Here is a 115,343-nt window from a genome sequence, read left to right as displayed (position 1 = left end):
TTTCGGAATTGGCAGCTTGGACAGCGCGGTGCTCACCATACCGGCCAGCAGTTGCTGGGCAGATTGGCCTGGCACATGGGCGCGATACAGCAGCCATTCGCCTTTATCGGTCACCAGGCGCTCGGCCTGATCGACGGTAATACCACAGCCACGCGCCCAACCTTCGGCCGCTTTGCTTGGTTTGCCTTCGGCATCGAACGCCTGGGCAATGGCTGGGCCGCGTTTTTCAACTTCACGATCGGCCTGCGCAGCACTCAGATCCGCCACTTTCAACGCCAGGCGGCGCGGAGCGGCAAACCACTTCACTTCGCCATGTTCCAGGCCAGCGTTGTCCAGCTCAGCGGTAAAGTTGGCAGCAAAGGCTTCTGCCAGTGAGCGAAGAGCCTTCGGCGGCAGCTCTTCCGTGCCGATTTCCACCAGGAAAGTCTGTTGTGTCATAGCTGCCTCTACTTCTTGTTACACATTGGGAAGCCCAGCGCTTCGCGGGAAGCGTAGTAGGCCTCGGCAACGGCTTTGGTCAGCGTGCGAATTCGCAGAATATAGCGCTGACGCTCGGTAACCGAGATCGCCTTGCGTGCATCCAACAGGTTGAAGGTATGAGCAGCCTTGAGGATACGTTCATAAGCCGGCAGCGGCAGCGGTTTCTCCAATGCCAGCAGCGTTTGTGCTTCCTTCTCATACTGCTCGAAGCAGGAGAACAGGAAATCGACATCGGCGTATTCGAAGTTGTAGGTGGACTGCTCCACTTCGTTCTGATGGAACACGTCGCCGTAGGTGGTAACGCCCAACGGGCCGTTGCTCCACACCAGATCGTAGACGCTGTCCACGCCCTGGATATACATCGCCAGGCGTTCCAGACCGTAGGTGATCTCACCGGTGACCGGTTTGCACTCCATACCGCCAACCTGCTGGAAATAGGTAAACTGCGTGACTTCCATGCCGTTTAACCACACTTCCCAACCCAGACCCCAGGCGCCGAGCGTCGGGTTTTCCCAGTTGTCTTCCACAAAGCGGATATCGTGGATGGTCGGATCCAGACCCAGTTCCTTCAAGGAACCCAGGTAGAGTTCCTGAATGTTTTCTGGCGATGGCTTAATCACCACCTGGAATTGGTAGTAATGCTGCAGGCGGTTCGGGTTTTCCCCGTAACGGCCGTCGGTTGGGCGACGTGAAGGTTGCACATAGGCGGTGGCCATTGGCTCCGGGCCCAGTGCACGCAGGCAGGTCATCGGGTGGGATGTCCCCGCGCCAACTTCCATGTCCAGCGGTTGCACGATGGTGCAGCCCTGGCGCGCCCAATAGTCCTGTAGTGTCAGGATCAGACCCTGAAAGGTCTTGGTATCAAACTTTTGCATGTTGATTTCGCACGCGATACAAGTGGATTTAACAGAATGGGCCAGTATACCCGTTGACCGTAAGATATACAGCCAGAATCCCGCAGCAAGTGTCAATCTTCGTGAAAAAATCGCGTTTCGCGGCCAGTTAGGAAGGGATCGAGTCGATAGTTGTTGCCTGAACGAGATTTAGCCCGGCGATAAGCCTCAATGAATAGGGTCGGCCTAAGCAGTGATGTTTAATACCGCTACACCATCCGACATTGATCATCGATACGTTAAAGCCGGAGGCTCTTGGTCACTCTCATTCCCGCTCGGAAAGCACCGGCCTGATGAGCTTCAGCTCAACGCCAAGCCTGATGGCATGTTTGGCATTGGTAACGCCTAATTTTTTGACCACATTGCCGATATGATATTTTACGGTGGTGAGCTTGATCCCCAAAATCAGTGCGATTTCCTGATAGGATTTCCCCATGCTGGCCCAGTAAATCACCTCATTCTCGCGTTTGGAGAATAGCTCTTTTTGGTTGATTTGATCATCATCGCTGGTGTTATTCAGTTCGTGATAAAGTGCGGTTAATTTATCATGCACGGTGATTAACAGCATTTGCAGTTTATGTTGGTTCTCTTTGATAATCTCTTCTATATTTTCGTCACAGGCATCATCCATAATAAGAGACAGCACCACTAGATTATTATTGTGATCGTGCAACACAAACGTATAGCCATTGATGACATTATAGTTCTTGGCCATATCAAAAATATTGGGGTGTTTTAACCCAGAGCCGTTCTTAATATTTTCATCCCAGACGAAAGGTGTCACTCGGCGGGATGTGGAAATCAACACCGGATCGATAAACTGGTAGTTATTTGCGGTATAAAACTCAAACCATTCTGTTTTGTTGGAAATGATGGTGAAATTAGCAGGGTTTATTTTGCTCATGATCGCATAAGCGTACTTTATGCTGTTATACTCTCGTAAGTTCGCTTCCAAATAACTCTTTATGACTGAGTTAATAAATTCATTATTAAAGAATAAACTCGACACGCAAAGTCTCCTTATTGAAATTCCCGTTACAAATTTCAGAGCACAGCATAGAAGTAATATTTTATCATAAAAAAAACAGAAAACTAATAGTGAGTAAAAAAATTCCGCGAGCTTTTTAATCAATAACACCGTGATGATTTTACTGTTTGATATATTTAATGAAATAACTGTGATTTTTTAACCACACTCACCCCAAGACATCAAAGCCTGATTTTTCACTGCGTTAATAACGGTTTTACAACAGTCTGCGTGATAAATTTTTAGTTGCTGAAGTGTTTTCAATTGGGTGTTTTTTTGCCAAAAATGTTAACATTCGGCAAAAAACACCACATCATATCTGATAATAACTAACTTTTTGATTGTTGATACCGCGTTGAAGCTAAAAAACTAATGATAGGGGTTGAGATTGATACGTTTTTTATATATTTCAGGCACGCAAAAGCGCTCCCACTCGTTGATTAGTGAGCGAGAGAACAATTGACAGACAACCTGTTATTTATAATAATGACAACAAAATTTCCCTGGTGTTGGCCGAATTGGCTCCTGATCCTTTAAACGGGATCAGTTTTTTTTATTTAAATCTTTTGCTCTTATGCCGTAACGATAAAGTCTTTTAGGGGCAAATGATAGTTATACTAAAGTACAGTCAGACACTGTACTTTTCAGGTGAAGGGCTCGGGCAAGGCAATGGCGCACAGGCCTAACAGCCCCGCATATCAGGCACTGTCCCGTAATAATGGTAAGCGCTGCTCTCCCCTGTTCTTCCCGGCACCAAACCGTCTGGCACCGGGCAATTAAGATTAAATCCATTCTTCAAAAACGCGCACTGACCCCCACGTTGTACATAAATTGCTCGCCACTGCTCAAACCGCTGGTTTGCGAAACCGTCGCAAACGCCGCCACCCGATCGCTCAATGGCATATTCGCCCCCAAGGTGATATCCATCCAGTTTTTATCCTGGCTGGCGCTGTCGCGGGTGAATGAGGTCTGGGTCGATTTCAATCCACCGCCTGCCCGGTAAACGCCATCACCGAACTGGTGCTGATAGCTCACCTCCGCGTACGGATTAACTACCCCGAGCTGACTATCCAATCGCCATCCTACAGCGCCGATCTGCGAATGATAGGTCTGATCGTTGAAACGCATGGCCGTACTGTTGTCGCCATTCTCGCTATAACCGGAGACATTGCTGTAATCCCAGGCAAACTGGGCCATCGGCCCGGTGGTGAGGTACGAAGCGATCGGGAAGTCATACCCCGCAGTAACGCGTGCGCCCCACTGCTTACCATCGGTATCACCGGTTTCTGTACGGGTTAGCGAACCCAGCTGCATACTGCGGTTAATGTCGTCGTAATTCACGCTGGCATAGTGCAAATCAGCATTGACCCATCCTTGCTCAAACAGCGTCAGGGAGCTGAAGGCCGACAGCAGCACGCCACGCGCCTTATAATCGTAACGGCTGGAAGGCTGTTGATTATCGTTAGAACCCGAGATCAGCGCCCCTATCAGCCACTCATCCGTCAGTTGATAATCCACGCCCAGCGTTAGGTTATGCGTGGTGGCGTCACCATCTCCGGCAACCATGTTGGCTGAATAATCATAACGTTGCCCAGCATAGCCGCCGAATACGCCCAACGACCCCTGTGGATTGCTGTTGGTGCGTAACTGCTGAAAACGGCTGTCCAGGGTAGCACGGCTATCACGCGCGAAAGCGGCGGTTGCCTGGTTGAGTGCCACTGCCTGCGCCGGGCCATCCAATACCGCCTGAATATAATCGGCGATCAGTTGGTGAGCCTGCGGGCTAGGGTGGAAATGATCGGCAAACAGATAAGCCTGCTCGCTGTTAAAGCCTGGCATGGAGGAACTGCATACCGCCGAAGAAACTCCCGCTGGGCAGGCCATACCGGCAGTGTTGGTAAAACCAAACTGGCCCGGATTGGCGATCGCCTCGCTGAACAGTTTGTTGACGTCAACGCGCACGATATTACCGCCGCCCTGAGCCAACAGGCGATCTTCGCTCTGGTTATAAAAATCGGTAAGCTGGGCCGCCTGGGCGCTGAAACTGTCAAAAGTCGCGCTCAGTTGGGCAGCAATGGCCTGCTGCACCAGCGGATTGCTGCTGGCCTGCTGTGCAGCGGCACCTAAAGCCTGATGGATCGCCTGCTGGCGCGAAGCGTTATCCGGCGTGGCGAGAGTATTAAGCTTGCCGTACGCCGCCAGTATGGCCGCGCCCTGCACCGGCCCCAGCGCCTGCTGGATAATCAGCTCCATCAATTGCGGGGTTGAGCCGATATTCGGTACCGTTGGCACTATCACCGTCCCGGCACCGGCGTTCAGTAAAGCGTGCACCTGCGTCGCCGCAGCCAAGGCGCTGGTATAGGCCACCTCCGGTGCAGTTGCCACATTCATCGCCGCGGCGGCCAGATCGTTGCCGCCAATCCAGTGAATATACAAACCGTCGCCGTCGGCCCTGCCGTTAACCCTCGCAAGATAGCTTTGTAGCTGATCCTCGGTGTTGTCCGCCGGGTTTAGCGCCGGAACGGCCACACCACCACCGGCAGCATAGTTGTAGCCACCGTTATCGGATGCCACCAGCGCGGCACCGATGCGCTGGCCCAGTATTTCGTCATACAGCTGATGTTGGTTACTGTCATAAGTGAAGCGGCCGTTATTGCCGGTATCACTCAGGCTGTCGCCAAACACGTAAAGTTGATCGTAAGCCTGTGCCGTAGCACTGAGGCAAAAAGCTAACGCCACAGCAAGCACCGTTGGGGTTTGCTTGCCCTGTCTTTTCAGAGGCATAAATAGACTCCTGAGAGTCAAAATAGTAAACCGGGCGCAGCATGCAGCGCCCCTACGGTCGAACCTATGTGACTCATATCCAATTCTTATTGTTAGCCTTTATCACCAAGGCTATGTAGTAAATATTGCGTGGATTCACATAACGTCAAGCTTACCGACGATAAATCGCTCAAAGGGTTGCCAAGCAGGCCGCTTGCGGCGATGATTACCTGTAAATAAATACAGCATAAGGAATCCTCGTATGGCCAACGAACGTTGCGGTTGGGTTACCGCCGATCCGCTATATCTTGAGTATCATGACCAGGAATGGGGCGTACCCACCACCGACGCACGCGAGCTGTTCGAAATGCTGTGCCTGGAAGGCCAGCAGGCGGGTCTTTCCTGGATCACTGTGCTGAAAAAACGTGAAAACTACCGCCGTGCCTTCCACAATTTCGATCCGCAGCGCATCGCAGCCATGACCGAACAAGACGTGGCAACGCTAATGCAAGACAGCGGCATCATCCGCCATCGCGGCAAGATTGAGGCGATTATCAACAATGCCAAGGCCTATCTGGCGATGGAAACCGCCGGAGAGGATTTTGTCACCTTTATCTGGCAGTTCGTCACCGGCAAGCCTCTGCTCAATCACTGGCAGGCGCTTGGCGAAGTCCCCGCCAAAACCGAACAGTCCGATGCCCTGTCCAAGGCGTTGAAAAAGCGCGGCTTTAAGTTTATTGGCTCCACTACCTGCTATGCCTTTATGCAGGCCAGCGGCCTGGTGAACGATCATCTTACCGGTTGCTTCTGCCACCCAAAGCAGCGCCAGGCATGATCCGCACTGCCGTTCCGGCCGATATCGAGCCGCTGATGACGCTGTGGCTGGCAAGCACCACCCAGGCCCATCCGTTTATCGCGGCCGATTATTGGCAGCAAACCGCCCAGTTGGTGCGTGAAAGCTATCTGCCGCGCGCCAAAACCTGGGTTTATCTGCACCACCAGCAGATCGCCGGTTTTATCAGCGTGCTGGATGAACGCTTTGTAGGCGCGCTGTTTGTCGATGAACGCTTCCACGGCCAAGGCGTCGGAGCCGCACTGATGGAACACGTGCAGCAACAGCACGGCTGGCTGAGCCTGGAGGTATACGAGCAGAATCTGCGGGCCTGCGCCTTTTACCGCAAGCTTGGGTTCAGTGAAGTACAACGCCAGTTCAACCAGGAGACCCAGGCCCATACGCTGATCATGAACTGGGCCGCCGCCGAACTGCGCTACCCCTGAAGAAGTGGCGGGCGGGCTTTGTCATCCCTGCCCGCTTCTGGTACTTTGGCAGCCAACCTTGTCAACGGGATCCAGCATGTTTACCCATATCGCCTTATCCAAGCTCAACGGTCTTGAATTGATGGTGTACAACTACGTCATCAAAAATAAGGACAAGGTTATGTATATGACTATTCGCGAGCTGGCGGACGGTGCCAAGGTCTCCACCACCACGGTATTACGCTTTTGTAAGAAAATGAATTTCAGCGGCTATTCGGAATTCCGCATTCGCTTTAAACTCTATCTGGAACAGGAAGACAAACTGCTGCTAACCTCCGGCGTCAGTGAAATTGTCAGCTTCTTCAAGAGTATTAACAATGAAGAGTTTGAACAGTTAATTACGGATGCGGCAGCACACATTGCCAACGCGGAACGGATCATCTTTGTCGGAGCAGGCACATCCGGCACGTTAGGTAAGTACGGCGCTCGTTTTTTCTCTAACGTCGGTAAATTCAGTAATTATATCGATGACCCTTATTATCCCATCAGCAGTGATATGTATAAAAACGCGGTAGCCATTATTTTATCTGTTTCCGGAGAAACGCCGGAAATGCTTAAACTGGCGAGCCAATTTAGCCTGCATAACTGTAAGATCGTCAGCATTACCAATAGCGAAACCTCTTCGCTGGCGCGCATGGCGGACTTTAACCTCTCTTACCACATGCCGCAAATCCGCATTGCCAGCGAATACGATATCACTACCCAGGTACCGGTGATGTATATGTTGGAAGCGATAGGGAAAAAGCTGGCTAAAAGTCTCGACCATTAATTTTATTAGTTAAAGCACGTTAAATAACACCCTGTTTTTTGCATGTAACAAGTCACTATTCTGCAATTTTGTTATATCGTGACATTCTCTTGCCGTTTGCTACTATCCATTTAGAAATCACCTTCGACCGATAATAAAGCCCGATATTTCTGTACCCCACAGATGGAGTTACGTTGATGGCAATTAATTATGCTGACTCGGCAAAAGAGATCGTACGCCTGATTGGCGGCGATAATAATGTGATTAATGTCACACATTGCGCCACACGTTTGCGATTTATTTTAAAAGATACTAGCCAGGCCGATAAAGACACGCTGAAACGCGTCAAAGGCGTTATTACCGTTATCGAATCCAGTGGGCAATTGCAGGTGGTGATTGGCAACCACGTCGGCGATGCCTATCGGGAAGTGCTCAAACTGGTCAATATGGATGAGAACGTGGCGGTCAGCGCGCCGAACGTCGGCATCGTCAGCCGCCTGATGGACATAATCTCCAGCATCTTCGCCCCCTTCCTGTATCCGCTGGCAGCCTGCGGGGTGTTGCAGGGGCTCATTTCGCTGTTTGCTGCCTTGGGCTGGATGGATCCGGCCAGCGGCACCTATCGTATTCTGAACTTCGTTTCCTGGACCGGTTTCACCTTCCTGCCGGTGATGGTAGCCTTCACCGCCGCGAAAAAATTCAACGTCAATCCGTTCACTGCGGTGATCGCGGCCTGTGCACTGGTCTCTCCAGACTATATGAACATGCTCACCGCCAATAAAATCCTGTTGGTGAACTCTGCCGATCCGGCCATGCAGGCTTTGATGCAGGAAGCCGTCAATAACCCACAGATTGCCAGGGTGCTGGCCGAGGTGGCCGGTATCCCGATTAATGCCGATCCCCTCACCTTCCTGGGCATGCCGGTGCAGTATCTCAGCTACACCGCCTCGGTGATCCCGATCATCCTGATGGTCTGGATCATGTCTTATGTGCAGCGTTTCTTTGAACGCATCCTACCGCTGGTGATCCGCAACCTGTTCACGCCGATGTTCTGTATCGCGATCATGGTGCCGCTGACGCTGCTGGCCTTTGGCCCGATCGGTAACATGATTGGCGGGGCCATCGGTGGCGTCTATAACACGCTGTATCACCTCAGCCCTTCCATTGCCGGAGCGGTGGTAGGCGCACTGTGGATGCCGTTGGTCACGCTGGGCGTACACTGGGGGATCACGCCGGTCACCGTGGGGAACTATGCCACACTGGGTTATGACACCTTTACCGGCCTGCAAGCCTCGCCGGTGTTTGCCATGGCGGGTGCGGTGCTGGGCGTCTATTTGAAATCCAAAGACCCGGAGATGAAGCGCGTTTCGCTGTCTGCGGGCATGACCGCCCTGTTTGGCATCACGGAACCCGCCATCTACGGCGTAGCGTTGCGTCTGAAACGCCCAATGATTTGCGGCTGTGTCGCCGGTGCGGTCGGCGGTTCCATTGCCGGAGCCTTCAACGCGGTATCATGGAGCTATTGCCTGCCGGGGATTGCCGTGCTGCCGGTGTTCTTTAAAGAAGGCCATATGCCGCAGTTCCTTGGCTTCCTGTTGTCCATCTGCGTGGCATTTGTGCTCGGTGCGGTACTAACCTATATCGTCGGCTTCAAAGAAGAACAGCCTGCGCCAACTGCACCGCTCAACAAGCCTGAAATGGCCTAAATTTATCTACCAAGAGAAGCAATATTATGAAAAAACAGTTACCGGATGATTTCCTGTGGGGCGGCGCGGTCGCGGCGCATCAGGTTGAAGGCGGCTGGGATCAGGGCGGTAAAGGCCCAAGCATCGTCGATGTGCTGTCCAGCGGTGCCCACGGCGTCGATCGCGTGATCACCGACGGCATTGAACCAGGCTACCTCTACGCCAACCACGACGCAGTGGACTTCTATCACCGTTATCAAGGCGATATCGCGCTGTTTGCCGAAATGGGCTTCAAGTGCTTCCGCACCTCAATTGCCTGGTCGCGCATCTTCCCGCTAGGGGATGAGCTGGAGCCGAACGAGGAAGGATTACAGTTCTACGACAACCTGTTTGACGAGTTGCTGAAATACGGCATTGAGCCGGTGATCACCCTTTCCCATTTCGAGATGCCATGGCATCTGGTGAAAGAATATGGCGGCTGGAAAAACCGCAAGGTCGTCGATTTCTTTGTGCGCTTTAGCCAGGTGGTCATCTCCCGTTACCAGCACAAAGTGAAGTACTGGATGACCTTCAACGAGATCAACAACCAGCGCAACTGGAAGACCCCACTGTTCGGCTACTGCTGTTCAGGGGTGATTTTCACCCAGGAACCGAACCCGGAAGAGTGCATGTACCAGGTGCTGCACCATCAGTTTGTCGCCAGCGCGCAGGTGGTCAAACTGGGGCATGCCATCAACCCGGCCCTGCAGATTGGCTGCATGATCGCCATGGTACCGCTGTATCCGTTCTCGTGTAATCCGGATGATGTGATGTATACGCAAGAGGCGATGCGTGAACGCTTCCTGTTTGGCGATGTGCATATGCGCGGCTATTACCCGTCCTACATTCTGCATGAATGGGAGCGCAAGGGTTACCATATCCAGATGCAGCCGGAAGATGAGCAGATCCTGCGTGAAGGTTGTGCAGACTATATCGGCCTGAGCTACTACATGAGTAACGCGGTGCAGGCGGACTCCATCGGCACGGGCACGGCGCTGGCCGGTTTTGAAGGCAGCGTGCCGAATCCTTATGTGAAAGCATCCGACTGGGGCTGGCAGATCGATCCGGTAGGGCTGCGCTATACGCTCAACATCCTCTATGAACGCTACCAGAAGCCGCTGTTCATCGTCGAAAACGGCTTCGGTGCGCTGGATAAGCCCGAGGCCGATGGCCAGATCCACGACGATTACCGCATCGCCTATCTGCGTTCGCACATCGAGCAGATGAAAAAAGCGGTGATCGACGACGGCGTTGAGCTAATGGGCTTCACCCCCTGGGGCTGTATCGACTGCGTGTCCTTCACCACCGGGCAATACAGTAAGCGCTACGGCTTTATCTACGTAGATAAGCACGACGACGGCAGCGGCACCTTTGCCCGCTCGAAGAAACAGAGCTTCGACTGGTATCGCCGCGTGATCGCCAGCAATGGCGAAACGTTAGCCTAACGGCATCTTATCGGGGCGAAACTCTTCGCCCCTTTGTCCTAAAGATCAACCAATCTTGCATTAATTCAGTTTGTTCTGGTTCCCAAGCGGCGATTTGGCGGCTACCTTCCTGCCTGGCTTACAGGTTTATAATTTGTCACGATTTTTATCGGAACTGCTGGCCAAAAGGTACGTCATAGTTGCGCGGCCCGTTTGGGGCTCGCGGCTGAATGCCGACGATTTAGCGCCTCCAGTTTGGAGTAGCGCACGCAGATATCCCTGCTTTTAAAGGAACTAACAATGAAAAAACGCATTGCGATAATTGCTGGTGCGGTAGCCGTTGCCATGACGCTATCGGCTTGTACCACCAACCCTTACACCGGGGAGTCAGAAGCCGGCAAGTCCGGTATTGGCGCTGGCGTTGGCGCAGCCCTGGGTGCCGGTATCGGCATGATCTCTTCATCGAAAAAAGACCGTGGTAAAGGCGCGCTGATCGGCGCCGCAGCCGGTGCCGCATTGGGCGGTGGCGCCGGATACTACATGGACGTGCAGGAAGCCAAACTGCGCGACAAAATGAAAGGCACCGGCGTTAGCGTTACCCGTCAGGGCGATAATATCGTGCTGAACATGCCAAACAACGTGACCTTCGATACCGACAGCAGCACGCTGAAACCGGCGGGTGCCAACACCCTGACCGGCGTGGCGATGGTGCTGAAAGAGTATGAAAAAACCGCCGTCAACGTGGTGGGTTACACCGACAGCACCGGGGCTCGCGCGCATAATATGACGCTGTCCCAGCAACGTGCAGACGGTGTGGCCAGCGCGCTAATCACCCAAGGGGTCGCCGCCAACCGCATCCGTTCAACCGGTGCCGGCCCGGATAACCCAATTGCCTCCAACAGCACCACCGCAGGCAAAGCGCAAAACCGCCGCGTTGAGATCACCCTCAGCCCGCTGCAGTAATCCCGTGCGGGGCTTTGGCCCCGCCAGTTCGCATTTCCTGCCCTCACCTCTCCCTCCGGTTCCTCTGCCTGTGTTACTCTCGCCCGGCATCCCAACACCTTCTGTAGAGTGAAATATGTCCCTGAAAGCGATTGCCAAAGCATTGGATCTCTCCGTTACCACCGTGAGTCGCGCCCTGAATGGCTACGGCGACGTGGCCCAAGATACGCGCCAACGGGTAGAGGCTGAGGCAGAGCGTTTGGGTTATCGCCCCAATACCCTGGCACGCCGTTTGAAAATGGGCAAAATCGACGCCGTTGGGCTGGTTTTCCCCTTCAATAACTACACGTTAAGTAACTCTACCTTGATGGAGATGATCGGTTGTATCAGCAATGAGTTGGTGCGCCACGAGATCGATCTGCTGCTGGTGGCAGATGATGCGCCCCATCATGCCTTTACTCGTCTGATTGCCAGCAAACGTGTTGATGCGCTGATCGTTGCCCATACGCTAGACAACGATCCGCGTCTGCATGAATTACAGCGGCTTAACTTCCCGTTTCTGGCGCTCGGCCGCAGCCAGTTGGTGAAAGATTACGCCTGGTTTGATTTTGATAACCGCGCTGGCAGCCAGATGGCCGTGGACTATCTGGTGGCGCTCGGCCACCGGAAAATTGCCTATCTGGGCGAAAATAACCAGCAGTCATTTATCAGCCAGCGCCGCCAAGGTTATCTGGATGGATTGGCCAGCCACCAACTGCCACAACGTGATGATTATCTGTGCAGTATCACGCCAAGCCGTCGTGCGGGTTATCTGACTACCCAAGCGTTATTGGCGTTGGCCGATCCACCGACGGCAATCATTACCGACTGCAACGGTCACGGCGAAGGGGCAGCAATGGCGCTGCGTGATGCCGATAAACTCGGCCCCGGTGGGGTTTCTCTGGTGGTGTATGACGGATTACCCGCGGAAAGCCTGCTCGATCTTCCTGTAGCCTCCATCGTCCAAGCCACCCGCGCGGAAGTCGGCCAACAAATCGCACAAATGACCCTTGGCCTGATCCGTGGTGAACCGCTGCAAAAATTACAGGTACTGTGGCAACCGGTGTTAAAACCCAATCCTGACGAACTCCCCCTGACCTCCTGATCGTTTAAAACAACGACGTTTTTTGCCCGACCAGATCACAGATCCGAAACGTTTAGGTTTTAATCCGAAACGTTTCGGATCAATGATGACGCCACTGAGTTGAGCCAAAGATCGTAAAGGAGTCAAAACATGGAACCCACCATTGTGCGGTTAACCAGCCCCACGACCGACGTCATCGTTCGTTGCCAGCCGTTTGCCGAAATTCTCTATTGGGGCCCCCACTTAAGCGGGTTTATGCCGGAAGATATCCTGACGCTGAGCCGGGCGGTGCCCAACGGCAGGCTGGATGTCGATACGCCGCTGACGCTGGCGGCAGAATCTGGACGCGGTCTGTTTGGCTCGCCGGGAGTGGAAGGCCATCGCGACGGCTACGATTGGTCCCCCGTGTTCACCACCAGCGAAATCACGCATCAGGACAATCAGTTACTGATCCTGGCAGAAGACCCACAGGCTGGGCTGCAACTACGCAGCGAACTGCAATTGGACAGCGCCAGCGGCGTGCTAAAGATGCGCCATACGTTGATCAATCACCATGCTGCTCGTTACTGGGTTAACCGCTTGGCGTTGACACTGCCATTGCCAGAGCGTGCTGGTGAAGTGATGGCGTTCCATGGCCGCTGGATCCGCGAGTTCCAACCGCACCGCGTCACCCTGGAGCATGGTGGGTACCTGCAGGAAAACCGTCGAGGGCGCAGCTCTCATGAATACTTCCCTGGCATGATGGTAGGTAGCCGTGGCTTCAGCGAGCAACAGGGGGAGGTCTGGGGTATCCATCTCGGCTGGAGCGGCAACCATCGTCTGCGTGCTGATGTAAAAACCGATGGCCGCCGCCTGTTGCAGGCAGAGGCCCTGTATCTGCCAGGCGAGCAGGAGCTGGAAGGCGGGGCCAGTCTAAGTACGCCTTGGCTGTATGCTGCCAGCTCTCGCACGGGTCTGAATGCGCTCAGCCAGCAGTTTCACCGTTATGTCCGCCAGAATATCCTGCACTTCCCTGAACACAAGCCACGTCCCGTGCATCTCAATACCTGGGAGGGCATCTATTTCGACCACCAGCCCGAATACATCATGCAGATGGCCACCAAGTCGGCCGGACTTGGCGTAGAACGCTTTATCATTGATGACGGTTGGTTCCGTGGCCGCGACCACGATCGCGCGGCACTTGGCGACTGGTATCTGGACGAGAAAAAATACCCGAACGGGCTGGCTCCGGTGATCGAGCATGTTAAACAACTAGGCATGGAATTCGGTATCTGGGTGGAGCCAGAGATGATCAATCCAGATTCCGATCTGTTTCGGGCTCACCCCGACTGGGTGTTAGGTTTACCGGGCTATCAGCAACCTACCGGGCGTTTTCAGTACGTGCTCGATTTGTGCAACCCACAGGTCTTCGAATACCTGCTGGAGCGTATGAACTGGCTACTGAGCAATCATGATATCGACTACATCAAGTGGGACATGAACCGCGAGATCGTGCAACCCGCACACCTTGGCCGCGCCTCGCTGACAGCCCAGACCGAGCAATTCTATCGCCTGTTGGATAGCTTGAGGGAACGCTTCCCGCAGGTGGAATTTGAATCCTGTGCCTCCGGTGGGGGTCGTATCGATTATGAGGTCCTGCAACGCTGCCACCGCTTCTGGGCCTCCGACAACAACGACGCGCTGGAACGTCAAACCATTCAGCGTGGCATGAGCTATTTCTTCCCACCGGAAGTGATGGGCTCACACATCGGCAACCGACAGTGTCACGCCACCGAACGTCAGCACAGCATCGGTTTTCGCGGCCTGACGGCGCTGTTCGGTCACATGGGTATCGAACTCGACCCGGTCAAAGAAGGTGACGCCGAACAGCTTGGCTTCGTCCGCTATGTGGCGTTGCACAAATCTCTCCGGCCACTGCTACATAGCGGCGATGTTATCCGTATCGATCATCACGACCCAAGCACCCAGATTAATGGCGTGGTTGCCCCAGGACAAGAGCAAGCCGTCATTCTGGTCAGCCAGTTGGCGATGCCGGATCACCAGTTGCCGGGTAATTTGCGCATTCCAGGGTTGAGGCCGGATGCACGTTATCGGATCACCCTGCTGGATACCCCGCCGCTGATTCACCAACAGCAGGGCGGCCATACCATGCGCCAGTTACCCGCCTGGATGAAACAGCCCTGCGACGTTAGCGGGGAATGGCTGGCACAGGTTGGCCTGGCGTTACCGGTACTGGATCCGGAAAGCGCCATGCTGATCGACCTGGAACAGCTCTGAGCTATCCCATAGATTTGCAGGTGCAGCGCTCACCCCGGCGAGCCGCTGCACACCCAAAGCTCGTCGTGGAAGGACAATCACCATGAACGCCACCGTCTGTACCTATAAAAATAACCGTAACTTCTGGATATTTGGCGCTTTCTTTTTCCTCTACTTTTTCATTATGGCCACCTGCTTTCCGTTTCTGCCGATCTGGCTGTCTGAGGTTATCGGGCTGAATAAAACCGAAACTGGCCTGGTATTTTCCTGTCTGTCTCTGTTTGCCATTCTATTCCAACCCATTTTCGGCATTATTTCCGATAAGCTCGGGCTGAAAAAACATCTGCTTTGGGTGATTACCCTGTTGCTGTTTTTCTTTGCCCCCTTCTTCCTCTACGTCTTTGCGCCGTTGTTGAAAATGAACGTCTTGCTCGGAGCCATGGTGGGCGGGGCCTATATCGGATTTGCTTTTTCAGGGGGCGCAGGAGCCGTTGAGGCTTATATCGAACGAGTCAGCCGCAAAAGTGCCTTCGAATACGGCAAGGCGCGGATGTTTGGCTGTTTCGGCTGGGGGATCTGTGCGTCTACCGCCGGGGTGTTATTCAATATCAATCCGGATATCGTCTTCTGGATGGGATCTGGGGCCGCAGTATTACTGATGCTACTGCTGATACTGGCCAACCCACGCGAAAATCCTAACGCCATTGTCATGGGCAAGCTGGGTGCCAACCAGAGCCAGTTCAATCTGAGGATGGTGGCAGAGCTGTTCAGGATGCCGAAGATGTGGATGTTCATCCTGTATGTGGTCGGCGTCGCCTGCGTCTATGACGTGTTCGATCAACAGTTTGCCAACTTCTTCAAAACCTTCTTCAGCTCGCCACAGCGCGGTACCGAAGTCTTCGGTTATGCGACCACCGCCGGAGAATTGGCCAATGCGCTGATCATGTTCTGCTCGCCGTGGATTATTAACCGCATCGGGGCGAAAAATACGCTGCTGCTGGCCGGTACCATCATGTCCATACGCATCATTGGCTCCGCCTTTGCCACAACGGCACTGGAAGTCATCATGCTGAAAATGCTGCACGCGCTGGAGGTGCCTTTCCTGCTGGTCGGTTCCTTCAAGTACATCACCGCCAACTTTGATACCCGCCTTTCCGCCACGATCTATCTGATTGGTTTCCAGTTTGCCAAACAGGGGGCCGCCATCTTCCTCTCTGCCTTTGCAGGTAGCCTGTATGACCGTATGGGGTTCGCCGATACTTACCTGATCCTCGGCTGCCTGGCCTTGGGTGTCACGCTGATTTCTGTCTTCACCCTCAGCAGTCCCGACAAGAAAATCCAGCCGCAGGCCAAAGCGCAGGAGGTTACCTCCTGACATGGGTCATTCCCGGCGTGATGCCGGGTGTGTTAGTCTCCTTGGCATTGAACCGCAGGGGAGATTGGCTGTGAGCAGTGATAAAGCAACGCGTGCCTCAGGGCGCGCCACCATCAGTGATGTGGCAAAACACGCCCAAACCGGCAAAACCAGCGTGTCGCGCTATCTCAATGGTGAACAGCACCTGCTCTCCGACGCCCTCAAGCAACGTATCGACATCGCGATCCAGCAGCTCGACTATCGCCCAAGCCAGATGGCACGAAGCCTGAAGGGTGGGCAAACGCGGCTGATCGGCCTGATCATCGCCGATATCACCAATCCCTATTCCGTCGACGTGATGCGCGGTATCGAAGCGGCCTGCCGCCAGCATGGCTTTACCCTGCTGGTCTGTAACACCAATAACGAGATCAATCAGGAACAACACTATCTACAGTTGCTGAGCAGCTACCGGGTGGAAGGGATTGTGGTGAACGCCGTAGGGATGCGTGAAGACGCGCTCTCCATGCTGCAACAGTCGATGCTGCCGATGGTGCTGATCGACCGTAAAATTCCCGATTTCGCCTGCGATGTGGTGGGCCTGAATAACCACGAGGCCACCGCCACCGCGACGGAGCATCTGTTACAACAGGGGTTTGAGGCGATCCTGTTCCTCAGTGAGCCAATTGGCACCGTGAATACCCGGCTTGAACGTCTGCACGCCTTTCGCCAGACCATGGCCAAACATCCCGATTTGTCCGCCGAACAGGCCGAAACTCCGCTCAACGACGCCGACAAGCTGGCAACGGTATTACAGACCTTTAATACCCGCCATCGCGGCATGCGCAAAGCGGTGATCTCGGCCAACGGTGCCCTAACGCTGCAAGTTGCGCGCGCTATGCGCCACCTGGGCATGCAGTGGGGCAACGATATTGGCCTGCTGGGGTTTGACGAACTGGATTGGGCCGAACTGGCCGGGGTGGGGATAACTACCCTGAAACAGCCCACCTACCAGATAGGACATGCCGCGTTGGAGTTGCTGGTGCAGCGTATCCAGGGCCTCGATGCCCCCGTTAGCGAGCAGCTATTCTCCGGTGAGCTGATCGTTCGTGGTTCCACCCAGCGTTAGGCCATACTCGAACCATCAGTCCTCAAGCGACTATTTTTCAGCCAACTCCGTGATTGCGATCATAGTTCTGCATGCTGCTGCTTTTCAATGGAACCGGTTCCATTTACCGTTGCAACAACAGTAGCGGTGGTGATAGGTCACCTCAGGAGCCAAAAGATGAAGCAACAGATTATTGTAGTAACCAGCGCCTACGGCAACGACAAGGTACAGCAGCTAGGTGGCCAGGCGGCGTTGTTACCCCTGATCGCCCAAGCAGGCGCAGACGGCGTGGAAATCCGCCGTGAACTGCTTTCCCCACAGGAACTGGACGCTTTACCCACCCTGGCAAAAGCCCTACAGCAACACCAACTGGCTGCCGTCTATTCCGCTCCTGAGTCACTGTTTACGCCACAACACACCCTGAACCCGAACTTGCCTGCCTTTTTGGCGGAGGCGAAGATCCTGCAAGCCAGTCGTCTCAAGCTGGCCTTAGGCCACTACCAGCCAGGCTTTGACTTTACCGAGTTAAAAATCGCGCTGGGGCAATCCGCAACCCAACTGGTGGTCGAGAACGATCAAACGCCAGACTGCGGCATCCTGTCATTGATGAACGCCTTTTTCCATGCGGTGGAAGCGAGCCAGCTGCCGGTCGGTATGACGTTCGACATGGCCAACTGGCATTGGGTGGGGCAAGACACCCTGGCCGCCGCCAATCTCCTGGCCGCACACGTTGGCTATATTCATGTTAAAGCCGCAACCCTTGGCCCACGCGGCTGGCGCGCCATCGCCCTGGATGACACCGACGGTAGCTGGCGTGAAGTGCTGGCCCGCTTGCCGCAGGACGTGCCACGCGGCATCGAGTTCCCGCTACAGGGCAGCGATCTGGAGGCGGTAACCCGTCATTACGTGGATATGTTACGCGGGGAGCAGGCATGATGAGCACGCAAAATTCTTTAGATGTCGTCACGCTGGGTGAAGCCATGGCGATGTTTGTCGCCGCGCAAACTGGCGATCTGGCCGAGGTTGAAAGCTTTACCAAACGCATCGCCGGTGCCGAACTGAACGTGGCTATCGGGCTGGCCCGCCTGGGTCTGAACGTCGGCTGGGTCAGCCGGATAGGTAACGACTCGTTTGGCCGCTTTACCCTGCAACAGTTGGCGAAAGAAGGAGTTAATGCCCAGCGGGTCACCGTTGATGGCCGCTATCCAACCGGTTTTCAGCTGAAATCTAAAAATACCGATGGAACCGATCCCAGTGTGGAGTATTTCCGCAAAGGCTCCGCCGCCAGCCATCTTTCCACCGCCGACTTTGACCGCGACTATTTCGCCGGGGCCCGCCACCTGCACCTGAGCGGGGTGGCCGCCGCCCTGTCTGCCGAGTCGTTGGAGCTGTGCCAGTTCGCCGCTGCCGAGATGCGTGCCCTGGGCAAAACCATCTCCTTCGACCCCAACCTGCGCCCGGTGCTGTGGTCTAGCCGGGAGCTGATGATCGAACAGCTCAACAAGCTGGCCTGCGCGGCCGACTGGGTGCTGCCGGGGTTAAAAGAGGGCCAGATCCTGACCGGGCAATCCACCGCAGAAGGCATCGCCGATTTCTATCTGGAGCGCGGCGTACAGGCCGTGATCATCAAAACCGGGCCAGAAGGTGCCTGGTTTAAAACTGCCGCAGGCGACCAGGCTGCGGTACCCGCGGTCAAAGTCACCAACGTGGTAGATACCGTCGGTGCCGGAGACGGTTTCGCGGTAGGGACGCTGAGCGCCCTGCTGGAAGGCAAAACGCTGCTCCAGGCGGTACAACGCGGCAACAAGATCGGTTCGCTGGCCATCCAGGCCATCGGCGACAGCGAAGGGCTGCCAACCCGCGCCGCACTGGCGGAATAATCATTTGCTCCAATGAGCGTCCACCTCTGTCCCTACAACCGAGGCACGCCGGGAGAGCACAAGCCCCAGCGGATAGCTGCAAGCCACCGCTGGTGAGAAGACTCCACTGAAGGGTTCTGCACATGACTAAAGCAACTATTGCGGCCAAACGCTGGTGGTACATCATGCCCATCGTGTTTATCACCTACAGCCTGGCTTATCTGGATCGTGCCAACTTTAGCTTTGCCTCTGCCGCCGGGATTAATGACGATCTTGGCATCACCAAAGGGATGTCATCCCTGCTGGGTGCCCTGTTTTTCCTCGGTTATTTCTTCTTCCAAATCCCCGGCGCCATCTACGCCGAACGCCGCAGCGTCAAGAAGCTGATTTTCTGGTGTTTGATCCTGTGGGGTGGCTGCGCCTCGCTGACCGGCATGGTCAGCAATATCCCGATGCTGGCAGCGATCCGCTTTATCCTTGGTGTGGTGGAGGCGGCGGTGATGCCCGCGATGCTGATTTACATCAGCAACTGGTTTACCAAGTCTGAACGCTCCCGCGCCAACACCTTCCTGATCCTCGGCAACCCGGTCACGGTACTGTGGATGTCGGTAGTTTCCGGCTACCTGATCCACGCCTTTGGCTGGCGTGAAATGTTTATCATCGAAGGGGTTCCTGCGGTCATCTGGGCATTCTGCTGGTGGGTGCTGGTCAAAGACAAACCCTCACAGGTCGGCTGGCTGAGCGATCAGGAAAAGCTGGCGTTGCAACAACAACTAGCCGAGGAGCAGAAAGGCATCAAGGCGGTACGCAACTACGGCGAAGCCTTCCGCTCGCGCAACGTGATCCTGCTGTGCATGCAATATTTTGCCTGGAGCATCGGCGTGTATGGCTTTGTGCTGTGGCTGCCTTCGATCCTGCGCAGTGGTATGCAGATGGGGATGGTTGAAGCGGGCTGGCTGTCATCGGTACCTTATCTGGCCGCCACCATTGCGATGATCGTGGTTTCCTGGGCGTCGGACAAGATGCAGAACCGCAAGCTGTTTGTCTGGCCGCTGTTGCTGATCGGCGCGCTGGCCTTCTTCGCCTCCTACGCCATTGGCCCGAACCACTTCTGGATCTCCTATGGCCTGCTGGTGGTCGCCGGTGCGGCCATGTATGCGCCTTACGGCCCGTTTTTCGCCATCATTCCGGAGATGCTGCCAAGAAACGTCGCCGGGGGTGCCATGGCGCTGATTAACAGCATGGGTGCACTGGGCTCCTTCTTCGGTTCCTGGTTTGTCGGCTACCTCAACGGGGCGACCGGCAGCCCGGCAGCCTCTTATATGTTTATGGCTATCGCGCTGCTGGCCTCGGTGGGGCTGACGCTGATCGTCAAGCCTGCACGTAATGAAGCTCAGCCACAGGTGGCCTAATCTTGCGAGTGAGGGGCTCAGCCCTTCACTTTCCTGCAATATGTTATGTTGAACATCTCGTTCGCCAGATGGAGTTATTTGATGAAGCCTGCAATCGTGTTGTACAAAAGTATTCCTGCCGACCTGCGTGCCAAGCTGGACCAGCACTTTACCGTTCATGCCTTTGACGGTCTGCAACTGGACAACGCCGCCTTCGATCAGGCGCTACAACAGGCCGAAGGCATCCTCGGTTCCGGCGGCAAGATTGACGAAGCCTTTTTACAACGCGCCCCCAAACTGCGTGCGGCGTCCACCGTCTCCGTCGGTTACGACAACTTTGACGTTGAAGCACTCAACGCCCACCGGGTGCTGTTGATGCATACCCCAACCGTCCTGACCGAAACCGTGGCCGATACCATCATGAGCCTGGTGTTGGCCACCGCACGCCGGGTGGTCGAGGTGGCCGAGCGGGTCAAGGCAGGGGAATGGCAGGGCAGCATCGGGCCTGACTGGTACGGCGTTGACGTGCATCATAAAACCATCGGCATCCTCGGCATGGGCCGCATCGGCCTGGCGCTGGCGCAGCGTGCGCACTTCGGCTTTGGCATGCCGGTGCTGTACAACGCACGCCGCACCCATGAAGAAGCAGAGCAACGCTTCAATGCCCGCCGTTGCGATCTTGATACGCTGCTGGCCGAGTCGGACTTCCTGTGCATTACGCTGCCGCTCACCGAGCAAACCTTCCATCTGATTGGCCGCGAACAGCTGGCGAAGATGAAGCAGAGCGGAATTTTGATCAACGCGGGGCGTGGCCCGGTGGTAGATGAGCAAGCGCTGATTGAAGCCTTACAAGACGGCACCATTCACGCCGCTGGGTTGGATGTGTTCGAACAAGAGCCGGTCGCGGTCGATTCGCCGCTGCTGAAAATGGCCAACGTGGTCGCTTTGCCGCATATCGGTTCCGCCACCCATGAGACTCGCTACGGCATGGCCGAGTGCGCCGTGGATAACCTGATTGCCGCCTTGACCGGTACGGTCACAGAAAATTGCGTTAACCCGCAGTTGCTGAACAAGTAATCCTGATTAGATGCCAGCGTTTACCAACTGGCATCTAATCAAGCTGATCCATATTCTCCATGTCATCACTAACTATCGCCCCCATCCTGCTAAAACGAGCAGTCATCTCAACTTCAGATATGAAATCACCCTTTTCTGCCTCATTAATAGCCTTTTGAATTTCTATAAGTTGTTCGTCGAAACGTTGGACTGATGCAATACGCATAGGCTTACCTCATTGGTTAATGTACACCTCGCAGTGCAGATTAAAAAACCAACAGCGCATAGTCAAACCTCTCCCCCTTCCCCCTCCGCCCCCAAATTCTTACCCTGGGAGGAGGCGATTTTTTCTCCATACAGCACACTAGGCTACCCTACGATAAAAACGCTTCCTGCCACGAGTAAGGAGAGCCATGAAACGCCTGACCCTTCCCCTGCTGATGCTGCTTTCACCCGCAGCGCTGGCCAACTGGACGCTGCAAAGCTTCCCGGCCTTCAGCGAATCCACCAGCGGTTTATTTACCAGCCAGGCAACCCTGGCCAAAGGCCAACTGCCGCTGCGGCTTTATCAGAACCAACAGTGCTGGCAGCCCAGCGACACGGTTAAGCTGAACCAGACGTTGTCGCTGCAACCTTGTAGCGATAGCGAGCCGGTCAGTTGGCGGCTATTTCGCGATGGCGATTATCAGGTGCGGATCGACACCCGCAGCGGCACACCCACCTTGCAGCTCAGCCTGAAGGCCGAACCGGAAAAAACCGTCGCCGCCGTGGCCCGCACCTGCCAACGCTGGGATGGCCAGCCGATCACGATCGCGGTGAAGGACACCTTTGCCGAAGGCGAAACGGTGCGCGATTTTTACTCGGGCCAGACCGCCACGGTGGTTCAGGGCCAGGTCACCCTGCAACCGGCAGCCAACAGCGGGGGTCTGCTATTGCTGGAGTCAGCCAATACGCCGCCACAGGCGGCTTTCAACTGGCACAACGCCACGGTCTATTTTGTGCTGACCGATCGCTTTGAAAACGGCAACCCGGCCAACGATCACAGCTATGGCCGCCACGGCGATGGCATGCAGGAGATCGGCACCTTCCACGGCGGCGACCTCGCCGGGTTGACGAAAAAACTGGATTATCTGCAACAGCTGGGGGTCAACGCCCTGTGGATCAGTTCCCCGCTAGAGCAGATCCACGGCTGGGTCGGCGGCGGTACCAAAGGGGATTTCCCACATTATGCCTATCACGGTTACTATCACCAGGACTGGACCAAGCTCGATGCCAATATGGGCAACGAGCAGGATCTGCGTAATCTGGTGGAGCAAGCGCATCAGCGCGGGATCCGTATCCTGTTTGACGTGGTGGTCAATCACGTCGGCTATGCCACGCTGGCCGATATGCAGCAGTTCCAGTTCGGCTCGCTGTACCTGAAGGGAGATGAAGCCGCAAAAACCCTCGGCAAAAACTGGGGCGATTGGCAACCGGGGCCAGGCCAGAGCTGGCACAGCTTTAACGACTACATCAACTTCAGCGATAAAGCAGGCTGGAGCCAATGGTGGGGGAAAAACTGGATCCGCACCGATATCGGCGATTACGACTCACCGGGCTTTGACGATCTGACCATGTCACTGGCTTTCCTTCCGGACATCAAAACTGAAGCGCCTGGAGCCAGCGGCCTACCGCTGTTCTTCCGCCATAAACCTGATACCGCCGCGCGCGAAATCCCAGGAGCCACCACCCGCGATTATCTAACGGTCTGGCTCAGCCAATGGGTGCGCGACTACGGCATTGACGGTTTCCGCGTTGATACCGCCAAGCACGTCGATAAACCCACGCTGGACCTGCTAAAGCAGCGTGCCACCGAGGCGCTGGCAGAGTGGAAAGCGGCTAATCCCAAGCAGGCGCTGGATAACGCGCCGTTCTGGATGACCGGTGAAGCCTGGGGCCATGGGGTGATGAAAAGCGACTATTACCAGCACGGCTTCGATGCGATGATCAACTTCGATTTTCAGGATCAGGCCTCGCAGGCACTGGGTTGCTTCTCCAATATCGATGCCACCTATCAGCAGATGGCGGACAAGCTGCAAGGCTTCAACGTGCTGAGCTATATTTCCTCGCACGACACTCGCCTGTTCTTCGCCAGCGATGCCAAAGGTTCGTTACCTTTGCAGCAGCGAGCAGCAGACCTGCTGTTATTGGCTCCGGGCGCGGTACAAATTTATTACGGTGATGAGAGCGGCCGTCCGTTTGGCCCTACCGGTTCCGATCCTTTACAAGGCACGCGCTCGGATATGAACTGGGGTGAACTGCAAGGAGCCAAAGCGCCGTTGTTGGCACATTGGCAGCGGCTAGGCCAGTTCCGCGAGCGCCACCCGGCAATCGGTGCCGGTAAGCAGCAATCCCAGCAAACGCCTCATTACTATGCCTTTAGTCGCCAATATGGGGGCGATAAGGTGATGGTGGTGTGGGCTGGCGATCGGTCACAATAATTCAGCGCGTTATGCTGTAAAAAGCCCGCTGAGCAACATCTATGCCCGGCGGGCAAGATATCAGCCGCATTGCACCCGCTTTTATCTGGCGGTATGGTGGGCGTCTACCCGCTTACAACTATATTGCAGCAGCTATGAATTTTTCACTTTTCGGCGACAAATTTACCCGTTACGCGGGCATCACCCGCTTGATGGACGATCTGAATGAAGGCCTGCGCACGCCAGGTGCCATCATGCTTGGCGGCGGTAACCCGGCGCAAATCCCAGAGATGGCCAGCTACTTCAAACAGCTGTGCCAGGAGATGCTCGATCAGGGCAAGCTGACCGAAGCACTGTGCAACTACGACGGCCCACAAGGCAAAGACGCCCTGCTGAAAGCGCTGGCTACCATGCTGCAAGAAGAGCTTGGCTGGCAGATCGAACCACAGAATATTGCACTGACAAATGGCAGCCAGAGCGCGTTTTTCTACTTGTTTAACCTGTTCGCTGGCCGCTACGCCGACGGCACCCGCCGCCGCGTGCTGTTCCCGCTGGCGCCAGAATATATTGGCTATGCCGATTCCGGACTGGATGAAGGGCTGTTTGTCTCTGCCAAACCCAACATCGAATTGCTGCCAGATGGCCAGTTCAAGTATCACGTCGATTTTGAGCATCTGAACATCGGTGACGACATCGGCATGATCTGCGTATCGCGCCCTACCAATCCGACCGGCAACGTGATCACCGACGAAGAGCTGATGAAGCTCGATCTGTTGGCGCAGCAGCGTGATATCCCACTGGTGATCGATAACGCTTACGGCGTGCCGTTCCCCGGCATTATCTTCAGCGAAGCCACGCCGCTGTGGAACCCGAACATCATCCTGTGCATGAGCCTGTCCAAGCTGGGCCTGCCTGGCTCACGCTGTGGCATCGTGATTGCCGACGAGAAGGTCATCAGCGCGCTGACCAATATGAACGGCATTATCAGCCTGTCCCCGGGCAGCATTGGCCCGGCGCTGGCCACGGAGATGATTGAGCGTGGCGATCTGCTGCGTTTATCCAACGAGGTTATCCACCCGTTCTACAAGCAGCGGGTCGAGCAGACCATCGGCATTATTCGCCGTTACCTGTCGCCAGAGCGCTGCCTGATCCATAAGCCGGAAGGGGCTATCTTCCTCTGGCTGTGGTTCAAGGATCTGCCCATCACCACCGAGCTGCTGTATCAACGGCTGAAAAAGCGTGGCGTCTTGATGGTACCTGGCCACTACTTCTTCCCGGGGCTGGAGCATGAATGGCCGCATACACACCAATGTATGCGCATGAACTATGTGCCTAATCCGGAAGATATTGAGCGTGGCGTGATGATCCTGGCCGAAGAAGTTGAGCGCGCGCACCAGGAAGAATAGCTAAGGGTTGGGATCACACATGATCGACCGTAGGGGCGCTGCATGCTGCGCCCGTTGGAATTTACAGGAATCGAACACTCCCACCTAACTCATTGATTAAAAAGATGGGCGCAGCATGCTGCGCCCCTACGTTGTGAGCCCTGTGAGGTTTCTACATCGCCCAGAACAGCACCGCCAACAGCTGCGGTGACATGATGCGCAGGAACATTGCCAACGGGTAGACCGTGGCATAAGAGAGCGCTGCAGCGCCGCTGGTAGGGTGCAGGCCGTTGGCAAAGGCCAGCGCCGGTGGATCGGTCATTGAACCAGCCAGCATGCCGGAGAGCGTTAGGTAGTTCATCTTACCCACCACCCTCGCCAGAATACCCACGCTGATCAGCGGGATCGAGGTGATTAACGCACCGTAACCGACCCACGCCAGCCCATCGCCATGCAGCAGGGTATCAATAAAGTTCCCACCAGACTTCAGGCCAACCACGGCCAGGAACAGTACGATCCCCAGTTCACGCAGCGCCAGGTTGGCACTGGGCGGCATAAACCAGTACAGCTTGCCGATGCTGCCGATACGCCCCAGGATCAGGGCCACCACCAGCGGACCACCGGCCAGCCCCAACCGCAACGCCGCCGGGAAACCGGGGATAAACAGCGGGATAGATCCTAGCAACACTCCAAGACCAATACCGATAAATACCGGCAGCATCTGCACCTGTTGCAGCTTTTGCTGGGCGTTACCGACAATCGCCGCCACCGCCTCGATAGATTCTGGCCGCCCCACCAGGTTGAGGATATCCCCGAACTGCAGCGTAACATTGCTGCCTGCCACCAGCTCGACCCCAGCACGGTTGAGACGCGAAACTACCACTTCATATTTTTGCTTCAGTTCCAGATCGCGGATTTTTTTCCCCAACACCTTTTCGTTGGTCACTACCGCACGAACCACTTGCAGTGAAGTCCCGCGGGTGGAGAGCGAAACGTCGACTTCCTCTCCAATCACCAACCGGGCGTTTTCCAACTTTTCGCGCTTGCCGACCAGGTGCAAGAAATCTCCCAGTTCCAGCGTTTCGTGCGGGGCGGGCACCATCAGTAAATCGCCGCGCTTGAGGCGCGAGCAGATGATGTCGTCATTGTTGAGCAGCGGCACATTCTTGATGGCCATGCCTTGCAGATTGGGGTTACGTACCGCCACGTTCATGGTCTGCAGCAGTTCGCGGTTACTCCCCAGGCTATCCTCAAACTCCTGCGCTTCCTTATCGATATTGATGCGGAAGAACAGCCGGATCAGCCACATCACCAGCAGAATGCCGCAGATACCGAATGGGTAAGCCATTGCATAGCCCATCCCCATGCGGTTAACCAGCTCCGGATCGGAACCCAGATCGGTGAGTATCTGCTGCCCGGCACCAAGCGCCGGGGTGTTGGTCACCGCGCCGGAGAACACGCCGAGAATGATTGGCAGCGGCACGGCAAACAGCTTATGGACAATCGCCGCCACCACGCCGCCCACCAGCACCAGCAGAATGGCGAAGCCATTGAGCTTGAGGCCGGAAACGCGCAGGGACGAGAAGAAACCAGGGCCAACCTGAATACCGATGGTGTACACAAACAGGATCAGACCGAACTCCTGAATAAAGTGCAGCATGTCGCCGTTGAGAGTGATCTGGTAAGTCTGTGCAAAGTGCCCGACGATGATGCCACCGAACAAGACGCCGCCTATCCCTAAACCCACGCCATACACTTTCCAGTTGCCAATCCATAACCCGAGAATAGCCACCAACGCCAACATGCTGACGGTCAGGGCGATATCACTCATACGTCACATCCTTACCCAAAGTTTAACAATCTCTATGCGATTAAATGCCTGCAATTAATAGGGATTCTGACATAAGGTGCGGGGGGGTAATGTGGGGTATGCCACAGAATGCAACGGGGGAGGCCCGAATGGACCTCCCCCGCAAGTTTTTGTTTTTTTTCAGCCGCTTATTTGGCTTCCAGCTCCGGAGTGCTACCGATGCTGATGCGTTGTGGCTGCAAGGCTTCCGGCACGTGGCGTACCAGATCGATGTGCAGCAGGCCGTTTTCAAATTTGGCTTCGGCCACCTGCAGGTGCTCTGCCAGGGTAAAGGTCAGGCTGAACTCTTTGCATACCAGCCCCTGATGCAGATACTCCACCTGTTTTTCCGGCGGTGTGGGGTTGCCACGCACGGTCAGGCGTGGGCCTTCCACTTCAATATCCAGTTCGCTCTGTTTGAACCCGGCTAACGCCAGGGAAATGCGATAGTGGTTGTCGTCGCTTTTCTCAATGTTATATGGGGGGAACCCTTGTGGCTCCTGGCCTCCCATTGAGCTGGCCAGTTTGTCAAAACCGATCCATTGACGCAGAAGTGGGGATAAATCGTAGTTACGCATAGTATAAACTCCTTCCAAGAAGCGAGATTCAAAGTTTGCCCCCTAACGGCAGGCACGGTGATACAACAACAATTACTTAATTTCGATCCGACGCGGCTTTAACGTTTCCGGCACGATACGTTCCAGATCGATATACAGCAGGCCGTTTTCCAGTTTGGCGCCTCTAATTTGAATATGCTCGGCCAGCTGGAATTTGCGTTCAAAGTTACGCTCGGCAATGCCTTGATATAAATAGGTTCTCTCAGCAGGCTCGTGGGTGTGAGCCCCGCGCACAATCAACAGATTGTCTTGCGTGGTGATCTCCAGTTCCTGCTCGGCAAACCCGGCTACCGCGATGGCAATGCGGTAATGATTTTCATCAACCAGCTCAACGTTGTACGGCGGATAGCCACCGTTACCCTGGCTTTGGCCAGCCTCAAGGGCGTTGAACAGGCGATCAAAACCGATCGCGGAACGGTACAGCGGGGAAAGATCAAAGTTGCGCATAAAACAGCCTCCTAAGGCACTTCAGCGAGGTTGATAATGAAGCCTTCCATTATGGACAGGCTCTAAGGCTTGAATTCCCTTACGGCGAATTCCTAATTTGGCCTTGTAAAGAAGATGGGGTTTGCTTTCCACATTTCAACTGGTGATGATTAAATAATTGCCAATGGAAACGGCGAAAATTTGTTTATCACATACACTCAAAGTGAGATAGCCGCCACAGTGCGGAATGTTGCGTCTTTCAATGCTTTGGCTGGATGTTATACACCCTATGGATTTCAAGCTGCAGCTAGGCGACAAGCTTACTCATCCCCAGGAGCTTACTTTTCGTAAGTGACTGGGGTGAGTAAGTGCAGGTAACAACGCTGCAGCTTGAAAGACGACGGGTATAAATCAGCAAATTTCAGGGGATGTGTACCCCCCTCAGGATGGACGAATGAAACCAATTAAAAAAATGATAGCGACCGGTTGCCTGCTGTTGACCACTAACGGTTGCTCCAGCGTAGCCAGCCACACCGGGGCCGACCAGGGTTATTACTCCGGTACGCGCGCCAATGTCGATATGATGAAGAGCGAAGATACCAGTTGGGCCATGATGCCCCTGCTGGCGATCGACCTGCCCCTGTCGGCGGCGATGGACACCATTTTGCTGCCTTACGACTACCTGCGTTCTGGCAGCGATAAAGCGGCAGCCTCACCCAAAGCCCGTATCCAGCATGATGAAGAGCAAAACCTGGCTGCCAGTGGCAATCCAGGCCAGGGCATGGCAACTTCACCAGCACCGGCCGGGCTGTAGTTAAACCGCCGCCACAAAAATCTGGTTAAATCCGGCGACTTCACGCATAAAGGCCACCTGTTTGCCGTCCGGTGAGAACACCACGGCGTCCCCCAGTGGTGGCTGCGCAGTCCGTTTGGTCAGGCGCTGCATATTGCCGTTGGCGATATCGCACAGCATCACGCTGTTATCACACACCAGTGCAATCTTGCCCCCCTGCGGATGCCAACTGAAGGCCGACTGGATGCTGTGATCCGCTTGTGTCACCTGATTCGCCTCCCCGCCATTTGGGGAAACAGTCCACAGTTGCACTATGCCCCGATCGTCTTGCATCAGGAAGGCGATGGCACTGCCGTCTGGCGAACTCCGCAACCAATGGCGTGGCGTGGTGGCAACCCCAGGATAGTTGCGGTGGCCGGTATAGGTTAACCGCCGTTGTTGAACCCCCAACGGAGGGGCCGGTAAGGTTGTTGCCGTTCCCTGCAAGGGAGCCTCCCCGGCTTTGGCATAGTCGGCATCGTTTTCCGGCAAATCCACCACAAACACTTCCGGCAGCTTTTCCCCCTGCGGCGAGAGGGTATCGCCGATAAACGCCAACGCCCAACGCTGGCGGCTGCCATCAGGTTTGCCGTAACCTTGCTCACCCACCCAGCCCTCTTCGTAAGCCCGATTGATTTGATCGCTGCCCGGCTGCGGGGTTGGCGTGGTTGCGCTGACCAGTACACAGTAATGGCTACCGTCATATTCACGCGGGTGCTGCTTGGGCGGATTCACCCCTTGCAGCGGCACCGCTACACCAACGTTACGCAAATCCAGTGCCGGATCGAGTTCGTGCATCACATGGTCGTTATAGGTGAAGCTCAGGCGGCTGGCATCTGGGCTAAAGACATGCACGTGGGTGCCACCACGCAGCGCGCCTGGGGTATAGGGGGCGGTAATGTCCAATGCGTCTAGGGTGATCGCCAATTCACGATCCGGCTCGCTGACAATCACGCCACGGCGATGGTGGAAGTCATAATGCCAGAAGCTGTCTGGGTGTTCAGGCCCATGGATAAACGCGTAACGCGCTGGCGCATCCGGGCTCACCGTTACCACGCCAACATGGGCACCATGCTGCGCCCGATAAACCACTTCTACCTGACCGCTGGCAACGTTCACCCGCTCAATGCTCAGCCCGGTAAAGGACGCACCGCTTGGCCGTACGTCATACGCCAGCCATTGGCTGCACGGTGTCCAGACGTTAATGTTGGTGAGCTGATGACCTCGCGGATCAAAAGTCAGCTGTCGTTCCTGATGGCTCATGGCGGCTCCTGTATACCGGCTGGCATAGAACCGCCATAGTACCCGATCGGCTTGGCTGTTTCACACCACCCAGGTTTAAGGCGCTTTTGCTAATCGCAGGTATTCAGCCTTGGCTTTTTGTAACTGGTCGACAAACGCTGGCTCGGCGTGTAAACGTGCCACAATGGCCGCCCCCACCAGGCGCCCGGCGGTAACGTCACTCTGCCAATGATAACCGCAGATCACGCGGCTTTGCCCCATCTCATAGCCCCGCTTGAGGATCTCCCCTTGGCGCACAGGATTGATCTCCGCCAGCACGAGTGCGGTAGCCCAACCGATACTCGTATGGCCAGAAGGGTAAGAACCGTTGGTTGATAGCACACTTTCTTCTTCCGGGCGGCAGGTCGCCTGATGATAAAATGCAAAAGGCCGGGTCCGCATATAATGCTCCTTGGCGCTGCGGGTCGCCAAATCACCGGTATCCTCACGCATTTTCGTTACCAGGCGATATAACTCTGGCGTTTTCTTCCGTGTTATTTCCATGCCGAAGGCGCTGAAAAATGCCAGTGGTATACCATCGCCGTAAATCTGCGCATCGTTATAAGCTTGCTTGCCTCTTGGCGTATCCCTCAGTAACTTACCGGCGTCATACTGAGCCTTGTCATTGAGAAAATCGATGCTATCAACGGCCGGTGGCTGGGGCAATAAGGAGAGGCTATCAATAGACTGCGCTTCCTTAAGATAGTAGAAATCCGGTGTCGTCGTCACGTCTCTGGCGGCAAAGGATATTTGCGTCAAGGCAAAATAAGCCAATGATGAAATTATAATTTTTTTCATATTATCTCCTAACGAACTTTATTAGTTGTTTTACAATATAGTGAACAAGCTAAAATGAAACATGAAGTGATAAATAGCTATTTCGTCATTTAAAATACAATAAAAAATACAGATCGCAAAAATAATTTTTATTTATACCATTTGAATTAATGCAATTAATTAACGAGAACATTTATATTAATAAAACATGATCGCACTAGAAATATTCTTTTAGGAGCGACTTAGTTATTTCAGTAAAGAAATAACACCCGCAGGCCGTCAACCATGAGGCGTTAATACCTGATTTACCAGGCAGCATCTTAAGCCCCCAGGGAAGGGGGCTGGCAGGCATTAAACGTTCAGCACAAACTTCTCAATTGCCAGTGCGACGCCGTCTTCGGTATTGGTGCCGGTCACGTGCTGGGCAATTTCCTTTAATTCTGTAATAGCATTGCCCATCGCTACGCCCATCCCAGCATACTCGATCATCGCAATATCATTAGCCTGATCGCCTAACGCCATCACGTTTTCCTGCTTGATGCCCAAATGTTCGGCCAGCATTCTGACGCCCGCGCCCTTATCAACATTCTTATGCAGGATCTCCAGGAAGTAAGGGGCGCTTTTCATAATGGTGTAGCGATCCCAGGCTTCTGCGGGCAAGCGGGCTATCGCGGTGTCCAGCAAGGCAGGCTCATCAATCATCATCACCTTCGGGAAGCGTATGGTGCGATCCATCTCTTCCACGCTGCGGTATTTCAGTGGGATACCGGTCATTTGGGATTCATGGACGGTATATTTGCCAATGTCTTTATTCGGTGTGTAGAGGGTTTCGAAATCAAACGCCTGATAATGAACGCCAAGCTCCCGTGCCAACTGCTCAAAATAGAGGTAATCGTCAAAACCGAGCGTTTCTTGCAGCACGCAGGTCCCGTCCGTCGCCTTCAGCACCAGGGCACCGTTATAGGTGATGCAGAAATCGCCCTCACCCTGAATATCCAACTGACGCAGGTAGTCCTGCACGCCAACATAAGGCCGCCCGGTAGCCAGCACCACATGCACGCCTTTAGCGCGCGCGGCGGTCAGCGCCTGTTTTACCGCTGGCGTAATCTGGTGCTGCGGATTGAGCAGCGTGCCGTCCATATCAATTGCAATCAGTTCAATAGCCATTCGAGCGTCTCCCAGTGGTTTTTTCTCATGCTAACGCGTTTCAGCTTGCCTTGTTAGTGCTAAAAACGGCATAAAAAAATCCGCGCGGGCGAACCGGCGCGGATTTTTAATAGCCAAATAAGGCGTTAGATATCGATATTCGCCGCTTTCAGGGCGTTTTCTTCGATAAAGGCACGGCGTGGTTCAACCGCATCGCCCATCAGGGTGGTGAACAGCTGATCGGCCGCAATAGCGTCTTTCACCGCTACGCGCAGCATACGCCGCTGATCGGGATCCATAGTGGTTTCCCACAGCTGGTCCGGGTTCATTTCGCCCAGCCCTTTATAGCGCTGGATCGACAGGCCACGGCGCGACTCTTTCACCAGCCACTCCAACGCCTGTTCGAAGCTGTCTACCGGCTGGCGACGTTCGCCACGTTCGATATAGGCATCTTCTTCCAGCAGGCCGCGCAGTTTTTCGCCCAGCGCACAGATCCTGCGGTATTCACCACCGCGGATAAATTCAAAGTCCAGCGGATAGTCAGTATCAACACCATGGGTACGGATACGCAGCACCGGTTCGAACATCTGGCGTTCACGGTTTTCAACCAGCACAGAACTGTAGCTGCTACCGTGCTGCTCGTTATCGTTGAGCAATTTCACCAGCGATTCGATCCAGCTTTCCACCTTGGCACGGTCGCCCAGATCGTCTTCGTTCAAGGTTGGCTGGTAGATCAGGTTGTTCAGCAACGCACGCGGGTAACGGCGTTCCATCCGGCCAATCTGCTTCTGCACGGCGTAATGTTCAGCCACCAGCTTCTCTAACGGCTCACCCGCCAAGGCTGGTGCAGAACCGTTGGTGTGCAGGGTCGCGCCGTCGAGGGCGATGGAGATCTGATACTGATCCATCGCTTCGTCGTCTTTGATGTACTGCTCCTGCTTGCCTTTTTTCACCTTGTACAGCGGCGGCTGGGCAATATACACATGGCCACGCTCGATGATTTCCGGCATCTGACGATAGAAGAAGGTCAACAGCAGCGTACGGATGTGCGAGCCGTCGACGTCGGCATCGGTCATGATAATGATGCTGTGATAACGCAGTTTGTCCGGGTTGTATTCGTCACGGCCAATGCCGCAGCCCAGCGCGGTGATCAGCGTGGCAACTTCCTGTGAGGACAACATCTTGTCGAAACGGGCTTTCTCAACGTTGAGGATTTTCCCTTTCAGCGGCAAGATCGCCTGGTTCTTACGGTTACGGCCCTGCTTGGCTGAGCCGCCCGCGGAGTCCCCTTCCACCAGGTAGAGTTCGGACAACGCCGGGTCACGTTCCTGACAGTCCGCCAGTTTGCCTGGCAAGCCAGCCAAATCCAGCGCGCCTTTACGGCGGGTCATTTCACGCGCTTTACGCGCCGCTTCACGAGCACGGGCCGCATCGATGATTTTGCCAACCACGATCTTGGCGTCCGCTGGGTTTTCCATCAGGTAATCCACCAGCTTCTCGTTCATCAGCGATTCGACCGCCGTTTTCACTTCCGAAGACACCAGCTTGTCTTTGGTCTGGGAAGAGAATTTAGGGTCGGGCACTTTCACCGAAACCACGGCAATCAGACCTTCACGCGCATCGTCACCGGTGGCGCTAATTTTGGACTTCTTGCTGTAGCCTTCTTTATCCATGTAGGTGTTCAGGGTACGGGTCATCGCGGCACGGAAGCCGGCCAAGTGAGTCCCCCCATCACGCTGCGGGATGTTGTTGGTGAAGCAGTAGATGTTTTCCTGGAAACCATCGTTCCACTGCAGCGCTACTTCAACACCGATATCGTCTTTCACGGTTGAGAAGTAGAACACCGTTGGGTGGATCGGCGTTTTGTTCTTGTTCAGGTATTCCACAAACGCACGGATACCGCCTTCGTAATGGAAGTGGTCTTCTCTGTCGTTGCGCTTGTCTTTCAGGCGAATAGAAACGCCCGAGTTGAGGAACGACAGTTCACGCAGGCGCTTGGCCAGGATGTCGTACTCAAACTCGATGTTATTGGTAAAGGTCTGGAAGCTCGGCCAGAAGCGCAGGGTGGTACCGGTCTGATCGGTTTCACCGACGACTTTCAGCGGGGCCTGTGGTTCGCCATGCTTGTAGGTTTGCTCATGGACCTTGCCTTCGCGGCGGATCACCAGCTCCAGCTTTTCTGACAGGGCGTTGACAACCGAAACGCCTACGCCGTGCAGACCGCCGGAAACCTTATAGGAGTTGTCGTCAAACTTACCGCCAGCGTGCAGTACGGTCATGATGACCTGTGCCGCAGACACCCCTTCCTCTTCGTGGATACCGGTTGGGATACCACGGCCATCATCCTGCACCGAGACGGAGTTGTCGGCGTGGATCGTCACCTGAATGTCGCTACAGTGGCCAGCGAGTGCTTCGTCGATAGCGTTGTCCACGACCTCGAATACCATGTGGTGCAGACCGGTGCCGTCATCAGTATCACCGATATACATGCCCGGACGCTTACGTACCGCATCCAGCCCTTTTAATACCTTGATACTTGAGGAGTCATAAGAATTCGACATCAACGTTTCTCGCTCATTTTAGTCCTGTGGTTGAACCTCTATTTTACCTTGTTCCACGCGGAACATCTTGCCCTTTTCACCCATCATGTCGGTTACTTGTTCAGCGCTTACCGCACTGACAAAAACCTGAGCCTGGGTGGCTTTCAGGCGATCGGCCAGCAACCGGCGACGGCCGGTGTCCAGCTCGGAGGCAAAATCATCAATCAGATACAGGCAACGCCGCCCGCTCTGACGGGTGAGAAACTCACCCTGCGCCAAGCGCAATGCGCACATCAGCAGTTTAAGCTGACCGCGCGATAACAAATCCTCTACCGGCGTGCCTTCGGCACGAATGCGGAAGTCCGCTTTATGCGGCCCCACCGCGGTATAGGTTAACGCCCTGTCGCGCTCAAACTGGCGCTCCAGCAGCTCTCCGTAGTCGCTCTCTTTGTCCCAGCCGCGCTGGAAAGAGAAACTCAGGGCAAATTCGGGCAAAAACTGCGCGCAGGTCGCGGTGATATCCGCGGCAATTGCGTCGCTGTAAGCTGCCCGCCACTCGCTGATACGCTCGGCCAACGGGATCAGTTCCTGATCCCAGGCGCGGATCTGCGCATAGCGACTGACCTGGCGCAGCGCGGCATTGCGCTGCTTCAGTAACCTTTTCAGGTTGCTCCAGGCGGTGAAAAAACCGGGTTCGTTGTGAAAACAACCCCAGTCCAGGAAGGCACGCCGATACTTCGGCCCGCCATTAAGCAGGGTAAAACCTTCGGGGGTGATCAACTGCATGGGCAGTAGCTGTGCCAGCTCTGCCACTTTATGGCCATCACTGCCATCGATGCGCACTTTGCTGTCACCCTGACGGCTCTTACTCAATCCTACCGATAATTCGCGCCCGCTGCCTTCGATCCGGCCATGCAACACAAACTCCGGCTGATCGTGACGGATCACTCGCCCGGCCTGCAAGCTGCGAAACGCGCGCCCATGACCAAGGGTATAAACCGCCTCCAGTACGCTGGTCTTGCCGCTGCCGTTGGCCCCCACCAGGAAGTTAAACCCCGGCGCAGGCGCCAGATCGGCAGCTTCGATATTGCGGAAATCTTTAATCAGTAAGCGCGTCAGAGCCATACTGTAGTTGTCTTAATCATCTAACAATCCAGGGCGTTATCGTCGCAGGTCATTTGCGTGCGGCCAGCGCACAGCAACCGCAGCGTACTTAAAGTACGTGAGGATTGCGAGCACTGCCCAATCGCAAAGGGGCAAGTAAGATAGCCCGATAATTTCTACAGTCGCATTGGCATGACGACGTAGGCGGCAGACTTACTGGCACCGTCCTCGATCTGCACGCTGGAGACGGAATCGGTCAGCAGCAGGCGCACATCTTCACACTTGAGCGCGTTCAGCACGTCCAGCACATAGCTGACGTTGAAACCAATTTCCATCTCGGTGCCATCATAGCTGACATCGAGGATCTCTTCCGCCTCTTCCTGCTCCGGGTTGTTGGCGGTGATCTTGAGCTGGTTCTGGCTGACGTACAGGCGCACGCCGCGGAACTTTTCGTTCGACAGAATGGCCGCACGGGCAAACGCCTGCTTGAGCAGGTCGCAGCCCGCTTCCAGCGTTTTGTCCGGGTTCTTCGGCAATACGCGGCGATAATCAGGGAAACGGCCGTCAACCAGCTTGGAAGTGAAGATAAAGTCACCGACGTGGGCGCGGATGTTGTTGCTACCAATCTGCACCCGTAGCGGCGTATCACCACCGTCCAGCAAGCGGACCAGTTCCATCACCCCTTTACGCGGCACGATCACCGAATGGGTAGGCAACTGTTGGCCAATCGGCATTGAACACACCGCCAGGCGGTGGCCGTCGGTGGCCACGGTACGCAGCTCTTCCCCTTCGGTTTCAAACAGCATACCGTTCAGGTAATAGCGCACATCCTGATGAGCCATCGAAAACTGGGTGGCTTCAATCAGGCGCTTTAGCGTCGCCTGCGGCAAGGTGAACTCCACCTCGCTCTGCCAATCATCCAGATTCGGGAAGTCTATCGCCGGCAGCGTGGACAGCGAGAAGCGGCTGCGGCCAGAACGCACCAGCATACGGTCGCCTTCGAGGATCACCGTAATCTCCGCCCCTTCCGGCAGGCCACGGCAGATATCAAAGAATTTACGCGCGGGGACGGTCGTCGCGCCCGCTTCATGGGGCTGAGACAGGGCAACGCGGGCCACCATCTCCATCTCCAGATCGGTACCTGTCAGCAACAGGGAACCTTCCGTCACCTGCAGCAGCAGGTTACCCAGAATTGGCAGCGTCGGGCGGCCACCCAGTGGGCTGCTCACCTGTTGCAGCGGTTTTAGCAGATGCTCACGTTCAACGATAAATTTCATATGGGCTATGACGACAATGTTCTGATTAAATTGGAGAAATCTTCTTTGATGTCGTGACTTTCCTCACGCAGCTGCTCGATCTTCCGGCAGGCGTGCAACACCGTAGTATGGTCGCGGCCACCAAACGCATCGCCGATTTCTGGCAGGCTGTGGTTGGTGAGCTCTTTTGCCAATGCCATCGCCATCTGGCGCGGGCGGGCAACCGAGCGCGAACGCCGTTTAGACAGCAGGTCCGCGATTTTGATTTTGTAGTACTCGGCCACCGTCTTCTGGATATTGTCGATGGTGACCAGCTTTTCCTGCAACGCCAGCAGATCCCGCAGCGCTTCACGCACGAAATCGATGGTGATGGCGCGGCCAGTAAAGTTGGCGTTGGCGATCACCCGGTTCAGCGCCCCTTCGAGCTCACGCACGTTGGAACGCAGGCGTTTGGCGATAAAGAACGCCACTTCGCCCGGCAGACGGATATCGTTCTCGTCGGCCTTTTTCATCAGGATCGCTACGCGGGTTTCCAGCTCCGGCGGCTCGATCGCCACCGTCAGGCCCCAGCCGAAGCGGGATTTCAAACGATCTTCCACCCCGTTGATCTCTTTTGGATAGCGATCCGAGGTCAGGATGATCTGTTGATTACCTTCCAACAGGGCGTTAAAGGTATGGAAGAACTCTTCCTGTGAACGCTCTTTGTTGGCAAAGAATTGAATATCATCGATCAGCAACGCATCCACCGAGCGGTAGTAGCGTTTGAATTCTTCAATGGCGTTATTTTGCAGCGCCTTGACCATGTCCTGCACAAAGCGTTCCGAGTGCATATAGACCACTTTGGCATTGGCCTTACGCGCCATGATGCCGTTGCCTACCGCATGCAACAGGTGCGTTTTACCCAGGCCGGTACCGCCATACAGGAACAGTGGGTTATAAGCGCCCCCCGGATTGTCTGCCACCTGCCGCGCCGCAGCACGAGCCAGCTGGTTAGACTTACCCTCAACGAAGTTATCGAAGGTGTGCTTGGGGTTGACGTTGGAACGATAGGACAGCTCAGGCGGCGGTGCCGCGTTGTCCCAGCTTGGGCGGGACGGCGCAGCCGTGCGCACCACCGGGGCTACCGGAGCGCTGTTGACGCTGGCCATCACGGGCTGGCTGAGGGTTTGTGTCAGTGGCTTGCTGCCCACCTCAAAACGCAACAGCGGCGCATCCGTACCGCAGAAATCATTCAACAGGCCATTGATATTGTTTAAGTACTTATCGCGAACCCAATCCAGCACAAAGCGATTGGGCGCATACAGCGCCAGGGTATTGTCACTCAGTTCCGCCTGCAATGGGCGTATCCACATACTAAATTCTGTGGCAGGTAACTCATCCTGCAATCGGGCAAGACACTGCTGCCAAAGCGAAAGTGACACGGCGGACTCCACTCGAACAAGATCAATAAAAAGAAAAGAATCAGGCTACTTTTTTATAACTCATGATTTTTGACACACGCCCGGTATTGGCTGAAAAACCTGTAGGGTATGCGAACCGCCTTTCACGGTTTATGCCCTTAACGATCCGGTTTTGGGATCGCGATCGGAATGACGGATCATAGCGCAATCTGCGCAAGAGATCCTCCCCTTCATCACAGATTAGATCCATTTTATCCACAGCCCGTGAAGAGTGGCCAGTTTTTAATCAGTGCGGGATCGACACCGATGAGATCTGAGCCTGCGGGGTCGGGTTTTAGCGCCTTTCACAGGTTATACCTGGTTATCCACGCGGATCCTTGCAGAAAACACGCAGGATCGTACGGAGATCCTTGTGATTTACCCCCGAGTCCGTATAATCTTCGCCCACGTGTGATACCTGGTTCCTTAATGGTGAGTCATTTAGCCAAGACAGGATTCTGCGGTGACCACGGGCCAACACCGGATTTTACTCCGAATTGGCAGACAACCAGGTAGGCTAGCGCGATGTGAATTGACTCAGGACTGTACAATTATTACAATCCCGCCTCTTTATGTATTGCGATTGAGGCGTCGGTCATCTTCACGCCGAGTAGCCAAACGCATTTGACTTATCAGTATTTCATTTAAGTTTAGGTAGAAATCGCTATGAAACGCACTTTCCAACCGTCCGTACTGAAGCGTAACCGTAGCCACGGTTTCCGTGCTCGTATGGCCACCAAGAATGGTCGTCAAGTTCTGGCCCGCCGTCGTGCGAAAGGCCGTACTCGTCTGACTGTTTCTAAGTAATAAAAGCTAACCCGCTGAGTGGTTAAGCTCGCTTTTCCTAGGGAGTTACGTTTGTTAACTCCCACTCATTTCACTTTCGTCTTCCAGCAGCCACAACGGGCTGGCACGCCGCAAATCACCATCCTCGGCCGCCTGAACCAGCTGGGGCATCCCCGCATCGGTCTTACCGTCGCCAAAAAACACGTCAAACGCGCGCATGAACGCAACCGGATCAAACGCCTAACCCGCGAAAGCTTCCGTTTACGTCAGCACGAGTTACCGGCGATGGATTTTGTGGTGGTGGCCAAAAAAGGGATAGCGGATTTGGATAATCGTGCACTGACGGAAGCTTTGGAAAAATTATGGCGTCGCCACTGTCGCCAGGCTCCCGCATCCTGATCGGGCTGGTTCGGGCGTATCAGCTCGTACTCAGCCCGCTGCTTGGGCCACGTTGTCGCTTCCAGCCGACATGTTCTCATTACGCAATTGAGGCATTACGCAGGTTTGGCATGTTAAAAGGCAGTTGGTTGACATTGAAACGCGTATTAAAATGCCACCCTTTGAACCCAGGTGGCGATGATCCCGTGCCGCCGAAAACCGACGATAACAGAGAACACTAACGATGGATTCGCAACGCAATCTTCTCCTCATCGCTCTGCTGTTCGTGTCTTTCATGATCTGGCAGGCCTGGCAAGTGGACAACGCTCCGCAACCAGTAGCCACCCAGACCACGCAACAGACTGCGAACCCAGCAACCGGTGATGCCGCAAGTTCAGCTGTACCAGGCAGTGGCCAGGGTAAACTGATCACCGTTAACACTGACGTGCTGTCGCTGACCATCAATACCCGTGGTGGCGATATCGAGCAGGCTAAACTGTTGGCCTACCCGGATACCCTGGGTTCATCGACTCCATTTACGCTGCTGGAATCCACCCCGTCATTCGTCTACCAGGCACAAAGCGGCCTGACAGGCAGAGACGGCCCGGATAACCCGGCAAACGGCGAGCGTCCTCTGTTTGAGGCGGCGCAGGATACCTTCACGCTGGCTGATGGCCAGGATGAACTGCGTATTCCGCTGACCTTTACCGGCAAAGACGGTTCGGTCTTCACCAAGACCTTTGTGCTCAAGCGTAACCATTATGCCGTTGGCGTGGACTACTCCATCGTCAACAAAAGCGCGACTCCGCTGGAGCTGACCCTGTTTGGCCAGTTGAAGCAGACCACCGACTTGCCTAAGCATCGTGACACCGGCAGCAACAACTTTGCACTGCACACCTTCCGTGGTGCGGCTTACTCTTCCAGTGAAGACAAATACCAAAAGTATGCGTTCGACAAGGATGAGAATCTGAACGTCACCACCCAAGGCGGCTGGATTGCGATGTTGCAACAGTACTTCGCCACCGCGTGGGTGCCGCAGACTCAGGGCGTCAACACTTTCTATACCTCCAAGCCAGGTACCAACCTGTCTGCCATCGGCTTTAAAGCTGAGCCAGTGATTGTGCAACCAGGCGCTGAGAAGCAGCTGAATGCAACCCTGTGGGTTGGCCCGGAGCTGCAAGATCAGATGGCCCAACTGGCACCGCATCTGGATCTGACCGTCGATTACGGCTGGCTGTGGTTCATCTCCCAACCGCTGTTCAAACTACTGAAGTTCATTCACAGTTTCATCGGCAACTGGGGCTTCTCGATCATCATCATCACCTTCATCGTGCGCGGCATCATGTACCCGCTGACCAAAGCGCAGTACACCTCGATGGCCAAAATGCGCATGCTGCAGCCAAAACTGCAGGCGATGCGTGAACGTATCGGTGATGACAAGCAGCGTATGAGCCAGGAAATGATGGCGCTGTACAAAGCTGAGAAGGTGAACCCGTTAGGGGGTTGCTTGCCACTGGTTATCCAGATGCCAATCTTCCTGGCCTTGTACTACATGCTGATGGGCTCGGTTGAGCTGCGTCATGCGCCGTTCATCTGGTGGATCCATGACCTGTCGGCGCAAGACCCGTATTACATCCTGCCAGTGCTGATGGGTGTGACCATGTACTTCATCCAGAAGATGTCACCAACCACCGTGACTGACCCGATGCAGCAGAAAATCATGACCTTTATGCCGGTGATCTTCACAGTGTTCTTCCTGTGGTTCCCGTCTGGTCTGGTGCTGTACTATATCGTCAGTAACCTGGTGACCATCGTCCAGCAGCAGCTGATTTACCGCGGGCTGGAAAAACGTGGTCTGCACAGCCGCGACAAGAAGAAAGTCTAGTATTGAGTTAGGCAACACCCGTAGGGGCTTATGCCCCTACGACATCAGTCACGTTGCCAGTAGAGGCGGTCATTAGACCGCCTTTTTGCATATTGTCAGAGAGATAAACCGCTATGAACACCACCGATACCATCGCTGCTCTTGCTACTCCGCCCGGACGCGGCGGTGTCGGCATCCTGCGCATTTCAGGCCGCGGAGCCAAGGACGTTGCCCTGGCGGTACTCGGTAAACTGCCTAAGCCACGTTATGCCGATTATCTGCCGTTCCGTGACACCGAAGGCAGCACGCTGGATCAGGGGATCGCACTGTGGTTCCCAGGCCCCAATTCCTTTACCGGTGAGGACGTGCTGGAACTGCAGGGCCACGGTGGGCCAGTGATCCTCGATCTGCTGCTCAAACGCGTGTTGGCGCTGCCAGACGTGCGGATTGCCCGCCCAGGGGAGTTCTCGGAGCGCGCTTTCCTCAATGACAAGCTGGATCTGGCCCAGGCCGAAGCCATTGCCGATCTGATCGATGCCAGTTCCGAACAGGCAGCCCGTTCAGCCATGAACTCGTTGCAAGGTGCTTTTTCCCTCCGTATCCATCAGCTTGTGGAAGCGCTCACTCACCTGCGCATCTATGTAGAAGCGGCGATCGACTTCCCGGATGAGGAGATCGACTTCCTTTCGGATGGCAAAATCGAAGCCCAACTGAACGGCGTGATGGACGATCTGGACGGCGTGCGGGCCGAGGCGCGTCAAGGCAGCCTGCTGCGTGAAGGGATGAAGGTAGTGATCGCCGGGCGGCCCAACGCCGGGAAATCCAGCCTGCTCAATGAGCTGGCAGGGCGTGAAGCGGCCATCGTCACCGACATTGCAGGCACCACGCGCGATGTATTGCGCGAACATATTCATATCGATGGCATGCCACTGCACATCATCGATACCGCCGGGCTGCGGGAAGCCAGCGACGAAGTTGAGCGTATCGGCATCGAACGTGCCTGGAATGAGATCGAACAGGCGGATCGCGTGCTGTTTATGGTGGATGGCACCACCACCGCCGCCACCGAACCCGCCGAGATCTGGCCAGAGTTTATGGCACGCCTGCCAAGTACCTTGCCGATCACCGTCGTGCGCAACAAAGCCGACATTACCGGCGAGACATTGGGCCTGAGCGAAGTAAATGGTCACTCACTTATTCGCCTGTCGGCGCGTACCGGTGAGGGGATCGACCTGCTGCGCGAACATCTGAAGCAGAGCATGGGCTTCACCAGCAATATGGAAGGCGGCTTCCTGGCCCGCCGCCGCCACTTGCAAGCACTGGAGCAGGCGGCACAGCATCTGGTGCAGGGTAAAGAACAGTTAGTGAGCGCTTACGCGGGGGAACTGCTGGCCGAAGAACTGCGGTTGGCACAGCAGGCATTGAGCGAAATCACCGGGGAGTTTACCTCCGATGACCTGCTCGGGCGCATCTTCTCCAGCTTCTGTATTGGTAAGTAATTGATTTTTATTCTTACTGGTTGCTTTATCTGATGTTGTTTCATGAGAATTTCCCCCCGAGTGTCCCCCGAAGTAAGCGCTCGGGGGACACTCATGAAGATCAGCATCAAAATCCTCGCCGTTTACGGCGGGGGGAGTCACTTAAAAATTACACGCTATGGCAGGTAGTAACAAAGATACACGCTATACCGTGTATCAAAAGTTTAACCCCCTATAGCGTGTAAACTCTAATTTACCTGCTATAGCGTGTAAAATTGATTTACCTGCTTAAGCGTGTAAAGTAGAGCCATCTGGTTAACAGGATATGTGACATGAAGATCACCAATGCCAAGCAGCTCAGCATCTACTTGCGAGATGTCCGCCTCGCAGAAAATCTTTCACAAGAAAAAGTAGCCAGTAGGGTTGGGATCCGTCAAGACACCGTGTCCAACTTTGAACTCCAGCCGGGAACGACCAAATTAGAGACTTTCTTCAAAATCCTGTCTGCGCTGAATCTGGAGCTGGAAGTAAAACCCAGAGGTAGCCAGAGCTGCGAAACCAAAAGTACCGATGGTTGGAAAGAGGAGTGGTAATGGCTGACCTAAATGCCTACATGAATGGTTATAAGGTAGGGATTTTCAGCCGTGAGGGCACTGGCGCCCATATGTTCCAATACGTGGACACTTGGCTTAACCAACCTGGAAGCCGTCCTATATCGCTCTCCATGCCCTTGAGGCGACGGCCTTACAAAGGGGCAGAAGTCTACAACTTCTTCGATAACCTGCTGCCGGACAACCCTGAGATCCGGGACAGGATCCTAGCGCGCTACAGTGCTGACTCGACTCAACCCTTCGACCTTTTGGCACGTATCGGTGCTGACACCATTGGTGCCCTGCAACTCTTGCCACAAAATGCAGACCCGGGGGACATTCGCACCATAAACTATAAAGCGCTATCCAACCAAGAACTGGCAAGCATACTTACAGGCTACAAAGCTGGTGCCCCTCTGGGCATGATTGAGGATGTTGAAGATTTCCGAATTTCCCTGGCCGGGGCCCAAGAAAAGACGGCTCTCCTCTATCTCGAAAACCGTTGGTGTTTACCGATCGCAGCCACACCAACCACCCATATCATTAAGCTACCCATCGGAAAAATAGAAAGCCACTCATACAGTATCGACTTGTCAGACAGTGTCGAAAACGAGTATCTCTGCGCTCTACTGGCCAAGGAATTTGGATTATCAGTCCCCCATTGCTTCATTATGCAAGTGGGTGACATAAAAGCCTTAGCAGTGGAACGCTTTGACCGCCGGTATGCCTCAGACGGCAGTTGGATCATGCGACTGCCCCAAGAAGATTTCTGCCAGGTTTTAAATGTTCCCTCGGCACGTAAATACGAAAATCAGGGGGGACCAGGGATAAGCGAGATCATGGAATATCTGCTTGGCTCGGTGACAGCGGAAAAGGATCGCTATAATTTCATGAAGGCACAGGTATTGTTCTGGTTGCTAGCCGCAACCGATGGACATGCAAAGAACTTCTCGGTGTTCATTGAAGCTGATGGGCGTTTTCGTTTAACCCCCTTGTACGACATTCTATCTGTCTACCCGGTGTTTGGTGGCAGAGGCCTTCATCCGAAAGATGCCAAGCTCGCTATGGGCCTAAAAGGAAGCAAGGGAAAGAAGTACGCCATTGAGCAAATATTCCCACGCCACTTCTTCCAAACAGCCAAAACAGTAGGATTTGAGCGCGCCGCCATGGAGGGGATCCTGACGGAAATGGCTGGATCCGTTGATACCGTTATCGAGCGGGTAACACAGCAGTTGCCAGCAGGCTTTCCTCCCGCCATCAGTAACGCTATTTTAAAGGGCCTAAAAGCCCGTTCCGCAAGGCTGACAGTGGGCTGGGATTAGGCAACAGTGTTATTGCTGCTGCACGGTTGGCAGTGGACTATATGGGGATCTGGCACGATAAGAGAAGCGATGGTGATCAACCATCCAAAGTGCTAGTTTCGCTAGCTTTACCCAGCCCTGCCCCGCACCGAACTCCTGCCACTCCGCTGCTTTTTCATTCAACAGAAGAATAATTAAGAAAAAGATCATGCGAATTCTTAATGAAAAATCTTAACGTAATGCTTACTCTAACCCCCCAGTTTTTTTATGAGCCTCGGTCATGGAGTGAACAATGGCTTGTCATTTTATCCGATGGGATGCGGTTGCAGAGCGTTTAGATACCCATCGGCTCCCTGAAGACCTGATCGAAAGAACTGCCCGCTTCTCCGTCAAGCGCCGTCGGCGTTTTTTGCAAGGCCGGATCCTGTTGGCCGAAATGATATTTTATTTGTATGGTATCCCGGTACTTCCCCCCATTGCTACGGCACCGACCGGGCGCCCGTGCTTTGCCGATCACCATCTACCTGACTTCAGCCTCGCCTATGCTGGCAATACCGTAGGCGTGCTACTGAGCCTGGAGGGCAAGGTCGGGTTGGATATTGAGGTGATGCGCGCACGGAGCCACAACCTGCTTCATCAATACTCCAGCACCACGGAGAACGCGTGGATTGCGGCGCAGAACGACCGCTTGGAAGCCGAAACCCAGCTGTGGAGCATCCGCCAATGCGTGCTGAAACTGGCCGGCTTGGGTAACAGCGGCCAAAGTTTGCTGAATTTGCACCCTTTTTCCGGCCAATTACGCTGCAACACCTTGCCCAACGTGAACGTCATGAGTGATGCAGGGGAGTATCTCAGCTGGGCCTGCGCCCATCAGCCTGGCTTGGATAGGCTGATCTGCTGGCAATATGACGAAAGCCAGGGTTTACAGAAATGCGACGAAATTTCATCAAGTAACCCACCTCCCTCCACACACTTTTTGAAATTGACCAGCCTCGCTTCTGTTACACGTTGAAAGCACCGATTTAACGTCTGTCTTCGGGGGAATATACAAAACAAAACTTTTCTTAACGCATGATTTACTGCTTTGAATTGTAAAAACAGATAAAGACTTAGACTCTGCCTAGGATACATCACCTATTTGCCCTATTATCTGCTGGTTGTTCTAAGCTGAGTCTGTTCATCAGAAAAGGGAGAATCAAAATGTCAGAGCAAGCACTAAAGATCGTCACGCTACTGGGGAGCCTACGTAAAGGCTCTTATAACGCCATAGTTGCACGCGCTTTACCTCAGTTAGCTCCTCAGGGTGTCACTATCGAAGCCCTTCCCTCCATCCGCGATATCCCACTGTACGATGCAGACCACCAGCAAGAAGAGGGTTTCCCGGCCACGGTAGAAGCCATTGCCGAACAAATCCGCCAGGCTGACGGCGTGATCATCGTAACGCCAGAATATAACTACTCCGTGCCAGGTGGCCTGAAAAACGCCATCGACTGGCTGTCCCGTTTGCCTAACCAACCGCTGGCCGGCAAACCGGTGGCGATCCAGACCAGCTCAATGGGGCCGATTGGCGGCGCACGTTGCCAATATCACCTACGCCAGATCCTGGTGTTCCTGGATGCCATGGTGATCAACAAACCTGAGTTTATGGGGGGAGTGATACAGAATAAGGTTGATGAGCAGGCGGGTGAACTGGTAGACCAAGGCACGCGGGATTTCCTGACCGGCCAGTTGTCCGCATTCAGCGACTATATCCGCCGCGTAAAATAAGCTGCCAGGCGGCGCCCAGAGATAACACTGTCGAAGGCGCCGTTTTTAATCGTTTTCTCATTAATATTATTGAAAAACAAAGTCATAAAATCATGCCTTTTTTTATTTTAGCCATCTTTTTGGCTTTTGCCACCAGTCCATTGTTTGCTGCACCCATGCTCTATCCTGAGGGAGAAGAGCCGCTAGAACTGCCTATCCATAGCCCGCTGAGTAAACCATTACCTCGCTCTTCCTACAATCAGGAGGATAAAAAAGCCGGCGCTACGTCGTTATACCTGACGCTGATGCGCGAAGATGGCCGTAATATCTGGGCCCCCTTTCAACTGGCTGCCTCCTCGGCCGAACAGGGCCAGACCGAGCTAGCCGAACGTTATCTGCAACTTAGCGCCAAGCGAGGGTTGTGGTATTACTACAATCTGCTGGAAGACGACTCGTTCAGCAGTATTCAGCAAAGTGACACCTACCGTTCAATTCTGGCAACCACCAAAGCGCGCTATCAGCAACACGCCGCAAAGTTTGAAGGTAAACCTCACTATGCCGTGCCGAGTGGCGAGCCCCCGGCAGGAGGCTGGCCAACCATCGTCTACCTTCATCCCTACGGGAAAGCCGCCACTATCATCCCAGAGGATCGGTTGCTGTTTGCCGAGGCCGGGGTGGCCTATATTGAGCTAAACGGCACGCAGATGCTGGAGGAAGGGAGCTTTCGCTGGTCTAACTACAGCTCTACCAGTACCCAGAACGCCATTCAACGCACCCTGGAAAACCTGGGCCCCAAGCTGAAGCTTAATCTCCAACAGGTTTACCTGACCGCCCGTGGGCAGGGTGCGCTACACGCGGCTAATCTGATGGCCAATTACCCGCAGTTTTATTCTGGAGCGCTGCTGATTGCCCCGAAAGGCCGCCTCCTCCCAGCGAAGCATTCACTGGCAGAAAACAAACGCATCATGATTGCCTATTACGATCGGCAGAATTTCAACGATCGGGCGCTGGCTCTTGATTTTGCTGACTTGTTCAGAGGAAAAAATGAGGTCGAGATCGCCAATTTTGCCGAGGGGGAAGATAATATCGGTGGCTGGCAGACGCGGTATAACCGGCCTTTACGCTGGGTAATGGGTAGAGAGCAGGATGCCTCACCGGGCGCATAACGTAGGGGTGCGACCATATCCGAGATGCGCTTCGGCGCTATCGGAAAAAAGGCCTCCCTGCGCCACGCGCAACTGGTTGACGCATTCTGCGCCCGCCTGGATGCCGTCATAGCCTGGGACCGGGCGGCGGTGGACGCCACTACGGAAGTTGAGGCGGCACTGTCTGCAGCCGGGACCCCCATCGGTCCCAACGACACGGCGATTGCCGGGCATGCCATTGCGGCAGACGCCATACTGGTGACGAATAATACGCGGGAATTTGCTCGGGTACCGGACCTGAAGCTGGAGGACTGGGTGAAGTAAGCGGATGGTTTCAGCGATCACCACGCATTACGCCCGGTAGGTTATTTCAGCGTGCCGAATATTTTTTTAAGGGTGTAAAGCCTGCCAAATTCCGCATAAGCCTCCCCCGTTTCGGCTGCATGCCGAAGCTTTGCTCCTACGACAATCAACGATTAAATAGACAGCGCCTATGACCGACGCACGCTGTCTGATCATTTATAACATTTCGGACGACTGCAGAGTTGTTAACAAATAGCCGTCAGGCAGGGAGGCCGGTATGTCCTTCGATTTTCTGATCACTGACGTTGCAGAACCCAATGACGTGCAACTGGCCCGCTATTTTCATCTTGAGGAGTGCGACCCTGCTTTCATTATCCTACGACGGGGAAAGCATATCCGTCTGGTAATGGCGCGTCAGCTCACAACAGCCCGTTTTCTGGTACCTTTTTTGACGGATTAAACCCAGATCCTGCCAGGTGTTGAGCGATTTGTCGCCGAGCAACCCAAACCACCGCTTGTAAATACTCTCTCGCCATGCTGAACGGGACACTACCCGAAGAGGGCATACCGCATTAATTAAAGAACATTATGGCCGTCATTAATTTGGCGATTTCCCTTGGTCTTTCCGTCCGTTACGTCGGATGTACATACCTTACCACTGCCCCCTCCCACCCACGAGTGACACCCGGGTCCAGCGATGGGACTCACGTGAGTGTTCGGCCACTCCCAGTACCACATCTTATGGTAGACGGGGAGGTCGGTGATGTTCAGTACGGCGAGACGATAATCACTGTCGACGCACTGTGATCCCCGATTGCCCCGCCTTGCGTGACGAGGTCAGAGGTTATTTGGATCTGATCCGGCCCAATCGAACGGGCAGTGAGGACGGTTGTCACCCCAGGCGCAAGGTTCAGTCGACCACCACCAAGGATCCCGATGCGGGGGTTGTCCCCACATGAAACCTGCCCACTAACGCTGATAGAGCTACTAGAATCAGGACCGACGGTACCGTGGTCGATCGTAGCGGGTAGCAAGACGTCACAGGTCACTGAGGGCGGCAACGGTTTTTGACAGAACAAGCTCCCACTATTAGCAATCTGTTCAGCTGTGACAATACCGTAGATGGTGTGTAACGTCCCTGTGACAAGGTCGGCGGTTGACTGGACGAAGACAACACATTCGCCGCCGGGGCCGGCCCCACTGTGAGGACCCCAAGTCGTAGTGAGACCACAGGTTGAGTCCGGTGTAAGGTCCCACTCCCATACCGACACAAGGCGACAGTTTGACAGCACGGGAGAATGGAAGTCCCCCCCCCGGAAGTTGCATTCAGTAAACGGCTGTCGGGGGTCAGAAGGGTGGGTGGTCCCCTTATTACAATGCACAGTATAAGCTCGGAGGGTAGTGCCATTCCACCGATTAGGGCGGTCTACGGGTACAATATCGACGAGAGCCGTGCCGTCAGCCGCGTAAAACACATCCCCACCACAAGTAATCCACGGACCACCAGCCGAAAAATCTATACAACGCGTTATTCGGGGATTGGTCAAGACAGGAAACAACACACTCAGGCATTGTTGAGAGACGCCAAGCAGGATCAGCGCAAGTAGTATGGATTTCATATCGTACCGTTCTTTTTTGATGTTTCATATAGCAGGCAATCACCCTCCGTTTCGCAAAAGGTGCTTTGCCCATGTCATCCACCGAGCCTCATATTCCCGCACACGCAGCTCGGTCTCTGCCGTCGACAGTTTCCGCCTGTGTGCCCGCTCATAAAGCCGCGCAATATGTGCCCGATGGTTCTCTATGGCCCTCGGCGCTATCCGGGGCCCTTCGGGGGCATACCAGAGCCCCAGCCAGTCAAAGCCATGTTCAATTCTCCCCAATTGCGTTTTATCCGGGTGTGTTTCAAATCCACCCAAATCAAAAAATTCATGCAGTCGCTTGATTGCCTTGCGTAAATGCCAACGCGTTTTCGTGAAAAAAATAAAGTCATCCCTATATCGGGCATAAAATATCTCCTCACGCGTCGCAAAATAACTGTCAACATGTCGTAATAAACTGCCGCCAATCAGCGATAGGCCGTCTCCCAGTCACGGACCGCGCTTTCTTCTGTGTTCGTGTCTGTCACTGCCTGTCTGGTTTCTCTTACTCATAGTCCAGATGGAAGGTCGCCACCGCACTGAACGGCCCGCGTTTGATACTCTGCTCCCTCAGCGCATCCGGTTCGCCCTGCACATAGGCCTTCAGCGCAATACTCGTGCTCCCTGCCTGCAGCTGCACTTTATCGCTCGCCTGGTTGAGCGGCAGCGCTTGGGCCGACAGCGTCTCTAGCCCGATGGCAATCCCCGTGGCCCCACTGCTGCCGTCCAGAGCCAGCAGGCCCGGCAAGACACTGCTCTCCGTGCCGGTAAAGCTCACGCTCACCGTCTTGCCCAGCGTCAGGTCGCAATCCTCCAGATGTATCTCGAAGGCCTGGCCCAACGTACGCGTGTTCAGGTACAGGTACTTGTCAATGATGGTGCCAAAATCCAGCGTGATTTCTTCATCGCCCGACGGTATCACACAGGGCTCTGCCACCAGGGCGCCATGCAGGTGCACGTTATTGTCATCCGCGGCCTGGGTTACCGGCGGCACGACAATCAGCGCCAACAGCAGGGCGGCAGCCCCGGAACGGGGATGTACTGTACGCTGACGTTTGCCCAATTTCCTTTTCATCTCGTGCACCTTATTCATAGTCGGCACGCAACGTGGCCCAGGCCTCAAAGGCCCCTTCGGTCAGCGTGGCACCCGCTTGTTTTATCGGCACCGCCTCAAGACGGGGCGGGCTGTCCAGGTTTATCTTCAGCGTGCTGTTCGGGGTGAAGGGCGTGTCGTTCTGGTACACCCGTATGCCGAGGCTGGTCTTGTCTGTCAGCAAGGCGTCACTGTCGAACACGGCCACACTGCCGCTCAAGCTGAGCGTCAGCGCCCAGGTGCCGCCGATGGCCTTGTCGCAGGTGATTTGGTAATTCAACGGCTGACGGTAGTTCTCGCCGTCCACCTTGTTGATGCCCACCCGGTCACCGAAGTTGACCTCCACCTGGTTACCGTCATTGATGGTGCAAGGTGGCGGCTCTATCAGGGTGCCGCGAAACGTCATGTCCGCTTCACCGTCCTTGGCCTGTACCGGGGTGATACCCGCTATCAGGCCGCAGGTCAGCAACAGGACATTTATTATTCTGGTCATATTTTGCTCCCGTTACTGGTAATCCACGGCCATTGTGGCCCCTGCGCTAAACTCGCCCCCCGTCAGGGTTGCACCACGTTGTTTCACCGGCACCGCCCACAGTTCTGGCTTGTTCGGATAGGTGAAGTTCAGCCAGTCGTTGACGGCCAGCTTGCTGTCGCCCTGGCGCAGTTCAATGCCCAGCCCAGTCTGGTTGGTCTGCAGCACCGTGGCGTCAAACGCCGCCCCCGTACCTTTCACCTGCAGCTTCATCGCATTGGTCGTGCCACCGGTGCACGACAGCGTGTAATTGACCGGCATCTTGTAGTTGTCACCGTCCACCCGGGTGGTCATCACGTCACCGAATTCCACGTCAATCGGCCGGTCATCGTTTATCACGCAAGGCGGCGGTGCCACCACGGTGACCTTGACCGTGACCGTGGCCGAGGGTGCGGCCCATGCCAGCAGCGGCAGGGCGGCCAGCAAGGCGGCCAGTGTCTGCCAGGCCTGTCGCTGCCGTATCAGGGTGTCCTTCATCGTCCTGCCCACCTCAGTCATAACTCAGATGAAAATCCACCACGGCCCGATAGCTGCCGGCCATCAGGGGGGCGGGGGTGCGTTCCGGGGTCACGGTGTAGCTCAGCGTATTCTGTCCCGGCGTCAGCAGCAGCGGCTTGCCCCGGCTGCCCAGGCGCACGTCTTCGCCCTGCGCATTCTCCATGCGCAACCCGAGGCCGGAGACACCCCGCGCCTTCAGCAACTGCGGGTTATCGGCGTCACGGGGGGCGTTAAAGCTCACCGTCACCGCCGGCTGATTGTCTGCCCAGGTCAGACCGCCGGTCCGTACGTCGATACTGCCCGCCGGGCTGCGCAGGCAATCCGCCAAGCGCAGTTCGACCCGCACTGGTTCACCGCGGGCGCCAATTGTCCGCAGGCGTCCCGTTCCTACCTCGCCCAAGGCAACATCCTGATGGGCACTGGTCATGTCCAGCCGACAGGCGCTTTCTGTCAGCGAACCGTGCACATACAGGGTGCCGTTGGCGCCGTCGACGTCCCAGTTATCCACCGTCGCCTGCGCGCCCGGCAACAGCCACAGCATAATGCCCAGCGTCAACGGCACCATCAGCGCCAACCCGCCCAGCGTGGCGTAATACTTCTGTTCGGTCGACCCACGCGGGTCCTGCCGGGATCTTCCTGTCTCGTGTGTCATGCCCATATCCTCTATCCCTTCGCTTCGCCTGTGCCCGCCACCATCCGATACTACGGTTCTGCTACGCCTTCTTCGCCGGTATCACCGTGCAGGTGCTGCCGTTGCAGCTGAAGCTCAGTTGCGGTCGGCCGCCATAGTCGTTGACGTAGGTCAGCACCGGGCTGTTGCCCACCGCTGCCGCACTTACCGTCAGCGGAAGATGGCTCTTGGGCGGCACCATCATTGGCTCGAAGTTTTTGATGCCCGGGCCGTCTTTCTTGTTGCTCGCGTCAACCAGGGTGACGTAATACGGCGTCGGATTGTTCACCACATACTTGTCGCCCTGCTTGCTCAGTGTCAGTTGCTCCTGTGGCGGCGGCGCGTTCTTGTCCATCGCAATGGATACCGGGCGGTAGAACAGCTTGATACGCGACTGCAGCGCGATTTGCAGCGTGTTCGGCTTGGTGCTCTTCGGCGGGATCTCCCGCAGATTGAAGTAATAAATTGTCTCACGGTCTTGTTTAAGCAACTTCGCCGCCGGTAACGCCTGGATTTTCACCTGGCTCGGCTTGCCGGGCTCGATGCGCTGCACCGGGGGCAGCACCGTGAGGGGGTTCTGAATTTTGTTGCCCTGGTCGTCTTCTATCCAGCCCTGTGCCAGGTACGGCAACTGCTTGTTCTGGTTGCTGACGTTCAGGCTCACCGACGTCTGGCTGCCGTCAAAAATCACCCGGGTCCGGTCCAGGGCTATCGCTGCCTGCGCCTGCGGGGCCACCATACTGCCCAGCAGGGCGACGGTCAGCAGCGCGGTCGTGCCGGCGCTGCGGCGTAAAAGCATGGTGGTTTTCAATAAGTCGTTTCGCATTGTCTCTTTCCCGGCCTCAGGGCCTGTGAAATGGGTTAGGTAAAATCGCATGCCGCTCTCGTCACTCAGCGACACAGGCTTGTGTTGTCACGCCGTGGGTTTATCTCCGTCAGGCTCGGCGCCGCCGGCACTCACCGGATGGCACGGCAACAGCAACGTATTCATCAGCATGTCCGCCGGTAGCAGGGTTGGCATCCGCACCTCGCACTGCGCCGCCCCGCTCCAGTGCACCGTCATGGCATCGCCGGCGTTGATGCCGCTCAGGTAGATGCTGCCACCGTCGTTGACGATACCGGTTTCCTGCTTGCGGGCATTCATCACCGTCGCACCAAACGGTGGCTCACTGCCGTCGGCCAGTTTGATGACCGCCATCGCCTTGGCGCCGGCAATCACATCAAACTTCCGATAGCCTATGGCCCCTTCGGTCAGCGTGGCTTGCACCACCGATTTCGTCGCTTCGGCGTTATCACCCAGCTTGTTCACATCGATGCTCGCCTTGTTGCGGTAGTAGCTGCTCACATCACCAATGACCGCCTTGCCCCAGGCATTGGTCCGGCTGCTCCGGCCATAACCGCGCACCGGCACGTCCGGTACGCCCTGTGTATCGATCAGCATCCGGGTACCGCCCGCCATCCCGGCACGGTGCATCGCGCCGCCCTCGGCGGTCATCGTCATTCCCCCCTGCAGCGACATGCCGACGGCGCTATAACGGTTCTCTTGATAGCTGGCATTCGCACTCATGCGCGCCTTGTCGCCTTCATGATTGTAATACCCGTTTATGTTCGCCCCACTGCGTGAGCTCCCGGCGCGCAGTTGGTAGGTATTGTGCTCGTCAATCCGGTCGGAGTACCCGACCTGATGGGTAGTGTCGTTGCGGTTCACCGTGGTGTTGTAACTCACCGTCGAGTTGGCGCCCCATGGCATCGACAGCGAGAGGTAAGCCCCGTCGTCTTTGGCCCCGCTATAGTTATTACGGTACGCCGACAGCGACAGGCTCAGGTTGTGGAACCTTCCCGCGTCGAAATAGTGCGACACCGTCAGGTTGTAACGGTCGTTGGCCGGCCGGTCCCAGTAGGTCTGATGGCTGTAGTTGATGTAGCTGCTCAGTCCCCAGTCCCGGAAGTGCTTGTTGAAGGTGACGGTGTACATCTCCTTGCCGTTGCCTGTCCGGGTGCCGTAATAACGCGCGTCCAGATACTCGCTCATGCTCATGAAGTCCTGTTCCGAGAAGCGGTAGCCAGCAAACGTGACTTGACTGTCGTACTCGTCAAAGTTCTTCGAGTAACTCAGACGATAAGAGCCGCCACTGAGCGTACCGCCTTCCTGCGGCAACCGCGCCCGGGACTGCGTGGCATCGAACGACAACGCCCCCAACAGCATCAGGTCACGCCCGATACCCAGTGACAACGCGTTATAATCCCCGCCCGCCAGCGCGCCCCCGTACAGAGACCAGCCGTTGCTGACCCCCCAGGAAAATTCACCGGTGCCGAATATCGGGCCGCGCGAGTGATGTTCCCAGTCCGAGGGTTTGCCAGCCGCCAACTTGAAGCGCACCGACCCCGGCCGCGTCAGGTACGGAATGCTCGCAGTGTTCACCACAAACTGCTGCACGCTGCCGTCCTGTTCCTCTACCCGCACGTTCAGCTCACCGCTGACTGAATCGTTGATGTCCTGAATGCGGAACGGCCCTGAAGCCACGGTGGTTTCATACAGTACCCGCCCCTGCTGGCTGATGACCACCTTGGCGTTGGTCTTCGCCACCCCAACCACTTCCGGCGCATACCCGCGCAGGTTGGGCGGCAGCATGTTGTCGTCTGATATCAGACTCACCCCGGTAAAACGGAAACTGTCGAACATGCCCGAATCCAGATAGTCCTCCCCGACCGTCAGCTTCGAGCGTAGCGACGGCACCGCCCGGTAGGCGTAATACCGACTCCAGTCCAACTGCTGACGAGACGACTGACCGCTACCGGTCTGGCGCTCGAGGTTGGCCTGCCAGTCTGCTCGCAGGCGCCAGGACCCCAGGTTAGCCCCGGCCGTGCCGTTACCGCTCAGGGTCTGTGTATTACTGCCGTCTCGCTGCTGACGCTGACTACGGCCGTTAAGGTTATAGTCCAACAGCAACCCGGGAATGCCTTCGTCCCAACGTGACGGCGGATCCCAATTCTCATCGCTGTACTCCAGAAAAGCCTGCGGGATATTCAGGTAGAGTGCACTGGTAGCCAAGTCGCCCCGCACCTCCATCCCCTGCACCCCCCGCTCTTCCAGACACTCGCCGTCATGCCACCAGGTCAGTTCCTTGAGCACGTCCTCCTTGAATCCCAGATCATTAGCCAATGCCTTACTGATACAGGCCCGGCTGCCGTTCGGATCCTCCTTCGGCGCATAAAACGGGATTTGCTGCTCCGGCAGGTCATTTTTGTTGATGTGCACCACCATGCCGTAGGTACCCGGCATGATGTAACCACCACGGGAAAACTGGCTCAGGTCAATATTTTTTCGGTCGTTGACGTCCAGCACATCGGTATTAAACTGAATGTCATCTGCCGCGTAGACCACTGTCATCGGTGTGCCCAGTGCCAGCGAGACGCACAGCCCCACCGCCTGGAGTCGAACCAGTTTTCCTGTTGGTGACAGTCCCATAATCCTTTACCTTATATTTTAAATAATCGTTTCCGGCTCAATCCGCAGGACATTCAGAAGTAATCCAGCTTGAAACGAATTGACGAAAAATAATCGCCAGACTTAACAGCGTGATGATTAGCTACCAGTTTTAGGGAGTAATTCAATTGTCGATTACCAAGAGTAATATCGGAAAACGGCAATGCCTTTCCGGGTGAGGCTATGTTGCCCAGATCATCAGCTATTTGCAGACCGACTCCGGACGCCCGTCCGCGAATACCAAACAACTCGCCTTCCGTATCACCATCGAAGGTCACTTGGAAGTGTTTCCACCCCTCTTTCCCCGGACGTTCAAGCACACAATTAACCAGTTCAATAGAAAAAGCCTGACTGCGTCCCTGGCCATCACGAATAATATCGGCCATAGGAATAACACCCATATCAATATTTTGCTCACGGTCATCCACCGCAATAGCGCAGGCTGTATCAATAATACTGCCCTGCATATTGACCGTCCCCCAACCAGCTAAACCACTGGCATGTGTAGAAAACAGCACCTGAGATAATAGGCAGGAAAATACGATTAATACATTATTATTAATGTGCACCTTCCATCATTCCTTTGGATAAATCACCTAAAAAAGGCATGCGGGAAACCCGCATGCACAGACACGCCAATATTTAAAAAATAAAGGGGAAAAGAACGGGCTTAGTTATACGCCAGGGTAAAGTCAGTCACAGCCTGGAAGTCACCTTCAACAATAGTGGCAGCCGCGCCATCACCCTGCATGTACGCAGCGAAGGTCAAGGTGTTGTTATCACCCTGCAATACATGCTCTTTAGTTGGTTTACCTAGCTCAATCACTGTACCCGCGCCATCAGTGATGGCTACGCTGGCCCCCTTGGCGCCACCCGTAATACCTAGCAGACCGTTCCCTGCTACAGACTCAATGCCGGCGAAAGTCACAGCAACCTTGTTCTTAGCCGCAGGGGTACCGAATGAGCAACCATCCAGTTTAATATCAAAGCTCTTTGGTTTGGACATACCACCGTCTTGCAGCGCTACATTAGAAATCTGGCCCAATTCAACAGTCTGATCGCTAGATTCCGGTGCGATAGAGCACGGTGCATCGATAATAGATCCGGTGAAGGTGACTTTACCGTGACCCTGGTCAGCGGCGTGAGCCAAGGAAGACATACCGAAGATAACGGCAACAGCCAGCAGGGTCTTATTCATTGTCATAGACATTAACTATATTTCCTTTATGATTTCTATTTAATTTACAACATGGGTTTACTACTTCAGGTTTAACTACTATCTAGCGACAATAGTTAAACTTGAAGTATTCATTTCACCTATAATGAATGGTTTATCCCAAGCCACAATAGTGGCTCTAAAAAATGACAAGCTCCTTTCCACTCCCGTTTAATTTTTTGAAATGGGTGTTTATAAATTTATACAGACCTATTTTATTATCGCAGCCAATCTTGCGAATTATGCTATTCCTATACCCGCTAACGGTTTTCTCATGAATCCCAAGATTCATCCCAATGAACTTGGAAGAAAATCCTTTAGCTATGTAATGACATATTCTCTTTTCCTTATTTGTCAGTGAACACAACTTCATCTGCATCGTCGTAACATAATGATGGTTAACTAAACGCATGATGTAAGCTCGATCTGAAACGCTCTCTATAAAATCATATTTACAGCGCTCCACATCGATAAACAGATGGCTTTTTGTCTCGACATTTAAAAAAACAGCACCTAACATATCACTGTCTGCCACAACAATAAGAGTCCGATTTCCTTTTTCCTCACTCAATGTGTCAGATATCACACGAACACCTTTTAGAGTGCAGTCTGTGGTCTTATATTCAAAAATTGAACCATGCTTTTCTTCCTGAATTTCAAGAAGGGCTATGAACCCGGCAATAAAGTAATTATTTTCGGATGCAATATAGAAAGATAGTTTTTTACCACTTTCTTGTTGTTGACCGCACAACATATCACTCACCTTCGATATTTCCATATATATGCATTAACAGCACCCTGCTTTTCTGGGGAGAATTATCCACGCAATAGGTGACAACTAAAAATTAAATCAACTTAATTAATAGGATTTACGAAGTCATAGATTATTCTTAAACGAACCTGATTGTTTTTTAACATAATTAAAACACAAATTAAATCTTAAACACACCCAAAAAACACACCTAAATCAATGATATTTATATGGTAACCATAACCTATCAATTAACCATCAACAAAAATGTAAATATGATGTTAAAAAATAAACCATTCAATATTCATACAGTAAGATTAGTCTTAGCTTGATTTTATGGGTGTCTGTGGTTACATTAGCATCAACTTATTATGATTTTGTAAAATTACGAGAGGGCGTATGAGCTCTGAAGGTGAAGTTGTGTATCTTATTGAAGGGGTCATTAAGTTTAACCCTCAAGATAATTCTTTGATTTCAATAGAAACAGGAGAAAGGAGAACTCTACTTGCGGCTGCAGCGAGTTGCTTACATTTATTATTACAATATCAAGGTAATCTTGTTACCAAGAAAGCGCTGTTTGAGGCTGGATGGGAAAATGATGGACTCTATGTCACAGACAATACATTTTATCAGAATATTCTCATACTAAGACGCTCCTTTATTTCACTTGGTTTTGAGAAGACCCTAATCATAACGCTAACTCGCAAAGGGCTGATGATACCTGCCGATATCGATGTCCAAAAACTCTCAGAACCGTCATTTAGAAACGAGGTAGAAGAGGTTCAAATTGACATCAACGTAACTGAGGCGGCCTCGATTGACAACAAAGTTAAAGGCGAAGTCGCAGTTAATGGCAATGGCAATGGCAATGGCAATGGCAATAGCAATAGCAATGGCAATGGCAATGGCAATGGCAATCCTCACAAGAAGGGCCATGTTCCCGTAATACCCTTTGTATTTTTCAGAAGACTTTCAAGTTTGCTAGTAGCCGTCGGGATCACTATTGCAGTTTTCCATATCATATTTTTTTCTTCTGTCGAGAAAAATTATTTTGCAGACTATAAATTACTCGGTAATATTGATGGATGTACCATCTTTATCAACAATCAGCAGGAAAGTTTAAAGGATTATGCTCGCTTCACGGAGAAGAACCCTTTAACATGTGGCGACAAAAAATACATTTACCTGACGTTTCTCCCTTTTATGAGGCGCGTATCGGCTATCCGATGTTTAAAACCGTTGTTAAATCATCCGACAATGCAGTGTAGCTCTGATTATTACCTTGAAAAGGATGAAGTTTTGCAATGAAAAGTCTACTTTCAGCCAAAATGGGAATTATCGCAATAACCGTTGTTATTCTGGTCATAATCGGGATTAGAGTGGGTAATAAATATTATCATGAGCGTTATTTTAATTGTGAAGCGAATCTTATCGTACATGCTAAAGACGCCAGACTAGATATGTCACTGGCATTTTATCTACAGGGAGATAGTGGTATGGCGATATTAAAAGGAACGATTACCAAGGACAATAGAGTCACCAGTATCAGCAGAAAAAATTATTTTAAAATTAATCGTAATAGTGCTGGCTACTTGAACTTAGTGACTACCCAAGCAATATCATCGCCGTCTGATGAAGCATTGACCACCGATATCAACCATTACCTGCCCGACTTCTACTCTATGAAAGATGCTAGCATGGACTACTTCGTCCATAAGCAGGGTGATGCATTCGTATTTTCAACAGGCTATCTGCCTTCCTTTTATTGCGTAAAGAATTGATAAGAACTGATGTAAGCCCATCGAAAAACAGGCCTAAATAAGGGTTGGGGATGTTAAATTTAATAAAGCCAGGGTTAAATTAACGTTAAAAACACGATAAACATAGAGTTTGGACTGGGCGTGGCGCCCATCTAATATATAGATCCCTCTTAAATCATTAACAAAAAATATGAATACTTCTTTTTAAATTGCGGTGAGATATTAATTTATAGCATTTATTACGTCATTTAAATTCAGATAAAAGGTTTAATTTTCAGATTAGGTCATATTTCAAGTGTTTTAACCTAGCGCACCTACGGTGCGAGCACGACAGCGCTGCGGCCTCAACCTAATCCATGAGGTTGAGCGCTAGCATAGCTTAGAAAGCTTAATTTTAAACCGTCCAACGTCTTGGGGCCAATTCACATGCTGCGCCCGTTTAACCTTTATCATCGATCTGAAAGGGGCTGAACGCCCCTTTTAATTACCGAAGATGATTAATGCCCGTCAACGAACGCAATTTTCAGCACGAACAGCAGCGCCACCACGATCACGCAGGGGCTGATTTCACGCCAGCGGCCGGTGCCCAGCTTCATGATGCAGTAAGAGATAAAGCCCAGGGCAATCCCTTCGGTGATCGAGAAGCTGAAAGGCATCATGGCGGCGGTCACAAAGGCCGGAACCGCTTCGGTCATATCTTCCCACTTCACCCGCGCCAGGCTGGAGGTCATCAGCACCCCCACATAAATCAGCGCGCCCGCAGCAGCATAGGTTGGCACCATTCCCGCCAGCGGTGACAGGAAAATCACCAGCAGGAAGAGAATGCCTACCACCACGGCGGTCAGGCCAGTACGCCCACCAACAGCCACCCCAGAGGAGCTTTCAATATAGGCGGTGACCGAAGAGGTACCCGCAAAAGCACCGGCGACCGAGGTGATGCTGTCCACGTAAAGCGCCTGCTTCATACGCGGGAACTTGCCGCTTTCATCCGTCAGGCCAGCCTTGTCGGTCACACCGATCAGCGTACCCGAGGAGTCAAACAGGTTAACCAGCATAAAGGAGAAGATCACACCTGCCAGGCCAATATTCAGCGCCCCGGCGATATCCACCTGGCCGACCACGGAGGTGACGTCCGGCGGTAGGGAAAATACGCCGCCATACTTCACGTCGCCCAACGCCCAGCCGATCAGCGTAGTCACCACGATGGAAACCAGTACCGCCGCATGGATATTACGCGAAGCCAGCACCGCGATAATAAAGAAGCCCAAGGCTCCCAGCAGTACGCTGTGGGAGGTCAGATTGCCTACCGCTACCAACGTATCCGGGTTGGCAACCACGATACCGGCGTTTTTCAGCCCCATCATGGCAATAAACAGGCCGATACCGCTGGTGATGCCCACCCGCAGGCTCAGCGGGATATTGGCAATCATCCAATAGCGGATACGGAAAATGGTCAGCAGCAGGAAACCGATTGCGCCCCAGAAAATAGCACCCATGCCAACCTGCCATGAAATACCCATCGCACCGACCACCACAAACGCGAAGAATGCGTTGAGGCCCATCGCCGGAGCCAGCGCCACCGGCAGGTTAGCCAGCAAGCCCATCAGGATACTGCCCAACGCGGCAACCAGGCAGGTGGTGACAAACACCGCCTGAGTGTCCATGCCCGCCGCGCCCAGGATCTGCGGGTTAACGAACACGATATACACCATGGTTAAAAAGGTGGTGATGCCGGCAATCGTTTCCGTACGTACCGTGGTGCCGTGCTGCTTGAGTTTAAACACGCGCTCAAGCAAGCCCTGATTGGCATCAAGGCTGAGGTCTTGTTTGCTCATTATAGAATTCCGAAGAGGGATTAGGACTGTCGCTGGCTATCCTATAACAAAAAGCCCGGGTTTTGACCTCGCTCACAGGTTTTTTTCGCCATCTTTACGGCTAAAACGGCCAACAAGTTGTATTTATTGAGATTGATTGCCAAAGAGGGACAACCCGCTGCGATCCGGTTAAAGTAACAGCAGTCATGACTTAACCGAGGGCGCTTACCCCAATGAATCAGGTTGAATGTGTTTTATTTGATTGCGATGGCACACTGGTAGACAGCGAAGTGCTGTGCAGCAAGGCCTATGTGCATATGTTTGCCCACTACGGCATCGAGCTGGCGCTGGAAGAGGTCTTTAAAAAGTATAAAGGGATCAAGCTCTACGAGATCATTGAATTGGTTAACGCCGAGCACGGGGTCAATTTACCCGCCAGCGATCTGGAGCCGATTTTTCGCCAGGAAGTGGCCCGTCTGTTTGATGCCGAGCTCCAGCCGATTGCCGGTGCACGGGAGTTGCTGGCACAAATGAATGCCCCGATGTGCACCGTTTCTAACGGCCCGGTGAGCAAAATGCAGCATTCGCTGGGGTTAACCGACATGCTGTCCTATTTTGATGACCGGTTGTTCAGCGGCTACGATATTCAACGCTGGAAACCCGATCCGGCCATCGTATTCCATGCCGCCCAACAGATGCAGGTGCCCGTAGAGCGCTGTATTCTGGTGGATGATTCCGTTGCCGGTGCCCAGGCGGGGATCGCGGCTGGCATCCCGGTGTTCTACTTCTGCGCCGATCCTCATAATCAACCGATCGATCACCCATTGGTGACAACGTTTGACGATCTGGCACAGCTGCCTGCGCTGTGGCAGCAACGGGGCTGGCAGCTTACCCGTTAAACCACCTTGATATTCAGCGGGGAGAATACCCCGCTGAACTTTAGCGATTAACGATAAGATCCCAGCGGGACTTCGGCGTCAGGCTCATGAGTAATTCTGTTACGTAAGTCCCGACGAACTATCTCAATCACCCAAAACCAAAATATATGCCCCAAAATTTCAGAAAGGTACTCATCAAATGGCAGCATTGAAAGTGGGGGAGTCAAACCAAGCAGAGGGAAACTAATGCCATGCACGGCAACGGTGGCAATGATACCCGCCAACACCCCCTGCCAAAGTTTGATCTTTGGAAAAACTTCGGCAACCAAGCAGTAACCGATAGCAAAGACCAGCGAAAATATGACGTGCGTAACCATAACCGGATTAATAATATGCTCAGAAAAGGTATATACCGTACCGGTTGGATCTATCCCAAGATAATCTCTTAAAAAAAGATAAGGCGGGTTAAATTCAGCCCGACCATCACTCAGGGTTCTTGGCGGTAGCGGAACCTCTGCCCCCCACTTGACAAAAGCAGAGAGGATCCCGCCAATAATGCCAACAAACAAGGCAACGCCATACCGCCGCCGACTTGGTTCCGTTCTAATAAATAACGCACTAATTTTCATAATGATAACCATCCAATGGAAATATATAAATCACTCTTATTTATACTCTAAATCACTCGAGCTGCATGACAAAAACGTAATACATTGATCACAATCATAAATTTAACGTAAAGCGATAAGAAATCATTAGTAACCATAAGACATCAAGCCCCCACACCATGCTAATTAATTAGCCAGAGTATAGATAGGGGCAACCATTCCTACTGTAACCTGATTAACTAGCCGGTAGCGGCGGGCGATTACGCCACCAGCGCCAGCTGCGTTTTAGCGCTTTGGTCTGCGGGCTAAGGCGTTTGTTCAGCCCGTTCGCCAGCACGTCCAGCGTGAGGCAGAAGATGAAATAGACCAGTGCCACAAACAGGAACACCTCCATCGGGTAAACCATACTGCGGTTATTGACCTGAGTAGCCAGGAAGGTCAGCTCACCCACGCCGACGATGTACGCCAGCGAAGTGTCTTTAATCAGCGAGATCCACTGGTTGATAAACGAAGGCACCATCATGCGCAGCGCCTGCGGCAAGACGATCATCCGCAGCACCTGCCAACGGTTTAAACCGAGCGATAACCCCGCCTGCCATTGCCCTGCACCGATAGCCACGATGCCCGCTTTTACCGCATGGGCCAGATAGGCCGAGGCGATCAGCGCCAGCGCGCACACCACGGTGGTAATTTCCGGGATATCGACGCCAAACACGATTGGCAGCAGGAAGTAAGTCCAGAAAATCAACATGATCACCGGGATGGCGCGGAAAAAACCGAGCACCATCGCCAATACCCCAGCCAGCACCCCACGCGACATCGCCAGCGCGACACCCAGCAGCGTACCCAGAATTGCCGACGCCAGCCCGGCCATCAGGCTGATCGCCAACGTCAACGCAGCACCGCCCAAAGACCCATCCGGGAAGGTGCCCCACAGCAGGTAACCCAGGTTTTCCTGGATAACGGTAAAGTCCATCTTAGTGCCCCCCCAGCGGTTTACGCTGTTGACGCCACATGCCCCAGCCTTCCAGCAGGGCAATGATGGCGATATACAACACCGTTGCCACGCCAAACGCCTGGAAGGTCCGCAGAGTTTCGGTTTCCACCTGGCGCGAAGCGTAAGACAGCTCAGCCAGGCCGATCGCCATGGTCAGCGATGAGTTCTTAATCACGTTCATGTACTGCCCCAGCAGCGGCGGGAAAGCGATTTTCAGCGCCTGGGGCAACACCACATAACGCATCGATTGCCAGCCGGTCAGCCCTAGCGCGTAGGCTGCATACTTTTGTCCACTGGCGACGCCACGGATACCGGAGCGGATCTCTTCGGCAATAAACGCGGTGGAATAAAGCGTCAGGCCGAAGAAGCCCGCCAGGAATTCAAAAGAGGGCCAGTCGAGAAAGCCTAACTGATGGGGGGTATTCAGCCATTGCATGGCGAAGGAAGGCAGGATCTGCCCTGCGGCGAAATACCAGAAGAACAGTTGCACCAGCAGAGGAGTATTGCGAAATAGCGCGCTGTAGGCCACCGCCAGCCAGCTTAACGGGCGCAGGCTGCTGTCCCGCATCGCCGCCAGGCCAAAACCCAGCAGCGTTGCCGCCAGCCCGGCACAGGCCGACAGCCATAAGGTCATCAAGAAGCCATTCCATAGCCAGCTCAGATACTGCGGCGCCAACAGCCAGTCTGAGAGTTGTTGCAGATTCATGCGAGGTACTTCCCCTCACCCCAACCCTCTCCGTCACGGTTCAAAACCGGGGAGAGGGAGAAGGGAGATTAGGCTTTAGGTTGCTGATCCAACGGGCCGATCTTGAAATCGCCACGCGGTTGGGCGGTTTTGGTTTCCGGGCCGAACCAGCGATCGTAAATCTTCACCGCATCGCCGTCTTTTTCCAGTTTGATCAAGGTATCGTTAACGGTAGCCGTGAGGCGATCTTCGCCTTTCGGGATACCAACGCCCTGATATTCTTTGGTGATGCTGAACGGAGAGATTTCAAAGTCGGCTTTTTGCGCAGCGGGCAGGTTGCCCAGCAGGCCAACCAGCTTGGCATCGTCCTGGGTGATGGCCTGAACGTTACCGTTACGTAGGGCAACAAACGCCAGTGGGGTATCGTCGTAAGAGATCACCTTGGCCGTTGGGTAGTGCTCACGCAGGGTAATTTCCTGCACCGTGCCTTTATCCGCGCCGATGCGCAGTTTTTTGATATCTTCAGGAGTTTTCAGCACGCCCTTATGGGCAATGAATTTCTGGCCGGTAGCAAAATACGGCACGCTGAAATTCACCTCTTTGGCACGCTCGTCGGTGATGGTGAAGTTGGCCGCGATCAGATCAACCTTTTTGGATACCAGCAAAGGAATGCGGTTAGCCGGGTTGGTGGCGCGCAGTTCAACCTTGACGCCCAGCGCCTTACCGATGGCTTCGGCCACGTCCACGTCATAACCCACCAGTTTTTTGCTCTGCGGATCGACATAACCAAACGGTGGGTTGCTATCGAATACCGCAATACGCACCACGCCAGCTTTTTGAATATCATCGAGTTTATCGGCATGTGCCACACCGGTGGCAAGGCTGGTCAGGCTGGCTAACAGAGATAAGGCTAAGACGCGCTGTTTCATGAAAGGCTCCCAAGTGATTGATGTCCCGCTGGCTGATAAGCTAGCAAGCCTCACTTAGGTCAGGAAATAATATTAAACGCTATAGTTATAACCTTTTTAACTTTACGGTTTTTAAATGGCATAAAGGCGCCATTTTCAGCGCCTTCAGGGATAAATCACTGGTTGAATTACGCTTTTTTCTCGTCTTTACCGTCTGACAACAGCTTGTCCAGCGCATCGCCACCGATATGGCGGAAATCCTGGCCTTTGACGAAGTAGAAGATAAATTCGCAAATATTCTGGCAGCGATCGCCGATACGCTCGATAGAGCGGGCACAGAACAGCGCCGTCAGCACGCTCGGAATGGTGCGCGTATCTTCCATCATATAGGTCATCAACTGACGCACGATGCCTTCATATTCCTGATCGACCTTCTTGTCTTCGCGGTAAATCCGGATCGCTTCATCCAGATCCATACGCGCAAAGGCATCCAACACGTCATGCAGCATCTGCACGGTGTGGCGGCCCAGTGACTCCAGGCTGACCAGCAATGGCTGATGCTGGTGCGAGAATTTCTCCAGGGCGGTGCGACAGATCTTGTCCGCTACGTCGCCGATGCGTTCCAGCTCGGAAATGGTCTTGATGATCGCCATCACCAGGCGCAGGTCGCTGGCGGTCGGCTGGCGTTTGGCAATGATGCGCACGCAGGCCTCGTCGATCGCCACTTCCATCATATTGACCTTGGCATCACCCTCGATCACCCGTTTGGCCAGTTCACCGTCCTGGTTATGCATCGCGGTAATGGCGTCGGTCAGTTGTTGCTCCACCAGCCCGCCCATGGTCAGCACCTGGGTGCGGATGTGCTCAAGTTCAGCGTTGAACTGGCCGGAAATGTGTTTGTTTAAATTCAGGTTATCCATGATGCATCCTAATCAACCATAGCGGCCAGTAATGTAGTCTTCGGTCTGCTTTTTCTGTGGCGCGGTAAACAGAGTGTCAGTATCGCTGAACTCGATCAACTCACCCAGATACATAAATGCGGTGGAGTCGGAACAACGCGCCGCCTGCTGCATATTGTGGGTCACGATCACCACGGTGTAGTCAGACTTCAGCTCGCTGATCAGCTCTTCAATCTTGCCGGTGGAAATAGGATCCAGCGCCGAGCAAGGCTCATCCAGCAACAGCACTTCCGGGCGAATGGCAATGCCGCGCGCAATGCACAGGCGTTGCTGCTGGCCACCGGACAGGCTGTAACCGCTTTGGTGCAGTTTGTCCTTGGTCTCGTTCCACAGTGCCGCCTTGGTCAGCGCCCATTGGACACGCTCGTCCATATCCGCACGGGACAATTTCTCGAACAGGCGCACGCCGAAGGCAATGTTGTCGTAAATCGACATCGGGAACGGCGTTGGCTTTTGGAACACCATGCCCACCTTGGCACGCAGCAGCGCGATGTCCTGGTTATCCGTCAGGATATTTTGCCCATCCAGCAGGATATCGCCTTCGGCACGCTGCTCGGGGTAGAGCTGGTACATCTTGTTGAAGGTCCGCAGCAGCGTCGATTTACCGCAGCCAGACGGGCCAATAAACGCGGTCACCTTGTTCTTGGCGATATCCAGCGTGATGTTTTTCAGCGCATGGAATTTGCCGTAGTAAAAGTTCAGATCGCGTACCTGAATTTTGCTGCTGGAAGTAGAGTCAACCATACTCATCAAGACTTCTCTCTTTTCACGGTATCGCCTGAGCGGCACCTAAATTTTTATGAATGCTTTTTCTTGGCGAAAATCACACGCGCCAGGATATTCAGTAACAGTACGCACAGGGTGATCAACAACACCCCGGCCCAGGCCAGCTGTTGCCATTCGGCAAACGGGCTCATGGCAAATTTGAAAATGGTGACCGGCAGGTTGGCGATCGGCTGCATCAGGTCGGTGCTCCAGAACTGATTCGACAGCGAGGTAAACAGCAACGGGGCGGTTTCCCCGGCGATACGCGCAATCGCCAGCAGCACGCCGGTGATAATGCCGGAGACCGACGCCTTCAGCGTAATGGCGGAAATCATGCGCCACTTCGGTGTCCCCAACGCATAGGCCGCTTCACGCAGCGTGTCCGGTACCAGCTTGAGCATGTTTTCGGTGGTGCGGATCACGATCGGGATCTGCAACAGGGCCAGTGCAATAATCCCGGCCCAACCGGAGAAGTGTTCCATCTTCGCTACCACCACGGTGTACACGAACAGGCCCACGACGATCGACGGTGCGGATAACAGAATATCGTTGATAAAGCGGATCACTTCCGCCAGCCAGGATTTACGGCCGTATTCCGCCAGATAGATCCCCGCCATGATCCCCAGTGGGGTGCCGAAGATGGTCGCCCACAGGATCAACAAGCCGCTACCGGCGATGGCGTTAGCCAGACCACCACCCGCGGTATTCGGCGGCGGCGTCATTTCGGTAAACAGTGCCAGCGACATGCCGTCGATGCCCTTGGTGATGGTCGAGAACAGTATCCACACCAGCCAGAACAGGCCAAAGACCATAGTCGCCATCGACAGGAACAGCGCCAGACGGTTTTTCTGCCGACGCCAGGCCTGCATTTTACGGCGGCTTTCCGCCAGTGCTACCGGGTTTTGCATATCCATCGTTGCCATGTTAGCGGCCCTCACGCTTGGCCAGGCGCATCACCATCAACTTCGACAGCGCCAGGACGATAAAGGTGATCACAAACAGGATCAGCCCAAGCTGCATCAACGCAGAGGTATGTAGCCCGGATTCCGCTTCGGCGAATTCGTTAGCCAGCGCCGAGGTGATGCTGTTGCCCGGCATAAACAGCGAGAAGCTGTCGAGCTGGTAGGTGTTACCGATAATAAAGGTCACCGCCATGGTTTCCCCCAGGGCGCGCCCCAGGCCAAGCATCACACCGCCGATCACGCCGTTTTTGGTGAACGGCAGCACAATGCGCCAGATCACTTCCCAGGTAGTGCAGCCGATACCATAGGCCGACTCTTTCATCATCACCGGGGTTTGTTCGAACACATCGCGCATTACCGCCGCAATGTAAGGAATAATCATGATGGCCAGGATCACCCCGGCAGCCAGGATACCGATACCAAATGCCGGGCCGGAGAACAGCTCGCCGACGATCGGGATCCCGGATAACACTTCCCCCACGGGGGTCTGGAAATATTGGGCGAACAACGGGGCAAATACGAACAGGCCCCACATGCCGTAAACGATGCTCGGGATCGCCGCTAACAGCTCTATCGCGATCCCCAATGGGCGCTTGAGCCAGTTAGGGGCCAACTCGGTCAGGAACAGGGCAATACCAAAACTGACCGGCACGGCGATAATCAATGCAATCACCGAGGTGACGACCGTGCCGTAGATCGGTACCAGCGCACCAAACTGTTCGGCTGGCGCATCCCACTCCTTGGTCCACAGGAAGGCAAAACCAAACTTCTGCATGCTTGGCCAGGAGGCGATAATCAGCGAAACGATGATGCCACCCAGCAACAATAGGGTAATCAGCGCCGCCAGTCTGACCAGCGCGCTGAAGATGATGTCACCGTTTTTACCCGGTGCTTTCATGGTCGGCTTGTACTCAGCCATAGATTACTCTTCTGTTTAAAGCTTGAAGGGCCCGGAGTGCCGGGCCCCGACAGTCAGGTTGAGGCGCGGTCTGCCGCACCCCCTGCGTTGTTAGAACAAGGCCTTACCGGAGCTGTCTTTGATGTTGGTCTTCCAGGCAGCACGGATTTGCTCAACCACTTCGGCAGGCAAGGCGGCATAATCCAGATCGCTGGCCTGTGCGGCACCGGTCTTGTAAGCCCAGTCAAAGAACTTCAGCACTTCTGCGCCCTGCTCAGGCTTCTTCTGCTCTTTGTGCACCAGGATGAAGGTGGTGGAGGTGATTGGCCAGACGTTGTCGCCTTTCTGGTTGGTCAGGTCCTGCGCGAAGGTTTTGCTCCAATCCACACCTTTGGCTGCGGCGCTGAAGCTCTCTTCGGTTGGGCTAACCGCTTTGCCATCGGCAGACACTAATTTAGTGTAGGCCAGGTTGTTCTGCTTGGCGTAAGCGTATTCAACATAGCCGATAGAGCCTGGCAGACGCTGAACGAACGCGGCGATGCCGTCATTGCCCTTGCCACCCAGGCCGGTTGGCCAGTTAACGGTTGAGCCTGCACCAATTTTCTCTTTCCACTGCACGTTAGCCTTGGCCAGATAGCTGGTGAAGACGAAAGAAGTCCCGGAACCATCAGCACGACGTACCACGGCGATAGCCTGATCCGGCAGCTTGACGCCCGGGTTCAGTTTAACGATCGCCGGGTCATTCCATTTTTTGATGTTGCCCAGGTAGATATCACCCAGGGTTTGACCATCCAGAGTCAGCTCACCGGATTTGATGCCCGGAATATTCACCGCCAGTACCACGCCACCGATCACGGTAGGGAACTGGAACAGGCCGTCCGCAGCCAGTTTTTCATCGGACAGCGGGGCATCAGAAGCACCAAAGTCAACGGTGTTGGCGATGATTTGCTTCACACCACCAGAGGAGCCGATCCCCTGATAGTTAACCTTGTTGCCGGTTTCTTTCTGATAAGAATCTGCCCACTTGGCATACACCGGAGCGGGGAATGTCGCACCTGCACCGGTCAGGCTAGCAGCAGCGAAGGCGGACACAGAGGCCAAAGAGAAAGTCGCTGCCACAATACTGGCGACGGTGGTACGCATCAGTTTCATAATCCCTCCTAATGGGATATTCAAAATCGACCTTGGGTCGTTTTCATCAGAGTAAGTATTGCTGCAGGAGGGAAAATAGGACAGTTTGGTGACAGTTAAATGTACGAAATATGACAGTTATATTACAGTGGAGGGTGATTGATATTTAGTTGATTAAAATCAGTGAGATGACGGCGCTTTTAGACAAAAAACAATCTACAAAAATCTGCCTGTTGCTGCACTATCTCTCTGAATATGAGCGGTTTTCGCTGTTTTTTACACGCTTGTCATATTGCCAATCGCTGGCGCACTATCCCCAAGTTGCAGGCCACTATCTTGGTAACGTTCATAACTGATAGCGCTTCAATAACGGCTGATAGACCTTGAGGGAAAGCCAGGAAATCAGCGCCCACACGCCACGCTGATAAACGTTCAGGTGCCGGACATAAACCATGCTGTATTCAATCACCGGTTGGCAACCGCGAACCCGCTTAAAATCTGGCGCGCCAGAACTCAAATTGAGGAACAGCTTATGTTCCATAGCGTAGCGTAACGCAAAGGCGATCAGACGACGATATAAGGCCAATGATGCGGGTAATTCCGTCCGATAGCCGACGATCGGCACCGTTACCGTCTGTTCCAACTGAACCATTCCCAACACCCCCACCATTTGCTGCTGGTGGAACAAACCGTACAGTTGCAACACGCCAAGCTGCGAGGCCTGAGATAAATAACCGGTGGTAAACTGCACATTCTGGCGGCTGTATTTTTCCAGGTAGAGCTGGTTATAGAGGCGTTCGGCACACTGCATCTGCTCGGGATCATCGGCCGACAGCCGTTTGAACTCCCATCCCACCTGATGCAGCAGTTTGTCATCCCGGCGCGCGTTGATTTTACCCCACCAGCGTATAGGATCGTCCAGGCAATAAACCTGACGGCTGACGATAGGCAGCCAACCTTGCTGGGAGAGCTGCGCCAACAGCTCGGGGGTCTGCTGATCATTGAGCGAACGGATCATCAAAGTATGCTGGGGATAACGCTGTAATGCCTGTTGCCGCAACGCATCGGTATCCAGGGTTTGCCAGTGGCTGCTGGTCATATTGGTGGAAAGACACTGATTATTCAGCACCTGGAGCCGATCGACGTATGCCAGCACTAAGGGCCATTTCAGCAACAGCGTCAGCCCGTTGCACAGCGCCCGCAACGCACCGTTATCGATTTTGATAATTTCATCCCGCGCGTAATCAACGATCAGAGCCAGCGGGGAAACCACATAGCAATTACCGGGCACGTAATCATTGACCGTCGCCGGTATCCAGAAGCCATCCTGTTGATACTCGGTCATCGACGTCTGGAGATTGGCGATCATGCCTGGCTGTTGCAACAGGGTCACTTGCAGGCGCTGCCACTGATTAACCTGCTCCATGCTAACCGTCCCACTCGATGTCGAAAGTGCTGGCATCGGTGAGGGGCCGCCGATAGCGCAAGCTGCGGTACCCCATTTCCAACAACGCGCACCACTGTGCTCCGGCACTTATCGGCCAACGGGGATCGTTGAGCAGATTAGGCGCTTGGCGAAAATCCTGCCATAGCGTCGCCAACTGCTTATCGCGCCAAGCCTGCCAGGCAAAAAATAACAGTACGATCACGCCCACATGTCCTGCCTTGGGCGGCGCTGGCAGATATTGCAATTGCCCATCGGCAGCGATGGACATCTGAGCCCCCAGCAAATGCAGGCCGCTGGTGGCCCTGGGATTACACTCAATAACAAAAATCACCCCGTCCTGTTCGATAAAATCGAACGCCACCTGGCCATGAAAGCCGGTTTTTTCCCCAAACTGACGGACAAAATCGTCCAGCCGCCGATCCTGATAGGGAACAAAGTAGCTGCCTGCAGCCTGATTGAAGCAGTATTTGGGTTGATAAGCCTGATGCACGATTAGCCTGCCGTGCTCAAAAACGGCATAGTTACACAACGCCACGCCGTCTAATTTCTGCTGCTGCACCCAGGGGATATGCTCGTTGAGCTGTCGATCGTTCAATACACCCGGTTTCGGCGTGCGGATCACTTGGCGACCAAAGCGTGAATAAACCGGTTTCAAAATGGTCAGGGGATCGTCGGCAATTTGCGAGCAGGAGGTCAGTAATCGGGTCGCAGGAGTCCGCACCTCACCCAATCCCGTTAACAGGCTCAGGCTTTGGTACTTATGATGCAGTTCAAATAGCAACCGCCGTTCAGGTATCAGCCACTCGGTAGGCCCGATATACGCAGCAAACGCTTGGGAGAGGTAGAAGATCTCTTCACAGGTGGGGATCAGCAGCTCAATAGCATGTTGGTCGAGATAGCCTTGCAGCTGCCGTTGATAACCGGCAAGATCCTGGCGCGGGGAGGGAAGCCGTAGATAACCTTCAATCCCTTGCAAAAAGCGGCCCAGCGGCCACTTCAGGCTATCCGCCAACCAGACGCGGTGCCCGCTGCGCAACGCAATACGCGCCCACTCTATCGCCACCGGAGCCCGTGCCCCTGTAATCAAAATATTCATTATCTACGCATTCCCTTCCCTGTAGCATCACCCGCCAATCATAGCGTTAATGGTAAAACCGGGGCTAAAAAAATACCGTGTTGAGTAACCCAACACGGTATTCATAGCAGGAAGGTTAACGATTATTCCACGGTAACGGACTTCGCCAGGTTACGTGGCTGATCCACATCGGTGCCTTTGATCAGGGCAACGTAGTAAGACAGCAACTGCAACGGCACGGTGTAGAAGATCGGTGCGACGATATCCTCCACGTGCGGCAGTGGGATGATGGTCATCCCTTCGCTGCTGACGAAGCCGGCATCCTGATCGGCGAACACATACAGCTGACCACCACGGGCACGCACCTCTTCGATATTGGATTTAAGCTTCTCCAACAGCTCGTTGTTAGGCGCAACCACGATCACCGGCATGTCGGCATCGATCAACGCCAGCGGGCCGTGCTTAAGCTCACCGGCTGCGTACGCCTCTGCGTGGATATAGGAAATCTCTTTGAGCTTCAGCGCCCCTTCCATAGCGATCGGGTATTGATCGCCACGGCCAAGGAACAGTGCGTGATGCTTGTCAGAGAAACCTTCCGCCAGCGCTTCGATGCTCTTATCCAGTGACAGCATCTGCTCGATACGCGCAGGCAGGGCTTGCAGACCATGCACAATGTCATGCTCTACGCTTTCCGCCATCCCTTTCAGCCGGCCAAGACGCGCCACCAGCATCAACAGCACAGCAAGCTGTGTGGTAAAGGCTTTTGTGGAGGCAACGCCGATTTCGGTACCGGCCTTGGTCATCAGCGCCAGATCGGATTCACGCACCAGCGAAGAACCCGCCACGTTGCACACGGCCAGAGAACCTAAGTACCCTAGCTCTTTGGACAAGCGCAGTGCTGCCAGCGTATCGGCGGTCTCACCAGATTGAGACAGGGTGATGATCAGGCTGCCTGGACGTACCGCTGACTTGCGATAACGGAATTCGGAGGCAATCTCTACGTCACAAGGCACACCGGCCAGCGACTCGAACCAGTAACGAGCCACCATCCCCGAGTGGTAAGAAGTCCCACAGGCGATGATCTGCACGTGCTGCACTTTTGACAGCAGTTCGTCAGCGTGCGGGCCAAGCTCACTCAGGTCGATCTTGCCATGGCTGAAACGCCCCTCAAGGGTGTTTTTCAGCGCCATTGGCTGCTCAAAAATCTCTTTTTGCATGTAATGACGGTATGCGCCTTTGTCACCGGCGTCGTATTGCACCTGAGATTCGATCTCTGGGCGCTCAATCGCATTACCCTGCTTGTCAAAAATGCTGACGGTGCGGCGGGTCACTTCTACCACATCGCCTTCTTCCAGGAAGATAAAGCGGCGGGTTACCGGCAGCAGAGCCAGTTGGTCGGAAGCAATGAAGTTCTCGCCCACGCCACGGCCAATCACCAGCGGGCTACCTGAACGGGCAGCCACCAATACGCTCGGATCGCGGCTGTCCATCACCACGGTGCCATAAGCGCCACGCAGTTGCGGGATCACACGCTGAACCACTTCCAGCAGCGTACCGCCCTGTTTCTGTTCCCAATGCACCAGGTGAGCAATCACCTCGGTATCGGTTTCAGAACTGAAGTGATAACCACGCGCAATCAGCTGTTCGCGCAGCGGCTCGTAGTTTTCGATAATGCCGTTATGCACTACCGCGATGTAATCTGAAACATGAGGATGCGCGTTCGCCTCTGAAGGTTCACCGTGCGTCGCCCAACGGGTATGGGCAATCCCGGTACCACCATGCAGATCCTGTTGCTCTGCCGCTTCAGCCAGTTTTTGTACCTTGCCGACACGACGTAAACGGCTGACGTTACCTTCGTTATCCACCACGGCAAGACCCGCTGAGTCATAGCCCCGGTATTCCAGGCGACGTAAACCTTCCAGCAGGATCTCGGCGATATCACGTTGCGCTACTGCACCTACAATTCCACACATCTGTTGTATTCCTAATTAAACGCCTTGCGGGCGCTTTCGATGTCTCGACCTGATTTTTGCCGGTTTTACCGTGCTTCCCCGAGCCTGTAGAGAATGGGGATTATTATGTTTTGCTCTGTACTCTTTAGTGAAAGTACAGAGCAAAACACTAGTTAAAACGGGCGCAGCATGCAGCGCCCCTACGCAGGACCACAGATTAATTTCTGAACCCGCCCACAACACCGAAATAGCTCCCTCTCCCTGTGGGAGAGGGTTGGGGTGAGGGGACCTACTTCTTCTTGGTTGGACGCTGCCAGCCTTGAATGTGCACCTGCTTGACCCGGCTCAACACCAGCTCATTATCCGCAATATCACGGGTCACCGTGGTACCGGCAGCTATCGTCACCCCTTTGCCTACGGTGACCGGAGCTACCAGCTGAGTGTCCGAGCCGACAAACACGCCGTCGCCGATAATGGTTTTGTGCTTGTTGGCACCGTCGTAGTTGCAGGTGATGGTACCGGCACCGATATTCACATCGTCGCCAATCTCGGCGTCGCCCAGATAGCTCAGATGGCCAGCCTTGGAGCCTTTGCCCAGGCGGGCCTTCTTGATTTCCACGAAGTTGCCAACGTGGGCACCTTCCGCCAGTTCGGCACCAGGGCGCAGACGGGCAAATGGGCCAACGGTACAGGCCGCCTCCAGCTGCGCATCTTCCAGCACGCTGTATGGGCTGATCTCGCAGTCGTCGCCAATCACGCAATCTCTCAGTATGCAGCCAGCACCGATCTTCACGCGGTTACCCAGCTTGACCATGCCTTCGATAATCACGTTGGCATCGATGGAGATGTCACGGCCATGTTCCAGCACGCCACGCAGATCGAAACGTGCCGGATCCAGCAGCATCACGCCAGCCAGCAGCAGTTTCTCTGCCTGCTCGGCCTGATACACGCGTTCAAGCTGCGACAGTTGCAGGCGATTATTCACGCCTTCAACTTCGCTCAGGCGCGCCGGGTGAACCGCCTCAATCTTGTTACCCTCAGCATGCGCCAGGGCAATGATGTCGGTGATATAGAATTCACCTTGGGCATTATTATTGTTCAGCTTGCCCAGCCAGCGCTTCAGATCGCGGCCGTTGGCCACCAGAATGCCGGTGTTGATCTCATTAATCTGGCGCTGCTGATCGCTGGCATCTTTATGTTCGACAATGCCCACCACGGTGCCGTTTTCACGTACGATGCGGCCATAACCGCTCGGGTCTTGCAGCTTCACCGTCAGCAGACCAATACCACCCTGAGGCTTGGCTGCCAGCAGGCGGGTCAGCGTTTCAACGGCGATCAATGGCACATCGCCATACAGCATCAGCACGTCTTCATCATCGGCAAAATGCGGTGCTGCCTGCTGCATCGCATGGCCGGTTCCCAACTGCTCGGCCTGCAACACCCAGTTTAGTGCATCATTGTGCAGGGTGCTTTTCAGCAGCTCGCCGCCGTGGCCGTAAACCAGATGGACGTTTTTGGCCCCCAGCTTCATGGCAGCATCAATGACGTGCTGCACCATTGGTTTACCCGCCAGCGGATGTAACACCTTGGGAAGGTCGGAATACATGCGTGTTCCCTTGCCCGCGGCGAGGATAACCACGCTCATTGCGCTGTTAGACATAAGCAACCTGATAACTCCATTTTGATGGACGAAAGTAAAACCGTTTGATGGCGGAATTACTACATATTTCTCTACACGAATCCGGCGCAGGCCGCATGGCTCCTAGCCTGCAGCCAATGGTTGCAATCCAACCGTACAGTGAAAAAACTGTCGGCGATCGGCGACGCTTCACGGCGGCGTCAGCGCTAATACAGCACAATGCCTGGCCGGTTGAAACGCTTATTTTAAAACAAAAAAAAAGCGACCCACAGGGGCCGCTTTCTTATTTCCACACGCTGCAGGCAACGTGGGAATTTACATCGCTTTTCTGGTGAGCTCGATAACGCGCAGTTTCGCGATCGCTTTCGCCAGTTCAGCAGATGCCTGAGCATAGTCGACATCGCCATGAGAGCTACGGATGTGCTCTTCAGCTTTACGCTTAGCTTCCAGCGCTCTCGCTTCGTCGAGGTCCGTTCCACGGATGGCAGTGTCCGCCAGCACGGTTACCACGCTCGGCTGTACCTCAAGGATACCGCCGGACAGGTAGATGAACTCTTCTTCACCGTGCTGTTTAACAATACGCACCATGCCAGGCTTGATGGCAGTCAGCAGCGGCGCATGGCCAGGGAAGATCCCCAGTTCGCCTTCGCTGCCTGTCACCTGGATCTTCTGCACCAGGCCGGAAAACATCTGTTTTTCCGCGCTGACGACATCCAGATGGTAAGTCATAGCCATATCACCCTCCTCTCAAGGCGTTACAGTTTCTTGGCTTTTTCCACTGCTTCTTCAATGGTGCCAACCATGTAGAACGCCTGCTCCGGCAGGTGGTCATAGTCGCCGTCCATAATGCCTTTGAAACCACGGATGGTGTCTTTCAGCGATACGAACTTGCCCGGAGAACCGGTAAAGACTTCTGCCACGAAGAACGGCTGAGACAGGAAACGTTGGATTTTACGCGCACGGGATACAACCAGCTTGTCATCTTCTGACAGCTCGTCCATACCCAGGATGGCGATGATATCTTTCAGTTCCTGGTAGCGTTGCAGAATAGACTGCACGCCACGCGCTACGTCGTAGTGCTCCTGGCCAACTACCAGCGGATCCAGCTGACGGCTGGTGGAATCCAGCGGGTCAACGGCCGGGTAGATACCCAGAGAAGCGATGTTACGGCTCAGTACCACGGTTGCATCCAAGTGAGCAAAGGTGGTGGCTGGTGATGGGTCAGTCAAGTCATCCGCAGGAACGTAAACGGCCTGCACAGAGGTGATTGAACCAGTCTTGGTAGAGGTGATACGTTCTTGCAGAACACCCATCTCTTCCGCCAGCGTTGGCTGATAACCTACCGCCGATGGCATACGGCCCAGAAGTGCGGACACTTCGGTACCGGCCAGGGTATAACGGTAGATGTTATCGACGAACAGCAGTACGTCACGACCTTCGTCACGGAACTTCTCAGCCATGGTCAGGCCGGTCAGCGCAACGCGCAGACGGTTACCTGGTGGCTCGTTCATCTGGCCGTAAACCAGGGAAACTTTGTCCAGTACGTTGGAATCGGTCATTTCGTGGTAGAAGTCGTTACCCTCACGAGTACGTTCACCCACGCCCGCAAACACAGAATAACCGGAGTGCTCGATCGCGATGTTACGGATCAGCTCCATCATGTTTACGGTTTTACCTACACCAGCACCACCGAACAGACCAACTTTACCACCCTTGGCGAACGGGCAGATCAGGTCCATTACCTTGATACCGGTTTCCAGCAGATCCTGGGAGCTGGACAGCTCTTCGTAGCTTGGCGCAGGGCGGTGAATAGCCCAACGTTCTTCTTCGCCGATGTCGCCCTTCATGTCGATTGGTTCACCCAATACGTTCATGATACGGCCCAGGGTAGCTTTACCTACCGGTACTTCAATTGGGTGCTGCAGGTCGGTTACGGCCAGACCACGACGCAGACCGTCTGAGGTCCCCATTGCGATACAGCGAACCACGCCGCCACCCAGCTGTTGCTGAACTTCCAGCACCAATTTCTCGGTGCCGTTTGCAACCTCAAGAGCGTTGTACACTTTCGGTACGGCATCCTGAGGGAACTCGACGTCCACCACGGCGCCGATTACCTGGATAATCTTTCCAGTAGCCATCTTGAATCCTCTACGTAATTCGTAAACCTAGCTTAAACCGCGGAGGCTCCCGAAACGATCTCGGTGAGTTCCTGAGTGATGCTGGCCTGACGCGCCTTGTTGTATACCAACTGCAGCTCTTTGATCAGGCTACCGCCGTTATCGGTTGCGGCTTTCATCGCGACCATTCGTGCGGCCTGCTCGCTGGCCAGGTTTTCCACGACGCCCTGATAAACTTGCGATTCCACATAACGGCGCAGCAAGGTATCAAGCAGCACTTTTGGATCGGGCTCATACAGGTAATCCCAGGATTTTTTCTTCAGTTCACTGTCATCAGAAGGTGGCAATGGCAGAAGTTGCAGTAACTGCGGTTCCTGGGACATCGTATTAACAAATTTGTTGCTGACAACGTACAGCTTGTCTAAACGACCTTCGTCGTAGGCTTGCAACATCACTTTCACTGGACCGATCAGATCCGACAGGGAAGGGTTATCCCCCATGCCGGTCACCTGGGCAACCACGTTGCCGCCCACGGAACCAAAGAAAGAGGCCGCTTTTGAGCCAATCAGCGCTAAATCAGCTTCAACGCCTTTTTCAGACCAGCCTTTCATCTCTGCCAACAGCTTCTTGAACAGGTTGATGTTCAAGCCGCCACAGAGACCACGGTCAGTAGACACCACCAGATACCCGACGCGCTTAACGTCACGCTCATCCAGGTACGGGTGCTTATATTCCAGATTCCCTAAAGCCAGGTGACCAATCACCTCGCGCATGGTCTCTGCATAAGGACGGCTGGCCGCCATGCGTTCCTGCGATTTACGCATTTTGGAGGCGGCGACCATTTCCATCGCTTTAGTGATCTTCTGCGTGTTTTGCACGCTGGCGATCTTACTACGTATCTCTTTTGCGCCGGCCATCTCTGCTTCTCCTCATTGCCAGCGGCCTGCCGTCTTGCAACGGCAGGCCGCTATGCGTTACCAGGACTGGGTTGCCTTGAAGGTATCGAGGATGCCTTTCAGCTTGCCTTCGATCTCATCGTTATAAGCACCAGTTTGGTTGATGTGGTTCAGCAGTTCGGCATGCTCGCGGTCCGCAAAAGCAACCAGAGCGGCTTCGAAGCTGACGACTTTCGCCACTTCTACGTCGTTCAGGTAGCCACGCTCGGCGGCAAACAGCACCAGAGACTGTTGTGCGACGGACATCGGCGCATACTGTTTCTGTTTCAGCAGCTCGGTCACTTTCTGACCGTGGCTCAGCTGTTTACGCGTTGCATCGTCCAGATCGGAAGCGAACTGAGAGAACGCAGCCAGTTCACGATACTGTGCCAGAGCGGTACGAATACCACCGGACAGTTTTTTCATGATCTTGGTCTGTGCTGCACCACCCACACGGGATACGGAAATACCCGGGTTAACCGCCGGACGAATACCGGAGTTAAACAGGTTGGATTCCAGGAAGATCTGACCATCGGTAATCGAGATTACGTTGGTCGGAACGAACGCGGAAACGTCACCCGCCTGGGTTTCAATGATCGGCAGAGCGGTCAGTGAACCGGTTTGGCCTTTGACTTCACCTTTGGTGAAGGCTTCAACGTAGTCGGCGTTAACACGCGCAGCACGCTCCAGCAAACGGGAGTGGAGGTAGAATACGTCGCCTGGGTAAGCTTCACGACCTGGTGGACGGCGAAGCAGCAGGGAGATCTGACGGTAAGCAACGGCCTGTTTGGACAGGTCATCGTATACGATCAGCGCATCTTCACCACGGTCACGGAAGTATTCGCCCATTGCGCAACCGGCATATGGCGCCAGGTATTGCAGTGCAGCGGATTCTGACGCGGTAGCCACAACCACGATAGTGTTGGCCAGTGCGCCGTGCTCTTCCAGCTTGCGCACCACGTTAGCGATGGTGGACGCTTTCTGGCCGATAGCCACGTAAACGCATTTGATACCGGAATCGCGCTGGTTGATGATCGCATCGATCGCCAGGGCGGTTTTACCGGTTTGACGGTCGCCGATCACCAGCTCACGCTGGCCACGACCGATTGGGATCATGGCGTCGACCGATTTGTAGCCGGTCTGTACTGGCTGATCAACAGACTGACGTTCGATAACGCCAGGTGCGATAGTTTCAACCGGAGAGAAACCGTCGTTGTCAACCGGGCCTTTACCATCAATAGGTGCGCCCAGAGTGTTGACTACGCGGCCCAGCAGGCCACGGCCAACCGGAACTTCCAGAATACGGCCGGTACATTTTACCTTCATGCCTTCGGCCAGATCCGAATACGGACCCATGACCACGGCACCTACAGAGTCACGCTCCAGGTTCAATGCAATTGCGTAACGGTTGCCTGGCAGTGCGATCATTTCGCCCTGCATAACCTCGGCCAAACCGTGTACGCGGATGATCCCGTCGCTGACGGAAACGATGGTACCTTCATTGTGAGCTTCGCTCACTACATTGAACTGAGCAATGCGCTGCTTGATCAGTTCGCTGATTTCGGTGGAATTCAGTTGCATGCTCCAGTCCCCTTAAGACTGCAAGACGTCTGCCAGGCGCTCGAGACGGCCACGTACGCTGCCATCGATCACCAGATCACCGGCACGGATAATGACACCGGCCAGTACAGACTTGTCAATTTTGCAATTCAGCTTAACTTTGCGTGACAGACGTTTTTCCATCGCAGCGACAATCTTGGCTTGCTGTGTGTCGTTCAGTGCGCTCGATGAGAGCACCTCGACTTCGACGGTGGATTCCAGCGCGGCGCGCAGTTCGATGAACTGTTGCAGCACCGCAGGAAGGACCAGTAAACGCCCATTTTCGGCCATTACACGGATAAAGTTCTGGCCATGTTCGTCGAGCTCATCGCCACAAACCGCAATAAACGTGTTGGACAAGGTTTCAGGTGCGACAGCACCGGAAAGCAGTTCCGCCATCTGTTCATTACGCGTGACAACAGCAGTAAACGCCAGCATTTGCTGCCAGCGTTCTACGCTTTGGTTCTCAACGGCAAAGTCAAAAGCTGCTTTGGCGTAGGGGCGAGCTACGGTGATAAATTCAGACATCAGCCCCTCCCTCCTTACAGTTCAGCGACCAGTTTATCAACGATGTCGCTGTTAGCAGCTTCATCCACGGAACGTTCGATGATCTTCTCGGCACCGGCAATTGCCAGCATCGCGACTTGCTTACGCAACTCTTCACGAGCGCGCTTACGTTCGGCTTCGATCTCAGCCTGAGCCTGCGCGACGATTTTGTTACGCTCCTGCTCGGCTTCTGCTTTCGCTTCGTCCACGATCTGAGCTTTGCGTTTGTTTGCTTGCTCAATAATCGCCTGGGCTTCCGCTTTGGCAGTTTTCAGCTGGTCGGTCGCAGTGGCCTGCGCTAAGTCCAAATCTTTTTTGCCACGTTCTGCAGAAGCGAGGCCATCAGCAATTTCTTTCTGACGCTTCTCGATGGCTGCCATAATCGGCGGCCATACATACTTCATGCAGAACCAGACAAACAGGATGAACGCGATAGCCTGGCCGAGGATTGTTGCGTTAATATTCACAGCACAATGCCTCTTTAAAAGTTAATTAATGGTTGTTTGTAGAGGGTTACCCCTACTTACGCGACAGCAAACATCACGTAAAGACCCAGACCAACAGCGATCATCGGGATGGCGTCAACCAGGCCCATAACGATAAAGAACTGTGTACGCAACAGAGGGATCAGATCAGGTTGACGTGCAGCGCCTTCCAAGAATTTACCACCCAGGATGCCGATACCGATCGCAGCACCGATTGCCGCTAACCCCATCATAATAGCGGCAGCCATGTACAGCAGATCCATATTCAGGTTTTCCATGACAGTCTCCAGTTTGTTTCAGTTTAATAGTGCAAGTGTTTTAAGAAAATCAGTGCTCTTCAGACGCCATCGACAGATAGACGATCGTCAGAACCATGAAAATAAAGGCTTGAAGCGTAATGATCAGGATGTGGAAGATTGCCCAAGGCAAACTCAGCATCCATTGTGACCACCACGGCAACAGACCAGCAATCAGGATGAAGATCAACTCACCCGCATACATGTTGCCGAACAGTCGCAGACCCAGTGAAACAGGTTTGGACAGCAGGCTGACACCTTCAAGGATCAGGTTAATGGGAATAAATACCGGGTGGTTGAACGGCTGCATGGTTAACTCTTTGACGAACCCACCAATGCCTTTCATTTTAATGCTATAGAACAGGATCAGGACAAATACGGCCAACGCCATCGACAACGTGATGTTCACGTCGGCGGTAGGCACCGCACGCAGTGCTGGCAGACCGAGATAATTCTCAGCGATAAACGGCAGGAAGTCGACCGGGATCAGGTCCATCAGGTTCATCAGGAACACCCAGACGAATACCGTCAGCGCCAGCGGAGCAATCACCTTGCTCTTGCCGTGGTACATATCTTTAACGCTGTTATCGACAAAGCCAACGATCAGCTCAACGGCGGTTTGCAACTTTCCGGGCACGCCGCTGGTGGCGTTTTTGGCTACCTTGCGGAAAACCGCCAGAAAGACCACCCCGAGGACAATGGAGAAAAACATCGAGTCGACGTTAACCGACCAGAACCCCGTCCCGACCTGAAGCTGCGTCAGGTGGTGACCGATATACTCCTGTGGAGTCAAGACTTCTCCTGCAGACATGATGCCTCTTACCCTTATTTAGTTAAGTTCGGTAACTGTTAATCACGGCTGGTGCCACTATCTGCACAATCAACACCGCTAAATAGGTCAGGCCAAGCGGTACAAACGCCGCTTTGAACACCCCAAGCGCCACGATCAGCAAAACGATGGTGATCACGACCTTTAGCCCTTCACCAATGGCGAACGACCAGGCAACCCGTCCGGGTGCCGGCGTCTGTGCCTGATGACGCAAGGCAAACAGCATAAACATGGCATTGGGTAACCAGGCAGCCAGGCCACCTGCCAGTGCCGAACCGCTCCACTCCAGACTTTTCAGGCCGAAAGCAGCGCTGATCAAAACAAAAGTCATTAACTGCAGCAACAGCAACTTGCGTGCAACTTTTCCGCTGTACAGGGACACAGACATGACGTTTGTTCTCTCCGTACCCCTGAGGGGGTATGCCGACGTATAAAACTGCCTTTGCGGTTCTGAGTCAAGCAGCAAAAAACGTGCAAATTATACGGGCCACTCCAACGAATTCAATCGATAAGTAGCGAAAAGGTGAACAATTATTTAAATTTCCCCTTTTCGGGCTATTTTCACAAGAAAATGGCCGGAATAATCGCTCGCATTTATTTGTCTGACTATTCCACGGTTGCGGTAAGAAACGTGCAACCGATCACAATACTGACTATTAATGAGTTATAGCCCAGGTTCACGACCTAGGTCTTTAGCTTTTTGGGCGATCAAAAAATATTATAAATCAAATCATTACAACGTAACCGTTCAAAAACAATCCTTATACCCCGTAAAAACCTTTTATTGACATTCACAGGAATAATAAAGCAACACTCAATTAACACTGACAGCAAATCGGAATCTTTCACACATTGTTGCTAACGTGACTATCACCCACTGGAATGATGCATTTTTGACATCACAATGTTAATTAAAGGTAAACAAACGAAGAGGAGGACCTATCTGATTAGCCTGCTTGCTATTTACCTTCTGTACCCTACACCAATCGCTGATTATTTGATGCTAAACAATTCTGATTTGGCTTTAGTGGGCTTTCAGGACGATCAAATGGCGCTCGCCATCCAGCTCAGGTACCTGCAAACGCACCACCGACTCCAGAGAAACCCCTTCTGGCAACTGGGCCAACTCGTCTTGCGGGCAAACTCCTTTCAGCGCATAAAAACGCCCCTGCCCTTTGGCTGGCAGATGGTGACACCAAGCCAACATGTCTTGCAGTGAAGCAAAAGCCCGGCTGATCACACCATCAAACGGCGGTTCTGCCACAAACTCTTCTACGCGGCTCTGTACCGGTTCGATATTGTTCAGCCCCAACTCATGCTGTACCTGGCGAAGGAAGCGTACACGCTTGCCCAGGCTGTCTAACAGGGTGAAATGGGCATCGGGCCGCACTATAGCCAACGGAATGCCTGGCAAACCAGGGCCGGTGCCAACGTCAATAAAGCGTGAACCCGTCAAATGAGCATTCACCACGATGCTGTCCATGATATGACGCACCAGCATTTGCTGAGGATCGCGCACAGAAGTGAGGTTGTAAGCCTTGTTCCACTTGTCGAGCATAGCGACATAACCCAACAATTGCTGCTTTTGTTGATCGGGAAGCGAAATTCCAGCCGCTGCAAGCAACGAATCCAATTTTTTTTGCACAACAGAGTCCTCTGACAGGCTTGGAACAGCAGGCCAATCTGCAACTGCTCACTAAGGCAGTCTATGATAATTCAGGCTTGAGGTGATGTCAGCGGCCGTTTGCTCAGCAGATAGGCAAACGGCCACTCGGTGAACGGATTTTATGCGCTGCGGCGCAGCAAGCCCTGCTTTTTCAGCCAGATCAGCAAAATGGAGATCGCTGCAGGTGTGATACCGGAAATGCGCGAAGCCTGGCCGATCGAGTTAGGCTTGTGATCGTTCAGTTTGGCGATCACCTCGTTGGACAATCCGGAGACCTGACGATAATCGAGATCCAGCGGCAGCACGGTGTTCTCGTTGCGCTGTTGCTTGTCGATCTCATCCTGCTGGCGAGCGATGTAGCCTTCGTATTTCACCTGAATTTCCACTTGCTCAGCGGCTTCGGTGTCTGCCAGTGCAGGAGCAAAAGCGGCCACCGCTGTCAGTTGAGCATAATCCATTTCCGGACGGCGCAGCAGTTCTTCGCCGTTGGCTTCACGTGACAGAGGCGCTTTCAGCAAGACGTTAACCTGCTCGACGTTCTCTGAATGCGGATGTACCCAGATATCACGCAGACGCTGGCGTTCCTGTTCGATGTGCTCGAGCTTTTCGCAGTAGCGCTGCCAGCGTTCATCGTCAACGAGCCCCAATTCGCGGCCTTTTTCCGTCAGGCGCAGATCGGCATTGTCTTCGCGCAGCATCAAACGGTATTCGGCACGTGAGGTAAACATGCGGTACGGTTCTTTGGTGCCCAGCGTACTGAGATCGTCCACCAGCACCCCCAGATAAGCCTGATCGCGGCGTGGTGACCAGCCTTCGTCTTCAACGGCATAACGCCCGGCATTCAATCCTGCCAACAGGCCTTGTGCAGCAGCTTCTTCGTAACCGGTGGTGCCGTTGATCTGGCCTGCGAAGAACAGCCCTTGAATAAATTTGCTTTCCAGCGTTGGTTTTAAATCGCGTGGATCGAAGAAATCGTACTCGATGGCATAGCCAGGGCGAACGATGCGGGCATTTTGCATCCCTTCCATCGAACGCACGATCTGCATCTGTACGTCAAACGGCAAACTGGTGGAAATCCCGTTCGGGTAGATCTCGTTGCTGGTTAACCCTTCAGGTTCCAGGAAGATCTGGTGCGCATTACGATCGGCAAAGCGCATCACTTTGTCTTCGATCGATGGGCAGTAGCGTGGGCCGATCCCTTCGATGATCCCGGCATACATCGGGCTACGATCGAGGTTATTGCGGATCACGTCATGGGTTTTTTCATTGGTGTGCGTGATGTAGCACGGCACCTGTTGCGGATGCTGGCTGGCGTTGCCCAGGAAAGAAAACACTGGAATTGGCGTATCGCCATGTTGCTCAGCCAGAACGCTGAAATCGATAGTGCGTGCATCGATACGGGGAGGTGTACCCGTTTTCAGGCGATTGACACGCAGAGGCAGTTCACGCAGACGCTGTGACAAAGAGATCGACGGAGGATCCCCAGCACGGCCACCGCTGTAGTTTTCCAGGCCGATGTGGATCTTGCCATCCAGGAAGGTGCCTACGGTCAGTACTACCGCTTTGGCACGGAATTTCAGCCCCATCTGGGTCACCGCACCCACTACTCGATCGTTCTCGACGATCAGATCCTCAACCGGTTGTTGGAAGATCATCAGGTTGGGCTGGTTCTCCAATGCGGTGCGAACGGCTTGGCGATACAGGACGCGATCTGCCTGAGCTCGAGTGGCTCGCACTGCTGGGCCTTTGCTGGCGTTTAGTATCCTAAACTGGATGCCCGCATGGTCGATCGCCTTGGCCATCAGCCCGCCGAGTGCATCGATTTCCTTGACCAGATGCCCTTTCCCGATACCACCGATCGCCGGATTACAGGACATTTGTCCCAGCGTGTCGATATTGTGGGTCAGTAATAAAGTCTGACGTCCCATACGTGCCGCAGCCATGGCGGCTTCGGTTCCGGCATGGCCACCACCGATGATAATGACGTCAAATTGCTCTGGATAAAACATGGAACAGCACCTCGGAGTACTTGCGAACGATCGTTGTTTGCCCTGGGGGGAGGATTCTACTCAAGTTTAGTCGATCGACCAAGCGGTCAGGATCTTAGGTAATTAAAAGAAGATCTTTTTTATTTAAAGATCTCTTTATTAGATCTCTTATTAGGATCGCGATCCTCTGTGGATAAGTGATTATTCCAGATAAAGATCAGCCGATTAAGCAGGATCGTTTGCTGTGAATGATCGGTGATCCTGGCCAGTATAAGCTGGGATCTAAATGGCATGTTATCCACAGGACAGAAAGCGTACGACGGTTGTTATTGGGATAACTACCGCTTATACCCTGCTTTCAAGCATAGTTATACACAATCGTTCGCGCGATCTTTAACCGAATTAGAGTAAAATAATCCAATTCTTCAGCCATTCTTCGGCAGGATCCTCGGGAATTTCATGTTGGGTCACGTCGATCTCAAGACGATCGCCGATCCTTTTCGCTCCACGAGCCTGGAAAAGATCGTCGATCTGTTTGATCGCACCACAGAAGGTATCGTACTCAGAACTGCCCAAACCGACGGCACCGAACTGCACCTGCGATAAATCAGGTTGCTGCTCTGCCAGTTGTTCCAACAGCGGCTGCAAGTTATCTGGTAAATCACCGGCACCGTGAGTGGAGGAAACCACCAGCCAGCGGCCTGACAGTGTCAATTCATCCAATTCAGGGCCATGCAGCATTTCCGTTGAGAAACCTGCTTCTTCGAGTTTCTCGGCCAAATGTTCAGCCACGTATTCTGCGCTGCCAAGCGTGCTGCCACTGATCAGAGTGATGTCTGCCATGAATGAATGATCCCAACCTTAAACTCAAGAGGCCGTATTGTACTCTGTGAATCAGCTGGGATCTACCTGTGGATAATATGGGTATAACGATCTAGGTAACCTGGATCCACCAACAGCATCAACGGTTCATCAGACACAATAATGGCGCTATTTTTCATAATTGATTGATTTAAATAGCTAGAAAATCATTGGGTGGGGTCTGAAGTAATCTTGCCAACCTTGCCGTGGTTGTTCCTGTATGAGGATAAGTTTTATTTTTCAGCTGGTGGATAAGATGGAGGGTGGGGCGAAAGCCCTATGCATGAGCGCAGAAGCAGGCGTTACTGGCGGTATGATGACATGATTAACCGCGGCTATGGTTAACCATGTCACCAATTCCTTAAACACTGGCTCTTTCAATAAAGCCTAAGGTCTTCAAATCGCAGCTTTGCTCCCCTAGCTTCTCCCGGGCTAGGGGGCAAAAGATCGGTTATAGCGTGATGCGCCCCATCATTAGCAACCAGATGACGATGGCATCAAGCAGCAACAGGATAGCCAGATAAAAAATTTCTTTATTCTGGAACAGCGGCTGATTGTCGCCCTTCTCTTTACGAGACCATATGAACACCGGTAGCCCGCAGGTAAGCAGAATGGGAACCAGCGCTACATACTGGATTTGGCTGGCATAAAGGATAAACAGGCAGAATATGACGCCAAGAATGCCGCTGACAAGGGCAAATTTACGCCCCTTTTTGGCATACTGATCGTACTCACGATTGAGGCAAATTTTCGCCATATACAAGGTCGTAGTGATATATGCAGGCACCACCATCAACGCACTGATGTTGTACATCGTGTTCCACGCGTCATTAGAAAAATAGACTAATAACATCGCGGCCTGCATCACAAAACTGCTGACCCAAAGGGAAACATTGGCGGCCTGTTTGCTATTGGTGCGCGCAAAAGCCCGTGGGAAAGCGCCTTTTTGCCCGGCAACCATGGGAATTTCAGCACAGAGCATCGTCCAGGCTAGCCAGCCTGCCAGTACTGAAATAATCAGTCCTACGTTCATTAACCAACCGCCCCAGTGACCGACTACTTTCGCCAGGACGCCTGCAGTTGAAGGATTACTGGCCTGAGCGAGTTCTGCCTGCGGCATAACGCCAAACGGTAATATCGACATCAGTATGTAGATGATCAGCGCCAACAAAAAGCCCAGCAGCGTGGCCTTACCAACATCTTTCTTGTTTTTGGCGCGTCCAGAAAGAACGACGGCGCCCTCTACGCCAATAAATGCCCATAGTGTTACCGTCATAGGGGCAAGAATTTGCGACATCAGTGATACGGGTTTAGCGTGGTTGCCGACCCCTTCAACGATTTGTGGTGCAGTTCCCCAAAAGTTGCTGAACAGCTGAGAATAATTGATTAAGAAGCCCAGTATGACAACAAACAGCACCAGTGGTACAAGTTTGGCGATGGTACCGAGAGTGTTCACAAAACCCGCAACTTTCGTCCCGGATAACACCAGGAAGTTGTAACCCCAAATCAAAACCGAACCGCAGATAATTGAATTCAGGTTATTGCCATCGGTGAATACACCGGGGAAAAACTGGTTTAACGCGTCCATCAAGATTACGGCGAAGGCGACGTTGCCAAAGGCAGTCATCAGCCAGTATCCCCAGGCGACGTTGAAAGCAATAAATGACCCGAAGCCTTCCTGGGCATACATATAGACGCCCGCCTGTAGGTCGGGGCGCAGGTCGGACAACAGGCGGAATGAGTTTGCGATAAAGTAGATACCAATACCTGCGATAAGCCACGCGATTATGATCGGCCCTACTGCCGAGGTAGCAGCTGTGTTTTGGGGAAGGCTAAATACACCACCGCCAAGCATAGATCCTACAACAATGGCGATTAATGCAATTAGCCCGAGCTTGTGCTCGCCGTCTGTCTTTGCTGTGTCAGTAGCACTCGTTGATGATGTTGAAGATTGATTTGACATAAATAAAACCCTTGCATCGGAATAGATATCACCCCGGCCCTGGCTGGTCGGAGCGATGAGATAACCAGCTGATTATTGGCGACCTTTTTTAATTGTTGGAGAAACCCGGCGTTTAAAACGGAGCTGTTCCGGCCGCTTTACAGCTTTGCGTTCATCTTCAATGATGGCTCTTACCCAAAAGTCACCATTTTCATCAACGTTGATACCCTGGATCTCATGTTCAAAACCTGGGAAGTGTTTATCAAAGTCCTGTAAAGCTCGCAGATAGCCCATAATGCCTTTGTCGCCAACTGGCAGACGTTCACCTGGCATTAGGACCGGGATACCTGGTGGGTAAGGAACCAACATGCTGGCGGCAATACGGCCAGAAAAATCATCCAGGCGGATGTGTTCTGCCTTATAGCGCAGCACTTTCTGATAGGCCGCAGCCGGAGTCATCACCGGTTCAGGGTCGGTATTAACCGCCTCATTAATGTGGTTCATCAGGTCCAGCTCGCACATTTTTTCATGCATCTGCTGGCAGAGTTGTTTCAGGGTCAAGTTATCGTAATGCGGTGATTGGCCTTTCAAAGACGCAATAGCATCAACGGCAAGCGCATCGGAGTCATAGAGTTTTTTAAAGGTCAGCAGGTTTTCAATTAACGTGCCCCATTTTCCTTTGGTGATACCAACAGAAAACAAAATGAGGATCGTGTAATCGCCGGTGCGGGCAATTTCAATCCTTTTGTCATCGAGGAATTTGGTGATCAAATAGCCAGGTATACCCTGTTCTTGGTAACTACCATCCAGGTTAATGCCTGGGCAGGTAATGGTGACTTTTACCGGATCAAGCATGCTATTGGTATCAACCAGATCTTCATCGTGAAAGCCGTGCCAGCTATCGCCCGCAGATAATTCCCAACATTCAGGACCCTGGTTGAGTAGCTCAAGCGGAGCCTCTTCAAAGCTGTACTGTTTACCCGTTGCCTTATCATGAACCTCCGCTGGCTGTAGAACGTCAAAAAACCAGGCTGATTCGCCCTCTTGTTCGCGAATCTGGCGTTTAACGGAAACGACGGCTTTACGGAACGCAATGGCTTCATCGATCGACTCCTGTACCAAGGAACGACCGGAATCTCCCTGCATCATACTTACCGCTACATCAATTGAAGCAATGATCGGGTAAAAGGGAGATGTGGTGCCGTGCATCATGAATGAATCGTTAAAATCATCAAAATCCAACGGAGCACGGTGGCTTTTTTTCACATGGATCATTGAGGCCATTGATAGAGAAGGCAGCATTTTATGGGTCGACTGCACAGCAAAAATGGTCGGGCGATCGGGAGTGTCTTCAACGTCCATTGCGAAACGGTTCTTATACATCGGATGGAAACGGGCATACGCATACCAGGCTTCGTCAAAATGAATGCGTGGTACGCTGGCTCCCAGATATTTCACCACGTCATTAACGTTGTAACAGAAACCATCATAGGTACAGTTAGTGACAACCGCATAAGTGGGCGATGTGTCTACCGCATCTGAAGTCAGCGGGCTTTTGGCGATCAACTCATCAATACTTTCTTTTTTCAGGCGTTGAGTCGGTATTGGGCCAATCAACCCATAGGCATTACGCGTGGGCTTAAGGTAGACCGGGCGTGCCTGGGAAAGCGTTAGACCATGATTTAGCGATTTATGGCAGTTACGGTCGACAATGGCAATTTCATCCGCTGCGACCGCCCCTTGAGCCACGATACGATTGGAGCCGGATGAGCCGGAAACGCCATAGAACGTCCAATCAGCGCCAAAAAGTTCAGCGGCGATGTCTTCTGATTTTTTGGACGGCCCTGCATGGATGAGGTAATCCCCCATTTCAGCTGTAGCGACTCCGATATCGGCCCGCATCATGTTTTCGCCGAAGAAGTTGATAAACTCAGTACCGACAGGATGCTTTAAATAGGCCATACCACCCATGTGCCCTGGGCAGTCCCAGTAATAGTCGCCGTCTTCGGTAAAGTTTTTTAGCGTTTTAAAGTAAGGCGGCAGCAGGTTTTCAGCATATCGGTGAATAAGCGTATAAATACGATTGGCAGTGAAGGTCGGGGTTTCGGAAAATAAATAAATATACTCATTTACTTCTTTGAGTATAGCAAGGGATACCCTGTCAGTGACATTGTCTTCAGATAATAAGAAAAGAGGCGCAGTGGCATTTCGTTTACGAAAAATATCAATGAACTCCTGACATTCAATATCTATTTTAGGATTGCTTGGGTCCCAGTAAATCCCTACCGCACTGTATTTTTGGCTTTCATTAATAACCTTCACTGCATCGCTAATCTGATCCACAATGAAGGTGGTAAATCCTCTGGCTTTAACCGCCGCGTTGAGCTCTTCGAGAGCTTGTATCGCGGGGGGATCTTGTTTTAATCCTCGAGAGGATACAAACAAAATATTGTGATTAAACTTCATAATTAATTACCTTTTTTGAATAAATAAATTAGTAGCCACCGATTAATCGGCGACAAAAAATGACGTCTAAAAATTGGTTATAACTTTATCGTACCGTTGATAAAGAGAAACCCTGTAAATGCATCAAGAGCGATTAATGATAAGAAAACTTTCATTTCATTACCTTTAAATATTTTTTTCATACCTCCCTCATGAATTCTCGCCCAAAAGAATAACGGTAGGCCCAGCGTTAATAGCATTGGCACCATGGCAAGATATTTCGGTTCGCTGGCGTAAAACATAAACAAGCAAAATAACAGCCCTATCACACCACTGATTAGTGCACTAATACGGCCATTACGAGCATAATTATTATATTCACCATTGATACATAACTTGCATAAGTAAGCGGTGGACAGCAGATAGACAGGTAAAACTGTCAAGGCTGAAATCGAGAGCATGGCTATCCAGGCGTTACTTGAAAAGTAAACCATCAAAACCACAAGCTGCATTAAAGCGCTGCTGACCCATAGCGAAACCGATGCCGCTCCTTGATGGTTTCGTTTAGCAAATTTTTCTGGGAAGGCTGAATTTTGAGCTGCAACCATAGGAATTTCTGCACAAATCATGGTCCAGGCTAACCAACTGGTTAACACCGAGATCAGCACACCAATATTAATCAGTCTTTCGCCCCACTCGCCGACAACAATCTTCAGGATCCCTGCCGTTGACGGTGTGGCGATCACGCTCAGTTCTTTTTGCGTCAAGACCCCGAAAGGCAGGATAGAAATCAAGATACATATGATAAGTGAAATGATAAAACCAATTAAGGTTGCCCTGCCGACATCTTTTTTGTTTTTTACTCTTCCAGACAATGCAACGGCGCCCTCAACACCAATAAAACACCATAGTGCAACATCAAGTGGCGACTTTATCTGGGAGAATACCGAGCCTAGATACTCCTTAGGAAATAAAGGATTGTTTGCCCAGATGTTACTGGTGAGTTCGTTAACGTTAAGGAAATAAACTAGAACGAATACAAATATAACTAGCGGTATTAGTTTTGCTAACGTCCCTATAATATTTACCGCACCTGCCAGTCTTGTTCCAGACAACACTAAAAAATTGAATCCCCAGATAAGAATAGATATGCCAATAATTGAAGGGATATTGTTTCCGCCGCTAAACCCTCCCGGGATAAAATAATTCAGGGTATCCATCACCATGATACCAAAGGCGACGTTGCTGAAAATAGTCATCAGCCAATAGCCCCATACGACAATAAATGCGCAGAAGGTACCAAAACCTTCCTGAGCATACATGTAGATGCCAGCCTGTAGGTCTGGACGAATATCCGAAAGAATAATGAATGTACGAGAAATGAAAAACATTCCGAAGCCGCAGATTAACCAAGCTATAGCCACAGAACCCACAGCTGAACTGGCGGACATATTCTGTGGTAGCCCATCAACGCCACTGCCAATCATCGAACTGACTACGATAGCAACTAATGCCAATAGTCCTAATTTTTGATTGCTATCTTTTGCTGCTAAGCCTGTAGGCATAATTTATCTTCCTATTATAAAAAACAACAGTATGGATTGTTATTTTTTAGCGAAAATCCTTCTGCCTTTTAAAGTAAAATCCCCTAAATCCCAACTGAGAGTCTTATCTTATTTTGAGGGAGTGTTGGGTGAGGTTAATTCTTGTTATACAGATAAAGTCAGTTATCGTAGATAGCTGACTTTATCTGATGGTATTATTTGATTTCGTTAATCCACTGCTTAAATTCTTCCAGCTTGCTTTCAGGTTTTTGCTTGCAGGCTTTGATGACCTGCGGAACATAGATGGTTTCTACTTCATTCCAGTCAACATAGTCACCTTGCTGATAAACATTATCTTTATTGACCACCCAGAATGCTACGGGGGTCATCGCCTTAGGGTTAAGATCAATGAATTCTTTGCAAGTCATATCCTGTGGGGTTGTTTTACCCGTAGTTTCTGCGTTGGCTACATTAATACTAGCCACAATCAAAGCTGAAGCGATAAGGATCTTTTTCGTAAATTTAGTCATGATAACTATCTCCTGATTAATATTGTATATATTGAAAAATGTATCGAGATTAAGCAACGGAGTGTCTGTCTTTATGTTGGTTAAAACCATAGTTAAGAATGAACAAAAACCATGAAGTTAATACCATTTCAAGACCGATTAACATTACGGTTAATAGGTATGATGTGTCTTCACCAGCACTCAGCCAGATGAATGCAATAGCAAAATCCAGGATACCGATAAAAATACACCAGTAACGCCCAATCATTTCGCTATTGTTAAACGCGGTAGTCAGGCGACTCATACCCCCTAACAAAAATAGAATACAAATGAGCATTGAAAGAATATTCATTCCGACCATTGGGCTTGATAAAAAGCTAACGCCTAGAAAAATATAGATAATGCAAAATAGACACAATGAAATGAAACTCGAAGTGTTTTTTCTGAAAGCCAATGCGCTGACGAAGGAGTATATCCCTGAAATAACAAACAAGCTTCCTAAAAGATAGCTCAAAGCAATACCAGAATAGACAGGAACGAGTAGACATAAAGTACCGCACAGTAAAAGCAGTACGGCTAAAAATAAAACAATTTTTTTATATTTACTCAGTGCCCGGAGACTGAGTTTGTTAATGGTATCACTGTCAATATAAACCATCATCTCTCCCTTGCTTGCCACGCCTGCTATCAGTGCATGATCAAAGTGTAGTTTTATAAAGTGAGAGAATAATATTTTAAACGACTCTTCAGGTATATAAGAGCAGATAACTACAGATGTCGTATGATTCCTACATATGTAAGACTTGCATTTATAATGATTAACAGATTAGTGATATTGACGTGTATGACCCAATAATTTAACAAATGCCTCACATTCTTCAGGAACACCCTATTGATGCAAACGTGACCTCCGTAGACCCGATTTTCAATCTTTTTTAAACGTTCTATCTTTTCCTTTCTGGCAAAGTGATTTTACTCAATCAGGTTTGGGCTGCCTTACACAGCACCACGGGCCTATCATAGAGGCTTGTGGGCTGTGAAAAATCGCTTATTAAGGCGTAATGGTACGCATGATAGGATTCTGCAACGAGATCAGCGTCTCCGTTGACTGGATCTCGTCGATGGTCTGGATTTTGTTGATCAGTACCTGTTGCAGCGCATCGATCGAGCGGCACATCACCTTGATAAACACGCTGTAGTGGCCGGTGGTGTAATAGGCTTCCACCACTTCATCCAGGCTTTCGAGCTTTTTCAGCGCCGAAGGGTAGTCCTTGGCACTCTTCAATATGATGCCGATAAAGCAGCAGACGTCGTAGCCCAGCTGTTTTGGGTTCACATCAACCCGCGTTCCGGTGATGATCCCGGCCTGCTTCATCTTCTCCACCCGCACATGAATGGTGCCGGGGCTGACGGCAAAATTCTTCGCCAGTTCGGCGTAAGGCATGCGGGCATTCTCCATTAATGCGTTGAGGATGCCGCGATCGAGATTATCGATCTGATAAATTTCTGCCATTAAATGCCCCTTTAATTGCTGATTGTTGAATTATCACCGCTTAAAAATGACCGATTAAAAGCGAAAAGACAATATTGATTGATGGATATTGAATTTAGGTGCCATTCTGTTGCTTAATCATTGGCAACTAGACAGATTATTCAAGAGATACGGCAATGAAAAAGCAGTTTATCCAAAAACAACAACAAATCAGCTTCGTAAAATCCTTCTTCTCCCGCCAGTTGGAACAGCAGCTTGGCCTGATTGAAGTGCAGGCCCCGATCCTCAGCCGACTGGGCGATGGTACTCAAGATAACCTTTCTGGCAGCGAAAAAGCCGTTCAGGTGAAAGTCAAAAGCCTGCCGGACGCGACGTTTGAAGTCGTGCACTCGCTGGCTAAATGGAAGCGTAAAACCCTGGGTGAGCACGATTTCAGCGCGGGTGAAGGTGTGTATACCCATATGAAAGCGCTGCGCCCGGATGAAGATCGCCTGACGCCGATCCACTCGGTGTATGTCGATCAGTGGGATTGGGAACGTGTAATGGGAGATGGCGAACGTAGCCCGGCTTACCTGCAAGATACCGTTAAGCGGATCTATGCCTCTATAAAAGAAACGGAAGCTGCGGTGAGCCGTGAATTTGGTCTGGCACCGTTCCTGCCAGAACAGATCCACTTTGTTCACAGCGAAACATTGCTGCAACGTTACCCTGAGCTGGATGCCAAAGGCCGTGAACGTGCGATCGCCAAAGAATTGGGAGCAGTATTCCTGATTGGTATTGGTGGCAAACTGTCACATGGTAAATCCCATGACGTGCGTGCACCGGATTATGATGACTGGACCACGCCAGGTATCGAAGGGCTGAAAGGGTTGAACGGTGACATCGTGGTGTGGAACCCGGTGTTGCAGGATGCGTTTGAACTTTCCTCGATGGGAATCCGTGTTGATGCGGCAGCGTTGCAACATCAGCTGACGTTAACCGACGATCTGGATCGCCTGAAGCTGGAATGGCACCAGTCCCTGCTGCGTGGTGAAATGCCTCAGACCATTGGTGGTGGTATTGGTCAATCACGCCTGGTGATGCTGTTGCTGCAACTGTCGCATATTGGGCAGGTACAGTGTGGCGTGTGGGGACCAGAAGTACGCGAGAGCGTTGAAGGGCTGCTGTAACAGCTAGCGACTCCAGCGCCGCAGTAAACGGCTTTTTAACCCGGTATCAAAGCGCCAGATATGATCGAAGATGCGCATGATGCCGGGTTTGCCATAGGCTGACATGGCCACCGCGTGAAAGCGTTGCTGGTGGCTGTGCTGCTGTGACTTCACTTTCTTGATCACCTCTTCCGGCAGCCGCTGGGCAATAAAATCGGAAATAATCACCGCATCGGCGTCAAACCAGTCGCTTTCCGCCATTTTGCTGACGGTGGCATTCAGGCAGGCGGCCAAATCCGTCCCGCCACGAAAATGCTGGCCCAAGAAACGCACCGCCTGTTCGATACCGCTGGCGGCCGTCAGTTCATAGTGCACAATCTGGCTGGCAAACAGCATGATGTAGCAGCGGCGATTATCTGCCAGTGCGACACGCAGCAGTGCCAGGCAAAAGGCCTTGGCGCATTGTTCATTAAAGCCGCCCATTGAGCCGGAGGTATCTACGCAGACAATAAACGGCCCGCGTGGCTGCCGGTCCTGCTGCTGATGGGTGACCTGGTGCATCATGATCTGTTCCTGCCAGGCATCCCCTTGCAGGCGATAGGTCAGCAAGCGTTTTTCCAGCAGCCGCCGGTAAAATTCAAACTCCAACTCTTCAATGCCCAACGCCGCCAGTTCGGGAGGCAGTAGCCGCAGGATGTCGTCACTTTGGTGTATACCGCTGACCTCTTCCGGCTGAATGGCGGGTACCTGCACCATCACCCGGTACGGTTCCGGCTGCGCGTCTTGTTGCTGCACCGCCTTGGCTTCATAGCTGCGGCCCAGTTGCTGCGCCAGCTTTTGTAGCTCTGGCTGTTGTTGCAGGAAGTCTCCGTACTCCACCAGCCGTTGGTAGTCACCGCGTTGTAACTGGCCTTTGCTCATATCCCACAATCGGCCTGCGGCCGTGTCGTTCTCTGCCAGCACCGGCTCCAGTGCGCCGCTCAGCGCCAACCGTTCTTGCAGCTCGGCCATCAGTTGTTCACGCTCCTGCTCCAGTAACTTATGGTGCAGCATCGTGGCCTGCAGAGTCAGGCTAATGCGCCAGCGTTGCAGAAACAGGGTCTGGAAACTGCCATCGAGCGGATGAGAGGGGAGATCGGCGGCGTCCACCATGCTCCGTGCCTGGGCGTAAAACGGCGACGCGCATTGGCGTAACAGATCGAGCGTCTCGTTAAGGTTTTGCGAGAACTGGCCGTGGCTTTCCAACTGGCACTGCTGGTAGCGGTAAAACTCTTGCGCCAGCACCGGCGGCACCACGGCTTGCTGAATGCGATCTTTCAGTTGCAGCTTCCATTGAGGCAGATCGCGGTTGATCGCCCGGCGTATCGCCGGGAATTTATTGAAAAATACCGCCAACTGCGGCGTGGCCAACAGGCCAATGATCAGTTCTTCGATCAGCTCGCCTTCGGAGATCGACAACAGCATATCGAGCGTTTCGAGGCTCAGCATGGTTACTGGCCGCGCATTTGCTGGGACAGCTGTTTGATCTGCTCAGCCACCTGCAACAGGCTGGCTTCAATTTTCGCCAACCCGGCGGCTGGGGTAAACAGGCAGGGTTGATGCTGGCTGAATAGCCGCCGCTGCTCTGCCTGGCGCTGGCTTAATGTTTCTATTTCGTCCAGGAATTCTGGCGGGGTTCCCCCAGTCGGCTTACCCGGCATGGCCAGCAGGGAGGGCTGGCGGCTGACGTCTAACACGGTCAGGTGCAGTTGCTCATCGACTTCCAGATCGATCTGCTGGGCAAAACCAATACCGTTGAGCTTGGCGCGCACGTCACCGCCTTTTTGCAGCCAGTTTTCCAGCATGCTGCTTTCGATACTCAGGTGGTTAACCTGAATGTCGTGCAGCTGTAATGGCTTTTGCAGCAGCAGCGTCAAAGTGGTGCCAGTGAGCTGATGCTCCAGCACGTATTGTGGCTTGCGGCTGAACATGCCGCCTTTTTTCACCAGTTGGATGGCTTGGCGATGACTCTGTTGCTGTTGATGCTGCATCCAACGGGTGTGGATCTGCTGTAGCTGGATCAACAAGGTTTGCTGCTGATAGGCTTGTTCGGTCAGCAACTGATCGATTTGTTGCTGTAACAACTTTAATGATGTCCGATCGTGCCACAGGCAATCCTTCAACAGCATTAAATCCAACGGCACAATGGTGTCGCGGCCGCTGAAAAAGGCGCAGGCCTGCAGTAAGCGCAGGGATTTCTTCCAACGCCGGTCGGAAACATAAGGCGCCTGTTCCAAGGCGTCTAACCGTTGGCGCAGCAGGAAAATCAGTTCAAAGCAGTTTTCCGGCAGTTTGACCTTATCGATCAGTGGTTGCCATTGGTGGAACTCTTCATCGCTGATGCTCAGCGCTTCGGGCACCGGGTTGTCGCTTTCATTCTGGCGGGCCACCAACAGCGAGCGGAAATTCTGCTTATCCTGCACCTTATCAAGCCACAGCCGGATCAGCATACGGTCATACAACGCTTCAAGGCTGCTATCGGCCTCGGGTAATTCATTGGAGGCGGTGACCAGCAGGCGCAGCGGAATGGGCTCTTCACTATTGCCGTTACGGAAGCGGCGCTCGTTGATCGCGGTAAGCAAGGTATTGAGGATTGCCGGGCCAGCCTTCCAGATTTCATCAAGAAACACGATCTCTGCTTCAGGCAGATAACCCGCAGTCAGGCGCTGATAGCGGCCTTCATCTTTCAGAGCCTGGATCGACAGTGGGCCAAACACCTCTTCCGGTGTGGAAAAGCGCGTCATCAGGTATTCAAATGAACGAGCGCTGCGGAAGGCAAATTTCAGCCGGCGGGCGATCAGACTCTTGGCGATCCCCGGCGGGCCGAGCAAGAACACACTTTCGCCGCACAAGGCCGCCAGCAAGCACAGCCTGATAGCCTCTTGCCGTTCATAAAGACCGCTCTCCAGCGCACTGCTGAGGCGGGAGATCCGTTCTGCCAGAAGTGTTGATGACGCCATAAAATAGCTCGCGTTGTCCGGAGGTTAGAGCCTGCCACCCAGGCCGACAGCCAATCTTGCTAGAGAATCCGATGATAAACCATCATTATTTTTAGCCCTATAGCTGGTTGATTAGTAAAATTTTTCTATGCTCAACAAGGGGGCTGATTCACATTTTGTTTATTTTTGGGACCCGATATAAGAGTAGGCAAGTAGTATAAATGATGCATACTGTGCGCCTTTTACCGGGTGTAACGGATCTTAGAGCCCATATCTTAAGCCTGATGCGGATGCGTCGGTTGACGGATGATCTAGCAAAAGAAGCAAACTATGAGCACAGAACATAAACAGTCTTTATCGGCGGTTACCCTGGCGGCTATTGGGGTCGTTTACGGTGATATCGGCACCAGCCCGCTCTATACCTTGCGAGAATGTTTTTCCGGCCATTACGGTTTTGACGTCCGGCCCGATGTGGTGTTTGGCTTCCTTTCCTTAATCTTCTGGATGTTGATCGTCATCGTTTCCCTGAAGTATCTCACCTACGTTATGCGTGCGGATAACGCCGGTGAAGGCGGGATACTGACGTTGATGTCTTTGGCAGGGCGCCATACCTCGGCGCGGACCACGTCTTTTCTGGTGATCCTGGGCCTGATTGGTGGCAGCTTCTTCTATGGCGAGGTGGTGATCACCCCGGCGATCTCGGTGATGTCGGCGATCGAAGGGCTGGAGATTGCCGCCCCGTCGCTGGATCCCTATATCGTCCCGCTCTCCATTCTGGTACTGACCTTACTGTTTGCAATCCAAAAACACGGCACTGGCAGCGTGGGCAAGCTGTTTGCCCCGGTGATGCTACTGTGGTTTATCGTGTTGGCAGTCCTGGGAGCGCGCAGCATTATCTCCAACCCGGAAGTATTGCAGGCGCTGAACCCGAAATGGGCCCTCAACTTCTTTGTTGAATATAAGAAGGTGTCGTTCTTCGCGCTCGGTGCGGTGGTGCTGTCGATTACCGGTGTGGAAGCGCTGTATGCCGATATGGGCCACTTTGGCAAATTCCCGATCCGCCTGGCCTGGTTCACCGTAGTGCTGCCTTCGCTGGTGCTTAACTACTTCGGCCAAGGGGCATTGCTGCTGAAAAATCCGGAGGCGATCAAGAACCCGTTCTTCCTGTTGGCCCCCGACTGGGCGCTGATCCCGCTGCTGATATTGGCCACGCTGGCCACGGTGATCGCCTCGCAGGCGGTCATTTCCGGCGTCTTCTCGTTGACCCGCCAGGCCGTTCGTCTGGGCTATCTGTCACCGATGCGTATCATTCATACCTCGGAAATGGAGTCCGGCCAGATCTATATCCCGGTGATCAACTGGACCCTGTATATCGCCGTGGTGTTGGTGATTGTGGGCTTCGAACACTCCAGCAACCTGGCCGCAGCCTATGGCATCGCGGTGACTGGCACCATGGTATTGACCAGCATCCTGATCACCTCCGTTGCCATCAAGAACTGGCATTGGAATCGCTTCCTGGTGGGGGGCATTCTGGCGATCCTGCTGATTATCGATGTGCCGATGTTCTCGGCTAACGCCCTGAAGCTGTTCTCTGGTGGTTGGTTGCCGCTGACGTTGGCCCTGGTGATGTTCCTGATCATGATCACCTGGAAGAGCGAACGCTTCCGCCTGCTGCGCCGGATGCATGAGCACGGCAACTCCCTTGAAGCGCTGATTGCCTCACTGGAAAAATCACCGCCGGTTCGCGTGCCAGGCACTGCAGTGTTTATGTCCCGCGCCATTAACGTGATCCCGTTTGCCCTGCTGCATAACCTCAAGCACAACAAAGTGTTGCATGAGCGAGTGGTGCTGCTGACCTTGCGTACCGAAGATGCCCCTTATGTGCATAACGTCCGGCGGGTGACGATTGAACAACTGTCGCCGACCTTCTGGCGGGTAGTGGCCAGCTATGGCTGGCGTGAAACGCCGAACGTTGAGGAAGTCTTCCACCGCTGTGGGTTGGAAGGGCTGCCATGCCGGATGATGGAGACGTCGTTCTTTATGTCCCATGAATCGCTGATCCTCACCAAACGGCCGTGGTATCTGTTCCTGCGCGGCAAGCTGTTTATCGCCCTGAGCCGCAATGCGCTGCGGGCTGCCGACCAGTTTGAGATCCCGCCTAACCGGGTCATCGAACTGGGAACCCAGGTCGAAATCTAAATCAGGGGCTCAGCATTTGCTGGGCCCTTCTTTTTTAGCTACGCTTTGTCGAACGTGAGCGAAACGTTTCGATGACGATCACATTTCCGCTATTACAGGGTTGTCTTCCCCTGCTGATTTTCTACACTGACTCAATAGCGAAACGTTTCGCTGCTGGAGTTTACTCATGAAAAAAGGCGTACTACTGAATTCTGATGTTTCTGCGGTGGTCTCTCGTCTCGGCCACACCGATCAAATCGCGATTTGCGATGCGGGCTTGCCGATCCCGGCCGTGACGCCGCGTATCGATCTGGCGCTGACCCAAGGGGTGCCGACGTTCTTGCAGGTTGTCGGTGTTGTGACGCAGGAAATGCAGGTAGAGAGCGCCATCTTGGCGGAAGAGATCGTCAAGCATAACCCGTCGCTCCATGAAGCGTTGCTGGCCCAACTGACGCAGCTTGGCCAACACCAGGGCAATACCATCAGCATCAGCTATATCAGCCACAGTGCGTTTAAAGCGCAAACCGAACACAGCCGGGCCGTGATCCGCAGCGGAGAATGTTCGCCCTACGCGAACGTGATCCTGTGCTCCGGCGTAACTTTCTGAGGCGCCTATGCAACCTTTACTGCAACTGAAAGGGATCGATAAGGCCTTTCCCGGCGTGAAGGCGCTTTCTGGCGCCGCCCTGAGCGTTTATCCCGGCAGGGTGATGGCGCTGGTGGGGGAAAACGGTGCCGGCAAGTCCACCATGATGAAAGTGCTGACCGGTATCTACAACAAAGATGCGGGCAGCCAATATTTCCTCGGCAAAGAGGTGGCCTTCAACGGGCCGAAGGATTCGCAGGAAGCGGGTATCGGCATCATCCACCAGGAACTGAACCTGATCCCGCAGCTGACCATTGCCGAGAACATCTTTCTTGGCCGCGAGTTCGTTAACCGCTTTGGCCGCATCGACTGGAAACGCATGTATGCCGAAGCGGACAAACTGCTGGCGCGTTTGAACCTGCGTTACAGCAGCCACCGGCTGGTGGGGGAATTGTCGATTGGCGATCAGCAAATGGTGGAAATCGCCAAGGTGCTGAGCTTTGAATCCAAAGTGATCATCATGGATGAGCCGACCGATGCCCTGACCGATACCGAAACCGCCTCGCTGTTTAAAGTGATCAACGAGCTGAAAGCCGAAGGCCGCGGCATTGTTTATATCTCCCACCGCCTGAAAGAGATCTTCGAAATCTGCGACGATGTGACCGTATTCCGTGACGGGCAATTTATTGCTGAGCGGCCGGTTGCCGAACTGAATGAAGATTCGCTGATCGAAATGATGGTGGGCCGCAAGCTGGAAGAGCAGTATCCACGCCTGAACCTGCCGCGTGGTGAAAAACGCCTGCAGGTGAGCCACGTTTCCGGCCCTGGCGTGCATGACGTCAGCTTTACTTTATACCGTGGTGAGATTTTGGGTGTGGCTGGCCTGATGGGGGCTGGGCGTACCGAGCTGATGAAGATCCTGTACGGTGCGGCGCCACGTAAAAGCGGCACCGTGAACCTGGATGGCCATGAAGTGGTCACTCGTACTCCTCAGGACGGTCTGGCCAACGGTATCGTCTATATCTCCGAAGACCGTAAACGTGATGGTCTGGTGCTGGGGATGTCGGTGAAGGAAAACATGTCGCTGACCGCGCTGCGCTACTTCAGCCGTGCAGGTGGTGGACTGAAACATGCCGACGAGCAGATCGCCGTCAGCGATTTTATCCGCCTGTTCAATATTAAAACGCCGTCGATGGAGCAACCGATTGGCCTGCTTTCCGGCGGCAACCAGCAAAAAGTGGCGATTGCCCGTGGCTTGATGACCCGGCCAAAGGTGCTGATCCTCGACGAACCGACCCGCGGCGTCGACGTCGGGGCCAAAAAAGAGATCTACCAGTTAATCAACCAGTTCAAGCAGGAAGGGCTGAGCATCATTCTGGTGTCTTCGGAAATGCCGGAGGTGCTGGGCATGAGTGACCGCATCCTGGTGATGCACGAAGGCCACCTCAGCGGCGAATTCCCGATTGAACAGGCCACCCAGGAAGTGCTGATGGCAGCAGCCGTCGGCAAGCAATACGGCGTAAAGCAGGAGTAATCAGATATGAGTTCACAAAGTGTCGCAGCTAAGCGCTGGTTCAGTAAAGAGTGGCTGTTGGAGCAGAAATCGCTGATTGCCCTGCTGGTGCTGATTGCCGTGGTGTCTTCAATGAGCCCGAATTTCTTCACCGTTAATAACCTGTTCAATATTCTGCAGCAAACCTCGGTGAACGCCATCATGGCGGTCGGTATGACGTTGGTGATCCTGACTTCCGGCATCGATTTGTCGGTCGGATCGCTGTTGGCGCTGACCGGGGCGGTAGCGGCTTCGATTGTCGGATTTGAAGTCAATGCGGTAGTGGCTGTGGCAGCTGCGCTGGCATTGGGGGCTGCCGTAGGGGCCTGTACCGGGATTATCGTTGCCAAAGGCAAGGTTCAGGCGTTTATCGCCACCCTGGTGATGATGCTGTTACTGCGCGGCGTGACCATGGTGTACACCAACGGTAGCCCGGTCAATACCGGCTTTACTGACGTTGCCGACACCTTCGGCTGGTTTGGGATTGGCCGCCCGTTGGGCGTTCCTACCCCGATCTGGATCATGGCCATCGTGTTTATCGCCGCCTGGTATATGCTGCATCACACCCGTCTTGGCCGCTATATTTATGCGCTGGGCGGCAACGAAGCGGCTACCCGCCTTTCCGGTATCAGCGTCGATAGGGTTAAAATCATCGTTTACTCCCTGTGCGGCCTGCTGGCGGCACTGGCTGGGGTTATTGAAGTGGCGCGCTTGTCCTCTGCGCAACCTACCGCGGGTACCGGCTATGAGCTGGATGCTATCGCTGCGGTGGTGCTGGGTGGTACCAGCCTGGCTGGGGGTAAAGGGCGCATCGTCGGTACCCTGATCGGGGCGCTGATCCTTGGCTTCCTGAACAACGGTTTGAATTTACTGGGTGTTTCTTCCTACTACCAAATGATCGTGAAAGCAGCCGTTATTCTGCTGGCGGTTCTGGTAGACAACAAAAGTAACAAGTAACCTCTCCCCTACAGGAATCACGACCATGAAAATGAAAAAACTGGCAACCTTAGTTTCGGCCATCGCGTTAACCGCCACCCTGAGTGCTAACGCCCTGGCAAAAGACACCATCGCGCTGGTGGTTTCTACGCTCAACAACCCGTTCTTTGTTTCGATGAAAGAGGGGGCGCAGTTGGAAGCCAACAAACTGGGTTACAACCTGGTGGTGCTGGATTCCCAGAACAACCCGGCGAAAGAGTTGGCCAACGTGCAGGATCTGATGGTGCAGAACCCGAAACTGCTGCTGATTAACCCAACCGACTCTGACGCGGTAGGTAACGCCATCAAGATGGCCAACCAGGCCAAGATCCCAGTCATTACGCTCGACCGTATGGCAGCGAAAGGCGAAGTGGTTAGCCATATCGCTTCCGACAACCGCGTGGGCGGTAAAATGGCCGGTGACTTTATTGCCCAGAAAGCCGGTGCTGACGCTAAAGTGATCCAGCTGGAAGGCATTGCCGGGACATCTGCTGCCCGTGAACGTGGTGAAGGCTTCCAACAGTCACTGGAGCAGAACAAGTTTAAACTGCTGGCCAGCCAGCCGGCGGACTTCGATCGTACCAAGGGTCTGAACGTTATGCAGAACCTGCTGACCGCGCATCCAGACGTGCAAGCCGTGTTTGCACAGAACGATGAAATGGCTCTGGGCGCGCTGCGTGCATTGCAAACAGCCGGTAAAACAGATGTCATCGTGGTTGGCTTTGACGGCACCGCAGACGGCGTGAAAGCGGTTGAAGGCGGTAAACTGGCTGCCACCGTGGCACAGCGTCCGGATCAGATCGGTGTGATTGGCGTAGAAACGGCTGATAAGATCTTGAAAGGCGAGAAAGTACCGGCGACTATTCCGGTTGATTTGAAACTGGTTACCAAGTAAGTCATCTCCAGCGCCATCGGAACGGGGCGTGACGATGGCGCGCAATTTAAGGGATCCCTGTGATGGAAACAGCAAAGCTGGTGGTTTTGGGCAGCATCAATGCCGACCATATCCTCAATATCAACCAGTTTCCCCAGCCGGGCGAAACGGTGATCGGCCAGCAGTATAAGGTCGCCTTTGGTGGCAAAGGGGCTAACCAGGCGGTGGCTGCCGGGCGCAGCGGTGCGGATATCGCCTTTATTGCCTGCGTAGGCGCAGACGATATTGGTGAACGTATTCGCCAACAGCTGGCAACCGATCGCATTGATACCCAACCGATTGAAGCTATCGCCGACAGCACCACCGGCGTGGCGCTGATTTTCGTCAATGCCGAAGGCGAGAACGTGATTGGTATCGATGCCGGTGCCAACGCGGCGGTCACTCCCGATTATCTCAACCGCTATCGGCAACGGGTGATCGATGCCGATGCGTTATTGATGCAGCTTGAGTCACCGCTGGAAACGGTGATTGCCGCCGCCAAACTGGCCAAGCAGCACCAAACCCAGGTGATCCTCAACCCGGCTCCGGCCTGTGAGCTGCCTGACGAACTGTTAGCCATGATCGACATGATCACCCCGAACGAAACCGAAGCCCAGCGGCTGACCGGTATCGCGGTGAATAATGACGCTGACGCCGAGCGTGCCGCCAACATCCTGCATGATAAAGGCATCGGCTGCGTGATTATCACCCTCGGTAGCCGCGGCGTGTGGTTGAGTGAAAACGGCAAGGGCAAACTGGTACCGGGCTTTAAGGTCAAGGCGGTAGATACCATCGCGGCCGGTGATACGTTCAACGGTGCCTTGGTTACGGCCTTGCTTGAAGGAAAAGTGATGAGTGATGCGGTGCGTTTCGCCCATGCGGCGGCGGCCATTGCCGTTACCCGGCCCGGTGCACAGCCTTCTGTGCCATGGCGTGAAGAGATTGACGCCTTCTTGCAGCAACAGGGATAACGCTTTGGCTACCATGAAAGATGTCGCCCGCCTGGCGGGTGTTTCAACCTCGACGGTTTCGCACGTGATCAATAACAATCGCTTTGTCAGCGACAGCGTGCGTGACAAAGTCATGGTGGCCGTGGAACAGCTTAACTATGCGCCTTCCGCTCTGGCGCGTAGCCTGAAACTCAATACGACGCGTACCATTGGTATGCTGGTGACCTCCAGCAATAACCCGTTTTATGCCGAAGTGGTGCGCGGCGTGGAACGCAGCTGCTACGAGCGTGGCTACAGCCTGATCCTGTGCAACACAGAGGAAGATGTGGCGCGTATGAATAGCAGCATGGAAACGCTGCTGCAAAAGCGGGTGGATGGCCTGCTGGTGATGTGTACCGAAAACCACCGCCCTTCGCAGGATGCACTGAGCCGCTACCCCTCTTTGCCGATCGTGATGATGGACTGGTCGCCGTTCGAAGGGGCCAACGATATCATTCAGGATAACTCGTTGCTGGGGGGGGAAATGGCTACCGATCATCTGATCGCTCGCGGCTATCGCCAAATAGCCTGTATCGCCGGGCCGCTGGATAAAACCACCGCGCGCCATCGTTTGGAAGGCTATCGCCGCGCCATGAAGCGTGCCGGTCTTGAAATCCTGCCGGGCTATGAGGTGTATTGCGACTTTGAGTTTGAAGGGGGCGTGCACGCCATGAAGCAACTTCTGGCGTTAGCCGAGCCACCTCATGCGGTGTTTGCCGGCAACGATGCCGTCGCCGTCGGCGTTTATCAGGCGCTTTATCAGGCCGGGCTGGTGGTGCCAAAGGATATGGCTGTGATGGGTTACGACGATATCGAACTGGCCAAATATCTGGCCCCACCGCTCAGCACCATTCATCAGCCCAAAGATTCATTGGGGGAGCTGGCGATCGATGCGCTCATCAACCGCCTGCAAAACCCCGAACGTGATGCCCAGATCCTGGTACTGACGCCAGAGCTGGTGGAGAGAGACTCCGTCGGTTACCGCTAACGGGTCGCCTTCGCTTCTTTGCGTGGTTTCTCTTTGCCGGTGATCAGGTTATTGCCGTCTTTTCTTCTTAACAGCATAAAGACGAAGGCCGAAGCAACGGTCACTATCCCCATGGTAATAAAGGTGTAGTGGAACTGATCGATCATGGTGCCGATCTCCATCGAGCCATAGAAGCGCAACACGGCGGCGCTGATCGCCACGCCAAAGCTGATAGACAACTGCTGCGTTACTGCCAGTACGCTATTGCCGGAACTGGCGTTGCCATCGTTCAGATCTGCCAGGCTGATGGTATTCATGGCAGTAAACTGCGTCGACATCGCCATCCCTAGAACAAACAGCGGCAAAATCATCAGCCACAGCGGCATGCCTGGGCTTTGCAGTGAGAACTGCGCAATCAACACGCCGATAATGATAGTGATACCCACCAACGTCTTGCGATAGCCGAACCAGCGCAACACCTGGGTAACGGTCGACTTGGCCATCAGAGAACCCACCGCCGTCGGGGCCATCATGCAACCGGCGACGATCGCCGAATAGCCAAAGGCCACCTGCAGCATCAACGGCATCAGGAAGGGAACGCAGCCGGTCCCCAGCCGTGAGGCCACGTTACCGGCAATGCCGACGGAAAAGGTGCGGGTCTTGAACAAATCCAGCCCAATCAGCGGCTGAGCGTGGCGGCGGGCGTGAATGATATAGCCAAACAGCATCACAAAGCCGCTCAGGAACACCCCCAGAGAAATGTAATTGGCCAGCACCTGCTCGCCAAACAGCTCCAGGCCGGTGGAGATGAGTACCAGGCTAAGGCCAAACAGCATAAAACCGATGAAATCAAACGGCCGCTTCGGCGTGGTGAAGTCTGGCATATATTTACGGGCGTAGACGATGCCGAGCAAGCCTATCGGGATGTTAATCAGGAAGATCCAATGCCAGGTGGCGTAAGTAACCAGCCAGCCGCCAAGCAGTGGCCCCATTATTGGTCCAACCAGGCCAGGCATGGTGACAAAGTTCAGTACCGGCAACAGCTCACTACGCGGATAGGCCCGCAACAGGGCAAGGCGTGCTACCGGCATCATCATCGCGCCGCCAATCCCCTGCAAAATACGTGAGGCGACCAGGAAACTCAACGTTGGGGACAAGGCACACAATAGCGAGCCAAAGGTAAACAGGGATACGGCGATAATAAACACCCGCCGGGTACCGAAGCGATCGGCCAGCCAGCCACTCACCGGGATTAGCATCGCAACCGTCAGGGTGTAACTGATCACCGCCGACTGCATCGCCAAGGGGGAACGGTCGAGGCTGTGGGCTATCGCCGGTAAGGCGGTATTGAGAATAGTGGCATCCAACGCCTGCATAAAGAACGCCATCGCGGCGATCCAAGGCAACCCTGCCATGCTGCGTGCAGATTTTGTCATCGTGATCCCATTTTCCTTCTATATATAGCTGCGGAGTTTACGCATTTCCCTGCAACAATGTTTGGCATGCTGTGAGGGCTGCGGTGCTGTCACTGGCGACTATGGCATCCACAATGGCCTGATGGTGTTGCAGTTTGATCACTTCATTACCGGTGATCGCCCGGAAATAGCTTTGATACACCGAGCTGAACAGGTTGGCGAACGAGGTGAGAAACGGATTGGCGCTGGCTTCATAGATCAGCTGGTGATACTGGGTATCGACTTCAATCCAGCGTTCGCGGTCAAAATCCACGTGTAGCGCCTGCATTTCTGCCATCAGCGTGACCAATCGCGTCTTTTGCTCCGAGGTGGCGTTGATGGCTGCCAATGAACAGGCCTGAGGTTCCAGGGACGTGCGTAGGATAAGGAAGTGCTGCATGACCTGGTCGAAGTTCTCCCTGGTCATCCACCAGGTCAGCAGATCCTGATCGAGGAAGTTCCATTGGCTTTGGGGCATGACCCTGGTGCCGATGCGGGGGCGCGGTAGCAGCATGCCTTTGGCCGCCAGCATTTTTACCGCTTCACGTACCGCAGTGCGGCTGACGCCAAACTGTTCTGCCAAATCCATCTCGCCTGGCAGGATGCTGCCGGCTTGATATTCACCGGCCAGGATCTGTTGGCCGAGCTTTTCTGCCAGCAGATAAGAAAGATTACGCTGTGCGGCCTGTTGTTGAGCATCGAATTGCATGGCTGCGGTTCCTTTAACTGCATTGTTATCTTTCATTTTACGCCAGGGAGCGCCAGCTTTTACGGCTGTTTTCGGGAAAAAGTGGCAAAAACGACGAACAAGACAGCGTTTTGCCGAAAAAAGCCGCGCTTGAAAAGTTTTTTTAATTTAGGGGTTGCGCCCTTCTGAGAACTCCCTATAATGCGCCTCCACTGACCGGGAACAACGACTCCTCTAACGAGAACCAAGTCACCCAGCCAGGAAGACCAACCCGGTGAAAACACCGAAATAAAGGTTGACTCTTCAGGGGAATCGCGTAGTATACGCCTCCTCGAGTTAGCAAGCGAAAGCGCGTAACTCACTGCTCTTTAACAATTTATCAGACAATCTGTGTGGGCACTCACAAGACGATATCCAGCTACTTCGGTAGCAAAAAATATCAAGTCTTGAAGAGTGACCAAGCAGTAATTCATGCGAATGAATTATTACGAAAGTTAATTTTCGAGCATCGCTTCACGAGTTGAAGCAAATCAAGCTTTTAATTGAAGAGTTTGATCATGGCTCAGATTGAACGCTGGCGGCAGGCCTAACACATGCAAGTCGAGCGGTAGCACAAGGAGCTTGCTCCTGGGTGACGAGCGGCGGACGGGTGAGTAATGTCTGGGAAACTGCCCGATGGAGGGGGATAACTACTGGAAACGGTAGCTAATACCGCATAACGTCTTCGGACCAAAGTGGGGGACCTTCGGGCCTCACACCATCGGATGTGCCCAGATGGGATTAGCTAGTAGGTGAGGTAATGGCTCACCTAGGCGACGATCCCTAGCTGGTCTGAGAGGATGACCAGCCACACTGGAACTGAGACACGGTCCAGACTCCTACGGGAGGCAGCAGTGGGGAATATTGCACAATGGGCGCAAGCCTGATGCAGCCATGCCGCGTGTGTGAAGAAGGCCTTCGGGTTGTAAAGCACTTTCAGCGAGGAGGAAGGGTTCGGTGTTAATAGCACTGTTCATTGACGTTACTCGCAGAAGAAGCACCGGCTAACTCCGTGCCAGCAGCCGCGGTAATACGGAGGGTGCAAGCGTTAATCGGAATTACTGGGCGTAAAGCGCACGCAGGCGGTTTGTTAAGTCAGATGTGAAATCCCCGAGCTTAACTTGGGAACTGCATTTGAAACTGGCAAGCTAGAGTCTTGTAGAGGGGGGTAGAATTCCAGGTGTAGCGGTGAAATGCGTAGAGATCTGGAGGAATACCGGTGGCGAAGGCGGCCCCCTGGACAAAGACTGACGCTCAGGTGCGAAAGCGTGGGGAGCAAACAGGATTAGATACCCTGGTAGTCCACGCTGTAAACGATGTCGACTTGGAGGTTGTGCCCTTGAGGCGTGGCTTCCGGAGCTAACGCGTTAAGTCGACCGCCTGGGGAGTACGGCCGCAAGGTTAAAACTCAAATGAATTGACGGGGGCCCGCACAAGCGGTGGAGCATGTGGTTTAATTCGATGCAACGCGAAGAACCTTACCTACTCTTGACATCCACAGAACTTTCCAGAGATGGATTGGTGCCTTCGGGAACTGTGAGACAGGTGCTGCATGGCTGTCGTCAGCTCGTGTTGTGAAATGTTGGGTTAAGTCCCGCAACGAGCGCAACCCTTATCCTTTGTTGCCAGCACGTAATGGTGGGAACTCAAAGGAGACTGCCGGTGATAAACCGGAGGAAGGTGGGGATGACGTCAAGTCATCATGGCCCTTACGAGTAGGGCTACACACGTGCTACAATGGCATATACAAAGAGAAGCGAACTCGCGAGAGCAAGCGGACCTCATAAAGTATGTCGTAGTCCGGATCGGAGTCTGCAACTCGACTCCGTGAAGTCGGAATCGCTAGTAATCGTAGATCAGAATGCTACGGTGAATACGTTCCCGGGCCTTGTACACACCGCCCGTCACACCATGGGAGTGGGTTGCAAAAGAAGTAGGTAGCTTAACCTTCGGGAGGGCGCTTACCACTTTGTGATTCATGACTGGGGTGAAGTCGTAACAAGGTAACCGTAGGGGAACCTGCGGTTGGATCACCTCCTTACCTAAAGATATGCAGTTAAGTGCAGTGTCCACACAGATTGTCTGATGAAAAGTAATGAGCAAAGCGCTACCTGTTGATGTAATGAGTCTTCTGGACTCATGCTGATACGAACCGATTAAGAAGTTTTATTTAATCGGATTTTCGTGTCCCCATCGTCTAGAGGCCTAGGACACTGCCCTTTCACGGCTGTAACAGGGGTTCGAATCCCCTTGGGGACGCCATCCGATAATGAGTGAAAGACATTATCACCGGTCATTCGTGACTGATTATCTTAAAGATGACTCTTGCGAGTCGTGTTTAAGATATTGCTCTTTAACAATCTGGAACAAGCTGAAAATTGAAACATGACAGCTGAAACTTATCCCTCCGTAGATGTATTGGGGTAAGGATTAACCTGTCATAGAGTCTCTCAAATAAACAGCACGACAGTGTCTCTGTTTACAGAAACACCTTCGGGTTGTGAGGTTAAGTGACTAAGCGTACACGGTGGATGCCTAGGCAGTCAGAGGCGATGAAGGGCGTGCTAATCTGCGAAAAGTGTCGGTAAGGTGATATGAACCGTTATAACCGGCAATACCCGAATGGGGAAACCCAGTGTGTTTCGACACACTATCGTATGGTGAATACATAGCCATACGAGGCGAACCGGGGGAACTGAAACATCTAAGTACCCCGAGGAAAAGAAATCAACCGAGATTCCCCTAGTAGCGGCGAGCGAACGGGGAACAGCCCAGAACCTGAATCAGTTCTTGTGTTAGTGGAAGCGTCTGGAAAGTCGCGCAGCAAAGGGTGATAGCCCCGTACACTAAAATGCATTAACTGTGAGTTCGATGAGTAGGGCGGGACACGTGACATCCTGTCTGAATATGGGGGGACCATCCTCCAAGGCTAAATACTCCTGACTGACCGATAGTGAACCAGTACCGTGAGGGAAAGGCGAAAAGAACCCCGGCGAGGGGAGTGAAATAGAACCTGAAACCGTGTACGTACAAGCAGTGGGAGCACCTTCGTGGTGTGACTGCGTACCTTTTGTATAATGGGTCAGCGACTTATATTTTGTAGCAAGGTTAACCGTATAGGGGAGCCGTAGGGAAACCGAGTCTTAACTGGGCGAATAGTTGCAAGGTATAGACCCGAAACCCGGTGATCTAGCCATGGGCAGGTTGAAGGTTGGGTAACACTAACTGGAGGACCGAACCGACTAATGTTGAAAAATTAGCGGATGACTTGTGGCTGGGGGTGAAAGGCCAATCAAACCGGGAGATAGCTGGTTCTCCCCGAAAGCTATTTAGGTAGCGCCTCGTGAACTCATCTTCGGGGGTAGAGCACTGTTTCGGCTAGGGGGCCATCCCGGCTTACCAAACCGATGCAAACTCCGAATACCGAAGAATGTTATCACGGGAGACACACGGCGGGTGCTAACGTCCGTCGTGAAGAGGGAAACAACCCAGACCGCCAGCTAAGGTCCCAAAGTCATGGTTAAGTGGGAAACGATGTGGGAAGGCATAGACAGCCAGGATGTTGGCTTAGAAGCAGCCATCATTTAAAGAAAGCGTAATAGCTCACTGGTCGAGTCGGCCTGCGCGGAAGATGTAACGGGGCTAAACCATGCACCGAAGCTGCGGCAGCGACGCTTAGGCGTTGTTGGGTAGGGGAGCGTTCTGTAAGCCGTTGAAGGTGAACTGTGAGGTTTGCTGGAGGTATCAGAAGTGCGAATGCTGACATAAGTAACGATAAAGCGGGTGAAAAACCCGCTCGCCGGAAGACCAAGGGTTCCTGTCCAACGTTAATCGGGGCAGGGTGAGTCGACCCCTAAGGCGAGGCCGAAAGGCGTAGTCGATGGGAAACAGGTTAATATTCCTGTACTCGGTGTTACTGCGAAGGGGGGACGGAGAAGGCTAGGCTAGCCGGGCGACGGTTGTCCCGGTTTAAGCGTGTAGGGGGGTGTTCCTGGTAAATCCGGAACGCTATCAACCCTGAGGCGTGATGACGATGCACTACGGTGCAGAAGTAGTTGATGCCCTGCTTCCAGGAAAAGCCTCTAAGCATCAGGTAACATCAAATCGTACCCCAAACCGACACAGGTGGTCAGGTAGAGAATACCAAGGCGCTTGAGAGAACTCGGGTGAAGGAACTAGGCAAAATGGTGCCGTAACTTCGGGAGAAGGCACGCTGGCGCGTAGGTGAAGAGACTTGCTCTCGGAGCTGAAGCCAGTCGCAGATACCAGCTGGCTGCAACTGTTTAATAAAAACACAGCACTGTGCAAACACGAAAGTGGACGTATACGGTGTGACGCCTGCCCGGTGCTGGAAGGTTAATTGATGGGGTCAGCCGCAAGGCGAAGCTCTTGATCGAAGCCCCAGTAAACGGCGGCCGTAACTATAACGGTCCTAAGGTAGCGAAATTCCTTGTCGGGTAAGTTCCGACCTGCACGAATGGCGTAATGATGGCCAGGCTGTCTCCACCCGAGACTCAGTGAAATTGAACTCGCTGTGAAGATGCAGTGTACCCGCGGCAAGACGGAAAGACCCCGTGAACCTTTACTATAGCTTGACACTGAACATTGAGCCTTGATGTGTAGGATAGGTGGGAGGCTTTGAAGTGTGGACGCCAGTCTGCATGGAGCCAACCTTGAAATACCACCCTTTAATGTTTGATGTTCTAACTCGGCCCCATAATCTGGGGTGAGGACAGTGTCTGGTGGGTAGTTTGACTGGGGCGGTCTCCTCCCAAAGAGTAACGGAGGAGCACGAAGGTTAGCTAATCACGGTCGGACATCGTGAGGTTAGTGCAAAGGCATAAGCTAGCTTGACTGCGAGAGTGACGGCTCGAGCAGGTACGAAAGTAGGTCTTAGTGATCCGGTGGTTCTGAATGGAAGGGCCATCGCTCAACGGATAAAAGGTACTCCGGGGATAACAGGCTGATACCGCCCAAGAGTTCATATCGACGGCGGTGTTTGGCACCTCGATGTCGGCTCATCACATCCTGGGGCTGAAGTAGGTCCCAAGGGTATGGCTGTTCGCCATTTAAAGTGGTACGCGAGCTGGGTT

General features: G+C 53.5%; 101 protein-coding genes, 1 tRNA gene, 2 rRNA genes and 2 pseudogenes (2 of these 106 running past the window's edge). 44 read left to right on the top strand and 62 right to left on the bottom strand.

Annotated elements, in window-relative coordinates; translation table 11 throughout:
• The 4 genes from glyS to WN53_RS08130 form a co-directional block, all read right to left on the bottom strand.
• Window positions 1–438, bottom strand: partial view of a glycine--tRNA ligase subunit beta gene (glyS, locus tag WN53_RS08145; RefSeq protein WP_024483284.1) — the 5' portion only. The gene continues 1,632 nt to the left of window position 1, outside the view; only the first 438 of its 2,070 coding nucleotides appear in the window; its start codon is at window positions 436–438; the stop codon falls past the left edge of the window.
• Between the two features lie 8 nt (window positions 439–446).
• On the bottom strand, window positions 447–1,355 hold the full coding sequence (gene glyQ / locus WN53_RS08140) for a glycine--tRNA ligase subunit alpha (protein WP_024483285.1): 909 nt from the start codon (window positions 1,353–1,355) through the stop codon (window positions 447–449).
• Window positions 1,356–1,638: 283 nt separating this feature from the next.
• Window positions 1,639–2,382, bottom strand: coding sequence for a helix-turn-helix transcriptional regulator (locus WN53_RS08135; protein ID WP_024483286.1), 744 nt, complete (start codon window positions 2,380–2,382; stop codon window positions 1,639–1,641).
• 813 nt (window positions 2,383–3,195) lie between these two features.
• Window positions 3,196–5,184, bottom strand: coding sequence for an autotransporter domain-containing esterase (locus tag WN53_RS08130; protein WP_024483287.1), 1,989 nt, complete (start codon window positions 5,182–5,184; stop codon window positions 3,196–3,198).
• A 241-nt stretch (window positions 5,185–5,425) separates the two neighbouring features.
• Between WN53_RS08130 and WN53_RS08125 the strand changes: the two genes are divergently transcribed.
• The 14 genes from WN53_RS08125 to ghrB all read left to right on the top strand — a co-directional run bounded on the left by WN53_RS08125 (window position 5,426) and on the right by ghrB (window position 21,483).
• On the top strand, window positions 5,426–5,998 hold the full coding sequence (locus WN53_RS08125; protein WP_024483288.1) for a DNA-3-methyladenine glycosylase I: 573 nt from the start codon (window positions 5,426–5,428) through the stop codon (window positions 5,996–5,998).
• Entirely contained in the window at window positions 5,995–6,441 is a 447-nt protein-coding gene (locus WN53_RS08120; protein ID WP_024483289.1) for an N-acetyltransferase, read from the top strand. Before WN53_RS08125 ends, WN53_RS08120 begins: the two co-directional genes overlap by 4 nt.
• Before the next feature lie 76 nt (window positions 6,442–6,517).
• A complete protein-coding gene (locus WN53_RS08115) occupies window positions 6,518–7,249 on the top strand; it encodes a MurR/RpiR family transcriptional regulator (RefSeq protein WP_024483290.1) in 732 nt (243 codons plus the stop codon).
• A 176-nt stretch (window positions 7,250–7,425) separates the two neighbouring features.
• Entirely contained in the window at window positions 7,426–8,934 is a 1,509-nt protein-coding gene (locus WN53_RS08110) for a PTS transporter subunit EIIC (RefSeq protein WP_024483291.1), read from the top strand.
• A 23-nt stretch (window positions 8,935–8,957) separates the two neighbouring features.
• A complete protein-coding gene (locus WN53_RS08105; RefSeq protein WP_099049903.1) occupies window positions 8,958–10,397 on the top strand; it encodes a 6-phospho-beta-glucosidase in 1,440 nt (479 codons plus the stop codon).
• 279 nt (window positions 10,398–10,676) lie between these two features.
• Window positions 10,677–11,339, top strand: coding sequence for an OmpA family lipoprotein (locus WN53_RS08100; RefSeq protein ID WP_024483293.1), 663 nt, complete (start codon window positions 10,677–10,679; stop codon window positions 11,337–11,339).
• A 115-nt stretch (window positions 11,340–11,454) separates the two neighbouring features.
• Window positions 11,455–12,462: a substrate-binding domain-containing protein gene (locus WN53_RS08095; protein WP_024483294.1), complete on the top strand. Its 1,008-nt coding sequence runs from the start codon at window positions 11,455–11,457 to the stop codon at window positions 12,460–12,462.
• Window positions 12,463–12,591: 129 nt separating this feature from the next.
• Window positions 12,592–14,718 carry an alpha-galactosidase gene (locus WN53_RS08090; RefSeq protein ID WP_024483295.1) on the top strand — a complete coding sequence of 709 codons (2,127 nt, stop codon included), beginning with the start codon at window positions 12,592–12,594 and terminating at the stop codon, window positions 14,716–14,718.
• Window positions 14,719–14,800: 82 nt separating this feature from the next.
• Complete coding sequence (locus WN53_RS08085) at window positions 14,801–16,072, top strand: MFS transporter (RefSeq protein WP_024483296.1); 1,272 nt, start codon at window positions 14,801–14,803, stop codon at window positions 16,070–16,072.
• 70 nt (window positions 16,073–16,142) lie between these two features.
• Window positions 16,143–17,177, top strand: coding sequence for a LacI family DNA-binding transcriptional regulator (locus WN53_RS08080; protein ID WP_024483297.1), 1,035 nt, complete (start codon window positions 16,143–16,145; stop codon window positions 17,175–17,177).
• Window positions 17,178–17,333: 156 nt separating this feature from the next.
• Window positions 17,334–18,092, top strand: coding sequence for a sugar phosphate isomerase/epimerase family protein (locus WN53_RS08075; protein WP_024483298.1), 759 nt, complete (start codon window positions 17,334–17,336; stop codon window positions 18,090–18,092).
• Window positions 18,089–19,036 (top strand): sugar kinase, encoded by a 948-nt coding sequence (locus WN53_RS08070; RefSeq protein ID WP_099049902.1) that lies wholly within the window; start codon window positions 18,089–18,091, stop codon window positions 19,034–19,036. The genes WN53_RS08075 and WN53_RS08070 overlap by 4 nt, the downstream gene beginning before the upstream one ends.
• 122 nt (window positions 19,037–19,158) lie before the next feature.
• On the top strand, window positions 19,159–20,427 hold the full coding sequence (locus tag WN53_RS08065) for an MFS transporter (RefSeq protein WP_024483300.1): 1,269 nt from the start codon (window positions 19,159–19,161) through the stop codon (window positions 20,425–20,427).
• An 81-nt stretch (window positions 20,428–20,508) separates the two neighbouring features.
• Window positions 20,509–21,483, top strand: a complete 975-nt coding sequence (gene ghrB, locus WN53_RS08060) for a glyoxylate/hydroxypyruvate reductase GhrB (protein WP_024483301.1) — start codon at window positions 20,509–20,511, stop codon at window positions 21,481–21,483.
• 34 nt (window positions 21,484–21,517) lie between these two features.
• Here ghrB and WN53_RS28600 read toward each other — a convergent pair whose 3' ends face one another.
• Window positions 21,518–21,688 (bottom strand): hypothetical protein, encoded by a 171-nt coding sequence (locus WN53_RS28600; RefSeq protein ID WP_158645272.1) that lies wholly within the window; start codon window positions 21,686–21,688, stop codon window positions 21,518–21,520.
• 187 nt (window positions 21,689–21,875) lie between these two features.
• Between WN53_RS28600 and WN53_RS08055 the strand changes: the two genes are divergently transcribed.
• Together WN53_RS08055 and WN53_RS08050 are read left to right on the top strand one after the other, a co-directional pair.
• Complete coding sequence (locus WN53_RS08055; protein ID WP_024483302.1) at window positions 21,876–23,942, top strand: alpha-amylase; 2,067 nt, start codon at window positions 21,876–21,878, stop codon at window positions 23,940–23,942.
• A 134-nt stretch (window positions 23,943–24,076) separates the two neighbouring features.
• Entirely contained in the window at window positions 24,077–25,327 is a 1,251-nt protein-coding gene (locus WN53_RS08050; RefSeq protein WP_024483303.1) for a valine--pyruvate transaminase, read from the top strand.
• A 151-nt stretch (window positions 25,328–25,478) separates the two neighbouring features.
• Here the strand turns inward: WN53_RS08050 and WN53_RS08045 are convergent, their stop codons facing one another.
• The 3 genes from WN53_RS08045 to ibpA form a co-directional block, all read right to left on the bottom strand.
• Window positions 25,479–27,137, bottom strand: a complete 1,659-nt coding sequence (locus tag WN53_RS08045; RefSeq protein ID WP_024483304.1) for a putative transporter — start codon at window positions 27,135–27,137, stop codon at window positions 25,479–25,481.
• Between the two features lie 167 nt (window positions 27,138–27,304).
• Window positions 27,305–27,733 (bottom strand): small heat shock chaperone IbpB, encoded by a 429-nt coding sequence (ibpB, locus tag WN53_RS08040; protein WP_024483305.1) that lies wholly within the window; start codon window positions 27,731–27,733, stop codon window positions 27,305–27,307.
• A 72-nt stretch (window positions 27,734–27,805) separates the two neighbouring features.
• Window positions 27,806–28,219 carry a small heat shock chaperone IbpA gene (gene ibpA, locus WN53_RS08035; protein WP_024483306.1) on the bottom strand — a complete coding sequence of 138 codons (414 nt, stop codon included), beginning with the start codon at window positions 28,217–28,219 and terminating at the stop codon, window positions 27,806–27,808.
• A 433-nt stretch (window positions 28,220–28,652) separates the two neighbouring features.
• On the opposite strand from ibpA, the gene WN53_RS08030 reads away from it, so the two are divergent.
• Complete coding sequence (locus WN53_RS08030) at window positions 28,653–29,012, top strand: YceK/YidQ family lipoprotein (protein WP_024483307.1); 360 nt, start codon at window positions 28,653–28,655, stop codon at window positions 29,010–29,012.
• Here the strand turns inward: WN53_RS08030 and WN53_RS08025 are convergent, their stop codons facing one another.
• The 7 genes from WN53_RS08025 to dnaA form a co-directional block, all read right to left on the bottom strand.
• Window positions 29,013–30,293, bottom strand: a complete 1,281-nt coding sequence (locus tag WN53_RS08025) for a YidR family protein (RefSeq protein WP_024483308.1) — start codon at window positions 30,291–30,293, stop codon at window positions 29,013–29,015.
• Between the two features lie 75 nt (window positions 30,294–30,368).
• Window positions 30,369–31,109: an acid phosphatase gene (locus tag WN53_RS08020; protein ID WP_024483309.1), complete on the bottom strand. Its 741-nt coding sequence runs from the start codon at window positions 31,107–31,109 to the stop codon at window positions 30,369–30,371.
• A gap of 330 nt (window positions 31,110–31,439) precedes the next feature.
• The gene (yidA, locus tag WN53_RS08015; protein WP_024483310.1) at window positions 31,440–32,255 is read right to left on the bottom strand and encodes a sugar-phosphatase; all 816 of its coding nucleotides are present in this window, start codon (window positions 32,253–32,255) and stop codon (window positions 31,440–31,442) included.
• Between the two features lie 125 nt (window positions 32,256–32,380).
• Window positions 32,381–34,795, bottom strand: coding sequence for a DNA topoisomerase (ATP-hydrolyzing) subunit B (gene gyrB / locus WN53_RS08010; protein WP_024483311.1), 2,415 nt, complete (start codon window positions 34,793–34,795; stop codon window positions 32,381–32,383).
• Window positions 34,796–34,813: 18 nt separating this feature from the next.
• Complete coding sequence (gene recF, locus WN53_RS08005; protein ID WP_024483312.1) at window positions 34,814–35,899, bottom strand: DNA replication/repair protein RecF; 1,086 nt, start codon at window positions 35,897–35,899, stop codon at window positions 34,814–34,816.
• Window positions 35,900–36,054: 155 nt separating this feature from the next.
• Complete coding sequence (dnaN, locus tag WN53_RS08000) at window positions 36,055–37,155, bottom strand: DNA polymerase III subunit beta (RefSeq protein ID WP_021181393.1); 1,101 nt, start codon at window positions 37,153–37,155, stop codon at window positions 36,055–36,057.
• A gap of 5 nt (window positions 37,156–37,160) precedes the next feature.
• Window positions 37,161–38,555 carry a chromosomal replication initiator protein DnaA gene (gene dnaA, locus WN53_RS07995; protein ID WP_021181394.1) on the bottom strand — a complete coding sequence of 465 codons (1,395 nt, stop codon included), beginning with the start codon at window positions 38,553–38,555 and terminating at the stop codon, window positions 37,161–37,163.
• A gap of 684 nt (window positions 38,556–39,239) precedes the next feature.
• Here dnaA and rpmH point away from each other — a divergent pair.
• The 7 genes from rpmH to WN53_RS07970 all read left to right on the top strand — a co-directional run bounded on the left by rpmH (window position 39,240) and on the right by WN53_RS07970 (window position 44,991).
• Entirely contained in the window at window positions 39,240–39,380 is a 141-nt protein-coding gene (gene rpmH, locus WN53_RS27130; RefSeq protein WP_004093983.1) for a 50S ribosomal protein L34, read from the top strand.
• 18 nt (window positions 39,381–39,398) lie between these two features.
• Window positions 39,399–39,758 (top strand): ribonuclease P protein component, encoded by a 360-nt coding sequence (gene rnpA / locus WN53_RS07990; RefSeq protein ID WP_004950547.1) that lies wholly within the window; start codon window positions 39,399–39,401, stop codon window positions 39,756–39,758.
• Window positions 39,722–39,979 carry a membrane protein insertion efficiency factor YidD gene (yidD, locus tag WN53_RS27125; protein ID WP_025120915.1) on the top strand — a complete coding sequence of 86 codons (258 nt, stop codon included), beginning with the start codon at window positions 39,722–39,724 and terminating at the stop codon, window positions 39,977–39,979. Before rnpA ends, yidD begins: the two co-directional genes overlap by 37 nt.
• 2 nt (window positions 39,980–39,981) lie before the next feature.
• On the top strand, window positions 39,982–41,622 hold the full coding sequence (yidC, locus tag WN53_RS07985) for a membrane protein insertase YidC (protein WP_024483314.1): 1,641 nt from the start codon (window positions 39,982–39,984) through the stop codon (window positions 41,620–41,622).
• 113 nt (window positions 41,623–41,735) lie between these two features.
• Window positions 41,736–43,100: a tRNA uridine-5-carboxymethylaminomethyl(34) synthesis GTPase MnmE gene (gene mnmE / locus WN53_RS07980; RefSeq protein ID WP_024483315.1), complete on the top strand. Its 1,365-nt coding sequence runs from the start codon at window positions 41,736–41,738 to the stop codon at window positions 43,098–43,100.
• A gap of 311 nt (window positions 43,101–43,411) precedes the next feature.
• A complete protein-coding gene (locus WN53_RS07975; protein ID WP_024483316.1) occupies window positions 43,412–43,672 on the top strand; it encodes a helix-turn-helix domain-containing protein in 261 nt (86 codons plus the stop codon).
• Entirely contained in the window at window positions 43,672–44,991 is a 1,320-nt protein-coding gene (locus tag WN53_RS07970; protein WP_024483317.1) for a type II toxin-antitoxin system HipA family toxin, read from the top strand. Before WN53_RS07975 ends, WN53_RS07970 begins: the two co-directional genes overlap by 1 nt.
• Window positions 44,992–45,000: 9 nt before the next feature.
• Here the strand turns inward: WN53_RS07970 and WN53_RS07965 are convergent, their stop codons facing one another.
• On the bottom strand, window positions 45,001–45,180 hold the full coding sequence (locus WN53_RS07965) for a hypothetical protein (protein ID WP_024483318.1): 180 nt from the start codon (window positions 45,178–45,180) through the stop codon (window positions 45,001–45,003).
• 82 nt (window positions 45,181–45,262) lie between these two features.
• On the opposite strand from WN53_RS07965, the gene WN53_RS07960 reads away from it, so the two are divergent.
• The 5 genes and pseudogenes from WN53_RS07960 to WN53_RS27855 form a co-directional block, all read left to right on the top strand.
• The gene (locus WN53_RS07960; protein ID WP_024483319.1) at window positions 45,263–45,982 is read left to right on the top strand and encodes a 4'-phosphopantetheinyl transferase family protein; all 720 of its coding nucleotides are present in this window, start codon (window positions 45,263–45,265) and stop codon (window positions 45,980–45,982) included.
• 188 nt (window positions 45,983–46,170) lie between these two features.
• Window positions 46,171–46,737: an NADPH-dependent FMN reductase gene (locus WN53_RS07955; protein WP_024483320.1), complete on the top strand. Its 567-nt coding sequence runs from the start codon at window positions 46,171–46,173 to the stop codon at window positions 46,735–46,737.
• Between the two features lie 92 nt (window positions 46,738–46,829).
• The gene (locus WN53_RS07950) at window positions 46,830–47,882 is read left to right on the top strand and encodes an alpha/beta hydrolase (RefSeq protein ID WP_046808042.1); all 1,053 of its coding nucleotides are present in this window, start codon (window positions 46,830–46,832) and stop codon (window positions 47,880–47,882) included.
• Between the two features lie 12 nt (window positions 47,883–47,894).
• Window positions 47,895–48,185, top strand: a pseudogene (locus WN53_RS07945) (PIN domain-containing protein); the annotation flags it as partial.
• Window positions 48,186–48,441: 256 nt separating this feature from the next.
• Window positions 48,442–48,763, top strand: a pseudogene (locus tag WN53_RS27855) (DUF4158 domain-containing protein); the annotation flags it as partial.
• 1,059 nt (window positions 48,764–49,822) lie between these two features.
• Here WN53_RS27855 and WN53_RS29075 read toward each other — a convergent pair.
• From WN53_RS29075 to WN53_RS07885, 10 genes are all read right to left on the bottom strand, one after another.
• Window positions 49,823–50,179, bottom strand: a complete 357-nt coding sequence (locus WN53_RS29075; protein WP_342342519.1) for a hypothetical protein — start codon at window positions 50,177–50,179, stop codon at window positions 49,823–49,825.
• A gap of 130 nt (window positions 50,180–50,309) precedes the next feature.
• The gene (locus tag WN53_RS07925; RefSeq protein WP_024483325.1) at window positions 50,310–50,879 is read right to left on the bottom strand and encodes a fimbrial protein; all 570 of its coding nucleotides are present in this window, start codon (window positions 50,877–50,879) and stop codon (window positions 50,310–50,312) included.
• Window positions 50,880–50,889: 10 nt separating this feature from the next.
• Window positions 50,890–51,390: a fimbrial protein gene (locus WN53_RS07920; RefSeq protein WP_024483326.1), complete on the bottom strand. Its 501-nt coding sequence runs from the start codon at window positions 51,388–51,390 to the stop codon at window positions 50,890–50,892.
• A 12-nt stretch (window positions 51,391–51,402) separates the two neighbouring features.
• Window positions 51,403–51,906 carry a fimbrial protein gene (locus WN53_RS07915; RefSeq protein WP_024483327.1) on the bottom strand — a complete coding sequence of 168 codons (504 nt, stop codon included), beginning with the start codon at window positions 51,904–51,906 and terminating at the stop codon, window positions 51,403–51,405.
• Window positions 51,907–51,919: 13 nt separating this feature from the next.
• Window positions 51,920–52,579 carry a fimbrial protein gene (locus tag WN53_RS07910; protein WP_024483328.1) on the bottom strand — a complete coding sequence of 220 codons (660 nt, stop codon included), beginning with the start codon at window positions 52,577–52,579 and terminating at the stop codon, window positions 51,920–51,922.
• Window positions 52,580–52,640: 61 nt separating this feature from the next.
• Window positions 52,641–53,396 (bottom strand): fimbria/pilus periplasmic chaperone, encoded by a 756-nt coding sequence (locus WN53_RS07905; protein WP_024483329.1) that lies wholly within the window; start codon window positions 53,394–53,396, stop codon window positions 52,641–52,643.
• A gap of 114 nt (window positions 53,397–53,510) precedes the next feature.
• Window positions 53,511–56,066 (bottom strand): outer membrane usher protein, encoded by a 2,556-nt coding sequence (locus WN53_RS07900; protein ID WP_046808039.1) that lies wholly within the window; start codon window positions 56,064–56,066, stop codon window positions 53,511–53,513.
• A 53-nt stretch (window positions 56,067–56,119) separates the two neighbouring features.
• Window positions 56,120–56,653 carry a fimbrial protein gene (locus WN53_RS07895; protein ID WP_024484707.1) on the bottom strand — a complete coding sequence of 178 codons (534 nt, stop codon included), beginning with the start codon at window positions 56,651–56,653 and terminating at the stop codon, window positions 56,120–56,122.
• 101 nt (window positions 56,654–56,754) lie between these two features.
• A complete protein-coding gene (locus WN53_RS07890; protein ID WP_024484706.1) occupies window positions 56,755–57,288 on the bottom strand; it encodes a fimbrial protein in 534 nt (177 codons plus the stop codon).
• Between the two features lie 151 nt (window positions 57,289–57,439).
• Window positions 57,440–58,054, bottom strand: coding sequence for a response regulator transcription factor (locus tag WN53_RS07885; RefSeq protein WP_024484705.1), 615 nt, complete (start codon window positions 58,052–58,054; stop codon window positions 57,440–57,442).
• Window positions 58,055–58,450: 396 nt separating this feature from the next.
• On the opposite strand from WN53_RS07885, the gene WN53_RS07880 reads away from it, so the two are divergent.
• Together WN53_RS07880 and WN53_RS07875 are read left to right on the top strand one after the other, a co-directional pair.
• Window positions 58,451–59,359 (top strand): winged helix-turn-helix domain-containing protein, encoded by a 909-nt coding sequence (locus WN53_RS07880; RefSeq protein WP_024484704.1) that lies wholly within the window; start codon window positions 58,451–58,453, stop codon window positions 59,357–59,359.
• Entirely contained in the window at window positions 59,356–59,832 is a 477-nt protein-coding gene (locus tag WN53_RS07875) for a hypothetical protein (protein ID WP_024484703.1), read from the top strand. The genes WN53_RS07880 and WN53_RS07875 overlap by 4 nt, the downstream gene beginning before the upstream one ends.
• 476 nt (window positions 59,833–60,308) lie before the next feature.
• On the opposite strand, the gene WN53_RS07870 is transcribed toward WN53_RS07875, so the two are convergent.
• A complete protein-coding gene (locus tag WN53_RS07870) occupies window positions 60,309–61,646 on the bottom strand; it encodes an NCS2 family permease (RefSeq protein WP_024484702.1) in 1,338 nt (445 codons plus the stop codon).
• 212 nt (window positions 61,647–61,858) lie between these two features.
• Between WN53_RS07870 and yieH the strand changes: the two genes are divergently transcribed.
• The gene (gene yieH, locus WN53_RS07865; protein ID WP_024484701.1) at window positions 61,859–62,524 is read left to right on the top strand and encodes a 6-phosphogluconate phosphatase; all 666 of its coding nucleotides are present in this window, start codon (window positions 61,859–61,861) and stop codon (window positions 62,522–62,524) included.
• Between the two features lie 47 nt (window positions 62,525–62,571).
• Here the strand turns inward: yieH and WN53_RS07860 are convergent, their stop codons facing one another.
• From WN53_RS07860 to glmU, 13 genes are all read right to left on the bottom strand, one after another.
• The gene (locus WN53_RS07860) at window positions 62,572–63,132 is read right to left on the bottom strand and encodes a YagU family protein (RefSeq protein ID WP_024484700.1); all 561 of its coding nucleotides are present in this window, start codon (window positions 63,130–63,132) and stop codon (window positions 62,572–62,574) included.
• Window positions 63,133–63,346: 214 nt separating this feature from the next.
• Entirely contained in the window at window positions 63,347–64,087 is a 741-nt protein-coding gene (locus WN53_RS07855; RefSeq protein WP_024484699.1) for an amino acid ABC transporter permease, read from the bottom strand.
• A gap of 1 nt (window position 64,088) precedes the next feature.
• Window positions 64,089–64,814, bottom strand: coding sequence for an amino acid ABC transporter permease (locus tag WN53_RS07850; protein WP_024484698.1), 726 nt, complete (start codon window positions 64,812–64,814; stop codon window positions 64,089–64,091).
• 68 nt (window positions 64,815–64,882) lie between these two features.
• Window positions 64,883–65,722, bottom strand: a complete 840-nt coding sequence (locus tag WN53_RS07845) for an ABC transporter substrate-binding protein (protein WP_024484697.1) — start codon at window positions 65,720–65,722, stop codon at window positions 64,883–64,885.
• Between the two features lie 167 nt (window positions 65,723–65,889).
• Window positions 65,890–66,621 (bottom strand): phosphate signaling complex protein PhoU, encoded by a 732-nt coding sequence (phoU, locus tag WN53_RS07840; protein ID WP_024484696.1) that lies wholly within the window; start codon window positions 66,619–66,621, stop codon window positions 65,890–65,892.
• Between the two features lie 12 nt (window positions 66,622–66,633).
• Window positions 66,634–67,404: a phosphate ABC transporter ATP-binding protein PstB gene (gene pstB, locus WN53_RS07835; protein ID WP_370454353.1), complete on the bottom strand. Its 771-nt coding sequence runs from the start codon at window positions 67,402–67,404 to the stop codon at window positions 66,634–66,636.
• A 53-nt stretch (window positions 67,405–67,457) separates the two neighbouring features.
• Entirely contained in the window at window positions 67,458–68,348 is an 891-nt protein-coding gene (pstA, locus tag WN53_RS07830) for a phosphate ABC transporter permease PstA (RefSeq protein WP_024484695.1), read from the bottom strand.
• Window position 68,349: 1 nt separating this feature from the next.
• Window positions 68,350–69,306 (bottom strand): phosphate ABC transporter permease PstC, encoded by a 957-nt coding sequence (pstC, locus tag WN53_RS07825; protein ID WP_024484694.1) that lies wholly within the window; start codon window positions 69,304–69,306, stop codon window positions 68,350–68,352.
• Window positions 69,307–69,396: 90 nt separating this feature from the next.
• Window positions 69,397–70,437 (bottom strand): phosphate ABC transporter substrate-binding protein PstS, encoded by a 1,041-nt coding sequence (gene pstS / locus WN53_RS07820; RefSeq protein ID WP_024484693.1) that lies wholly within the window; start codon window positions 70,435–70,437, stop codon window positions 69,397–69,399.
• Between the two features lie 325 nt (window positions 70,438–70,762).
• Window positions 70,763–71,842: a GNAT family N-acetyltransferase gene (locus tag WN53_RS07815; RefSeq protein WP_024484692.1), complete on the bottom strand. Its 1,080-nt coding sequence runs from the start codon at window positions 71,840–71,842 to the stop codon at window positions 70,763–70,765.
• Between the two features lies 1 nt (window position 71,843).
• The gene (locus WN53_RS07810; RefSeq protein WP_024484691.1) at window positions 71,844–72,959 is read right to left on the bottom strand and encodes an ATP-grasp domain-containing protein; all 1,116 of its coding nucleotides are present in this window, start codon (window positions 72,957–72,959) and stop codon (window positions 71,844–71,846) included.
• A gap of 122 nt (window positions 72,960–73,081) precedes the next feature.
• Window positions 73,082–74,911, bottom strand: coding sequence for a glutamine--fructose-6-phosphate transaminase (isomerizing) (gene glmS / locus WN53_RS07805; RefSeq protein ID WP_024484690.1), 1,830 nt, complete (start codon window positions 74,909–74,911; stop codon window positions 73,082–73,084).
• A gap of 268 nt (window positions 74,912–75,179) precedes the next feature.
• Entirely contained in the window at window positions 75,180–76,550 is a 1,371-nt protein-coding gene (glmU, locus tag WN53_RS07800; RefSeq protein ID WP_037412125.1) for a bifunctional UDP-N-acetylglucosamine diphosphorylase/glucosamine-1-phosphate N-acetyltransferase GlmU, read from the bottom strand.
• Between the two features lie 47 nt (window positions 76,551–76,597).
• Here glmU and WN53_RS28595 point away from each other — a divergent pair, with 47 nt between their 5' ends.
• Window positions 76,598–76,864 carry a hypothetical protein gene (locus tag WN53_RS28595; protein ID WP_158645270.1) on the top strand — a complete coding sequence of 89 codons (267 nt, stop codon included), beginning with the start codon at window positions 76,598–76,600 and terminating at the stop codon, window positions 76,862–76,864.
• Here the strand turns inward: WN53_RS28595 and WN53_RS07795 are convergent.
• The 18 genes from WN53_RS07795 to asnC form a co-directional block, all read right to left on the bottom strand.
• Window positions 76,845–77,264, bottom strand: coding sequence for a F0F1 ATP synthase subunit epsilon (locus tag WN53_RS07795; protein ID WP_004933814.1), 420 nt, complete (start codon window positions 77,262–77,264; stop codon window positions 76,845–76,847). The genes WN53_RS28595 and WN53_RS07795 overlap by 20 nt on opposite strands.
• 20 nt (window positions 77,265–77,284) lie before the next feature.
• The gene (gene atpD / locus WN53_RS07790; RefSeq protein ID WP_024484688.1) at window positions 77,285–78,667 is read right to left on the bottom strand and encodes a F0F1 ATP synthase subunit beta; all 1,383 of its coding nucleotides are present in this window, start codon (window positions 78,665–78,667) and stop codon (window positions 77,285–77,287) included.
• A gap of 32 nt (window positions 78,668–78,699) precedes the next feature.
• Complete coding sequence (atpG, locus tag WN53_RS07785; protein ID WP_021181426.1) at window positions 78,700–79,563, bottom strand: F0F1 ATP synthase subunit gamma; 864 nt, start codon at window positions 79,561–79,563, stop codon at window positions 78,700–78,702.
• A 57-nt stretch (window positions 79,564–79,620) separates the two neighbouring features.
• Window positions 79,621–81,162 carry a F0F1 ATP synthase subunit alpha gene (gene atpA / locus WN53_RS07780; RefSeq protein ID WP_021181427.1) on the bottom strand — a complete coding sequence of 514 codons (1,542 nt, stop codon included), beginning with the start codon at window positions 81,160–81,162 and terminating at the stop codon, window positions 79,621–79,623.
• A gap of 12 nt (window positions 81,163–81,174) precedes the next feature.
• Window positions 81,175–81,708: a F0F1 ATP synthase subunit delta gene (gene atpH, locus WN53_RS07775; RefSeq protein ID WP_024484687.1), complete on the bottom strand. Its 534-nt coding sequence runs from the start codon at window positions 81,706–81,708 to the stop codon at window positions 81,175–81,177.
• A 14-nt stretch (window positions 81,709–81,722) separates the two neighbouring features.
• Window positions 81,723–82,193, bottom strand: a complete 471-nt coding sequence (gene atpF, locus WN53_RS07770) for a F0F1 ATP synthase subunit B (RefSeq protein ID WP_024484686.1) — start codon at window positions 82,191–82,193, stop codon at window positions 81,723–81,725.
• A 56-nt stretch (window positions 82,194–82,249) separates the two neighbouring features.
• A complete protein-coding gene (gene atpE, locus WN53_RS07765) occupies window positions 82,250–82,489 on the bottom strand; it encodes a F0F1 ATP synthase subunit C (protein ID WP_004393045.1) in 240 nt (79 codons plus the stop codon).
• 49 nt (window positions 82,490–82,538) lie between these two features.
• Window positions 82,539–83,318, bottom strand: coding sequence for a F0F1 ATP synthase subunit A (gene atpB / locus WN53_RS07760; protein ID WP_024484685.1), 780 nt, complete (start codon window positions 83,316–83,318; stop codon window positions 82,539–82,541).
• Window positions 83,319–83,340: 22 nt separating this feature from the next.
• The gene (gene atpI / locus WN53_RS07755) at window positions 83,341–83,724 is read right to left on the bottom strand and encodes a F0F1 ATP synthase subunit I (protein ID WP_024484684.1); all 384 of its coding nucleotides are present in this window, start codon (window positions 83,722–83,724) and stop codon (window positions 83,341–83,343) included.
• Between the two features lie 636 nt (window positions 83,725–84,360).
• A complete protein-coding gene (rsmG, locus tag WN53_RS07750; protein ID WP_024484683.1) occupies window positions 84,361–84,981 on the bottom strand; it encodes a 16S rRNA (guanine(527)-N(7))-methyltransferase RsmG in 621 nt (206 codons plus the stop codon).
• A 140-nt stretch (window positions 84,982–85,121) separates the two neighbouring features.
• Window positions 85,122–87,011 carry a tRNA uridine-5-carboxymethylaminomethyl(34) synthesis enzyme MnmG gene (gene mnmG, locus WN53_RS07745; protein ID WP_024484682.1) on the bottom strand — a complete coding sequence of 630 codons (1,890 nt, stop codon included), beginning with the start codon at window positions 87,009–87,011 and terminating at the stop codon, window positions 85,122–85,124.
• Between the two features lie 381 nt (window positions 87,012–87,392).
• Window positions 87,393–87,833, bottom strand: a complete 441-nt coding sequence (mioC, locus tag WN53_RS07740) for an FMN-binding protein MioC (protein ID WP_024484681.1) — start codon at window positions 87,831–87,833, stop codon at window positions 87,393–87,395.
• A 469-nt stretch (window positions 87,834–88,302) separates the two neighbouring features.
• Window positions 88,303–89,814 carry a basic amino acid/polyamine antiporter gene (locus tag WN53_RS07735; protein WP_024484680.1) on the bottom strand — a complete coding sequence of 504 codons (1,512 nt, stop codon included), beginning with the start codon at window positions 89,812–89,814 and terminating at the stop codon, window positions 88,303–88,305.
• 72 nt (window positions 89,815–89,886) lie between these two features.
• Window positions 89,887–92,259 carry an Orn/Lys/Arg family decarboxylase gene (locus WN53_RS07730; protein ID WP_024484679.1) on the bottom strand — a complete coding sequence of 791 codons (2,373 nt, stop codon included), beginning with the start codon at window positions 92,257–92,259 and terminating at the stop codon, window positions 89,887–89,889.
• A gap of 77 nt (window positions 92,260–92,336) precedes the next feature.
• Window positions 92,337–93,803, bottom strand: a complete 1,467-nt coding sequence (locus WN53_RS07725) for a basic amino acid/polyamine antiporter (protein ID WP_024484678.1) — start codon at window positions 93,801–93,803, stop codon at window positions 92,337–92,339.
• Between the two features lie 194 nt (window positions 93,804–93,997).
• Window positions 93,998–94,312, bottom strand: coding sequence for an acid-activated periplasmic chaperone HdeB (hdeB, locus tag WN53_RS07720; RefSeq protein ID WP_024484677.1), 315 nt, complete (start codon window positions 94,310–94,312; stop codon window positions 93,998–94,000).
• A 49-nt stretch (window positions 94,313–94,361) separates the two neighbouring features.
• Entirely contained in the window at window positions 94,362–94,970 is a 609-nt protein-coding gene (locus WN53_RS07715; RefSeq protein WP_158645269.1) for a DUF308 domain-containing protein, read from the bottom strand.
• Window positions 94,971–95,342: 372 nt separating this feature from the next.
• On the bottom strand, window positions 95,343–95,804 hold the full coding sequence (gene asnC, locus WN53_RS07710; protein ID WP_024484675.1) for a transcriptional regulator AsnC: 462 nt from the start codon (window positions 95,802–95,804) through the stop codon (window positions 95,343–95,345).
• A 155-nt stretch (window positions 95,805–95,959) separates the two neighbouring features.
• On the opposite strand from asnC, the gene asnA reads away from it, so the two are divergent.
• A complete protein-coding gene (gene asnA, locus WN53_RS07705) occupies window positions 95,960–96,952 on the top strand; it encodes an aspartate--ammonia ligase (protein ID WP_024484674.1) in 993 nt (330 codons plus the stop codon).
• A 3-nt stretch (window positions 96,953–96,955) separates the two neighbouring features.
• On the opposite strand, the gene viaA is transcribed toward asnA, so the two are convergent.
• Both viaA and ravA read right to left on the bottom strand, forming a co-directional pair.
• Window positions 96,956–98,419, bottom strand: coding sequence for an ATPase RavA stimulator ViaA (viaA, locus tag WN53_RS07700; RefSeq protein ID WP_024484673.1), 1,464 nt, complete (start codon window positions 98,417–98,419; stop codon window positions 96,956–96,958).
• A 2-nt stretch (window positions 98,420–98,421) separates the two neighbouring features.
• Window positions 98,422–99,930: an ATPase RavA gene (gene ravA, locus WN53_RS07695; protein ID WP_024484672.1), complete on the bottom strand. Its 1,509-nt coding sequence runs from the start codon at window positions 99,928–99,930 to the stop codon at window positions 98,422–98,424.
• 309 nt (window positions 99,931–100,239) lie between these two features.
• On the opposite strand from ravA, the gene kup reads away from it, so the two are divergent.
• The 7 genes from kup (at window position 100,240) to rbsR (ending at window position 108,090) form a co-directional block, all read left to right on the top strand.
• Window positions 100,240–102,108 (top strand): low affinity potassium transporter Kup, encoded by a 1,869-nt coding sequence (kup, locus tag WN53_RS07690; protein WP_024484671.1) that lies wholly within the window; start codon window positions 100,240–100,242, stop codon window positions 102,106–102,108.
• Between the two features lie 166 nt (window positions 102,109–102,274).
• Window positions 102,275–102,694: a D-ribose pyranase gene (gene rbsD / locus WN53_RS07685; RefSeq protein ID WP_021181445.1), complete on the top strand. Its 420-nt coding sequence runs from the start codon at window positions 102,275–102,277 to the stop codon at window positions 102,692–102,694.
• A 7-nt stretch (window positions 102,695–102,701) separates the two neighbouring features.
• The gene (gene rbsA / locus WN53_RS07680) at window positions 102,702–104,207 is read left to right on the top strand and encodes a ribose ABC transporter ATP-binding protein RbsA (protein WP_021181446.1); all 1,506 of its coding nucleotides are present in this window, start codon (window positions 102,702–102,704) and stop codon (window positions 104,205–104,207) included.
• Window positions 104,208–104,213: 6 nt separating this feature from the next.
• Window positions 104,214–105,182 carry a ribose ABC transporter permease gene (gene rbsC, locus WN53_RS07675; protein WP_024484670.1) on the top strand — a complete coding sequence of 323 codons (969 nt, stop codon included), beginning with the start codon at window positions 104,214–104,216 and terminating at the stop codon, window positions 105,180–105,182.
• Window positions 105,183–105,207: 25 nt separating this feature from the next.
• Window positions 105,208–106,095 carry a ribose ABC transporter substrate-binding protein RbsB gene (gene rbsB / locus WN53_RS07670; protein WP_024484669.1) on the top strand — a complete coding sequence of 296 codons (888 nt, stop codon included), beginning with the start codon at window positions 105,208–105,210 and terminating at the stop codon, window positions 106,093–106,095.
• A gap of 62 nt (window positions 106,096–106,157) precedes the next feature.
• Window positions 106,158–107,084, top strand: a complete 927-nt coding sequence (gene rbsK / locus WN53_RS07665; RefSeq protein WP_024484668.1) for a ribokinase — start codon at window positions 106,158–106,160, stop codon at window positions 107,082–107,084.
• 4 nt (window positions 107,085–107,088) lie between these two features.
• On the top strand, window positions 107,089–108,090 hold the full coding sequence (gene rbsR / locus WN53_RS07660; protein ID WP_024484667.1) for a ribose operon transcriptional repressor RbsR: 1,002 nt from the start codon (window positions 107,089–107,091) through the stop codon (window positions 108,088–108,090).
• On the opposite strand, the gene mdtD is transcribed toward rbsR, so the two are convergent.
• The gene (gene mdtD, locus WN53_RS07655; protein WP_024484666.1) at window positions 108,087–109,505 is read right to left on the bottom strand and encodes a multidrug transporter subunit MdtD; all 1,419 of its coding nucleotides are present in this window, start codon (window positions 109,503–109,505) and stop codon (window positions 108,087–108,089) included. The two genes, rbsR and mdtD, sit on opposite strands and share 4 nt — an antisense overlap.
• 37 nt (window positions 109,506–109,542) lie before the next feature.
• Window positions 109,543–110,232: a FadR/GntR family transcriptional regulator gene (locus WN53_RS07650; protein WP_024484665.1), complete on the bottom strand. Its 690-nt coding sequence runs from the start codon at window positions 110,230–110,232 to the stop codon at window positions 109,543–109,545.
• A gap of 518 nt (window positions 110,233–110,750) precedes the next feature.
• Between WN53_RS07650 and WN53_RS07645 the strand changes: the two genes are divergently transcribed.
• The 3 genes from WN53_RS07645 to WN53_RS07635 all read left to right on the top strand — a co-directional run.
• A 16S ribosomal RNA gene (locus WN53_RS07645) occupies window positions 110,751–112,291 on the top strand.
• A gap of 145 nt (window positions 112,292–112,436) precedes the next feature.
• Window positions 112,437–112,512 (top strand) — tRNA-Glu (locus WN53_RS07640).
• A gap of 242 nt (window positions 112,513–112,754) precedes the next feature.
• Window positions 112,755–115,343: ribosomal RNA gene (locus WN53_RS07635) — 23S ribosomal RNA — on the top strand (it continues 319 nt past the right edge of the window).
• The 16S and 23S rRNA genes sit together here with 1 tRNA gene alongside, the layout of an rRNA operon.

Origin of the sequence: Serratia fonticola, assembly GCF_001006005.1 — a bacterium.
Lineage (GTDB): Bacteria > Pseudomonadota > Gammaproteobacteria > Enterobacterales > Enterobacteriaceae > Chania > Chania fonticola.
This window is presented reverse-complemented; position numbering and strand designations above follow the sequence as displayed.

Bases quoted from the DNA above. Each gene is read 5' to 3' on its own strand.
- yidD (WP_025120915.1), top strand. From the start codon at position 39,722: ATGGCGTCGCCACTGTCGCCAGGCTCCCGCATCCTGATCGGGCTGGTT.
- WN53_RS08120 (WP_024483289.1), top strand. From the start codon at position 5,995: ATGATCCGCACTGCCGTTCCGGCCGATATCGAGCCGCTGATGACGCTG.
- WN53_RS07810 (WP_024484691.1), bottom strand. From the start codon at position 72,959: ATGAATATTTTGATTACAGGGGCACGGGCTCCGGTGGCGATAGAGTGG.
- WN53_RS28595 (WP_158645270.1), top strand. From the start codon at position 76,598: ATGGCGGAATTACTACATATTTCTCTACACGAATCCGGCGCAGGCCGC.
- rbsD (WP_021181445.1), top strand. From the start codon at position 102,275: ATGAAAAAAGGCGTACTACTGAATTCTGATGTTTCTGCGGTGGTCTCT.
- dnaN (WP_021181393.1), bottom strand. From the start codon at position 37,155: ATGAAATTTATCGTTGAACGTGAGCATCTGCTAAAACCGCTGCAACAG.
- WN53_RS07850 (WP_024484698.1), bottom strand. From the start codon at position 64,814: ATGAATCTGCAACAACTCTCAGACTGGCTGTTGGCGCCGCAGTATCTG.
- mnmG (WP_024484682.1), bottom strand. From the start codon at position 87,011: ATGTTTTATCCAGAGCAATTTGACGTCATTATCATCGGTGGTGGCCAT.
- glmS (WP_024484690.1), bottom strand. From the start codon at position 74,911: ATGTGTGGAATTGTAGGTGCAGTAGCGCAACGTGATATCGCCGAGATC.
- WN53_RS07650 (WP_024484665.1), bottom strand. From the start codon at position 110,232: ATGCAATTCGATGCTCAACAACAGGCCGCACAGCGTAATCTTTCTTAT.
- WN53_RS07845 (WP_024484697.1), bottom strand. From the start codon at position 65,722: ATGAAACAGCGCGTCTTAGCCTTATCTCTGTTAGCCAGCCTGACCAGC.
- WN53_RS08050 (WP_024483303.1), top strand. From the start codon at position 24,077: ATGAATTTTTCACTTTTCGGCGACAAATTTACCCGTTACGCGGGCATC.
- WN53_RS07880 (WP_024484704.1), top strand. From the start codon at position 58,451: ATGAGCTCTGAAGGTGAAGTTGTGTATCTTATTGAAGGGGTCATTAAG.
- atpB (WP_024484685.1), bottom strand. From the start codon at position 83,318: ATGTCTGCAGGAGAAGTCTTGACTCCACAGGAGTATATCGGTCACCAC.
- WN53_RS08095 (WP_024483294.1), top strand. From the start codon at position 11,455: ATGTCCCTGAAAGCGATTGCCAAAGCATTGGATCTCTCCGTTACCACC.
- mdtD (WP_024484666.1), bottom strand. From the start codon at position 109,505: ATGACAAAATCTGCACGCAGCATGGCAGGGTTGCCTTGGATCGCCGCG.
- WN53_RS07920 (WP_024483326.1), bottom strand. From the start codon at position 51,390: ATGACCAGAATAATAAATGTCCTGTTGCTGACCTGCGGCCTGATAGCG.
- WN53_RS08045 (WP_024483304.1), bottom strand. From the start codon at position 27,137: ATGAGTGATATCGCCCTGACCGTCAGCATGTTGGCGTTGGTGGCTATT.
- mnmE (WP_024483315.1), top strand. From the start codon at position 41,736: ATGAACACCACCGATACCATCGCTGCTCTTGCTACTCCGCCCGGACGC.
- hdeB (WP_024484677.1), bottom strand. From the start codon at position 94,312: ATGACTAAATTTACGAAAAAGATCCTTATCGCTTCAGCTTTGATTGTG.
- yidA (WP_024483310.1), bottom strand. From the start codon at position 32,255: ATGGCTATTGAACTGATTGCAATTGATATGGACGGCACGCTGCTCAAT.
- WN53_RS07915 (WP_024483327.1), bottom strand. From the start codon at position 51,906: ATGAAGGACACCCTGATACGGCAGCGACAGGCCTGGCAGACACTGGCC.
- WN53_RS08090 (WP_024483295.1), top strand. From the start codon at position 12,592: ATGGAACCCACCATTGTGCGGTTAACCAGCCCCACGACCGACGTCATC.
- WN53_RS07960 (WP_024483319.1), top strand. From the start codon at position 45,263: ATGGCTTGTCATTTTATCCGATGGGATGCGGTTGCAGAGCGTTTAGAT.
- rpmH (WP_004093983.1), top strand. From the start codon at position 39,240: ATGAAACGCACTTTCCAACCGTCCGTACTGAAGCGTAACCGTAGCCAC.
- rbsK (WP_024484668.1), top strand. From the start codon at position 106,158: ATGGAAACAGCAAAGCTGGTGGTTTTGGGCAGCATCAATGCCGACCAT.
- ghrB (WP_024483301.1), top strand. From the start codon at position 20,509: ATGAAGCCTGCAATCGTGTTGTACAAAAGTATTCCTGCCGACCTGCGT.
- rbsA (WP_021181446.1), top strand. From the start codon at position 102,702: ATGCAACCTTTACTGCAACTGAAAGGGATCGATAAGGCCTTTCCCGGC.
- WN53_RS08025 (WP_024483308.1), bottom strand. From the start codon at position 30,293: ATGAGCCATCAGGAACGACAGCTGACTTTTGATCCGCGAGGTCATCAG.
- mioC (WP_024484681.1), bottom strand. From the start codon at position 87,833: ATGGCAGACATCACTCTGATCAGTGGCAGCACGCTTGGCAGCGCAGAA.
- WN53_RS07875 (WP_024484703.1), top strand. From the start codon at position 59,356: ATGAAAAGTCTACTTTCAGCCAAAATGGGAATTATCGCAATAACCGTT.
- WN53_RS07975 (WP_024483316.1), top strand. From the start codon at position 43,412: ATGAAGATCACCAATGCCAAGCAGCTCAGCATCTACTTGCGAGATGTC.
- WN53_RS28600 (WP_158645272.1), bottom strand. From the start codon at position 21,688: ATGCGTATTGCATCAGTCCAACGTTTCGACGAACAACTTATAGAAATT.
- atpG (WP_021181426.1), bottom strand. From the start codon at position 79,563: ATGGCCGGCGCAAAAGAGATACGTAGTAAGATCGCCAGCGTGCAAAAC.
- rbsC (WP_024484670.1), top strand. From the start codon at position 104,214: ATGAGTTCACAAAGTGTCGCAGCTAAGCGCTGGTTCAGTAAAGAGTGG.
- asnC (WP_024484675.1), bottom strand. From the start codon at position 95,804: ATGGCAGAAATTTATCAGATCGATAATCTCGATCGCGGCATCCTCAAC.
- WN53_RS08130 (WP_024483287.1), bottom strand. From the start codon at position 5,184: ATGCCTCTGAAAAGACAGGGCAAGCAAACCCCAACGGTGCTTGCTGTG.
- WN53_RS07730 (WP_024484679.1), bottom strand. From the start codon at position 92,259: ATGAAGTTTAATCACAATATTTTGTTTGTATCCTCTCGAGGATTAAAA.
- WN53_RS07950 (WP_046808042.1), top strand. From the start codon at position 46,830: ATGCCTTTTTTTATTTTAGCCATCTTTTTGGCTTTTGCCACCAGTCCA.
- atpI (WP_024484684.1), bottom strand. From the start codon at position 83,724: ATGTCTGTGTCCCTGTACAGCGGAAAAGTTGCACGCAAGTTGCTGTTG.
- atpD (WP_024484688.1), bottom strand. From the start codon at position 78,667: ATGGCTACTGGAAAGATTATCCAGGTAATCGGCGCCGTGGTGGACGTC.
- atpH (WP_024484687.1), bottom strand. From the start codon at position 81,708: ATGTCTGAATTTATCACCGTAGCTCGCCCCTACGCCAAAGCAGCTTTT.
- WN53_RS08115 (WP_024483290.1), top strand. From the start codon at position 6,518: ATGTTTACCCATATCGCCTTATCCAAGCTCAACGGTCTTGAATTGATG.
- pstS (WP_024484693.1), bottom strand. From the start codon at position 70,437: ATGAAACTGATGCGTACCACCGTCGCCAGTATTGTGGCAGCGACTTTC.
- WN53_RS08065 (WP_024483300.1), top strand. From the start codon at position 19,159: ATGACTAAAGCAACTATTGCGGCCAAACGCTGGTGGTACATCATGCCC.
- asnA (WP_024484674.1), top strand. From the start codon at position 95,960: ATGAAAAAGCAGTTTATCCAAAAACAACAACAAATCAGCTTCGTAAAA.
- yidC (WP_024483314.1), top strand. From the start codon at position 39,982: ATGGATTCGCAACGCAATCTTCTCCTCATCGCTCTGCTGTTCGTGTCT.
- WN53_RS07885 (WP_024484705.1), bottom strand. From the start codon at position 58,054: ATGTTGTGCGGTCAACAACAAGAAAGTGGTAAAAAACTATCTTTCTAT.
- WN53_RS08125 (WP_024483288.1), top strand. From the start codon at position 5,426: ATGGCCAACGAACGTTGCGGTTGGGTTACCGCCGATCCGCTATATCTT.
- glyQ (WP_024483285.1), bottom strand. From the start codon at position 1,355: ATGCAAAAGTTTGATACCAAGACCTTTCAGGGTCTGATCCTGACACTA.
- WN53_RS07910 (WP_024483328.1), bottom strand. From the start codon at position 52,579: ATGACACACGAGACAGGAAGATCCCGGCAGGACCCGCGTGGGTCGACC.
- WN53_RS07905 (WP_024483329.1), bottom strand. From the start codon at position 53,396: ATGCTTTTACGCCGCAGCGCCGGCACGACCGCGCTGCTGACCGTCGCC.
- rbsB (WP_024484669.1), top strand. From the start codon at position 105,208: ATGAAAATGAAAAAACTGGCAACCTTAGTTTCGGCCATCGCGTTAACC.
- kup (WP_024484671.1), top strand. From the start codon at position 100,240: ATGAGCACAGAACATAAACAGTCTTTATCGGCGGTTACCCTGGCGGCT.
- ibpB (WP_024483305.1), bottom strand. From the start codon at position 27,733: ATGCGTAACTACGATTTATCCCCACTTCTGCGTCAATGGATCGGTTTT.
- WN53_RS07965 (WP_024483318.1), bottom strand. From the start codon at position 45,180: ATGATCTTTTTCTTAATTATTCTTCTGTTGAATGAAAAAGCAGCGGAG.
- WN53_RS07890 (WP_024484706.1), bottom strand. From the start codon at position 57,288: ATGACAATGAATAAGACCCTGCTGGCTGTTGCCGTTATCTTCGGTATG.
- ibpA (WP_024483306.1), bottom strand. From the start codon at position 28,219: ATGCGCAACTTTGATCTTTCCCCGCTGTACCGTTCCGCGATCGGTTTT.
- WN53_RS07860 (WP_024484700.1), bottom strand. From the start codon at position 63,132: ATGAAAATTAGTGCGTTATTTATTAGAACGGAACCAAGTCGGCGGCGG.
- WN53_RS08070 (WP_099049902.1), top strand. From the start codon at position 18,089: ATGATGAGCACGCAAAATTCTTTAGATGTCGTCACGCTGGGTGAAGCC.
- viaA (WP_024484673.1), bottom strand. From the start codon at position 98,419: ATGCTGAGCCTCGAAACGCTCGATATGCTGTTGTCGATCTCCGAAGGC.
- atpA (WP_021181427.1), bottom strand. From the start codon at position 81,162: ATGCAACTGAATTCCACCGAAATCAGCGAACTGATCAAGCAGCGCATT.
- WN53_RS07955 (WP_024483320.1), top strand. From the start codon at position 46,171: ATGTCAGAGCAAGCACTAAAGATCGTCACGCTACTGGGGAGCCTACGT.
- WN53_RS08020 (WP_024483309.1), bottom strand. From the start codon at position 31,109: ATGAAAAAAATTATAATTTCATCATTGGCTTATTTTGCCTTGACGCAA.
- WN53_RS07855 (WP_024484699.1), bottom strand. From the start codon at position 64,087: ATGGACTTTACCGTTATCCAGGAAAACCTGGGTTACCTGCTGTGGGGC.
- atpE (WP_004393045.1), bottom strand. From the start codon at position 82,489: ATGGAAAACCTGAATATGGATCTGCTGTACATGGCTGCCGCTATTATG.
- WN53_RS07970 (WP_024483317.1), top strand. From the start codon at position 43,672: ATGGCTGACCTAAATGCCTACATGAATGGTTATAAGGTAGGGATTTTC.
- WN53_RS08075 (WP_024483298.1), top strand. From the start codon at position 17,334: ATGAAGCAACAGATTATTGTAGTAACCAGCGCCTACGGCAACGACAAG.
- WN53_RS07925 (WP_024483325.1), bottom strand. From the start codon at position 50,879: ATGAAAAGGAAATTGGGCAAACGTCAGCGTACAGTACATCCCCGTTCC.
- WN53_RS08030 (WP_024483307.1), top strand. From the start codon at position 28,653: ATGAAACCAATTAAAAAAATGATAGCGACCGGTTGCCTGCTGTTGACC.
- WN53_RS07900 (WP_046808039.1), bottom strand. From the start codon at position 56,066: ATGGGACTGTCACCAACAGGAAAACTGGTTCGACTCCAGGCGGTGGGG.
- WN53_RS08110 (WP_024483291.1), top strand. From the start codon at position 7,426: ATGGCAATTAATTATGCTGACTCGGCAAAAGAGATCGTACGCCTGATT.
- WN53_RS07735 (WP_024484680.1), bottom strand. From the start codon at position 89,814: ATGTCAAATCAATCTTCAACATCATCAACGAGTGCTACTGACACAGCA.
- WN53_RS07795 (WP_004933814.1), bottom strand. From the start codon at position 77,264: ATGGCTATGACTTACCATCTGGATGTCGTCAGCGCGGAAAAACAGATG.
- phoU (WP_024484696.1), bottom strand. From the start codon at position 66,621: ATGGATAACCTGAATTTAAACAAACACATTTCCGGCCAGTTCAACGCT.
- WN53_RS08055 (WP_024483302.1), top strand. From the start codon at position 21,876: ATGAAACGCCTGACCCTTCCCCTGCTGATGCTGCTTTCACCCGCAGCG.
- glmU (WP_037412125.1), bottom strand. From the start codon at position 76,550: ATGTCTAACAGCGCAATGAGCGTGGTTATCCTCGCCGCGGGCAAGGGA.
- WN53_RS08100 (WP_024483293.1), top strand. From the start codon at position 10,677: ATGAAAAAACGCATTGCGATAATTGCTGGTGCGGTAGCCGTTGCCATG.
- pstB (WP_370454353.1), bottom strand. From the start codon at position 67,404: ATGGTTGACTCTACTTCCAGCAGCAAAATTCAGGTACGCGATCTGAAC.
- WN53_RS08085 (WP_024483296.1), top strand. From the start codon at position 14,801: ATGAACGCCACCGTCTGTACCTATAAAAATAACCGTAACTTCTGGATA.
- pstA (WP_024484695.1), bottom strand. From the start codon at position 68,348: ATGGCAACGATGGATATGCAAAACCCGGTAGCACTGGCGGAAAGCCGC.
- WN53_RS07870 (WP_024484702.1), bottom strand. From the start codon at position 61,646: ATGAGCAAACAAGACCTCAGCCTTGATGCCAATCAGGGCTTGCTTGAG.
- ravA (WP_024484672.1), bottom strand. From the start codon at position 99,930: ATGGCGTCATCAACACTTCTGGCAGAACGGATCTCCCGCCTCAGCAGT.
- WN53_RS07815 (WP_024484692.1), bottom strand. From the start codon at position 71,842: ATGGAGCAGGTTAATCAGTGGCAGCGCCTGCAAGTGACCCTGTTGCAA.
- pstC (WP_024484694.1), bottom strand. From the start codon at position 69,306: ATGGCTGAGTACAAGCCGACCATGAAAGCACCGGGTAAAAACGGTGAC.
- yieH (WP_024484701.1), top strand. From the start codon at position 61,859: ATGAATCAGGTTGAATGTGTTTTATTTGATTGCGATGGCACACTGGTA.
- recF (WP_024483312.1), bottom strand. From the start codon at position 35,899: ATGGCTCTGACGCGCTTACTGATTAAAGATTTCCGCAATATCGAAGCT.
- gyrB (WP_024483311.1), bottom strand. From the start codon at position 34,795: ATGTCGAATTCTTATGACTCCTCAAGTATCAAGGTATTAAAAGGGCTG.
- WN53_RS07725 (WP_024484678.1), bottom strand. From the start codon at position 93,803: ATGCCTACAGGCTTAGCAGCAAAAGATAGCAATCAAAAATTAGGACTA.